The organism is Nostoc sp. LEGE 12454, from assembly GCF_056620565.1.
The window spans coordinates 57,672-173,014 of sequence record NZ_JBWQXL010000013.1; the positions used below are offsets into that span (position 1 = coordinate 57,672).

62 protein-coding genes and 2 pseudogenes (2 of these 64 cut by a window edge) are annotated in these 115,343 nt (G+C 40.0%); 47 read left to right on the plus strand and 17 right to left on the minus strand.

The annotated features are described in order from the left end of the window. The 4 genes from atpD to AC1F2U_RS16360 all read left to right on the plus strand — a co-directional run. Positions 1-923: the 3' portion of a F0F1 ATP synthase subunit beta gene (atpD, locus tag AC1F2U_RS16345; protein WP_190891177.1), read on the plus strand. It extends 526 nt beyond the left edge of the window; the window shows 923 of its 1,449 coding nt (coding positions 527-1,449); its start codon lies beyond the left edge, outside the window; it ends in the stop codon at positions 921-923. 136 nt (positions 924-1,059) lie between these two features. Then, positions 1,060-1,473 carry an ATP synthase F1 subunit epsilon gene (atpC, locus tag AC1F2U_RS16350; RefSeq protein WP_292715968.1) on the plus strand — a complete coding sequence of 138 codons (414 nt, stop codon included), beginning with the start codon at positions 1,060-1,062 and terminating at the stop codon, positions 1,471-1,473. 254 nt (positions 1,474-1,727) lie between these two features. Next, positions 1,728-3,830: an SPFH domain-containing protein gene (locus AC1F2U_RS16355; RefSeq protein ID WP_480262047.1), complete on the plus strand. Its 2,103-nt coding sequence runs from the start codon at positions 1,728-1,730 to the stop codon at positions 3,828-3,830. A gap of 292 nt (positions 3,831-4,122) precedes the next feature. Next, a complete protein-coding gene (locus AC1F2U_RS16360) occupies positions 4,123-5,925 on the plus strand; it encodes a protein kinase domain-containing protein (RefSeq protein ID WP_480262048.1) in 1,803 nt (600 codons plus the stop codon). A gap of 10 nt (positions 5,926-5,935) precedes the next feature. Here AC1F2U_RS16360 and AC1F2U_RS16365 read toward each other — a convergent pair whose 3' ends face one another. Further along, positions 5,936-6,235 (minus strand): 30S ribosomal protein PSRP-3, encoded by a 300-nt coding sequence (locus AC1F2U_RS16365; protein WP_094333099.1) that lies wholly within the window; start codon positions 6,233-6,235, stop codon positions 5,936-5,938. Positions 6,236-6,466: 231 nt separating this feature from the next. Between AC1F2U_RS16365 and AC1F2U_RS16370 the strand changes: the two genes are divergently transcribed. The 3 genes and pseudogenes from AC1F2U_RS16370 to AC1F2U_RS16380 form a co-directional block, all read left to right on the plus strand. Then, on the plus strand, positions 6,467-6,937 hold the full coding sequence (locus AC1F2U_RS16370; protein ID WP_480262049.1) for a DUF29 domain-containing protein: 471 nt from the start codon (positions 6,467-6,469) through the stop codon (positions 6,935-6,937). A 44-nt stretch (positions 6,938-6,981) separates the two neighbouring features. Continuing rightward, positions 6,982-7,797: a TIGR01548 family HAD-type hydrolase gene (locus AC1F2U_RS16375; protein ID WP_480262050.1), complete on the plus strand. Its 816-nt coding sequence runs from the start codon at positions 6,982-6,984 to the stop codon at positions 7,795-7,797. A gap of 44 nt (positions 7,798-7,841) precedes the next feature. Then, a pseudogene (locus AC1F2U_RS16380) lies at positions 7,842-8,687 on the plus strand (cytochrome P450); the annotation flags it as partial. A gap of 57 nt (positions 8,688-8,744) precedes the next feature. On the opposite strand, the gene AC1F2U_RS16385 reads toward AC1F2U_RS16380, so the two are convergent. Both AC1F2U_RS16385 and ruvB read right to left on the minus strand, forming a co-directional pair. Next, entirely contained in the window at positions 8,745-9,548 is an 804-nt protein-coding gene (locus AC1F2U_RS16385; protein ID WP_480262051.1) for a tetratricopeptide repeat protein, read from the minus strand. A 166-nt stretch (positions 9,549-9,714) separates the two neighbouring features. Next, positions 9,715-10,815 carry a Holliday junction branch migration DNA helicase RuvB gene (gene ruvB, locus AC1F2U_RS16390; RefSeq protein WP_480262052.1) on the minus strand — a complete coding sequence of 367 codons (1,101 nt, stop codon included), beginning with the start codon at positions 10,813-10,815 and terminating at the stop codon, positions 9,715-9,717. Between the two features lie 214 nt (positions 10,816-11,029). Here ruvB and hisF point away from each other — a divergent pair, with 214 nt between their 5' ends. From hisF to AC1F2U_RS16405, 3 genes and pseudogenes are all read left to right on the plus strand, one after another. Next, positions 11,030-11,803 carry an imidazole glycerol phosphate synthase subunit HisF gene (hisF, locus tag AC1F2U_RS16395; RefSeq protein WP_480262053.1) on the plus strand — a complete coding sequence of 258 codons (774 nt, stop codon included), beginning with the start codon at positions 11,030-11,032 and terminating at the stop codon, positions 11,801-11,803. 99 nt (positions 11,804-11,902) lie between these two features. After that, positions 11,903-12,094: a hypothetical protein gene (locus AC1F2U_RS16400; RefSeq protein ID WP_094348875.1), complete on the plus strand. Its 192-nt coding sequence runs from the start codon at positions 11,903-11,905 to the stop codon at positions 12,092-12,094. Positions 12,095-12,476: 382 nt separating this feature from the next. Further along, positions 12,477-12,572, plus strand: a pseudogene (locus AC1F2U_RS16405) (IS5/IS1182 family transposase); the annotation flags it as partial. A gap of 71 nt (positions 12,573-12,643) precedes the next feature. On the opposite strand, the gene AC1F2U_RS16410 reads toward AC1F2U_RS16405, so the two are convergent. Continuing rightward, positions 12,644-14,125, minus strand: coding sequence for a GTP-binding protein (locus AC1F2U_RS16410; RefSeq protein ID WP_480262054.1), 1,482 nt, complete (start codon positions 14,123-14,125; stop codon positions 12,644-12,646). Between the two features lie 353 nt (positions 14,126-14,478). On the opposite strand from AC1F2U_RS16410, the gene tpiA reads away from it, so the two are divergent. Both tpiA and folP read left to right on the plus strand, forming a co-directional pair. Next, on the plus strand, positions 14,479-15,210 hold the full coding sequence (tpiA, locus tag AC1F2U_RS16415; protein ID WP_480262113.1) for a triose-phosphate isomerase: 732 nt from the start codon (positions 14,479-14,481) through the stop codon (positions 15,208-15,210). 52 nt (positions 15,211-15,262) lie between these two features. After that, positions 15,263-16,123 carry a dihydropteroate synthase gene (folP, locus tag AC1F2U_RS16420; RefSeq protein WP_480262055.1) on the plus strand — a complete coding sequence of 287 codons (861 nt, stop codon included), beginning with the start codon at positions 15,263-15,265 and terminating at the stop codon, positions 16,121-16,123. 3 nt (positions 16,124-16,126) lie between these two features. Here folP and AC1F2U_RS16425 read toward each other — a convergent pair whose 3' ends face one another. Both AC1F2U_RS16425 and AC1F2U_RS16430 read right to left on the minus strand, forming a co-directional pair. Next, a complete protein-coding gene (locus tag AC1F2U_RS16425) occupies positions 16,127-16,963 on the minus strand; it encodes an SPFH domain-containing protein (protein WP_480262056.1) in 837 nt (278 codons plus the stop codon). 71 nt (positions 16,964-17,034) lie between these two features. After that, complete coding sequence (locus tag AC1F2U_RS16430; protein WP_480262057.1) at positions 17,035-17,169, minus strand: hypothetical protein; 135 nt, start codon at positions 17,167-17,169, stop codon at positions 17,035-17,037. Between the two features lie 172 nt (positions 17,170-17,341). Between AC1F2U_RS16430 and AC1F2U_RS16435 the strand changes: the two genes are divergently transcribed. Together AC1F2U_RS16435 and rpsU are read left to right on the plus strand one after the other, a co-directional pair. Continuing rightward, complete coding sequence (locus tag AC1F2U_RS16435; protein WP_480262058.1) at positions 17,342-17,686, plus strand: hypothetical protein; 345 nt, start codon at positions 17,342-17,344, stop codon at positions 17,684-17,686. A 292-nt stretch (positions 17,687-17,978) separates the two neighbouring features. Then, positions 17,979-18,158: a 30S ribosomal protein S21 gene (rpsU, locus tag AC1F2U_RS16440; protein WP_069073049.1), complete on the plus strand. Its 180-nt coding sequence runs from the start codon at positions 17,979-17,981 to the stop codon at positions 18,156-18,158. A 270-nt stretch (positions 18,159-18,428) separates the two neighbouring features. Here the strand turns inward: rpsU and pth are convergent, their stop codons facing one another. The 3 genes from pth to psbH form a co-directional block, all read right to left on the minus strand. Next, entirely contained in the window at positions 18,429-19,070 is a 642-nt protein-coding gene (gene pth / locus AC1F2U_RS16445) for an aminoacyl-tRNA hydrolase (protein ID WP_480262059.1), read from the minus strand. Between the two features lie 186 nt (positions 19,071-19,256). Next, on the minus strand, positions 19,257-19,529 hold the full coding sequence (locus tag AC1F2U_RS16450; protein ID WP_094348881.1) for a TatA/E family twin arginine-targeting protein translocase: 273 nt from the start codon (positions 19,527-19,529) through the stop codon (positions 19,257-19,259). 141 nt (positions 19,530-19,670) lie between these two features. Then, entirely contained in the window at positions 19,671-19,874 is a 204-nt protein-coding gene (gene psbH / locus AC1F2U_RS16455) for a photosystem II reaction center phosphoprotein PsbH (protein WP_194046672.1), read from the minus strand. Positions 19,875-19,959: 85 nt separating this feature from the next. Here psbH and psbN point away from each other — a divergent pair, with 85 nt between their 5' ends. After that, positions 19,960-20,091 (plus strand): photosystem II reaction center protein PsbN, encoded by a 132-nt coding sequence (psbN, locus tag AC1F2U_RS16460; RefSeq protein ID WP_292866665.1) that lies wholly within the window; start codon positions 19,960-19,962, stop codon positions 20,089-20,091. 230 nt (positions 20,092-20,321) lie between these two features. Here the strand turns inward: psbN and AC1F2U_RS16465 are convergent, their stop codons facing one another. From AC1F2U_RS16465 to AC1F2U_RS16480, 4 genes are all read right to left on the minus strand, one after another. Further along, a complete protein-coding gene (locus tag AC1F2U_RS16465) occupies positions 20,322-21,326 on the minus strand; it encodes a transaldolase (protein ID WP_480262060.1) in 1,005 nt (334 codons plus the stop codon). 149 nt (positions 21,327-21,475) lie between these two features. Then, entirely contained in the window at positions 21,476-22,906 is a 1,431-nt protein-coding gene (gene pyk, locus AC1F2U_RS16470) for a pyruvate kinase (protein WP_480262114.1), read from the minus strand. 242 nt (positions 22,907-23,148) lie between these two features. After that, a complete protein-coding gene (gene gap, locus AC1F2U_RS16475; protein WP_480262061.1) occupies positions 23,149-24,192 on the minus strand; it encodes a type I glyceraldehyde-3-phosphate dehydrogenase in 1,044 nt (347 codons plus the stop codon). Between the two features lie 225 nt (positions 24,193-24,417). Further along, complete coding sequence (locus tag AC1F2U_RS16480) at positions 24,418-26,256, minus strand: vWA domain-containing protein (protein WP_480262062.1); 1,839 nt, start codon at positions 26,254-26,256, stop codon at positions 24,418-24,420. A 259-nt stretch (positions 26,257-26,515) separates the two neighbouring features. Here AC1F2U_RS16480 and AC1F2U_RS16485 point away from each other — a divergent pair, with 259 nt between their 5' ends. Further along, positions 26,516-26,875 carry a Rieske (2Fe-2S) protein gene (locus AC1F2U_RS16485; RefSeq protein ID WP_480262063.1) on the plus strand — a complete coding sequence of 120 codons (360 nt, stop codon included), beginning with the start codon at positions 26,516-26,518 and terminating at the stop codon, positions 26,873-26,875. 139 nt (positions 26,876-27,014) lie between these two features. On the opposite strand, the gene AC1F2U_RS16490 is transcribed toward AC1F2U_RS16485, so the two are convergent. Then, entirely contained in the window at positions 27,015-27,557 is a 543-nt protein-coding gene (locus AC1F2U_RS16490; RefSeq protein WP_480262064.1) for an Hsp20/alpha crystallin family protein, read from the minus strand. An 827-nt stretch (positions 27,558-28,384) separates the two neighbouring features. Here AC1F2U_RS16490 and AC1F2U_RS16495 point away from each other — a divergent pair. The 5 genes from AC1F2U_RS16495 (at position 28,385) to AC1F2U_RS16515 (ending at position 40,028) form a co-directional block, all read left to right on the plus strand. Continuing rightward, a complete protein-coding gene (locus AC1F2U_RS16495; RefSeq protein WP_480262065.1) occupies positions 28,385-34,156 on the plus strand; it encodes a PAS domain S-box protein in 5,772 nt (1,923 codons plus the stop codon). Positions 34,157-34,942: 786 nt separating this feature from the next. Beyond that, positions 34,943-35,974 carry a FecCD family ABC transporter permease gene (locus tag AC1F2U_RS16500; protein WP_480262066.1) on the plus strand — a complete coding sequence of 344 codons (1,032 nt, stop codon included), beginning with the start codon at positions 34,943-34,945 and terminating at the stop codon, positions 35,972-35,974. Beyond that, positions 35,971-37,011, plus strand: a complete 1,041-nt coding sequence (locus AC1F2U_RS16505; protein ID WP_480262067.1) for a FecCD family ABC transporter permease — start codon at positions 35,971-35,973, stop codon at positions 37,009-37,011. The genes AC1F2U_RS16500 and AC1F2U_RS16505 overlap by 4 nt, the downstream gene beginning before the upstream one ends. A gap of 18 nt (positions 37,012-37,029) precedes the next feature. After that, positions 37,030-37,851 (plus strand): ABC transporter ATP-binding protein, encoded by an 822-nt coding sequence (locus AC1F2U_RS16510; protein WP_480262068.1) that lies wholly within the window; start codon positions 37,030-37,032, stop codon positions 37,849-37,851. A 365-nt stretch (positions 37,852-38,216) separates the two neighbouring features. After that, positions 38,217-40,028 (plus strand): ABC transporter ATP-binding protein, encoded by a 1,812-nt coding sequence (locus AC1F2U_RS16515; protein ID WP_480262069.1) that lies wholly within the window; start codon positions 38,217-38,219, stop codon positions 40,026-40,028. A 57-nt stretch (positions 40,029-40,085) separates the two neighbouring features. On the opposite strand, the gene AC1F2U_RS16520 is transcribed toward AC1F2U_RS16515, so the two are convergent. From AC1F2U_RS16520 to AC1F2U_RS16530, 3 genes are read right to left on the minus strand one after another with little or no spacing between them, the layout of a single operon-like run. Further along, entirely contained in the window at positions 40,086-40,463 is a 378-nt protein-coding gene (locus tag AC1F2U_RS16520) for a DUF1636 family protein (RefSeq protein ID WP_480262070.1), read from the minus strand. After that, a complete protein-coding gene (locus AC1F2U_RS16525) occupies positions 40,460-41,449 on the minus strand; it encodes an ABC transporter substrate-binding protein (protein WP_480262071.1) in 990 nt (329 codons plus the stop codon). The genes AC1F2U_RS16520 and AC1F2U_RS16525 overlap by 4 nt, the downstream gene beginning before the upstream one ends. Then, positions 41,437-44,202, minus strand: coding sequence for a TonB-dependent siderophore receptor (locus AC1F2U_RS16530; protein WP_480262072.1), 2,766 nt, complete (start codon positions 44,200-44,202; stop codon positions 41,437-41,439). The genes AC1F2U_RS16525 and AC1F2U_RS16530 overlap by 13 nt, the downstream gene beginning before the upstream one ends. 745 nt (positions 44,203-44,947) lie before the next feature. Between AC1F2U_RS16530 and AC1F2U_RS16535 the strand changes: the two genes are divergently transcribed. From AC1F2U_RS16535 to AC1F2U_RS16660, 26 genes are all read left to right on the plus strand, one after another. Further along, entirely contained in the window at positions 44,948-45,892 is a 945-nt protein-coding gene (locus AC1F2U_RS16535) for a cupin-like domain-containing protein (protein WP_480262073.1), read from the plus strand. Positions 45,893-45,945: 53 nt separating this feature from the next. Further along, on the plus strand, positions 45,946-51,378 hold the full coding sequence (locus AC1F2U_RS16540) for an amino acid adenylation domain-containing protein (protein WP_480262074.1): 5,433 nt from the start codon (positions 45,946-45,948) through the stop codon (positions 51,376-51,378). Continuing rightward, positions 51,371-57,970 carry an SDR family NAD(P)-dependent oxidoreductase gene (locus tag AC1F2U_RS16545; RefSeq protein ID WP_480262075.1) on the plus strand — a complete coding sequence of 2,200 codons (6,600 nt, stop codon included), beginning with the start codon at positions 51,371-51,373 and terminating at the stop codon, positions 57,968-57,970. Before AC1F2U_RS16540 ends, AC1F2U_RS16545 begins: the two co-directional genes overlap by 8 nt. After that, positions 57,963-63,827, plus strand: a complete 5,865-nt coding sequence (locus tag AC1F2U_RS16550) for a beta-ketoacyl synthase N-terminal-like domain-containing protein (protein WP_480262076.1) — start codon at positions 57,963-57,965, stop codon at positions 63,825-63,827. Before AC1F2U_RS16545 ends, AC1F2U_RS16550 begins: the two co-directional genes overlap by 8 nt. A 32-nt stretch (positions 63,828-63,859) precedes the next feature. Continuing rightward, positions 63,860-64,723, plus strand: a complete 864-nt coding sequence (locus AC1F2U_RS16555) for a 3-hydroxyacyl-CoA dehydrogenase family protein (RefSeq protein ID WP_480262077.1) — start codon at positions 63,860-63,862, stop codon at positions 64,721-64,723. 57 nt (positions 64,724-64,780) lie between these two features. Further along, complete coding sequence (locus AC1F2U_RS16560) at positions 64,781-65,026, plus strand: acyl carrier protein (protein ID WP_480262078.1); 246 nt, start codon at positions 64,781-64,783, stop codon at positions 65,024-65,026. 51 nt (positions 65,027-65,077) lie between these two features. Continuing rightward, positions 65,078-66,262: an acyl-CoA dehydrogenase family protein gene (locus AC1F2U_RS16565; RefSeq protein ID WP_480262079.1), complete on the plus strand. Its 1,185-nt coding sequence runs from the start codon at positions 65,078-65,080 to the stop codon at positions 66,260-66,262. Between the two features lie 4 nt (positions 66,263-66,266). After that, positions 66,267-67,337 (plus strand): HAD-IIIC family phosphatase, encoded by a 1,071-nt coding sequence (locus tag AC1F2U_RS16570; RefSeq protein ID WP_480262080.1) that lies wholly within the window; start codon positions 66,267-66,269, stop codon positions 67,335-67,337. Between the two features lie 37 nt (positions 67,338-67,374). Next, positions 67,375-70,827 carry a non-ribosomal peptide synthetase gene (locus tag AC1F2U_RS16575; protein WP_480262081.1) on the plus strand — a complete coding sequence of 1,151 codons (3,453 nt, stop codon included), beginning with the start codon at positions 67,375-67,377 and terminating at the stop codon, positions 70,825-70,827. Further along, positions 70,824-72,218, plus strand: coding sequence for a condensation domain-containing protein (locus AC1F2U_RS16580; protein ID WP_480262082.1), 1,395 nt, complete (start codon positions 70,824-70,826; stop codon positions 72,216-72,218). Before AC1F2U_RS16575 ends, AC1F2U_RS16580 begins: the two co-directional genes overlap by 4 nt. Before the next feature lie 162 nt (positions 72,219-72,380). After that, complete coding sequence (locus tag AC1F2U_RS16585) at positions 72,381-75,128, plus strand: non-ribosomal peptide synthetase (protein WP_480262083.1); 2,748 nt, start codon at positions 72,381-72,383, stop codon at positions 75,126-75,128. After that, positions 75,125-76,759, plus strand: a complete 1,635-nt coding sequence (locus tag AC1F2U_RS16590; protein ID WP_480262084.1) for a condensation domain-containing protein — start codon at positions 75,125-75,127, stop codon at positions 76,757-76,759. The genes AC1F2U_RS16585 and AC1F2U_RS16590 overlap by 4 nt, the downstream gene beginning before the upstream one ends. Before the next feature lies 1 nt (position 76,760). Next, positions 76,761-77,807 carry a TauD/TfdA family dioxygenase gene (locus tag AC1F2U_RS16595; RefSeq protein WP_480262085.1) on the plus strand — a complete coding sequence of 349 codons (1,047 nt, stop codon included), beginning with the start codon at positions 76,761-76,763 and terminating at the stop codon, positions 77,805-77,807. 115 nt (positions 77,808-77,922) lie between these two features. Beyond that, positions 77,923-81,171, plus strand: coding sequence for a non-ribosomal peptide synthetase (locus AC1F2U_RS16600; protein ID WP_480262086.1), 3,249 nt, complete (start codon positions 77,923-77,925; stop codon positions 81,169-81,171). 14 nt (positions 81,172-81,185) lie between these two features. Further along, positions 81,186-87,248 (plus strand): beta-ketoacyl synthase N-terminal-like domain-containing protein, encoded by a 6,063-nt coding sequence (locus tag AC1F2U_RS16605; RefSeq protein ID WP_480262087.1) that lies wholly within the window; start codon positions 81,186-81,188, stop codon positions 87,246-87,248. Then, positions 87,245-88,648, plus strand: a complete 1,404-nt coding sequence (locus AC1F2U_RS16610) for a condensation domain-containing protein (RefSeq protein ID WP_480262088.1) — start codon at positions 87,245-87,247, stop codon at positions 88,646-88,648. Before AC1F2U_RS16605 ends, AC1F2U_RS16610 begins: the two co-directional genes overlap by 4 nt. A gap of 114 nt (positions 88,649-88,762) precedes the next feature. Beyond that, on the plus strand, positions 88,763-89,644 hold the full coding sequence (locus AC1F2U_RS16615; RefSeq protein WP_480262089.1) for a cupin-like domain-containing protein: 882 nt from the start codon (positions 88,763-88,765) through the stop codon (positions 89,642-89,644). Between the two features lie 85 nt (positions 89,645-89,729). After that, complete coding sequence (gene ectB / locus AC1F2U_RS16620; protein ID WP_480262090.1) at positions 89,730-90,986, plus strand: diaminobutyrate--2-oxoglutarate transaminase; 1,257 nt, start codon at positions 89,730-89,732, stop codon at positions 90,984-90,986. 58 nt (positions 90,987-91,044) lie between these two features. After that, positions 91,045-93,810 (plus strand): non-ribosomal peptide synthetase, encoded by a 2,766-nt coding sequence (locus tag AC1F2U_RS16625; protein ID WP_480262091.1) that lies wholly within the window; start codon positions 91,045-91,047, stop codon positions 93,808-93,810. A gap of 29 nt (positions 93,811-93,839) precedes the next feature. Continuing rightward, positions 93,840-98,528 (plus strand): type I polyketide synthase, encoded by a 4,689-nt coding sequence (locus AC1F2U_RS16630; protein ID WP_480262092.1) that lies wholly within the window; start codon positions 93,840-93,842, stop codon positions 98,526-98,528. Between the two features lie 103 nt (positions 98,529-98,631). Next, positions 98,632-100,314: a pyridoxal-dependent aspartate 1-decarboxylase PanP gene (gene panP, locus AC1F2U_RS16635; protein ID WP_480262093.1), complete on the plus strand. Its 1,683-nt coding sequence runs from the start codon at positions 98,632-98,634 to the stop codon at positions 100,312-100,314. 32 nt (positions 100,315-100,346) lie between these two features. Then, positions 100,347-104,747: a type I polyketide synthase gene (locus AC1F2U_RS16640; RefSeq protein ID WP_480262094.1), complete on the plus strand. Its 4,401-nt coding sequence runs from the start codon at positions 100,347-100,349 to the stop codon at positions 104,745-104,747. A 33-nt stretch (positions 104,748-104,780) separates the two neighbouring features. Continuing rightward, the gene (locus AC1F2U_RS16645) at positions 104,781-109,421 is read left to right on the plus strand and encodes a type I polyketide synthase (protein ID WP_480262095.1); all 4,641 of its coding nucleotides are present in this window, start codon (positions 104,781-104,783) and stop codon (positions 109,419-109,421) included. Positions 109,422-109,494: 73 nt separating this feature from the next. Beyond that, positions 109,495-110,253, plus strand: a complete 759-nt coding sequence (locus AC1F2U_RS16650; protein ID WP_480262096.1) for a class I SAM-dependent methyltransferase — start codon at positions 109,495-109,497, stop codon at positions 110,251-110,253. Positions 110,254-110,444: 191 nt separating this feature from the next. Further along, the gene (locus AC1F2U_RS16655) at positions 110,445-114,557 is read left to right on the plus strand and encodes a non-ribosomal peptide synthetase (protein ID WP_480262097.1); all 4,113 of its coding nucleotides are present in this window, start codon (positions 110,445-110,447) and stop codon (positions 114,555-114,557) included. Then, positions 114,557-115,343, plus strand: the 5' portion of a protein-coding gene (locus AC1F2U_RS16660; RefSeq protein ID WP_480262098.1) for a cytochrome P450. The gene runs 593 nt beyond the window's last position; only the first 787 of its 1,380 coding nucleotides appear in the window; its start codon is at positions 114,557-114,559; the stop codon falls past the right edge of the window. Before AC1F2U_RS16655 ends, AC1F2U_RS16660 begins: the two co-directional genes overlap by 1 nt.

Genomic DNA, 115,343 nt, shown 5'->3' on the forward strand with positions numbered 1-115,343 from the left:
TCAACAACATCGCTACTCAGCATGGTGGAGTATCCGTTTTTGCTGGCGTGGGTGAACGCACCCGTGAAGGCAATGACCTCTACAATGAAATGATTGAATCTGGGGTTATCAACAAAGACAACCTCAACGAATCAAAAATTGCTCTAGTTTACGGTCAAATGAACGAGCCACCCGGAGCTAGAATGCGGGTTGGTCTTTCAGGATTGACAGTAGCAGAATACTTCCGCGATGTGAACAAGCAGGATGTGCTGTTGTTTATTGACAACATCTTCCGGTTTGTACAAGCAGGTTCGGAAGTATCAGCGTTACTCGGTCGGATGCCTTCAGCGGTGGGATATCAGCCCACATTGGGAACCGACGTAGGTGAACTGCAAGAGCGGATTACCTCGACTACCGAGGGTTCAATTACCTCCATTCAAGCAGTGTACGTACCAGCGGATGACCTCACCGACCCCGCACCTGCTACCACCTTCGCCCACTTGGACGGTACAACAGTACTATCTCGTGGTTTGGCAGCTAAGGGAATTTATCCCGCAGTTGACCCCCTTGGTTCAACTTCCACCATGCTTCAGCCCAATATTGTCGGTGACGAACACTACAATACGGCGCGGGCGGTGCAATCAACTCTGCAACGTTATAAAGAACTCCAAGACATTATCGCCATTCTCGGTCTAGATGAGTTGTCTGAAGAAGACCGTCTCATTGTCGCGCGGGCCCGGAAAGTTGAGCGTTTCTTGTCTCAGCCGTTCTTTGTGGCAGAAGTATTCACCGGTTCTCCTGGTAAGTACGTGAAGTTGGAAGATACCATCAAAGGGTTCCAAAAGATTCTGTCTGGTGAGTTAGATGCTTTACCAGAACAGGCTTTCTACTTGGTTGGCGATATTAACGAAGCGATCGCCAAAGCTGAAAAAATCAAAGGTTAGTCATTAGTCATTGGTCATTAGTCATTAGTCATTAGTCATTAGTCATTAGTTCAACTGCTAATGACTAATGGCAATTACAAATGACAAAGGACAAAGGACAAAGGACGAAGGACAAAGGACAAAAGACAAAAGACAAATGACATTAACCGTTCGTGTAATTTCCCCAGATAAAACAGTCTGGGATGCTCCAGCTGAAGAAGTTGTTTTGCCTAGCACTACTGGTCAACTAGGTATCTTAACTGGACACGCACCACTTTTGACTGCTTTAGATACTGGTGTCATGCGAGTTCGTGGCGCTAAAAATCAGAATTGGGAAGCGATCGCTCTTTTGGGTGGCTTTGCCGAAGTCGAAGAAAATGAAGTGACAATTCTGGTTAACGGCGCTGAACGTGGCGACAAAATTAACCTTGATGAAGCTCGTACTGCTTACAACCAAGCAGAAGCACGTCTAAGTCAAGTTTCCGCAGACGATCGCCAAGCCCAAATTCAGGCAACCCAAGCCTTCAAACGTGCCCGCGCTCGGTTTCAAGCTGCTGGCGGTTCAGTCTAATTTAACTTTATATTTCCACTTTGTAGGTTGGGCAATTTCCAACCTACAAATTATTTATGAAGAAGAACTTAGGAGTCAAGAGTCAGTATCAATTTTATACGGGTGCTAAAATTCTGCCCGTAAAAAGATGGAGTATTGTGAATCCTGGCTCCTTATTTATTTATTTAAAAAAAATTACGCCAAGTTTAAGAAATCGAGGCAAGCTTTGGTGAAGTGTTAAATTAGCTAATTAGTTGCCCAGATGGGCACAGATTATGAAAAGCCTTTCATCTTTGCTTGGTACTCGTAAACAAAATAAGGTAGCTCGTTTTGCAGCATCTATCGTAGCAACGTTAGCGATCGCTGGTAGTATTCGCTCTGCTAATGCTACTTCTTTCAAAACAACTACTACAAAAGAAATTACTTCAGCGATCCAGCTAAATCAGACCACACCAAATATTGCTCAGTTACAAACTAGCAGGACTCAATATCAAGCTGCTGGAATTAATCCTGTTGTAGTGGTTCCCATTCTACTTGTTGGCGGTTTAGTCATATTCGTCCCCCTATTCTTTGGGGGACTAGTAGTTATTGGCGAACGGGAAGTTGGTATTGTAGTGAGAAAATTTACCCTTTCCGGGCGTGGACTCCCTGCCGGCAGTTTGATTGCCCTCAACGGCGAAGCTGGCTTGCAGGCAGATACTTTAGCTCCTGGTTGGCACTGGGGCTATTGGCCTTGGCAGTATTCTGTAAAGAAAGAATCCGTAATTGTCGTTCCCCAAGGGGAAATTGCTTTGATTGTGGCAGCAGATGGTCAACCCAACCCACCAGAGCGAATTTTAGGTAAAATCGTGGGTTGTGACAACTTCCAAGATGCTCGAAAATTCCTCATCGAAGGTGGCGAAAAAGGGCGGCAAATGGGTTTTCTTACGGCTGGTACATACCGGATCAACACTGCCCTATTTAAAGTCATCATGGCATCAAATGCCAGCGCTCATGGCATGAATCCAGAACAGTTGCGAGTATATAGTCTGGCATCTGACAAAGTTGGCATTGTCACTACTTTAGATGGTGTACCAATTTCCGCAGGTGAACTTGCAGGCCCGATAATCGACGGACATGACAACTTCCAAAATGGTCAGAAATTTATTAATGGCGGTGGGCGGCGAGGTTTACAAGAACAGATATTGCTCTCTGGTTCTTGGAACTTGAATCCTTGGTTTGTCCAGGTTGAGCAAGTGCCGATGACGGAAATTCCCATTGGGTATGTGGGTGTGGTGATTTCTTTCGTGGGTAAGGCACATCAAGATGTTAGCGGTGCAGCTTTCACCCACGGTAATTTGGTGAATCCTGGACATAAAGGCGTGTGGGTCGAACCGCTGTATCCTGGCAAGCACCCGATTAATTCCCGGATCATGAAGATGGAACTGGTGCCAACGACCAACATTGTTTTAAATTGGTCAGATCGCACCGAACGTCACAGCTATGATGCTCAACTGGCTTCCTTAACAGTGCGATCGCGTGATGGGTTTGCCTTTGATTTGGAAGTAGCACAAATTATCCATGTGGGTGCTTTAGATGCTCCGAAGGTAATTTCTCGCGTCGGTGCAATGCAAAATCTAGTAGACCATGTATTAGAACCAACTATCGGTAATTATTTCCGCAACTCAGCCCAAGACTATACTGTACTAGACTTTCTCACTGCTCGGAGTGAGCGGCAAGCTGAGGCTGCTGAGTATATTAAAACAGCATTACGGGCTTATGACGTGCAAGCGATCGACACCCTTATCGGTGATATTCAGCCACCGGCGTCGTTAATGCAGACACAGACAGACCGGAAAATTGCTGAAGAAGAACGCAAGACTTATGAAGTTCAGCAGATGGCGCAAACCCAACGGCAGCAGCTTGTCCGGGAAACGGCACTGGCTAATATCCAGCAAGAAATGGTGAAATCGGAGCAGAGTGTGCATATTGCTGACCTAAAAGCCCAAGCCCAAATCAAAGAGGCGAACGGTGAAGCTGAGGGGACAAAACTCCGGACAATTGCTGAGGCAGAAGGTATTCGGGCTACAGGTAATGCCAAAGCTGAAACCTACCGCGCTGGTGTGGAAGCCTTGGGACCACAAGGTTATACAGCAATGCAACTGATGCAGATTATCGGCGATCGCAATGTCCGCTTGATACCAGATGTCTTAGTTGGCAGTAACGGCAGCAATAACGGCTTAGTGGATGGGCTACTATCCATGATTTTATGGAATCAAACTGGTAAGGGTGAATTGACACCAACACCTTTGCATCCACAACCAGTAGTTAACAATGGACAACCGACCACAGAAAACGGTCTTCCACCGATAGTTGTGAATTTTCCTGTAGATAAGTAACATCAGAAACATGAGGTAGGGGCATAACATTCTTATCCCGCATTTCTCACAAGCTTATGAAGCGTTTGATAATGAGTAATAAGTAATGGGTAATGAGTAATAAGTAAAAGAGCAACAGGCGCAATACCAGTGCAAGAACTTGTACATTCTTACTCACTACTCATTACTCCTTACTCACTACTCATTACTCCTGCATTCGAGGTGTGGTGAGAAATCCGGGTTATGCCTTTACAAGAAACCAACAGCAATATCTTATTGTGGGCATTTTGCCTACCTTGTAGGTAGAGAAATTTTGTTTTTACAAGAACGTTATCGTTTACTCAAGCAGATTGGTAAAGGGGGATTCTGTAAAACCTTCCTCGCTGTAGATGAAGGTCAGTTTCCTCCAGTTCCTTGCGTCGTTCAAGAATTATCGCAAGAATACGAAACATTTAAAAATTTTCAGCAAAAGGCGCAACAGCTAGAAGAATTAGGAAAGCATCCCCAAATTCCGGCTTTGTTGGCTTATTTTCAGCAGAACGGGCATTTTTATTTAGTGCAAGAGTTTATTGCAGGCACTAATTTAGCTCAGGTAGTTGAAGAAGAAGGTGCTTTTAATGAAACTCAGATTTGGCAACTTTTAGAAGATGTGTTGCCAGTTTTGCAGTTTATTAGCGATCGCAAGATCATTCACTGCGATATTAAACCCCAAAATATCATCCGTAGATCCCCAATTACCAACAAAGCGGATTTCGTCATAGTCGATTTTTCCACTGCGAAAATCTTCACAGAAATCGATCGGCTAACATCTCAAACCAGTATCGGCAGTCCAGAATACGCTGCACCAGAGCAGACAAAGGGAAAAGCCGTTTTTGCTAGTGATTTATATAGCTTGGGTGTAACTTGTATTTACTTACTTACCCAGATTTCTCCCTTTGATTTATTTGATATTGCAAATAATTGCTGGGTTTGGCAACAATATCTTACTACTAAGGTAAGCGATGTCTGGCGACAAGACTCAAAAAGTCTACGCTTGGCGCAAATTCTCGACAAGCTGCTGCAAAATGCTGTTAACCGTCGCTTTCAATCAGCTGATGCAGTTATGCAAGCAATGGGTATCCAATCCAAAATCCAAGTTGTGCCGTCAGTGCAGCAAAGGTGCGATCCTCTTTGGCGATGCTTGCATACCCTAATTGAGCATTCTGGGACATTGAGTAGGGTGAATGCCCTTGCCATCAGTCCCGATGGTCACACTTTAGCCAGTAGTGGTGATGACAAAAACATTAAGTTGTGGGATTTAAATAGCAAAAAAGTCCTAGCTAGCTTATCAGGACATTCCCAAGCTGTAAAATCAGTTACCTTCAGTCCTGATGGAAAACTTCTGGCAACTGCTAGCGATGATAAAACTATCAAATTGTGGCAGTTTGATACATTAAAAGAAATCTGCACTCTTTTAGGACACTCACACGCTGTAAAATCAGTTGCTTTCAGTCCAGATGGACAGATTCTCGCTAGTGGTAGCTGGGATAAGACAATCAAACTCTGGGATATAAATACTGGTAAAGAAATTTACACTATAACTGGACACCAATTACAGGTTAATTCAGTAGCATTTAGCCCCCAAGGACAGCTTTTAGCTAGCGCTAGTTATGACAGAACAATTCGCCTGTGGCAGATACCTGTATTAGAAGGTTCCCAGAGAGAATTTCAAAACCGCCCATGCTATAGCTTGTTAAGCACCCTTTCGGGTCATGCATGGGCGGTTTTGACAGTCGCTTTTAGTCCCAATGGGAAAATTTTGGCGACGGGTAGTGATGATAACACTATTAAGTTGTGGGAGGTAAACACTGGTCAGCTAATTTGCACACTTGTAGGCCATTCTTGGTCTGTGGTGGCTGTGGCTTTTACTGCCGATGGCGAAACACTCCTAAGTGCAAGTTGCGACAAAACAGTTAAACTTTGGAGGGTAAGCACAGCAGAAGAGATTGTTACTCTCTCTGGTCATATAGACTCAGTATCTGCTGTTGCTGTGAGCAAAGTTACACAATTAATTGCAAGCGGCAGCCGGGACAAGACTATCAAACTGTGGCAGCTTGTAGAACAGGACAATAGCTAATTTTGTAATATCAAGCGCTACCTGTAAAGGCAACTTCCGGAAATTTCAACTGAGCTTCTGCCATTGGACGGTTTCTGCCTTCCTCTTGCCAGTAGTTAATCACTTCTGTTGCTTTGTTAAGCAACTCAACACGATCCAGATCGGTAATCCAATGTTTGGACTCTAATTCCTTTTTTAACTCTTCCCAGGCATCATTTCTGGGCCAAAAAAAGTACTTAGTCAAGGGACTGGTGCCTTTGCCTACAACTTGGTCGACTGCGAGAGCAACGTTCTCGTCTAACCACAAAATTTTCAAAATAAACTTGGTCAATCACACCTCCGGGAATTTCCGGGCATTATTTAACTAGGATAGCGATCGCTTATTTTAACGCAATACCCTATCAAATGACCAAACTGTAATTAGATTGGGCTAGCATAAGGTGTAGTCGGCGCTAAATAAAGAGGCTTATGACCAAAATAGACCCATGATACAGAGCAAGTAAATTTGTTTATGGAAATTTTGACTTTTGACTTTTGACTTTTGACTTCGGAGCGAAGCGACGTGACTGCCCAACTGCCTCAATCTCAAACAACATCTGGTTCAGATTTGTATGAGCAAGACTTTTACCTGTGGATTCAAACCACAGCAGAACTGCTCAAGCAAAAGAATTTCACCCAACTAGACTTAGACAACCTGATTGAAGAAATTGAAACGATGGGCAGGAGTGAAAAGCGGGCACTGGAGAGTAATCTGGAAGTGTTGCTGATGCATCTGCTCAAGTACCAAATTCAAACTGAAAGGCGTTCAAAAAGTTGGCAGTACACAATTTTAGAACACCGCAGGCGAGTCCAAAAGGCACTCAAGGAAAGTCCGAGTTTAAAGCCTCACTTTGATCTGGTTTTCGATGAAAGCTATGAAACCGCTAGACGACTGGCTGTAATTGAAACTGGATTAGCGATTGCTACCTTCCCCGAACAATCTCCTTTCACGCCAGAGCAAGCCCTCGACCCCGATTTTTTACCTGAGTCATGATCTCACGTTTTATGATGATGTAAAACTCTTTTGCTTCCTACCCCATGACTCAACCCACTTCTACAAAAGCGATCGTTGTTTTCGATATTGATGGCGTTGTGCGCGATGTTAGCGGTTCCTATCGCCGAGCGATCGCAGATACCGTAGAGTATTTTACTACCCAAGCATATCGTCCAACCCCATTAGATATTGACCAACTGAAGTCTGAAGGCGTGTGGAATAACGATTGGGAAGCATCGCAGGAATTAATTTACCGTTATTTTGAAACCCAAGGACAGACTCGTGAGCAACTGCAACTAGATTATGATGCGATCGTTGCTTTTTTTCAATCGCGTTACCGCGGCTCAGACCCAAATAATTTTACAGGGTATATCTGTAATGAACCTTTATTATTACAACCTAGCTATTTAGAACAACTTACCCAAGCGGGGATTGCTTGGGGATTTTTCAGCGGTGCTACTCGTGGTTCTGCTAACTACATATTGGAAAAACGCCTGGGTTTGCAATCTCCGGTGTTGATTGCGATGGAGGATGCACCAGGAAAACCTGACCCAACTGGACTTTTCGCTACAGTTCGTAAGTTAGATAATGGAATTGAGCAAAAATTAGCTGTAGTGTATGTGGGAGATACGGTAGCAGATATGTATACCGTCGAGAAAGCGCGGGGTTTAGATTCTTCTCGCCCTTGGATTGGAGTAGGGGTTTTACCGCCTCATGTGCAGGAAACAGCAGCGCGTAGTCATGCTTATGGTGAGACACTAATAGCAGCAGGAGCAGCATTAGTTTTGCGTAATGTGCAAGAATTAACCCCAAAGCAGATTCAAGAATTGGTGACTTCATCTGCTGAATCTGTGTTGTAAGCTTAATCAAGCTAGGGGTGCATGAATACTAGCTGATAACAATCTTGCGGGCAATATTCCTCCTGTTCCCATTATTACGGCAGGATTTAGGGCCTCGCAGTCCTTGGGGAAGTTATCTACGTTTGCGGCAGGAAATGGACGATCTCATCTATGCTGAAATTCAAGAAAGGCGATCGCTTGCTGATGAGTCTCGAAGTGATATTCTGTCTTTAATGATGGCGGCTCGTGATGAAGCAGGTGAGCCGATGACAGACTTGGAATTACGTGATGAATTGATAACTTTGTTGATTGCAGGTCATGAAACTACGGCTAGTTCTTTGGCATGGGCGCTGTACTGGATTCATCATCAGCCTGAAGTCCGTGAAAAACTGGTGCAAGAACTAGATAGCCTGGGTGACAACAAAGACCCAAACGCCATTTTCCGATTACCTTATTTAAATGCAGTTTGTTCGGAAACAATGCGCCTATATCCAGTGGCGATGTTGGGAGTAAATCGATTGGTTAAATCACCTCTAGAAATTGCAGGCTACAAATTTGACCCTGGTACTATATTGGTTCCTTGTATTTATTTGAGCCATCATCGAGAAGATTTATACCCCAATTCCAAGCAGTTTCAGCCAGATCGTTTTCTAGAACGCCAATTTACTCCATCTGAATTTTTGCCTTTTGGTGGTGGTAATCGTCGCTGTATTGGCATGGCATTTGCGCTGTTTGAGATGAAACTAGTATTGGCAACTGTACTATCTGATTGGCAAATGAAACTAGCTGATACAAAGCCAGTACTACCAGTACGCAAAAGCATCCTGTTAGCACCAGGCGGTGGTGTACCAATGGTGGTAACTGGAAAGCGCCAGCAAAATCAGCGAGTTCTTGAGACTAACTCAGTCTAAAAGTCTCAGAATCAGGTAGGAGCGATCGCTCCGCTTCCCTTTTGATTTACTTGCTAATTACTGGATTTTCAAGAACTTATCCAAAGCTGTAACTAGGCTAGGAGGCCAACGCCGGATATTTTTTACCCAGTCGATATCTTTGTAGCGGCTATCAAGTCCATAAGCTGATACCCAGTTACTTTCGGCTTCACCTTGTTCTCCATTTACCCAATATGCAGCTGTGAGGGCGGCACGCACATCAGCAAATTTTGAGTATTTACGGGCGATATTTCGCATCTCGCGGATTGCTTGCTCTTTTTGACCAGTTTCATAAAGAGCGAGAGCGTAGTTAGCACGGGCGAAGGCAAAATTCGGGGCTATCTCATTAGATTTTTTGTAGTCTGTGATCGCATCATCCCATTTTCCCAAACCGGCTGTGGCATTGCCGCGATTGTTATACGCCATTGCATCGTTAGGATCGAGTTCTAGAACACGATTATAATCTGCGATCGCATCATCCCATTTTCCCATCCCTTCCAATGCCGCCCCCCGATTCAAATATGGATCGGTGACATTCGGCGCTAATTCTATGGCTTTGTTATAATCTGCCAGCGCCTCTTGTAATTTATTCTGACTCACCCGCGAATTTCCCCGGTTACTCCACGCCCCCGCATTTGTCGGAAATTGCTCAATAATCTTTGTCCAGTAAGTTTCAGCCCTCGCAAAGTCACCTTGATTCGTCGCTATAAACGCTTGATTTGCCCACTCATCACCTTGTTTTAACTGTTCTTGAGTAATAGTCGGCTGAGATTGTGCCATGACTGGAGTAGCCCAGCCAAACACAAGTAACAAACTGAGAAAAATACTAATCAACTTAATCATCTAGGTTTACCTAATTTGTCATTTGTCATTTGTCATTTGTTATTGAGCAGAGGAATGGAGTTCAAAGACTCATTTACGAGTATCAATGCCCACTTGCCCTGAGCGTTCGCGCAGCGTCTTCCGTTAGGAGAAGCCGAAGGGATGCCCAATGCCCAATTTCCCATAATTACAATAATGACAACTGTTCATTAGGCGGCGTGAATCCCAAATGCTTATATGCTGCCTTAGTCGCCATTCTTCCGCGATGAGTCCGAGTTAAATACCCAATCTGCATCAGGTAAGGTTCGTACACCTCTTCAATTGTTTGAGTATCTTCACCCGTTGCTGCTGCCATTGTTTCTAATCCCACTGGCCCGCCGTTAAATTGTTCAATTATTACACTCAACATCTGGCGGTCTGTCCAATCTAAACCGCAAGGATCTACTTGGAATAGTTGCAATGCCTCAGATGCAATGCTTTCATTAATTTCACCAGATACTTTTACTTCCGCATAATCACGTACCCGTTTCAGTAACCTATTAGCAATCCGCGGCGTTCCACGCGAACGACGGGCAATTTCTGTGGCTCCATCTTCTGTAATAGGGGTTTTGAGTAATTGAGCGGTTCGCAGTACAATTTTGGTCAGTTCGTCAACTTCGTAAAATCGCAGTTTTTGAATTAAACCGAAGCGATCGCGCAGTGGTGAAGTTAAAGCACCGACACGGGTTGTAGCCCCTACTAGGGTAAACTTTGACAGCGGCAAACTTCTGATCCGAGCGCTGGAACCCTTGCCAATGGTAATATCTAAGCGATAATCTTCCATTGCTGGATAGAGAATTTCCTCCGTCATCCGCGAGAGGCGATGAATTTCATCCACAAATAAGATATCCCCTGGCTTGAGGTTCACTAGTAGCCCAACAATATCCCGTGGACGTTCTAAGGCTGGCGCACTGGTAATTTTGTAATTTACCCCCATTTCCGATGCTAAAATCATTGCCATTGTAGTTTTGCCCAATCCCGGCGGCCCATACAGCAGCAAGTGATCTAGCACTTCACCACGAGATTTAGCTGCTTTAATGGCAATATCTAGCACATCCTTTAAATCTTTTTGCCCAATGTAATCGGCAAAGCGGTGTGGTCGAATACCTTCTTCTTGCTGTTCTTGCTCATCAATAGCAGCTTCAGGCTTCAAAATATTTTCTGTGGATGGTGCCTTCGCCGACTCTCGACGTTGCTTTGGTTCTCCGTTGGGTTCTGGAGGCTGTTTTTTCGATGAGATTATCGCCATAATTCAGCTATCTACTTTTAAGGGACTAGGAGTGGGGAGCAAGGTAGGGGGAAGCAGGGGGAGCAGGGGAGGCAGGGGAGGCAGGGGGAGTGAGGTACAAGATATTAATAACCAATGCCCAATGCCCAATTCCCGTAAAAATTTTCGTTTGAGAATACCCGCACCAATTTAAAATTTAAATTCCGGCCAATTACCCAGAAGTACAAAAGTTATTATGTTATCTAAAAGAATCTTACCGTGCTTAGATGTGAAGGCGGGACGGGTTGTAAAAGGAGTTAACTTTGTTAATCTCCAAGATGCAGGCGATCCGGTAGAGCTGGCCAAGGTTTACAACGAAGCCGGTGCTGATGAGTTAGTATTTCTGGATATTACAGCTACTCATGAAGACCGAGCTACAATTTTAGATGTGGTCTACCGCACTGCTGAACAGGTCTTTATTCCATTGACTGTAGGTGGTGGCATTCAATCCTTAGAAAATGTTAAAGCTTTGTTACGGGCGGGCGCAGATAAGGTTAGTATTAATTCTGCGGCAGTGCGGGAACCAGACTTGATTAATCGGGCAAGCGATCGCTTTGGTAATCAGTGCATAGTTGTTGCTATTGATGCCAGACGCAGAAATAACCCGGAGAATCCAGGTTGGGATGTGTATGTGCGGGGTGGCAGAGAAAATACAGGCTTAGATGCCCTATTGTGGGCACAGGAAGTTGAAAAACGGGGGGCCGGAGAACTGCTAGTCACAAGTATGGATGCTGATGGAACCCAAGCCGGGTATGACATTGAGATCACACGGGCAATTGCCGATGCTGTAGAAATTCCAGTTATTGCTTCTGGTGGTGCAGGTAATTGTGAACATATCTACACTGCCCTAACTGAAGGCAAGGCTGAAGCCGCATTACTCGCGTCACTGTTACATTACGGACAATTAAGCGTAGCAGAAATTAAAAGTTACTTGCGCGATCGCAACGTGCCAGTTAGAACATTCTGTTGATCCACCATTACTCATTTAATGACATCCATCTAAGGTTAGACACACTTGCCTGAAAGGGTGTTAATATTATTTTACAAGTATTAACAAATATTAAAAAATATGTTGCTTCCTATTCTACTTTTTGATGTCGCCCTGGTGGCGTGGTCGCTGCACTTAATGGAAAAAGCCTACGAGAGTAAAGAATTTTCTCTAATGTTAGCTGGTACCTTGGTTGCTCTTGCTGCTGCTGCCATGTTAGTAGTTTACTTTTTGATGGGGCATTGTATGACCTATTTGTTGCAAGTATCCTAGAGAGTGCTGAGTGCGAGAGGGGATATTTAAAATTTAGTTTCTAGAAAGCTTGACAAAGTAATAATAACTAAGCAATTATATATAGCTGATTTTAAGAGGATGTTTTAAAAGTATTGGAAAGTAAGCTGTCGCGTCTTTAATTTTCCAAAGTGTTCTCGTTGCAATAAGGGTTTCAGACCATAAAAAGTGCAAGTTATACGCGCGACAGCTTATAATTTTTGTTTTCTGGAATAGGGTAAGTGCAACGAAAACTAGGATTTTCGGCATATACTTAAATGCTTGGCTGTGCTAATTAGGAGAGCAAAAGACCCTTTTAAAACATCCCTTAAAGAGTTATAGTGCAGTTGGTAGTGTACCTGTACATTCACAAATTAGATGTCGCAATCGATTTCGGCGTTTGAGTAAGGATTATGAGTTGTACACAGAGCTAAGTAAAGCAATGATTTATGGCTCATTAATTCCTCTGATGATAAAGTGAACGCCACCTTAAGCTTTTCTTGACGAATCAGCTCTAAGGATAAACATGACTGACCAAACGTAATTTATACATCACTTTTTGAGTTTTACTTTCTGGAGTAATTCATCTTTAATCCGGTTAAGAATTGAAGTCTCATCCAAATTTGTCAAAATCCGATTAATCACTGCTTTCGGCCCATCAGGCCCCCAAGTTGCGCCATTGGCTAAATAAACTTTGGTAACTTGTCCAATACCGTAAGAAGAAACACCAGCTACTCCTCCTTGGGTAATCGCCACCGATATATAAGGGCCTAGTGCAATACCACCCGTAGCTGTTGCAGAAATTCCAAGTAAAGTTTTTAATCCACTCAAGCCTAAATTTGCTAACAATTCACTAGCACCGATACCGCCCATACTCAGGGCGATTTTTTGTAGCAACTGTACAGCCCCAGCTTCGGTCATAGAGAAGCCATAGAGTTTAGATAAACCCAAAATCAGAGCAATATCAATTACCACACTACTCAGAATATCTACCACAGTTAGAGGATTGAGTGCGATCGCTAATGCCTTAGTCATCACAGCCTTCCAAATCAACTGATTGGCATTCTGTTCCCGAATCATCAGTTTTCGTTCTATCAACTGCTGATTTACGATATCGGCATAAAGCATGGTATTAAGGGCAACCAAGGCTTTACCTTCACGATGCAGAATTTCCAATATTTTCAGCTTCAGTTCCTCGACTTGGGCATTTCCTGTACGCAACTGTATGCCCCTCGTACCATCAGGGCGACGAATCGCCGTCTTCACCAATGGCGATGCCGCAGCCATAACAATTTCCAAAGGTGTGAGTAATTCCCGCACCCTTTCATCCCGGATTTTGTGATAAATTGCCATCCGGTCTGCTTCTGGATACTGATCCACTTTGTTAAATACTAAAACGATCGGTTTACCTGCTTCCCGCAACTGAGAAAGGGCGGCGTATTCCAGCTTTGTCATATCGCCAGATATCACAAACAGAATCAAATCTGCTTGTTTGGCAATCTGTTCAGCTAACACGGCACGGGTTGCACCATCTACTTCGTCTAGTCCAGGAGTATCAATTAATTCCACTTGGGATTGACCTACACTAGGGAGAGTGACACGCAAAGCACGTTCAGTTTCCCCAATCATCTCCTCGCTAATACTCCAATTAACTGTTTGGGCAGTACGCGTGACACCGTGCAGCGGCCCAGTTTCAAATACCGTTTGCCCAACCAAAGCATTGAGTAGAGAAGACTTACCACGTCCCACCATGCCAAAAGCCGCAATCTGCACCACCATGTGGTCTAACTTCCCTAGCATGGTTTCCAAATCAGCAATTTCTGCCTCCAATCCGGTTTTTTCCTGAGGAGTAAGGTCAAGATTGGCTACCAAGTTTCGCAACGCTGTTTGTGCTTGTTTATAGTTCAGTTCCGTCTGAATGTCTTCAAAACTGAAAATAGCACTATCCAGTTCTTCCTCCCAGCTGAGAGAATTTGCGTCAGTGTTAGCGGAATCGCTTTGATGAGGTTCAGGCACGGGCAATGTCGAAGTCATATCAATTTGAAATTTGAAATTTGGGATTTTTAAATTAGCCCTGTCTCTTATCCTAGTTATTTTTAACAGGGGTTTGTGGAGATGAGGGAGCAGCACTTCTCTACGAGAGGCTGCGCTCTGTTACCGAGGAGCAGGGGAGCATACTTCGACTGCGCTCAGTAACCGGAGAAGCAGGGGAGTATATTCGACTGCGCTCAGTAACCGGAGGAGCAGGGGAGCAGAAGAAGAATTCCTAACTCTTGACTTAATGACAAATGACCAATGACTAATGACCAATGACTAATGGCTAACAAAAAGTCATAAACTGAAAAATGCATCTAATATAACGCGTTAGGATCTTGACTAAATTACCTGTGCGGAAAATCGTTATTGCCGGCAACTGGAAAATGTTCAAAACCCAGGCAGATACCCAGGAGTTTTTACAAGGATTTCTGCCCCACTTAGAGGAAACCCCCCAAGGGCGAGAAGTGATATTGTGTCCTCCTTTCACTGATTTAAGTGTTTTGTCCAAGACCTTGCACGGCAGCCTCATCCAACTGGGGGCACAAAATATCCATTGGGAAGAATATGGAGCCTATACGGGTGAGATTTCTGGCCCAATGCTGGCAGAAAGTGGTGTGCGCTTTGTGATTGTCGGTCATAGCGAACGACGGCAATATTTTGGAGAAACGGACGCCACCGTTAATCTGCGCCTCCGAACTGCTCAAAGGTTTGGTTTGACTCCAATTCTCTGTGTTGGCGAAAGCAAACAACAACGAGATGCGGGAGAAGCTGAATCACTGATTGCTCTCCAACTCGACAAAGGCTTGGTAGATATCGATCAGGATAATTTGGTGATTGCCTACGAACCGATTTGGGCGATTGGCACTGGTGACACTTGTGAAGTAGAGGAAGCTAATCGAATAATTGGCTTAATTCGTAGCAAGTTGACTAATCCAAATGTATCAATTCAATATGGCGGTTCAGTCAAGCCGAATAATATTGATGAGATTATGGCTCAACCAGAAATTGATGGCGTCCTCGTGGGAGGAGCAAGTCTAGAACCTGAGAGTTTCGCTCGAATTGTGAATTTTAAATCAGTGTGATGTGCTTTTTTCTCGTTCCCATGCAGAGCATGGGAATGCTTAATGTAGATTTATGCCAAGGAACTTGATAATTCGAGGACGCTGTTTCAATTGGGGACAGCGGACTTATTTGATGGGCATTTTAAATGTAACGCCTGATAGCTTTAGTGATGGGGGTGAGTTTAACACTTCCTCTACCGCTTTAGTACAGGCGCAAGCACTGGTAGCTGCTGGTGCTGACATCATTGATGTGGGCGGTCAATCAACTCGACCAGGGGCAAAGCAAATCACTCTGGTGGAGGAACTTGACCGGGTACTATCGGTGTTACAGGTGCTAAGGCCAGAGATCTCAGTCCCGATTTCTGTAGATACAACCCGTGTTGCTGTCGCCAAGGCATCTGTAGAAGCTGGAGCGGATATTATTAATGATATTTCTGGCGGCACTTTTGACTCAGAAATGTTGCCAACAGTCGCAGAGTTAGGTGTGCCGATGATTTTAATGCACATCCGGGGGACACCACAAACAATGCAACAACAGACTGATTATCAAGATTTACTTGGTGAGATTTATAGTTTTTTGGCTCGGCAAATTGAGGCAGCAACTACTGCGGGCATTGACCTGGATAAAATTATTATCGATCCTGGTATTGGTTTTGCTAAAAACTATGAGCAGAATTTAGAAATTTTTCGCAGCTTGCGATCGCTCGCACCACTCAACTGTCCTATCTTGGTAGGAGCATCTCGTAAAAGTTTCATTGGCCGCATTTTAAATCAACCAGATCCCAAAGCACGAGTTTGGGGAACGGCAGCAGCTTGTTGTGCTGCTATTTTTAATGGCGCTGATATCCTCCGAGTTCACGATGTTCAAGAAATGCGCGATGTTTCATTAGTGGCCGATGCCTTATTGAGACAGGCTACACAGCCTAACTCTTAAGTGTTACCGTTCTTCGATTTTTTTGCCGTTACCTTCTTGATTCACTGACTCGGCTATCAACTCCTGAAACATTTCACTTGAGTTAGCTGGGTCTACAAAGACAATTTTGGCATTACTGCTCTCACCAAGTTTTTGGCTAGCGTCTACGTAATCTTGAGCCACAAGATACCGCAGAATGTCTCTACTATCTGGATTAGAACGCAGAGCTTGAGAAATGATTTGCACTGAAGCCATAGTTCCTTCTGCTTTCTTAATCGCAGCTTCCTTTTCCCCTTCTGCTTCGGTAATCAGTGCCCGTTTTTTGATGACGGCGGCTTGTTCCTCTTCCCTAGACTTTCGGACACTCTCAGGTAGAGTAATTCTCTGAATATCTAACCGGAGAATCTCAACTCCCCAATCTGCTGTTACATGATTCAACTGATCTAAGATAGCTGAGTCCATCTCTGCTCTAGAGACGTTGGTCTGCTCTAAAGTATTTTGGGCAATGATTTCTCGGAGCGTAGTTGTGGTTATCTGTGTTAATGCCCCTTGCAGATCCTCAATCGCGTAAAAGCTTCTCTCAATATCTCGAATACGCCAGTATACAATAGCATCCACTTCTACGTAAATATTATCTTGGGTGATCACATTCTGAGGTTTGATGTCTGTAAACTGCTCTCGTGTAGTATCTTCCATGACAATTTGATCTACCAAGGGAACAATAAAGTTCAGCCCCGGCTTAAGTTTTCGATGATACCGTCCTAAGCGTTCGACTAAGGCTTCATTTCCTTGATTAATCAGTTTTGCAGAACCTAATGCATAACCTATAAGGGCTAAAACTATAGCAATAATTGGCTCCATGTATGCTCCTATTCAGCTTTGGGGAGAATTTAGTGTCAAAGATATGCTACTAGCTTGTCATATCTTTGAGTTTAATGTTTTGAGTCTGTAATTTTATCAACATCGGCAGCGATGTCGAGTCGCTGCAAGTTTTGTACATATTCTCTAAGTGAGACTGTTTTGCGGAATGCGATCGCTATTAAAGCACCTTGATAAAACGCTGGCAAGGACTACTTGATGTAATCAACATTACTTGTACTGGCATTTTCAGACAGCTTGAGTTTAGTTTAAGTATATTTACGTAAATATTTTTTATTAAGGTAAAAATTTGGCAAGATTTAAAAACCCCACTATAATCGGAGAAAAATTGGCTTGGGCCATTAAAAATATCAAAATATCATGGGCAGGTTGTTAATCAAACTTACAGGTTTAATTCTACTTTTCACAGGATTATACTTTTTTGGTCAAAACATCATATTTGTTAGCGGTTACTATTCATATTTTTATCGGAGCTTACCTGCTACAGCTTCCGTTTTGGCAACAATGATAGGTATATTAGCATTAGTCTTTTTCCAGAGAGAAACTGGTAACTTGGGATGGATTTTTCTAGGCATTGGCATAGTACTAGTTTTCTTAAGTGGTGGAGTTATTTTAAAGCCAACTAGCTTATGGAATTTCATAATTGCTTTTACAGCATTAGCAACTGGATATAAATTACTAAATGAGGGCAGAATCAACTTTTAAAATCTGTTTTCATCATGTATCTTAGTAACTAAGATTACATTATTCCCCAGTTCAGAGTATAGTCAAAAAAATTTACTATTATAATTTCTCCATCTTCTCTATTGGTTCTGAGAGTGCATTAGGGCACTTAGATTAACTTTTAGTTAAGTACCGATTTCAAGAGGCAGAAGCACACAGAACCCGCCTCAACCGGACGAATAGCCTCTTAATCATGACTTTAGCTCAGAGGAGTTTTACTAAGGTTGAGGGTAATATTAGAATGGAAACTATTGATGATGAGGAAAAGGGAAGAATGACCCAGGTGGTTCTAGGAGAGAACGAAGGAATAGACTCAGCTTTGCGTCGGTTTAAACGCCAGGTTTCCAAAGCTGGGATATTAGCTGATGTAAAATATCATCGGCACTTTGAAACACCAATAGAAAAACGCAAACGTAAGGCAGTGGCAGCTAGACGCACAAGACGTTTTAAATAAACCTATTTGGTGTGATATCGGCGTTGCTTGAGGTTATGACCGAAAACAGGCAATAGCGCTTGCGCCATTATTCATACAAACATTAAGCAAAGTCTGCCGCACCGCTAATTAGGGTGTAAATGAGTTACTTTTCCTATATGTAGAGAGCGTTAGAGACTTTATCTTGGTTAGATGGAGCAAGCTATAATCGCTGCCCATCAACCAAAATAAGCGCCTTTAAACATCGGTTAGCTTTCTTTAATCGGCTGATAGGATAGTATTCATCCAGCCCTAAGACTCAGAATTATTAATGGTGCGGCTATTACAAACATTCATCGCCTTTTCTACTCCCTGCTTGAGACTTAGTTCAATACACTCAACTACGAACTGAAGTACAAGAGACATCTGCTGATTTTCGGTGGCGGAAAATCGCCCCAGGACATGAGAGATAGCACCAGAATCATCGTTATTAGCTGCATCTTTGGGTTTACCAATACCAATGCGTAAACGGGGAAAGTTTTGGCTACTAAGATGTGCGATCGCACTTTTCATACCGTTATGTCCCCCAGCCGAACCAGATAAGCGCAAACGAGTTTTTCCCAAGGGCAAATCCATATCGTCATAAATTACCAACACTGACTCAGGCGATAATTTATACCAACTTGTCACCGCTTGTATTGCTTGTCCTGAGCGATTCATATAAGTTAACGGCTTTAGCAAGCGAATTTTGCCTCCACCTGGGGCCATACCCTCGCCATACTCACCCTGAAACTTGCGGTTTTCTGTTAAGGAAATGCGCCAAGAACGAGAGAGAGTTTCTAAAGCAGCAAAACCGATATTATGGCGTGTTTGGTCATACTTAGCTTCTGGATTCCCTAACCCGACGATTAGTTGTGGAATTACCAAAGCTGGTTGCGTAACAGCTTCTGTCATTTTGCCTACAGTCAATTGATATGCAGCACTCTTCTAGTACAATGTCTAAGCTAGTAATAAAGGGTTTGTAGCAAGCACTTTAGTGCTTAGAAAATAAGGACTAAAGCCCTTACCCTTCGGGTTCGTTAGTCGCTCATGGGGGAAACCCCCAAGACCGCGCTAACTCACTACGAACTTGACAAACTACTAGCTAGGTTGGGAAGAACTAGCGGTATCCTGCTCAGATTTAGCAGGGTGGATTTGTTTAGGTTCCAATTCAGCAGTAGTCTGTACAACTTCTTCTAACTGTTCTGCTTCTTTTTGAAACTCGTTTTGAAACTCCTTGGAAGCTTCTTGGAAACTACGAATTGTTTTGCCCACACTTCGACCGATCTCTGGTAGCTTTTTTGGGCCAAAGATTAACAGCGCTACTACCATAATTACAGCCATTTCTGGCAGACCGATACCAAATATATTCATTTTTTGTCTCCTGTAAACTCTAAAACCACTACAGAAACTCACATATATAGTTAGTCTAGTCGGAAATCGCAACTCACAAAAAAACCCGGAAGAACCGGGTGTAACTTAACTTGTTATCCAAACTCGCTCGCTGTGTATGCGTTAGCGTCCTAAACTGCGCCAATCGACAAATACATCCTGAACCAACAGTGATTTATTGTAAAGTTGCAGAATAATCAGCAGAAAAACCAAAAATAGCGCCATAAAAACAGCCATAACAGGGGTAGTACCCCAACCTGGAGCCACTTTCCCATACTCAGAGTTAAGTGGTTTCAGGATATCTCCCAACCTAGTCCTTTGTGCCATAGTTCACCTAAGATTACTTGCCAAAGCTTTTTTTAATCTTCTGTAATATTCTATAAGAATAGCACTCATCATCTATCTCTCAATTATGGAACCCGCAATAGTTCTTAGCATTTCTGTGGCTGCCGTGGTGATTGCCATCACCGGAGTTTCTATTTATACCTCCTTTGGCCCTCCTAGCAAGGAATTGAACGATCCGTTCGATGACCACGAAGATTAAAAGAGTCATATCATGTCCGCAGCGTAAATTTTTGGTGCGATGTCTACGATGGGTTACGCCTACGCAGACAAGCATTGCTGTTGCTTGTCGGGGTTTCCTCGATGAACGACTGGCGTGTGGAATGAAATGACTATGGCAATCATAATTAATTACCCAGACATAATATTTGAAGTGCGTTACGGCTTAAGCCGTAACGCACACTACTTTGGATGTTTTTTAATTGGAAGTCTCTAATGGGTTGCCACTACCTCTCCTTCCAGGCGAACGAGTCGGTCTGCCAAAAGTTTCTCAAGGTCTTCTAGTGCCTTGGTGAAACCTTTAATACCTTCGTCTAGTTTGTCAGTTGCCATACGATCGGCAGCGTGCATCTTGTCATAGCTAGCTTTGTCAATGGATATCTTTTCGATTTCCAAGCTTGCTGCCTTCGCAGGGTCAAGTTTGCGTGGCAGTTCTCCAATGGTTGCTTGCAATTCAGCCAAAAGCGATGGCGAAATTGTCAACAAATCACTACCTGCAAGTTCAGTAATTTCACCAACGTTACGGAAACTAGCTCCCATAACTTCGGTTTTGTAGCCAAATTTCTTGTAGTAGTTGTAGATTTTGGTGACAGACAAAACACCTGGATCTTCGGCTGCTGGGTAGCTATCGCGTCCGGTATCTTTTTTGTACCAGTCAAGAATCCGGCCAACGAAGGGAGAAATTAGGGTGATCCCGGCTTCTGCACAGGCGATCGCTTGGTGAAGACCAAACAACAAGGTAAGGTTACAGTGAATACCTTCTTTTTCAAGAATTTCCGCAGCGCGAATACCTTCCCAAGTGCTGGCAATTTTAATTAAAACGCGATCGCGGCCAACTCCAGCGGCTTTATACTGAGCAATTAAGTCCCGTGCCTTAGTCAGAGTAGCTTCGGTATCGTAGGACAAGCGAGCATCCACTTCCGTAGACACGCGACCGGGAATGATTTGCAAAATCTTTAATCCAAAGGCAACTGCCAAACGGTCAAAAGCTAGAGAAACTATCTGTGCTTGGGAGGCTCCGGCTCCAGCATCTTTCTGTGCTTGGAGTAAAGTTTGATCGACAATTCCCTGATATTCTGGCATTTGTGCCGCAGCAGTAATCAGCGAAGGATTGGTGGTAGCGTCTTGGGGCTTGAATTTTTCAATTGCCTGGATATCCCCTGTATCTGCGACTACAACAGTCACTTGTCGCAATTGTTCCAGTAAATTCTTAGACATAAAATACTCCGTGATGAATGTTACAGGATTTACTTATTCCCCAGTTCTTTACACTCTTTACTCTTCCTTCAATTCTGATTCTGGCAATTTTTCTTAATCATTGCCCAATTTTGCTTACTATCTTGAGCCACAGCCTTATTCTAAGTGCCTTATGCCGAAATTGGCTGTCCAATGGAATGCACTTTGATTAAACTAGTTGTGCCCGATTTACCAATTGGAACACCAGAGGTAATTACTACTTTATCGCCCTTATTCGCTAAACCCATGTCTACAACTGTGTTCACCACATTGGTAAACATCTCTTCAGCATTGTGGACTGGTGGAATCAGCAAAGCCTCCACACCCCAAGAAAGTGCTAGCTGGCGATAAGCGGTGATGTCGGAAGTGAGGGCAATAATGGGAGAAGTCGGCCGATATTTAGACACCATTCTCGCCGTATTTCCTGATGAAGTATTACAAAGAATTGCCCGTGAGCCTGTTTCATAGGCGATGCGACAGACGGATTCTGCCACAGATTCGGTAACGCTGAGACTGCCTGCTTCATGACACCAAGCATGTTTGCTACCTTCATCGAGAGCTTGTTCTGTCCGCACGGCGATGTTGTGCATCATCTCGACGGCGGCGATAGGATATTGTCCGACAGCTGTTTCACCAGAAAGCATTACCGCGTCTGTTCCATCCAAGATCGAGTTAGCAACATCGGTTGCTTCGGCGCGGGTGGGATCGGGGGCGCTAATCATCGACTCTAGCATTTGGGTGGCTGTAATCACCGGCTTGCCAGCACGATTGCAACGGCGAATAATATCTTTTTGAATTAGGGGTACTTCGTGAATTGGCACTTCCACCCCTAAATCGCCACGGGCAATCATAATCGCGTCGGCAACTTTCAGAATGGAATCAAAGTTTTCTACTGCCTCTGCTCTTTCGATTTTGGCAATCAAGCGAATCGAAGCACCAGCGGCTTCAATCATGCGTCTGGCGGGTTCTAAGTCTTGTGGCGATCGCACGAAGGACACCGCTACCCAGTCTACACCCAACTGAATCCCAAAACGCAGATCCAGCAAGTCTTTTTCGGTGATCGAACTGACAGGTAAAGGAGTTTGGGGCAGGTTTACTCCCTTGTGCGTAGAAATTAACCCGCCATTTTTCACTTGGGCGCGAATGCGATCGGCATCGCGATCGGTAACTATCAATTTGACACGGCCATCATTAATTAAAATCGGTTCGCCAGGTCGCACCATTGCAAATAAAGTCGGCAATGGTAGGGGTAGTTCGTCAATACTCTCACCCTTTTCTTGCAAAACAAAGGTAACTTCAGTACCAGCTTCTAAATTTAAGCCTTCCGGTGGTAAAGTTCCCAAGCGAATTTTAGGGCCACATAAGTCTTGCATAATGGCGATCGGCTTTTGCTGCTCAGTACTAATCTGCCTGAGATAGTGAGCCGTTTGGGCGTGGAATTCATAAGCTCCGTGGGAAAAATTCAGCCGTGCCACATTCATTCCAGCTTTTACCAAAGATTGCAGCTTTTCAGGTGCAGATGTAGCCGGGCCAACAGTACAAATGATTTTGGTTCGACGCATAGGGATTGGGGGTTGAGGAGTAACCTGCAAATTTGGATGCTTTGAGCGTAGGCGTAGCCCGTCGTAGACATCGCACCAAGCATCCAAATTCACACGTGCTTCATATCACTGGTTTGCTAAATAAAAATACTAGATTCCGTTTTATTTTCGGAGTATTTACCATTTGACCCAAATCCCAAAAGTCTCTAGTCAAGAGTCAGCAGTCAAAAGCTAATGACCAATGACTAATGACTAATGACTAATCAAACCACAGCCGCTGTCGGCGCGAGTTTTTCCTTTTGTGACATAGACAACATCAGATCAATGACGCGATTTGAATAGCCCCACTCGTTGTCATACCAAGCAATTACCTTGAAGAAGTTGGAATTCAACTCAATCCCAGCACCTGCATCAAAGATACTGGAATGGGTATCGCCTTGAAAATCTGTGGAAACTACTTCCTCATCAGTGTAGCCCAAGATACCCTTTAGTGAACCTGCGGCAGCCTCCTTCATAGCAGCACGAATTTCCTGATAACTGGTGGCTTTGGCTGTTTTGAAAGTTAAATCAACTACAGAGACATCGGGAGTCGGAACTCGTAATGCCATCCCAGTTAACCTGCCCTTCAATTCTGGTAAAACCAGTGCTACGGCTTTAGCTGCGCCTGTGGAGGAGGGAATAATATTTTGGGATGCACCTCGACCACCCCGCCAGTCTTTCTTGCTGGGGCCGTCTACAGTTGGCTGAGTGGCAGTCATAGCATGGACTGTGGTCATTAAGCCTTCAGTCAACCCAAAGTTATCATTAATGACCTTAGCTATGGGAGCTAGACAGTTTGTAGTACAGCTAGCATTGGAGACAATGATATCCTTACCAGGGTCAAACAGGTGATGATTGACACCCATTAACAGGGTAGTAACTCTATCTGGATCTTTGGTGGGAGCGGAAATTACCACTCGCTTTGCACCTGCCTTTAGGTGGTTTGCAGCTCCTTCGTAGTCAGTGAATAGTCCGGTAGCTTCCACGACATAATCTGCACCTAATTTTCCCCAAGGTAACTCTGCTGGATTCCTCACCGACACACAAGGAATGAAATGTTCGTCAATCAGGATGCCGTCTTCCTTGGCTTCAACCTTATGCTTTAATTTACCGTGGGTTGAATCGTACTTTAATAGATAAGCGAGATTATCTGGTGGTACTAGATCGTTAATGCCCACAAACTCAATATTGGGATTATCGATGCCAGCGCGAAGTACAAGTCGCCCGATTCGACCGAAGCCGTTGATACCAACTTTCAATTTAGTCAAGATTAAACCTCCCGTTGTGGAAAGTTGAACAAAAGGAGAAAGTTAAAAGTCAAAATAGATTGCCTTTTACTCTTTACTCTTTGATCCTGACAGTCTCAGTCAGCTAAGGCATATTTACTTGGCATATTTTAAGGATTGGGGACAAGAGGCAGAGGGGCAGAGGTGCAAAGGAGCAGTGGGGAAACAACTTACTGCAACTTCTCCCCTGCTCCCCTGCTCCTCAATTCAAGTAGGTTGGACAAATCGCTTAATTTCACCACAGGCAATATAAGATTTGCCATCTGGTGCGGTTTTAACTTCATCAACGACGTAAAGCATTCCTTCCTTGCGCACCGATCGCGGAAAACGCATGTTCCAATCTGGTTCATATCCGTCGGAAACCACCCTAGCACGTAGCTTGCTGCCATCTTTGACACACTGAACTAAAATGCTGTCCCCTACACTGTCAGTTGTGGGCAGATCGGCAGCACTGGCAGGGCCTTTGGAAGCTTTACCTGTGTTAGCTCGATTGGATTGTCTAGGGGCAATAAAGATATCTGTTTCACCGGGTTGAGCAAAACGGGTAATTTTACCACGTACCCGATAGAAAGTGCGATCGCTTGAGAGTTCCAACCCTTCAACAACATAGCGTGCCCCTTCGGCACGAATGGCACGGGGAAACTGGATGTTCTTGGTTAGATCGTAGCCTTCAGATATGACTTTGACCCGCAGTTTACCCCCTTCACGAATGCAGTGCAATTCAACACCTGAACCGACTTCATTCACAATGGGCATGGCGTACACTTCATCGCCAGTAGTGACACCACGACCTACCAAATCGCTGCGATTGCGCGTCATCGTTTGGTAAGTCTGATCCCGCATTTCTTTCCGTCCGGCATTACCTAAAGCTTTTTGAGCAATCCGACCAGCGAAATATTCAAGCTGATCGATTTCTTCAGCAATTTCAAAATTCTCATTCAACCCTTTATCTCGCAAATCTTTCACAAGCGATCGCAGGGTTTGTTCAGCTTCCTGATGCTTGCCCTGTTCAGCGAGATTAAGTCCAGTCTCTTTAGCCTTAGCAATGGTAAGGCGACTCAGTTCCAGAATGATATGGCTTGTAGCAGCAAAAGCTGCTTCCTCAACAGTGCCAACTTTGGCGACGACATCCACCGTACCTGAAACGCTTTGAATGCGGTCATCTTGCACAACATCGGCGCTGTAATGCAGCTTCATCACAGGTAAATCACCAACTTGAGCGCTTGATATCCCCAGACTCAAACCGAGAAGTTTGTCCTCATCCTCGTAAAGCTCTCCTAAAGTGATGACAGCTTGACCTGCGTCATTCTGGCTAACTTTAGCCAGACTTAAGGTATCAACTAGGCTGACACCATCGGCCAATTCAAGTGTCACCTTGAGGTTTTGTCCTACTACTGCTCTGAGACTGTCTAGCTCAATACTAAACACTTCAGTTGCTTCGTCGATGCTCTGAATGAAATAGAAGTTGCCTGTGGCTGCCCTTGCCATTCCAATCAGCAGGTCTTCGTTGAAACCCTGAGCAAAACCTAACGTAGTTGTGATAATGCCTTCCTCAGCTTTTTGCCCTGCTGTCGCCGTCAGTATCTTGGGGTCTTGAATGCCCATATTGGCGTGACCATCGGTAAGCAGGAGAACACGGTTGATTTTTTGGGGATCGAGTTGCGTCTTCACGTGTTCGCAGCCTTTGAGCCATCCCCCCGATAAGTTGGTAATACCGCCTGCTTTCACCTTGCGAATGGAATTTTTCAGTGCGGCTTTGTTAGTCACAGCTTGGGGTGGCACAACACTGTCCACTTCATCATCGTAAACAACTACTGAGAGAATGTCATAAGGCTCAAGTCGATCTACCACAGACTCAGCGGCTTTGAGTGCGTGATGCAAGGGAGCGCCTGCCATAGAGCCGGAACGGTCAATTACAAGCGAAAGGTTAAGGTTACGTCGAGGAGATTTAGCTATGTCAGCACGAAAACGTAGCAGAATATTAGTCTTTAATGAAGATCCTGCGGCGAGGATAGACTGGTCAAATTCGTAACTTGTCTTAATCATTTTTTATATCCCTTAGAATTATCTGTTATCAGCTACAAGCCTTGCAATACATAGACAGTAAATGCTTTATTTAGTTTACCCAGAAATAAGTTTGTTCAGTATAAAAATGGTATTTAATGTAAGATTTTATAGTTTTAGTATCTTGCCAGCGTAGACAAAGCCCGTTATAGGCATTCTCGACTCTCCGGTACTTAAAGGCGATCGCACTGGTCACTATTGCGGGAAACTGAAAGCAGATATATTAGGAGAGGAGAACCTAATGAGTTGGACTAAAGTTCTTTCAGCCGATGCACTTTCCCCAGGTACGCGAGAAGTGGTGAAAGTTGGCAACCGAAAAATTTTGCTTTTGAATCACGAAAATCAGCTTTATGCTGTAGATAACAACTGTCCCCACTTAAAATTACCCTTGAAAAGTGGGAAAATTACTGAAAGTGGGGCAATAGTTTGTACCTTCCATCGCAGTGCTTTTGACCTGCGGACTGGTGAGGTACAAGGATGGTGTGCCTGGCCGCCTGGTGTAGGTAAGGTACTCTCGTTGGTTTCACAACAAAAAGCATTGCCAGTATTTCCAATTCGTGTGGAAGAAGGTAGTATCTGGGTTGATTTGCAAGAGGAATAGCACCCTCTACCTGAATTTACTCAAACAGTGCTAAATAAAAAAAGAAAAACCCCAGCTAAACTCATTGGCTGGGGTTTCTATCAAAATTTACCTATTTTAGAGATATAGGAATCATGGAATGAGAAAATACAACATCTTCTCAAGCAGTTGGAACACTTTGCTGTGATCTTATGTTGGGTTGTGTGTTGCCATTGCCACCTTCTATAGAAGCTGTAGCACTTTGAGATTGGCCTAAATTCACTTTAAAGACTTTGCTTTGCTCTTGCTCGAGTTTGGGTAAAGTCAAAATTAAAATCCCATCTTTTAGGTCTGCCTTAACTTGTTGATTCTGAACTTTGGTTGGTAGAGGTATTACTCTAGTGAAATTGCCATACCGGAATTCAGAATGAACTTTGGCGTTAGATTGGGAACGTTTTTCATAACGATGCTCACCAGCTATCGAAACTGCATCTTGAGTAACTTGAACATCGAGGTCTTTAGCTTCCACGCCTGGAATCTCAACTCTTAATAGCAACTCTGAACCATTATCATGTAATTCAACCGCAGGAACCCACGCTGTTCTCGGTGATGCAGAAACCTCGGAGTTACCGCGCTCGGCTGCTGTAAGCTCAGAGAATAATTGATCCATTTGACGACGCAGAATCTCCATTTCACGGAATGGTTCCCAACGAATGAGTGCCATATTTCGATCTCTCCTTAACTTTCTAATTCAATCTTGGGTAATCAAACAAAGTTTTAGAGGTGTTTTTTAGAGAGGAGCTTTATTTGCTTTGTTTCTTCTCTCTAGTAAGTAATTTAATAAAAGAAGAATCTCAAAATAGTTGGGTAAACCGTACAGCCATAGGTTGGATTTACCGTATCAAATAAAAAAATGCTCAAAAGCTTGAGAATAGTTAATGTCCAAGGAAGTAGGCAATCGTAAATTAAACTATATTATGTAATGTAAATTTAATTAAATTCGCTTGTAGTCAGAAGCTCTAGCCCGATCTAAGAGTTAAATTGACAAAGACGCTGGACGTAGCTTGCCGTATGAAGACTTGCTAACGCTTTTGGCGTCTCCCCAATGCGAAGGGCTAGGTGTGGACACTAGTAGAAAAAAGCTCGATTTCCCATTGTTCTCAGATTTATCTCGTTCCCATACAGAGTATGGCAATGGCTGATTAGGGGCTGCTGCCTCCAGTCAGACATTGAGTCTCTGACTCAATGAATGCATTCCCAGTCTCCGACTGGGAACGAGTCAAGCCTCATCAACCTAGATTTTTAGGACTTGTATGTACACCGTAGCTTTGGCTGTTTGGAATTCTTCGGATTTAATTAAGTAATCAAGCAGACATGATATAAACAGTTATCCTAGTTTATCTGCAACTTTTCTATACACCCAGCGCTGAAGTATGGTTGTAAGCGACGATGATTTTATTTACAATCTGGTGACAGAGTTTTGCTTTCTGATTTCATGTTCAGTTTTATTCCATAAATTCTTCCTGATTGAAAATTAACTTAGTAACTGATATGGATGCTCAAAAAATAAAAATTTTATTAGTTGATGACAACTTAGAGAATTTACATTTTTTATCAGACATCCTTCAACACCAAGGTTATCAGGTAGAAAGTGTTATTTCTGGACAATTGGCAATCAATACAGCACTTGCTTCTCCCCCGGATTTGCTTTTGCTAAATGTTCTTATTATAAAGAGGGATGATTATCAAGTATGTCAATATTTGAAAGCCAATGATAAAACTCAAGATATTCCGATAATTATTTTCGGAATTTTCGATGATTCTTTTGAAAAAATAAGTGTCTTAAATTTAGGCGATATTGACTATATTACTCAACCATTCCAAACTAAAGAAGTTTTATTACGGGTGCAAAATCAACTAACTCTCCAACGACTGAAAAAACAGTTAAAAGAAAAAAATGCCCAGTTGCAACAAGAGATTAAAGAGCGTCAACGGATTACAGTTGAGTTAAATATTTGCAACAAACAAATAGAAGATATTTTTAAAGAAATTCCCGTTAGCATTAGCAAAGCCTTTTGTAGAGAAGTTTATCAAAGCGAACGCCTGGTAGTCGAAGCCGCCCTGAAGAAGAGTGAAAGTCAGTATCGGCTCCTAGTGGAGACATCCCAGGATATGATCTGGTCGGTGGACATCGATGGACTAATTACCTTTGTCAATCCAGCAGTCAAGCAGATTTATGGCTACGAACCGCAAGAAATGATCGGGCGTGCCTTAATTGATTTCATCTCACCTACACAAGTTGCTCAAGATAAAGTAGCTTTTGAGCGTGTTTTTCAAGGAAAGTCTATCTTTCAGCATGAAACTACCTGTGTAGCTAAAGATGGTACCTTACTTTATCTAATGTTGAATGCGATCGCATTACGCAACGAAGAGGGTCAAGTTATAGGCATGACGGGCACTGCTAGTAATATTACGCAGCGTCGAAGTGTAGAAAAATTACTCCAAGAAAGCGCGATTAAGCTCCGCAATCATAATCTCGTGCTCACACAATTGGCACAAAATCAAACGCTTTATCAGGGTGATTTGAAAACAGCTTTTAGTAAAATAACAGAAACAGCTGTCAAAAATATTGGCATGGAACGAGCTAGTGTCTGGCTGTATGACGCAACAGGCATAAAAATCCAGTGTTTCGATCTATTTGAGGGCAGTCGCAATCAACATAGCGAAGGACTTTTCTTATCAGCAGCAGACTATCCAATTTATTTTGCAGCTTTGCAGCAAAACCAATCAATCGCCGCAGATGATGCTCATACCGATCCCAGAATTAAAGAATTTTCTGCCTCTTACTCAAGATTAAACATCACCTCTATCCTCGATACACCCATTAGGCTGGAGGGAAAAACCGTAGGAGTTTTATGTCTGGAGGCAGTGAAAGTTACTCATCATTGGACGCTAGAAGATCAAAATTTCGCTCGCTCTCTGGGTAATTTAGTATCCTTGGTATTGGAGGCAAAAGAACGCCAACGTGCAGAAGCAGCACGACGGGCTTCTGAAGAAAAGTTAGCATCAGCTTTCCGGTCATCTCCCGATCCAATTGCCTTAATTGCTGTTCGGGGCAAACGCTACATCGAAGTAAACGACAGCTTTTGCCGGTTTTTTGGTTATTCTCGCTCTCAAGTGATCGATCGCACCGATGAAGAATTGCATATTTGGGTGAATCCAGAAGAATATAATTTTCTTACCCACATTCTGCAACAAGCAAAAGCCATCCGCAACTATGAAATTGATGTCTGCACTTCAACAGGAGAAATTAAGACAACACTGTTGAGTGCAGAAATGATCGAGATTGATGAGCAATGGTACGTACTGGGAACTGCCAAAGATATTACTGAACGCAAGCAGGCAGAAAATGAAAGCCGTTTGTTGCTGTTGACAACCCAAGCTATTAATCGCGCTAGTGATGTCAACAGCGCGTTAGCAGTGGTCTTGCGCTTAATTTGTCACACCATTGGCTGGGATTTTGGTGAAGCCTGGATACCTAATGGAGATGGGGCTTTTTTAGAACACAGTCTGAGGTGGTACGGAGAAAAGAGCAGCTTAGAAGAATTCTGCCAGCAAAGCCAAACTTTGAAATTTGCTCTCGGAGTAGGATTACCAGGAAGAGTTTGGCAGAGTCAAGAACCAGAATGGATAGAAGATGTTTCTAAAGTTACACAACCAGTTTTCTTGCGATCGCCACAAGCTGCAAAGGTGGGATTAAAAGCTGGTTTTGGTGTTCCCATACTGGCTGGGAACCAAGTATTAGCTGTTTTAGTGTTTTTTAAACGTAGCTCAGTATTGGTAGATCGGCGTTTGCTCTTGCTAGTCAGTGCTGTTGCTGCTCAATTGGGTGGGTTGATTGAGCGCAAAACTTTAGAACAAGAATTAGCGCTCAGAGAAGCTCGTCTCAATGCCTTTTTTAGCAGTGCTCCTGTCGGTATGAATATTGTAGATAACCAGCTGCGGTTTGTGCAAATTAACCAACTGTTGGCGGAGATTAATGGACTACCCCAGCAAGCTCATATTGGCAAGACCATCCATGAAGTTTTACCCAACATCGCCCCTTTAGTAGAACCAATTTATCAGCAAGTTCTGATAACTGGTCAACCGATTATTAATCAACAATTAAGCAGCACATCAATCGAACAACCAGATATTATCCGCCACTTCTTAGCTTCTTATTTTCCGATTGTTGGTGAAGGCGATCGCCTCTCTGGTGTTGGCACAGTTTTAGTAGAAATTAGCGAACTACATGCAGCGCTACGCGAACGCAAACACGTCGAACAAGAACTGCGTTTAGTCAACGAACGCCTACAATATCTGCTCACCTCTAGCCCTGTAGTCATTTATAGCAGCAAAACATCAGAGGATTTTGGCATTACTTTTATTAGTGAAAACATTAAAGAAATGGTGGGCTATGAAGCACGGGAATTTATCGATAACTCCAGTTTTTGGCTCGATCGCGTCCATCCACAAGATATTGAACCGATCTCAGAAAAATTTTCCCACCTTATTAAGCAGGAGTACATTTCTTACGAATATCGTTGGTTACACGCTGACGGAACTTATCACTGGTTCTACGAAGAGATGAGGTTAATTCGTGACGAAGCAAATTCCCCGATTGAATGGGTTGGTTATTGGGCAGATATTAACGATCGCAAATTGGCAGAACTAGCTTTGCAGTCAGGTCAGCAACGATATCAACTTCTAGCAGAAGCCTCACCAGCTTGTATATTTCATACTGATGTGGATGGTAATTTTTTATATTTTAATCAACGCTGGAGTGAAATTACTGGATGTAGTTTAGAAGAATCTTTGGGAACAGGTTGGACAAATGCCGTACATCCAGGCGACCGCGAGCAGCTATTGTTGGCATGGAATCAAGCAACAGTCGCTAAGTCAACCTATAAGTACGAACATCGTTTCTTGCATGATGATGATACAGTCATCTGGGTAATTTGTCATGCTTTGCCAGAATTTAGAGATGATGGAGAAATTAAAGGCTACATCGGTACAATTACAGATATTACCGAGAGAAGATTGGCAGAAGAAGCCTTGCGTGAGAGTGCAGAGCGAGAAAGAGCGATCGCTCAAGTAATTCAAAGAATGCGTCAAACATTGGATTTAGAGACGATATTTGCGGCGACAACCGAAGAATTACGCCAAGTACTCAACTGCGATCGGGTTGTTGTCTATCGTTTCAATCCCAACTGGAATGGCGAATTTGTTTCTGAATCGGTGGGTAACGGTTGGATTTCTCTCATAGAAGAACACAACAACGATCCTCATCTCACAGAAGGTGTTTTACAAGATGGGCGTTGTCTAGCGAAAATTTTGGATAGCGCGGATAACCAAGTGGAATATCCCGATCTGCAAGTAACCACAGGCGCAAGTTTCATCTGTGTGTCAGACATTTACAACGCTGATTTTCATCCTGCTTATATCAACCTCTTAGAACGCTTTCAGGCTAAAGCCTACATTATTGTTCCGATTTTACATGGTAGTCAGCTTTGGGGATTGCTGGCGAGTTATCAAAATTCCGATCCCCGCCAATGGAAACCAGGAGAAATCAATATCGTAGTTCAAATTGGCAATCAGTTGGGTGTTGCTTTACAGCAGGCACAATTGCTAGCACAAACTCAAAGGCAGTCACAAGCATTGCAAGAAGCTGCGATCGTTGCTGATGCTGCTAATCGTGCCAAAAGCGAATTCCTGGCCAACATGAGTCACGAACTGCGTACTCCACTTAACGCCATCCTCGGTTTTACCCAAGTCATGAGCCACGATCGTGATTTATCAACCGAACATCAGCAAAATCTAGCAATCATCAATCGTGCTGGCGAACATCTCCTGAATTTAATCAACGACATTTTAGAAATGTCTAAAATCGAAGCTGGCAGAATAACCTTAAATCTCAACAGCTTTGACTTAATTCGCCTCTTGGAAAACCTCGAAGAGATGTTGCGCTTCCGCGCCACCTCCAAAGGATTAGAATTGGTCTTTGAATATACATCTCACCTTCCCCAATACATCCAAGTTGACGAAAGTAAACTGCGTCAAGTCTTACTTAACCTCCTGGGAAATGCAATCAAATTTACCGATACTGGCAGGGTGACGCTGCGGGTGGGGATGGAGAGTGGGGACTGGGGGGTAGGAGAGGCAGGGGAGCAGGGGAGCAGGGGAGCAGGGGAGCAGGGGAGCAGGGGAGAAGTAGCAGTAAGTCTTTCCCCTCGCGTAGCCGAAGTGCTGCCCCTCCGCCCCTTTGCACCTCTGCCTCTTCCTATGCCCAATACCCAATTCCTAACCTTTGAGGTACAAGATACTGGTCGTGGTATTGCCCCACAAGAAATTGACTTACTCTTTGAAGCTTTTGGGCAAACTGAAACCGGAAGGAAATCGCAACAGGGAACAGGACTAGGTTTAGCAATTAGCCGCAAATATGTGCAACTAATGGGAGGAGATATTAGCGTCACCAGCACTATTGGCGAGGGAAGTAAATTTACTTTTGATATTCAAATTGGTCTAGCCATAGCCAGCGAAATCCAGATTGAACAAACTAGACCCCAAGTTATTAGTTTAGCGCCTGCTCAAAGTGAATACCGTATTTTAGTGGTTGATGATTCCACAGACAGCCGTTTAGTGTTAAAGAAAATTCTGACATCTATCGGTTTTGCAGTCCAAGAAGCAATAAATGGCATTGAAGCGATCGCACTTTGGCAGACATGGCAACCACATCTGATCTTAATGGATATGCGGATGCCAATTATGGACGGCTACGAAGCCACAAAACTTATTAAAACTAGAGAAGAAATCTCAATCAAAAATACCGAATCCCAAATTCCAAATTGGAAAACAATTATTATTGCCTTAACTGCTAATGCTTTTGAGGAACAACGAGAGGCAATAATCAAAGCGGGTTGTGATGATTATATTAACAAGCCTTTCCGCGAGGAAGAATTACTAGAAAAGTTGAGCGAATATTTGGGAGTTCAATATATTTATCAAGAAGAAAGCTATCAGCTAAAAAACCTAAAGCAACAAAGACCAAAATCAATATTGACGCTGACGGATTTAGTGAATCTATTATCTGAAATGTCACCTGAATGGGTGAAACAGTTATATACTGCCGCAGCTCAATGTAGTGATGACCTGATTTTAGAATTAATTGAGCAAATACCCTCAGAAAATGCTGTACTGCAAAATTTTATTAAGAATTTAGCTCATGATTTTCAATTTGAGAAAATTATGGAATTGACAAGTATTGCAGGAGTATTATCCAGTTAATACAAATTGATTGACTAGTAAGTAAGTTCGTAGTTAGGACTCTAGTCATTCATTTTCTAAGAGACCATTTATAAAGTAAATATTTAGCAAACGCTCAATCATATTAAGTCCGGGTAATTAGTTATGATTTCCACAATCATTGCACCCCACCCCCAGCCCCTCCCCGCTCTTCGGGAGGGGAGACGAAGCGTAGCTTTGGCGGGGTGGGGTTCTTGGGGTTTAGTAAGTAATCAAGCGGACATGATATCAGTGGATTGACTTAGCCGTTTGTCTCGCCCATCCCTGCTTCCTAAATATTAGACCTGAATCCTTAGAGCATATTAGGACTTACGCACACTCTACGAATTCTCGGCGCTCTTCTCTTCGAGACGCTTCTCTTTCAGAGACGCTAAAGCGAACGCGAAGGCGTCTTCTCTGCGAGACGCGAAGCGCGATGGCGGTTCGATAAATTAAGCTTTTTAGCAATTTTTGCGTAAGTCCTAGCATATTTGAAAAGTCATCCAACGTATGTTTGACTACTCTGGCTATCGAGAACTTGAACGAGATAAAGAGAATTATAGCAGATTTAAGTCGATCTAACAATACCATTTTATTGAGAAAATATATCAAAGTTGTAACGGTATCCTTTATTCCGTTTAAAAAATGGCTAAAAGGCTACACAATCATGTAATCTATATATTTATCAAGAAAGATTATCAATTCGATGATTAAAATACTGTCAAATATTGATCTATTGAAAAAACAACTAGCCAGCAGAGCGTAATATTTTCAAATTACGGCAGGATCATGATAAAAGCGACTACAGTGTCACCTAGAGGATTGAAACAGCCACAAATATCAGCCTTATTTGGTCTGGTTTTAGGGCTATGTATGCTGCTAATTTGCTTGGTGTACAGTGTGACGCTAGGTGCAGTAGAAATACCTTTAGACAAAATTTTGACATCTTTTATAGCCTTTGATGGTTCCTACGATTGCTTAGTTATTCAGACCGTGAGATTACCGCGATCGCTAATTGCTATTGTTGTAGGTTCAGCCCTTGCTGTATCGGGAGCATTGATGCAGGGTTTGACGCGAAACCCCTTAGCAGATCCAGGTATTTTAGGTATTGAGTCGGGAGCTGCACTCTTTGTCGTTGTCGCAACTTTTGTTTTTGGCAGTTCATCCCTAAGTATTTACGCTTTTGTGGCCTTTTTGGGTGCGGGATTAACAGCAGTGTTAGTTTACATCCTTGGTTCTCTGGGACGGGGAGGAGCTACCCCACTGAATTTGACGGTAGCAGGAGCGGCGTTAACTGCTCTGATTTCTTCTTTCACCACCGGTATCCTGATTGTCAGTCAACAAACACTTGAACAAGTTAGATTTTGGTTAGCTGGTTCATTATCTGGTCGAGATTTTAATTTATTCTTACAACTACTGCCTTTCGTCGGCATGGGATTAGTTATAGCTTTTACCCTTGGTAGACAAATCACCACTATGAGTTTAGGTGAAGATGTCGCTAAAGGCTTGGGTCAACAGACAGCTCGGATCAAAATATTTACCGCTATCAGTGTAATTTTACTAGCAGGAAGTTCCGTTGCCCTTGCAGGGCCAATCGGCTTCATTGGTTTAGTAGTTCCCCATATAGTGAGATTTTACATTAAAGCCGATTATCGTTGGATATTACCTTATTGTGCAGTTTTAGGTGCAATTTTACTGTTGGTTGCAGATATTGCCGCCCGTATATTGTTTAAACCACAAGAGTTACCTGTAGGTGTAATGACAGCAATAGTTGGCGCTCCTTTTTTTGTCTACCTAGCTAAGTCAAAGGTGAAAAAATGAGTTTTGATTGGCTAGTCATTCGTTCCCAAGCGATATCTTTCCGCATCGACCGACGCGTACCAGTCGTATTGTTATGTTTGGCAGTAGCGATTGTAGTGGCAATGGTGATGAATATAGGGCGGGGTGAATATCCAATCTCGCCTTTGGATATCGTGAAAACTATATTGGGTTTAGATACAGGAAACCCAGACCATCGATTCGTGATTCAAAATCTACGTCTACCCCGCACCCTTGTAGCTTTTATGGTGGGAGTGGCGCTGGCAATTTCTGGCGCTATCTTTCAAGGACTGACACGCAATCCATTAGCTGACCCAGGTATTATCGGCATCAATGCTGGGGCGAGCCTGGCGGCAGTTACAGTAATTGTGCTATTTCCATCAGCACCGATTTATACCTTACCTCTATCAGCCTTTGCTGGTGCATTGCTGATGGCGATTTTAATTTACTCGCTGGCTTGGAATAACGGTAGTTCTCCGATTTTATTAATTTTAATGGGTGTTGGCTTGTCTGCGATCGCCAGTGCCATAACCAGCTTGATGATTACCTTTGGAGAAATTTCGGATGTTAGTAATGCTTTGGTTTGGTTAGCTGGGAGCGTCTACGGCCGGACTTGGGAGCAAGTCTTTTCTTTGTTACCTTGGTTAATTATTTTTGTGCCAATGGCTTTGACAATAGCAAGGCATTTGAACGCTCTTAACTTAGGAGATGATGTTGCCAAAAGTTTAGGTAGTCAAGTGGAATGGCAACGTGGTTTACTCGTGCTGGTAGGTGTAGCCTTAGCAGGTTCAGGAGTCGCCACCGCCGGAAATATTGGTTTTATTGGTTTAATCGCGCCCCATTTAGGACGACAGTTGGTAGGTGCAACCCATGAAGCCTTGATTCCTACTTCCGCACTCTTGGGGGGAGTGATTGTTGTGATGGCAGACTTGCTAGGAAGAACACTATTTGCACCTATCGAACTTCCTTGTGGGATTGTAACTGCTGCTATTGGCGCTCCTTATTTTCTTTATTTATTAATTCGTAATCGTAAAAAATAAAGCTGGGAAATATTATCTATGAAAGGACTCTCAACTAAAAGTCTGTCTTTAGCTTATGATGGGGCGCTGATTATCCGTGACCTAAATTTGGCAATCCCCGCCGGACAAATTACTGCTTTAGTTGGTGCTAATGGTTGTGGGAAATCAACTTTGTTACGAGGTCTGGCAAGATTGCTTCAACCCCGTGGGGGTACAGTCTATCTTGATGGAACGTCTATTTTCAATCTTTCTACCAAAGAAGTAGCACAGCAGTTAGGTATTTTGCCCCAAGGGCCAGTAGCACCGGAAGGGTTAACAGTGCGAGATTTGGTAGCACAAGGACGTTACCCTTATCAAAATTGGTTACAGCAGTGGTCGACAAAAGATGAAAAAATCGTGCAGCAGGCACTAGAGATTACAGATTTGTTGGAATTGGCAGATAGAGCATTAGATACTTTGTCTGGTGGACAACGACAAAGAGCTTGGATTGCAATGGCGTTGGCGCAAGATACAGAAATTTTACTTTTAGATGAACCGACTACTTTTTTAGATTTGGCGCACCAGATAGAAATTTTGGATTTGTTGTATGAGTTGAACCAAAATCAGAGACGGACAATTGTGATGGTACTGCATGATTTAAATCAAGCGTGTCGTTATGCTGATTACTTAGTTGCAATCAAAGATGGTCGAATTTTTGCTGCTGGGGAACCAAAGCTAGTGATGACTCAAGAAATGGTTCAAGAGGTTTTTGGGTTGGAGTGTCGGATTATTCCTGACCCAGTGATGGAGACGCCAATGTGTGTACCGATAGGACGCAAGAGAAAAGTAGTAAATAACAAACAAATGTACTTAAATTCCTGATTCTATTTCTACTAGAGATATAGCGTTTCCTAATCGCATGAGGTATATCATATTCCCCTCTATTGAAGCGCAGGGAGGGAGTTGGGGTTCTTGTATCTCACAAAGAAAAGGGTGTGGGGTGTGGAGTGTAGAAATAAAAAACTTTAGTTTCAGGGTCTGAAGCCCAGTTTAAAAAAAGATGTATTTCATCGAGTAGGCGCGAGAAATACAGCATCATTGCTTCAATCCCACGTTTAAAAACGTGGGTTCCCTACACCCTACACCCTACATCCTACACCCTATCCCCTACACCCTCTGAACCAAGCGATAACCGCTATATCGCTATCATCAATCATCTAACTACAAACAAGAAACTGGAAACTGTCGTGACAATCATATCAAAATCTCCTAGAGTATCTAAAAATCAAAGAAATTCAGCCTCTCTTTTACAACGATTGCTCAACTATGGCAACCAATATCGCCAACAAATTTGGCAGGCAACATCATGCTCTATCATCAATACGATTTTAGACTTAGCACCACCGTGGTTAATTGGTATTGCGGTAGATATTCTCGTAGAGCAGCAAAATTCTTTCTTTTCCAAGTTGGGTGTAAAAGATATATTTTGGCAATTTTTACTGCTTTCATTTATCACTATCATTGTCTGGATACTAGAATCAATTTCTGAGTACGCATATAATAGACTTTGGCGTAATTTAGCCCAAAATATCCAGCATAATTTACGCTTGGATGCCTACAATCATGTACAAGAATTAGATTCAGCTTACTTTGAAGAAAGCAGTACTGGCGGTTTGATGTCAATTTTGAATGATGATATCAACCAGCTAGAAGATTTTTTGAATTTTGGAGCTAATCAAATTATCAATATAATCACCTCAATTATCATTTTAATTGGTGGTAGTTTGTTGATTTTACCTTTTTCTATAACCTTGGCAGCAATGTTGCCAATACCATTTATTATTTGGGGTTCATTTACTTATCAAAAGCTTCTGGAAGCTCGTTATGCTGAGGTGCGGGAAAGAGTAAGCTTTCTGAACTCACGGCTAGCAAATAATATCAGTGGTATTACCACAATCAAAAGTTTTACTGCCGAAAATTATGAAAGCGCTAGATTGGCAGGAGAAAGCGAAGCATATAGAAAAAGTAATACCAAAGCAATTAAACTTTCTGCTGCATTCAATCCTTTAATCAGAATGCTAATTCTAGTAGGGTTCACAGCCTTACTATTTTGGGGGGGCATGGCAACACATACTGGGAAAATATCTATTGGAAGTTACAGTGTTTTACTCGTTTTAGTACAGAGATTATTGTGGCCTTTCGTAGAATTAGGAGGAATATTTGACAACTATCAAAGGTCAATGGCTTCTACCAAACGGGTCATGAATTTATTAGATACTCCCATCAAAATTGCTAGGGGAGATAAATCTTTATCAATAGATAAAGTGCGTGGTGAAGTTGACTTTAAACAAGTTAATTTTGCTTATCAAGATAGAGAGCCAGTAATTAAAAAACTATCTTTACATATCCCCGCAGGTAAAACTATTGCTATTGTTGGTTCTACAGGTTCTGGTAAAAGCACTTTAGTTAAATTATTATTGCGATTGTATGATATTTCTTCTGGGACAATCGCAATTGATGGTATTAATATCCAAAAATTAAATCTAGGTGATTTGCGTCGCAGTATCGGCTTGGTCAGCCAAGATGTATTCTTATTTCATGGTACGATTGCTGAAAATATCGCCTATGGTACTTTCGATGCTACTGATAAACAAATCATTGAAGCTGCAAAAATTGCCGAAGCTGATGATTTTATTATCAGCCTACCTCAAGGTTATGAGACAATAGTCGGAGAACGGGGTCAAAAATTATCTGGTGGACAACGCCAAAGAATTGCGATCGCTAGGGCTGTTCTAAAGAATCCGCCAATTTTGATTTTAGATGAAGCTACCTCAGCAGTGGATAATGAAACTGAAGCCGCTATTCAGCGTTCTTTGGAACGGATTACTGTTAATCGAACAACGATAGCCATAGCCCATCGTCTTTCCACTATCCGCAACGCTGATTGTATTTATGTGATGGAATATGGAGAATTAGTTGAGTTGGGAACACATGAAAAATTGCTGGAAAAGAATGGGATTTATGCTGGTTTATGGAATGTGCAGTCAGGGATGAAATAACAAGTAGGGTGCCAAAGTGATATTTATCCCCATCGCAAAAACATAATATTACCAAAGCTATGATTTTACAGGCGGAATTTGCGCGAAAATCGCAGACTGTAAAAGCTCAGGAAGCTGTTCCCATGCTAAAACTCCTTTACGGCTTTTGATATACAATTGCATAAATTCTAATAATGCTGCTGGGCTGTCTTCTGGGGTAAGATTGAGAAAGAGATAAGTGGCTTTGTTATGGCTTGATACAGATACAACACAGCCTTTACTACAAGCCCATAAACATCCAACAGGCTGAATTTTAATTTCATCAAATGGGAATTGTTCGATGCATAAAGTGTTGAGTCGATCGATTAAAATAGCACCATCGAAAGGCGGATTTTCTGGTCGTTCTTCAGATGAACGGTGGCAAGACTTGCAGACTAATAGCGTGTGTTTGGTCATTTGGATTCAGGGGTGTTGACGAGATATTTAAAGAGATCATCAATTACTACATCAGTTCCAAGCATATTTGTCGCAGCCCATGCCATAAAATCAACATAATAAACATGATTTTCTTTAACAGCCTTAAGGGTTTTCCAAAGTGGATCTCGTTGTTTCTCTTCCAGAAATTGATTGCCACCACTTGAATAAGTTGTCACAAATAAAATATCACCATCTGCTTTTTCTAATTCCTCTAGGGAAATAGGAAATGATCCATAGGGTGAATCCATATTTTGTGAAGCTGGACGCTGCAAAAGAGCATCGCTAAGAATAGAGCCAACGAATGAGTTTTTGGTGTCAATTGCTATTCGCCCATTCCCAACATATATAAATGATACTTTTTTGTCTTGATAGCGAATTCCTAATGCTAGTTTTAGCTGTTGCATTCGTTGATAGTAGCGTTTCCAAAGAGCTTTTTCAACCTCTTGCTTTCCTAATGCTTCAGCCACAAAACTAAAATGGTCTTCCCAGGTAGGATAATCGATTTTACCCAATACTGTAGGGGCAATTTTAGATAGTAGAGGATAAATTGGCTTGAACCAATCTACACCTACAATCAAATCTGGCTTAAGTAGTAATGTTGCTTCTAAATTTGGTTGTGCAAGTCCCAATAGTGTTATTCCCTCCGTTTTACCATTAATGGATGAGAGAGAATTTTCCCCTACATAAACTTCGTTAGTTGTACCAATGGGTTTAACTCCAAGGGCTAGAACATTACCTAAAGTACATGATGATAAGGTGACAACACGCTGGGGGTTAATGGGAACACAGGTTTCCCCCATAGTGTGTTTAACCATGCGACATTCTGCGGTTGGTTGTTTAGGTAAAGAGGATATATTTTGAGATGGGTGATGACTGCAAGCTGTAACTAAACTAAATCCTAAGATGCCCAATATTAACCAGTAGGAAAGATGTCGCCTGATTGTCTCGATCATTAAAGCTGCCACGAAATAGTTCCTTGAACTGTAAAGGGCTGTCCATAACCAACACGACCGCCAAAATAGGTATTTTCAAAATACTCTACGTCAAATAAGTTTTTGAAGTTGAGTCCGACTCTAAACCTATCTCTGTTGTAGAAAATAGCTGCATCAGTCCGAACATAACTCGGTACATCGAAAGTATTTGGCAAATCTCCAGCGCGATCGCCCACAAAAAACAAACCAAAACCAAATCCTAATCCTTGTAAATCACCTTTTTGAATTTCGTAGGTTGTCCATAAGTTGAAAGAATGGTCTGCGGTATTGGGCAAACGACTTCCAACTAGAAAACTAGCATCCTTGGTAATACGGGCATCAGTATAAGCATAGCCTGCAAAAATACTCCATCCTGGCAAAATTTCGCCTGTCACGCTCAGTTCAATCCCTCGGCTGTTCTGCTCACCTGTTTGGATTTGCAAATCTTGATCATTGGGGTCAGTTACCAAAACATTGGTACGGGTCAAATCATAGAAAGCAAGCGTTGCCGAAAGTCGGTCGTTTAAATCTGCCTTTACCCCAACCTCATACTGTCTACCTCGTTCTGGGTCAAAAGCTGTCGCCAAACTAGCGCCAAAAAGATATGTGCCTTGTGCTGGAGTAAATGAACTGATGTAGCTGGCATACAGCGAAATAGCGGGAATGGGTTGATAAACAATTCCAAACCGAGGACTCAAGGCACTATCTGACTTGCTGCTTTCTGTATTAGAAGAAAAATCTTCAGAGTTTTGCTTAAAACCATCAAACCGCCCACCCAACAGCAGCTTCAAATTTTCTGTTATGGCGATTTGATCTTGAAGATAGATTCCGAATGAATCTGTTGTTGTTTTATTGCTAGTTTCAAAATTAAATGCATCTCTTGGTTGACCGTAAACAGGATTAAATACATCAATGGATGCAGCATCAGCAGATGCAAATCTTGGTGTTGCGTTTATATAACGATTCAAATCAACCCCAAATAGAAGCTGATGCTTAATTGAACCTGTAGTAAACTTACCAACAACATTTGTTGTTAGAGTATAAATCGTTAAATCTTGTTCAAGTATTGAGAAAGAACGACTAATAGTTTGTAAGTTTGCATCTAAACTTTCAGGTCTTGTTTGTCTGGAATCGTAACTACTTAAACCATACCGAAAAGCATTGCTTAAAGACCAATTGTCGCTAAATTTATGTTCTAGTTGATATCCGATCCTTGTAATTGTTACGTTTATTTCATCAGAAGGTTCAGTAAGGTTGCGATTACGGGGGATTTTACCGTTAGGGTTCGGAAATATAGTGCCAACAGTCGGTAAACCAAATCCTGAGCCAGAATCTCTAGTCTCGATATAGTCTGCATTTAAATTCAGGTTAGTTCTTTCACCAATCGCCACACTGATCGCAGGTGATATACTCAAGTTTTCACTACTGTAGGAATCGATAAAACTACCAGAATTTCTATAGGCTGTATTGAGGCGATACAATACGGTTTTCGAGTCATCTAACGGACCGGAGAGATCGAGCGCACCTCTGTAGAAACTATAGCTGCCAACTGTTGCATCAATAGCATAAAAAGGTTCACTTAAGGGACGTTTAGTGACGATGTTGATGCTTCCTCCCGGACTACCCAAGCCAAATAGTACGGATGCTGGTCCTTTGAGAACTTCGACTCGCTCAACATTGGCAAGTTCAACCAAATCTCCAACCCCAGGATCGGGTAAACCATCCCTGAGCGAATTATTATTCGCTAGGTCAAATCCGCGAATTCTATAGTAAACACCTGGACCACTGGTAAATTCTTGAGTTACACCAGCAACATTCCTGAGTGCATCATCTAAGCGAGTAACCTGTTGGTCGCGCAACACTTGTTGTGGTACTACCTGAATCGATTGGGGAATATCACGCAGAGGGGTATCGGTTCTTGTACCAGTTGATGAGTCGGGTACGCGATACCCATCTTGCTCCCCTGTCACCACCAATTCAATCGGCTCATCCGGTTGCGCTGCTGGTTCCTCTTGTGGTGTCTCAGTTGCTGGCTTCTGTGGTGTTACCGGTGGCTGCGTCGCCGTTGCAGCAGTTGTTGTCACTCCAAAAATCAGACCTTCATCACCATCAAACAACTCAGCTTGTGGTAGTCCCCCTTCACCTACCACCATCACCCGGACAGTATTTGCATCCTGATTGATGACTGTAATCTCAGTCACTCCCGTAAGTGGTTTTTCTGAACGAAATACGAAAGCTTCACCACTGGGCAAACGCAGTTGTGCGTTAGGAATATCAGCAATAAAGTTATTCCCCTGACTGCGATTTGTTATTTGCAGTTTTTCCCCAAGGGATGTCTCTAGAATTAGCTCTACACCTTTGTCTGTGGGATTTACTTTTACTCCCGTGATTGGTATGACTTGTTGATCCCCATTTCTTTGTTCTGAGTTAGGAGGGTTAGTTGGTGTTGGTGACTGTACCAGCATTTGGGCGCTAGTAGCGGGAAGTTCGATTTCGCTTAGTTGGCGAATATTTTTACTTGTTTTATCCGACTTTGTTTTAAGGAGTTGGGATTTTTTGCTACTGGGAGCTAGTACTGGAGATTTGCTGTTCGCAAATTTTTTATCTAATGCAGATTTTCTTACCCTCTGGGTAGGAGGTTGGCCTTGAATATCCTCTCGTACTTCCTCACCTTTAGCTGGAGTGTTAATCACAACAACAACCGCACCTGTTAACAGCAGGCTTTGAAAAAATTTATCTAACTTCATTGATCCGCTTACACTCAATCACACTACTTGGCCGGACTCGGAGACACAATGACAATCTTTGAAAAGAATTGTCATTTAGGTTTAAGCTAGTTGAATCATATTATGAAGTGATGCTAGACACAAGATAATTAATAATCTTTTTTATTTAATCTGGATAGCAAGCAGCAATTATTCTTATAGCTATTTGTTTGCTTGACGCGTCATCAGAGATTAAATTAGTACCTAAAACTACTTCCTTAATAAGTATTTCCAAAATGCCTAGATAACCTTATTGTTTATTTATTTGCCCAAATAGAACGAAATTCTGTGTTATTTAGCCCTATGCAAAACTTAGATATCTATTTTGAGATGCGGTTTGGAAAAGTATATTGCTCGTCATCTATAAACAAAATCACATAAGCAAAGCTGATAATAATATAAATATTTGATAGCTTTTATATATAAAAAATCTATTGCTAAAGCAACTCATTCTCGTTAATCTAATCAAGGATAAATAAAAATTACTTGCAATAAAGAAAAGATTTATCCAAAAAAATTCTATGGAATTTTTTTAGTACTTACGCAATATATTGCTCAAACTCTGATTTCTCCGTGTCCTCTCCGGTAGCCTGCGGCTTCGCCTTTGGCGTTCTCGTAGAGTAGCCGCTTCTTCTATCGAGAACATAGCGTGTTGTAGACAGAAGCTTTGCGAATGCGCCTACGTTATTCCGTAACTCGTGCGTAAGTCCTATCTTGAAAAAAATGTTTGATTGATGCTCTTGCAACAAAACAATTTGCACATCGCGCTGAGTATGTTGGAGTTTCTATGCAAATTCAAGCCAGTAAGTCCATTTTAAAAATTAAAAGCCCTAGTACAAAGCAATTTTCCGAGACATGTAAACAATTTAAGCCTTTTATAATTGAAGATGTTGCTCAACATTGGGGTGCTTGTCAGAATTGGTCTAATGATTATCTGATAAAACACTGTGGAGATAATATGGTCCCAGTAAGATTTTATCAAAAAGATTTTTGGTCAGATCATAAAAACTTTGCTAATGAAGATGGCTATGAACCTAAAAAAGAAATTAAACTCAAGGAGTATATAAATAACCATCTAGAAGATCGTAATTTAGAATGTTATTTATCTGAAGCATATTTTGAAGAGCGTTTTCCGGAAATTGTTGGAGATGTAACTTATCCAGAATACTTGAACAGAAAGGCATTTGTTATACTATGGTATGGTTTTTCAAGTACAAAATTTTCTTCAACTACTAACCTTCACTTCGATCCACTACATAATATTTTTGCTCAAATTCGAGGGAGAAAAAGAATACTTTTATATCCCCCTTCAAATTATTTGTCATTCTATCCACCTCTTGAGAGTCCTTCTGGCGTAGGATTTAATAGTAAGGTAAATCCGGATCTATTCAATTTAGAATTATTTCCGAAGTTTCCTTGGCAGGAAAAAATAGAAGTTATACTTCAACCCGGAGAAATACTCTACATACCTCCTTTCTGGTGGCATCATATTACCGCAGTAGATAAGAATATATCATTATCGTTTTGGTACGATCTGAAAATTCAAGACTTTTTATGGCAAAAGAATATGGCGTCAGTTTTTTTTAATATTGCACCTCATTATTTATCTCATACAATCTTTGCTGGAAAACTCAATTATTTTATGGAATTCTTTAAGAGTATGTTTGTTTAATTGATGTTCTTCTAAAAAAATAAGTTGCACATTGCGTTGAGTTGAAAATAGAAATGAATAAATTTTCTCATAGCTTCTTTGATATTGTTGGCAATTTTTCTACAGTTGTCGAACTACTACGCTTAAGAAGCTCTACGCAACCAGATAGAGATGCTTTTACCTTTTTGTTAGATGGGGAGACAGAACAAACCACGCTAACATATCAAGAATTAGATAGGCGATCGCGCCAAATAGCTGCTCAATTACAAGCATTGGGTTTGACTGGGGAACGCGCTTTACTACTTTATCCCGCAGGACTAGATTTTTTAGTTGCTTTTTTTGGTTGCTTATATGCAGGAGTTGTGGCTATAACTGCATATCCCCCTCGAAATGAGCGTAATACACCAAGAATAAAAGCTATCTCTATAGATGCACAAGCAGCGATCGCTCTCACTACAACAGAAATCCTGCCTAATGTGCGGTCTTTAATGACACAAAAGACTGACTTAGAATCCTTACAGTGGCTAACTACTGATAATCTTGCAGAGGGAATAGAAGATAATTGGCAAGAACCCTCTATCGATCGAGATACCTTAGCTTTTCTGCAATACACCTCTGGTTCTACAGGGACACCCAAGGGTGTAATGATTAGTCATGGAAACCTACTGCACAATGCTGACACAACTTACCAATTTATGGAGCATTCTCCAGAAAGTAAGTTCGTGACGTGGTTGCCGATGTACCACGATATGGGCTTGATTGGAGGAATATTGCAACCTTTATATGGAGGTTTTCCTTGCATCATCATGCCTCCAACTTCCTTTCTTCAACGTCCTTACCGTTGGTTGCAGGCTATATCTCACTACAAAGGCACAACCAGTGGAGGCCCTAATTTTGCCTATGAGTTATGTACTCAAAAAATTACTCCTGAACAAAAAGAAACTCTTGACTTGAGTAGTTGGAGTGTGGCATTTAACGGCGCGGAACCGATTCGGTATGATACTTTAGAGCGGTTTGCAGCAGCTTTTGCCGATTGTGGCTTCCGTAAAGAGGCATTCTACCCTTGTTACGGGATGGCTGAAACAACTCTGATGGTTTCTGGGGTGCAGAAGGCGACATCACCGATCATCAAAAAAGTCCAGAAGTCTGCATTAGAATCTAATCGGGTAGTTGAATCATCTGTTAATGATGAGGATGTCTATTATTTTGTCAGTTGTGGTCGAGTTATACCACAACTGGAAGTAGCGATCGCTAATCCAGAAACACTCAGTAGTTGTAAACCTGGTGAAATCGGGGAAATTTGGGTATCTGGGCCGAGTGTTGGTCAAGGTTATTGGAATCGTTATCAAGAGACAACAGAAACTTTTCATGCTTATCTATCTGACACCGGTGTGGGGCCTTTTCTGCGGACGGGAGATTTAGGTTTTTTAGAAAATAGCGAGCTTTTCATTACAGGTAGAGCCAAAGATTTAATTATTATTCGCGGTAGAAATCTTTACCCACAAGATATAGAATTAACCGCCCAACGCAGCCATTCATCTTTAAATTCCGGTGCTAGCGCAGCATTTACAGTCGAGGTTCACAACGAAGAACGGCTGGTAATCGTCCAAGAATTGAAGTTTCGCACCAAGCCAAATTTAGAAGAAGTTATATCTGCAATTCGCCAAGCTGTGACTGAAGAACATGAAGTCCAAGTTTATGCTGTGGTTTTGATTAAACCAGGTAGTATTCCCAAAACTTCCAGTGGTAAAATTCAACGTCGTGCAACTCGCGCCCAGTTTCAGAATGGTGAACTGAATGTACTTGTCAGCAACATTCTCAAAATTAGCAATATTCTTATAGAGGAAACTCGATTACAGCGTTCCGAACTTTTGGCGCTTTCCCCAAGGGAATGTCAAAAGCTTCTAGAAACATATTTGATTGAACAGGAAGCGAGAGTACTGGCGATCGCACCAGATGATATCAATCCTAAAGAACCATTAAGTGTTCTGGGGCTTGATTCTTTAAAAGTGTTTGAGTTGAAAAACCGGATTGAGGTTGATTTAGAGGTAGAAGTATCCGTAGCAGATTTCTTTGAAGGGATGAATACGCTCGCGCTAGCGACAAAGATCCTTGCTCAACTGACAACAGACGCAATACCCTTAATATCCCTTACCCAACAAGAGAAAAACACATCTATTTATCCTCTCTCTTTTGCCCAGCAGGGATTATGGTTTATCAATCAGCTAACTCCCGATAGTCCTACATATAATATTCCTATAGTTATTAACTTCAAAGGTTGTATTAACAAAGCCAGCTTAGAAGATAGTCTTAACGAGATTATTAGACGACACGAAATCTTACGTACAAGCTTTACAGTGTCAGATGGACAACCCATTCAAGTTATCAATCAAGCTGTACCTTTGACTTTAGCTGTTGAAGATTTGCGTGTACTATCAGAAAATGAGCGTACCCAAGAAGCCCAACGTTTGGCTATAGAATTCGCACAACAGCCATTTGACTTATCTGCTCAATCGCTTTTGCGTAGTAAAATTTTACATCTAAATGATAAAAATTATCAATTGCTAGTCACTCTGCATCATATAATTGCAGATGGTTGGTCTATAGGTATTCTGATTAAAGAACTAGCTGCACTATATGAAGCATTTTCTACAGACAAACTCTTCCCACTTCCTGAATTACCAATTCAGTATGGAGATTTTGTCAATTGGCAACGAAAATTGTTTGATGGCGAGAGCGCTACGCACACGCTACGCGATCGCATTCAAGCAAAACTTACCTATTGGAAACAAAAGTTAAGTGGCGAGCTACCTATACTAAATTTAGCAACTGACCGGCCACGTAGAAGCAAAGCTAGCGATCGTCAGACATCGCCAGTTCAAACATTCAAAGGCGCTCAAGCAAAATTAGTTCTTTCTCCTACTCTGACAAAAGAGCTAGAGAATTTGAGCCGTCATTCGGGAGTAACTCTGTTTATGACCTTGCTTACAGCCTTCAAAACCTTGCTGTATCGCTACACAGGTCAGACTGATATTTTAGTCGGTTCGCCAATCGCCAATCGTAACAGAGCAGAAGTTAATTCATTAATAGGATTTTTTGTCAATGTTTTAGTCTTGCGTACAGACCTTTCTGGCGACCTGAGTTTTCAGGAGTTACTAGCGCGGGTGAAGTCAACAGCTTTAGAGGCATACATTCATCAAGACTTACCTTTTGAGAAGTTAGTACAAGAATTACAGCCAAACAGAGACTTGAGTTACAATCCACTATTTCAAGTGATGTTCGTTCTCCAGAATCTGCCAATATCAAATCCCACACTGTCAGATGTCTCTGTTACTTATGAGGAAGTTTACAACGGTACATCTAAGTTTGATTTGACATTGTTTATGCAGGATTCTGAGCAAGGGTTGGTTGCAACTTGTGAGTACAACACAGATTTATTTAATGCAGATACTATTACCCGGATGCTGGGACACTTCCAGACTTTATTGTCAAGCATAGTTAGTAATCCCGAACAACGGATTTACGATTTGCAACTACTAACCCCATCGGAAGTAGAGCAATTATTAGTTGAATGGAATGATACCAAAACAGACTATCCTCAAGATCAGTGCATTCATCAATTATTTGAGGCACAGGTAGAAAAAACACCAAATGCGATTGCAGTCGTCTTTGAAAACCAGCAACTAACCTACCGCGAGTTAAACAACCGAGCCAATCAACTAGCGCACTACTTGCAACAGCTAGGAGTCAAGCCAGAGGTACTAGTGGGAATCTGCACAGAGCGCTCTCTAGAGATGGTCATTGGACTTTTGGCTATCCTGAAAGCCGGTGGTGCTTATGTACCGCTAGATCCAATGTACCCACCGGAACGCTTAACTTTCATGCTAGAGAATGCCGACATATTTATTTTGTTGACTCAAAAACAGCTAGCAGAGCGGTTATCAGAGTACAAAGGGGATGTAATTTGTTTAGACGCGGATTCGGAAGCCATTGCCAAACATTCCCCAGAAAATCAAGTCAGTGGTGTCACAGCAGACAATTTAATCTATGCGATCTACACTTCTGGGTCAACAGGTAAACCCAAGGGTGCGGGAGTCTATCAGCGCAGCTTTACCAACCTCCTGAATTGGTTTGTCAGGGAATTTGATTTTTCCTGCAACGACCGTGTTTTACTGATATCTTCTTTGAGTTTTGATTTGACGCAAAAGAATATTTACGCGCCTCTGCTCGTCGGAGGTGAGTTACACCTTTTGCCATCTGGATACTATGACGCTGCACAAATTGTTGAGTTGGTCTGTAATAAACAAGTGACATGGCTCAACTGCACTCCCAGTGCCTTTTATCCATTAATAGATCGGGGCGATAAAAGCTTGTGCATGAAGAAGACGTTGAAGTATGTATTTTTAGGTGGTGAACCGATTTCAATATCTCGGCTAAAAGTATGGCTCGATGCTCCTTATAATACACAAATTGTCAACACCTATGGCCCAACCGAGTGTACAGATATCTGTGCGGCTTATCGAGTAACTCAACCAGAACAATGGCTAGAAAAAGTAGTACCGATTGGGAAGCCAATTTATAATGCCAAGGTATACGTGTTAGATGAAAACCTATTGCCTTTGCCCGTGGGTATAGTAGGTGAACTATATGTTGGTGGTGAAGGAGTCGGACGAGGCTATATCAATAATCTCGAGCTGACTTTAGCTAAGTTTGTTTGCGATCCTTTCAGTGCTAAGGAAGGTGCATGGCTATACAAAAGCGGGGATCTAGCTCGTTATTCAAGCGATGGGAACATTGAGTTTCTCGGTCGGATTGATAATCAGGTGAAGATTCGCGGCTTCCGCATCGAACTCGAAGAAATTGAAGCACTCATCAGTCAACACCCAGCAGTACAGACAAGTGTGGTTGTAGTTCGTGAGGATGAGCCAGGTTTTAAACGTTTGGTAGCCTACCAAGTCCTTCACCCAGAGCAAGCACTGACAGCTACTGAGTTGCGCCGCTTTTTAGAGCTTAAGTTGCCAACCTACATGATACCAAATGCCTTTGTAATCCTAGAGGCACTGCCATTAACGCCCAACGGCAAAGTTGATCGGCGATGTCTGGCGACAAGCCACTTTGCATCTACGCTACCTGCATCAGAAACTCTTCACTCAGAGTTAGAAGTTACTTATGTGATGCCACAAACTGAGATGGAACAAACCATCGCTACGATTTGGCAAGAGATGTTACACCTAGAAAAGGTGGGTGTGAATGACAATTTCTTTGACATCGGTGGTCATTCGTTATTAATGGTTCAAGTTAATAGCAAATTACAAGAAGTTTTGCAGCGGGATTTATCAGTTGTAGAAATGTTTCAGAATCCAACTATCAATTCCTTGGCACAGTATTTAAGTCAAGAACAACAGCTTTCTTTTATAGGAACACGCGATCGCGCAAATAAGCAAATTGAGGCTATCAAGCGCCAAAAGCAACATTTGAGTAGGCAAGGTAAAAATATTTATGGTTAACGCTACACATAATGAATCGATGGAAGCCATAGCCATCATTGGGATGGCAGGGCGTTTTCCTGATGCAAAAAATATTGAAGAGTTTTGGCAAAATTTACAGTCTGGTGTAGAGTCAATTTCTCTCTTCACAAATGAAGAGGTAGTCTCTGATGGGATTGATCCTAATATATTAAGCGATCGCAATTATGTAAAAGCCAGTGCCATATTAAAAGATATAGATTTATTTGATGCGTCATTTTTTAGTTTTAATCCCAAAGAAGCAGAAATTACCGACCCCCAACACCGGATTTTTTTAGAGTGTGCTTTGGAAGCATTGGAAAATGCTGGCTACGATTCTAATAGATGTGACAGTCGTATTGGAGTTTACGCTGGTGCTAGCCTCAATAACTATTATTCATTAGATTTAAACCGCGATCGCCTGGGTTCAGCCCAATGCTATCAAACAGTAATTGGTAACGATAAAGATTTCCTTACAACTCGTGTTTCTTATAAATTAAATCTTACTGGCCCAAGTATTACAGTCCAAACAGCTTGCTCTACCTCATTAGTAGCAACCACACTTGCTTGTCAAAGTTTGTTGAATTATCAATGCGACATGGCTTTGGCTGGTGGGGTTTCTATCCACGTACCCCAAAAAACGGGTTATCTGTACGAACCCGGAGGCACATTATCGCCTGATGGTCACTGTCGCGCCTTTGATGCTAAAGCGCAGGGAACAACTATTGGTAATGGTGTAGGAATTGTTGTCCTGAAGCGATTGAGTGATGCTCTAGCAGATGGTGATTGCATCCATGCTGTAATTAAAGGTTCAGCTATTAATAATGATGGTTCTGGTAAAGTTGGCTACACAGCGCCTAGCGTGAATGGTCAAGCAGAGGTGATTGCCGAAGCGATGATGCTGGCGGGAGTGGAGCCTGAAACAATCAACTATATTGAAGCTCATGGTACTGGTACAGCTTTAGGCGATCCCATTGAAATTGCCGCACTCTCTCAAGTCTTTCGTAGCAGTACCAACAAAAAAGGCTTCTGTGCGATCGCTTCAGTTAAAACAAACATCGGTCATTTAGATGCAGCGGCTGGAATAGCCGGACTGATTAAAACTGTTCTAGCCCTGAAACATCAGCAGATACCACCCAGCTTAAATTTTGAGCAACCCAATCCCCAGATTGATTTTGCCAATAGCCCTTTTTATGTGAATACAAAGCTAGCAGAATGGAAAGCGGGAAGTACTCCTCGGCGTGCTGGTGTGAGTTCTTTGGGTATTGGTGGGACTAATGCTCATGTCATTCTAGAAGAAGCACCAGTACAAGTCAAAAGTCAAAAGTCAAAAGGCAAAAGTAAGTATCTTTTGTGTATATCGACTAAAACTAGTTCCGCTTTAGAGACAGCAACAGTCAATCTGGCTAATCACCTCCAGCAACATCCCGATGTGAACTTAGCGGATGTTGCTTATACTCTGCAAGTAGGACGTGGTGAATTTAATCATCGTCGCGTCCTCGTGTGCCAAGATATCGAGGATGCAGTCAGCGCCTTACGAGATCCGGAAAGGGTTTTGACTCGCTTAGTAGAAAGTGGCGATCGCCCCATCGTCTTCATGTTTCCTGGACAGGGCGCTCAGTATGTGGATATGGGCAAAGAACTATACCAAACTGAGCCGATTTTTCAAGAACAGGTGGATTTGTGTTGTGAATTGCTGCAACCTGATTTGGGGTTGGATTTGCGATCGCTAATTTATCCCAACGAGTCTGAATCAAAAGCCGCAGCCGAAAAACTGCAACAAACTGACATCACTCAACCAGCATTGTTTGTCATAGAATACGCTTTGGCTCAATTGTGGATGTCGTGGGGTATTGCTCCCCAAGCGATGATTGGTCATAGCATTGGGGAATATGTCGCTGCCTGTTTAGCTGGTGTAATATCTGTTGAAGATGCCTTAAGGCTGGTAGCTGCTCGTGGGCGACTGATGCAACAACTTCCATCTGGTGCGATGCTCTCTGTTCCCCTGCCAGAAGCGGAAGTTAGAGGTTTACTGAATGAAAATTTATCCTTAGCTGCTAGTAATTCACCAGCTTTGTGTGTAGTATCGGGAACTGATGATGCTATAGATGCACTTCAAAACCAGCTTCAAGGGATAGAATGTCGGCGTTTGCATACCTCCCACGCTTTTCATTCTTCGATGATGGAAACCATCTTGGAGCCATTCGAGAAGGAAGTCAGTAAAGTCAGACTACATCCTCCAAAAATTCCCTTTATTTCCAATGTTACGGGCACTTGGATTACAGCAGAGCAAGCCACAGATCCAAATTATTGGGCGAAACATTTACGCTCATGTGTTCGTTTCTCGGAAGGAATCTCTGCATTACTGCAAGAGCCAAATCGCATCCTGCTGGAGGTTGGGCCTGGACATACTTTATCTACCTTCGCCAAAAAGCATTCAGAACCGATCGCATTATCTTCATTACGACATCCTCAAGAAAAACACTCAGATGTAGCGTTCTTATTGAACACGTTAGGCAAACTCTGGCTATCTGGAGTAAATGTGGATTGGTCGGGATTTTATGCTCATGAGCGCCGTCATCGTCTTCCCTTACCAACATACCCCTTCGAGCGCCAGCGTTACTGGATTCACGATCAAAAACCAGCCGCAACTGTCAAGACAAGTGTACAGAAGCCTGTCACCTCTCTACCAGGTAAAAAGTTAGATATTGCCAACTGGTTTTACGTCCCATCATGGAAACGCTCTCCACTATCCGAAAAGCCCAAGAGTGAAAAATCGGTTTTGGCTTGCACTCTGGTGTTTACCGATGAGTGCGGATTGGGTGAAGAATTAGTGAAACGATTGGAATTGCAAGGTCGAGATGCGATCGCACTCAGCACAGGATCGGAGTTGAGAAAATTAAGCGATCGCCACTACACCTTAAATCCCCAACAACGGGATGACTATGATGCTTTGCTCAAAGAACTTCTAGCAGAAAACAAATTCCCAAATACAATTGTGCATTTATGGAATGTCACACCTGTTAACAATACAGAATCAGCAGTTGACAAAGCAGAAGATTTAGGATTTTACAGTCTACTATTTCTCGCTCAGGCACTTGGGAAACATCATTTTAGCGAGCAACTGCAAATAGCCGTCATCTCCAACAACATGCAGGAAGTGACTGGAGACGAAATTCTTTGTCCTGAGAAGGCAACTATTCTTGGGCCTGTGAAGGTCATACCAAAAGAGTATTTAAATATCAATTGTCGCAGCATTGATATTGTTAGTCCCTCAAATCAATCTTGGCACCAAGAGAAACTGATAGACCAGTTGCTGAGTGAACTACAAACGCAATCTTCTGACTCAGTTATCGCCTACCGAGGAAATCATCGCTGGGTTCAGCAATTTGAACCTGTTTCCTTAGAGCCAGCCTCTGCAAAAATACCAAAGCTACAAGAAAAAGGCGTGTATTTAATCACTGGTGGATTGGGAGGCATTGGATTGGTGCTGGCGGAGCATCTGGCGAAGACTGTAAAAGCAAAATTGCTGCTGACAGGACGTTCATCATTTCCACCAAAAGACGAATGGTCAGAGTGGCTGAAGGCTCATGGTGAGCAAGATAGTATTAGCCGCAAGATTCAAAAACTCCAACCACTCGAACAGTTGGGTGCAGAAATTTTGGTGGTGAGTGCTGATGTCACCGATCGCGAACAAATGCTTGGGGCGATCGCTCAGGCGCAGGAGTATTTTGGTAAGTTCAATGGTGTAATTCACGCCGCTGGAATTCCAGGAGGTGGAATCATTCAGCTAAAAACGGCGGAAATGACAGCAAATGTTCTGGCATCTAAAGTGAAGGGAACACTAGTTATTAATAGTATTTTTCAGGATACTCAGCTAGATTTCTTTGTTTTGTGTTCCTCAATGACAGCCATTCAAGGAGAATTAGGACAGGTAGATTATGCCAGTGCTAATGCTTTTCTTGACGCTTTTGCTCACTATAAGAGTAATCGAGATGGCATATTTACAACATCTATTAACTGGTCTGCTTGGCAGGAAGTTGGTATGGCAGCCGCAGCCGCAAATCTATCAACCCCATCCCAGATTGTCAAACCTCAATTTGAAGCAGTGAACCATCCATTATTTGAGCAATGCATAGTGGAGAGTTCAGAGCAAGAAATATATATCTCGAAGTTTAGCGTCATCAAACACTGGGTTTTGAATGAACACATAGTCATGGAAAAGGCGACACTTCCAGGAACAGCTTACCTGGAAATGGCTAGGGCTGCTTTTGAAAATCACAACAAAAATCGCCCAATAGAAATCAGTGAAGTGTATTTTCTCACGCCCTTAGTGGTAGAAGCTGATGAAGAAAAAGAAGTTCGGACACTGTTGAAAAAGCAGGGAGATAAATTTGAATTCTCTATCATCAGCCAATCAAACTCTGAGGGAGATAAATGGTTAGAACATGCTAGGGGTGAAATAGCCTTTATAGAAACAGAATTACCTAATAAATATGACATTGAAGCAATTATAGCTAGATGTAATGAGCAGGAAATTACCAATGCAGAAAGGGAGAGTAAACTTCAAGGAGGATATATAGAATTTGGCTCTAGATGGAACAACTTCAAACAGGCAAAATTCGGTACAAATGAAGGTTTAGCTATTCTAGAAATACCTAGTCAATTTGCCAATGATATTAATTTATATAAATTACATCCGGCTTTATTAGATAATGCCGTTGGTTTTCTGAGCATCAAGGAAGAAAGCGCTTACTTACCGTTTTCTTATAAAAAATTGAGGTTTAGAGAATCTTTACCTGAGAAAGTATACAGTCACATTAGATCCACTACAAATGACAAATCTCGGAATGATACTCTGAAATTTGATATCACTATTATGGATGACCAAGGGAGAGAATTGGTTGAGATAGAAGAGTATACTTTGAGAAAAGTAGATGTCATCCCAAAAAAATCTCCTATTTCCGAAAGCCAAAACTTCTGTTTGCAAATTTCTTCTCCTGGTACTTTAGATACTTTGACATTTCAATCAATATCGCGACAGCAACCAGGTCGAGGAGAGGTAGAAATTGAGGTGGCTGCAACTGGTCTTAACTTTAAAGAAGTACTTCTGGCTTTAGGAATGCTTCCTATCCCAATTGATGCTCATCTCAAGTTCGGTTTGGAGTGTGCTGGAAAAATAGTTGCATTAGGAGAAGGCGTTGAGGGGTTTGAAATTGGAGATGAAGTGATTGCCTTTGGCGATGGTTGCTTTAGCCGATTCCTCACGACTTCTGCTTTGTCAGTTGCACTCAAACCCAAACATTTGAGTTTAGAAGCAGCGGCAACAATTCCTGTAGCATTTACTACAGCTTACTATTCCCTGATGCAATTAGGTAGGTTAAGTAAAGGCGATTGCATTCTCATTCATGCGGCTGCTGGTGGAGTCGGCATGGCGGCAGTTCAAATTGCTCAGTGGGTAGGAGCAGAAATCTTCGCCACGGCGGGTAATCCAGAGAAGCGAGCGTTTCTGCATTCAATTGGGATTGAGCATGTCTTTGATTCTAGGTCTGTCGCTTTTGCTGAGGAAGTGATGCAACGCACGCATGGCAAGGGTGTAGACGTAGTTTTGAATTCCCTTGCTGGAGAATTCTTGACCAAAAGTCTAGACGTATTAGCACCTTACGGACGCTTTCTCGAAATTGGTAAGCGGGATATTCTCAATAACAGCCAACTAGGTCTAAAAGTCTTTGCAAAATGCTTATCGTTCTTTGCTATTAACGTAGACCGACAACTTCCCAACTTTAGCGATCTGTGGCGCGAAGTAGTACAACATTTCCACGAGAGAAATTTTCAACCCTTGCCTTATCAGGTCTTTGCTATTGATTCGGTGGCTCGTGCTTTTGAAGAGATGGCAAGAGCGAAGCATATTGGTAAGATTGTTGTATCTTTGGAAAATCAAAACTCCCTATCTATTGGGGAAAACAAAGACACTAAAGTATCCGTAGCTTTCAGTTCTAGAGAGCCAAAAAAATCTGTTACACCTGCCCAAACGTATCAAAAACAGCTGCTTGAGCAAGGGTTATCATCTGCTGAGGGGATAGAAGCGTTCAACCGGATTCTGGAAAATACGCTTTCCCAAGTTTTGGTCTCAACCCATGATTTTCGACTCCAAATCAAGCCGGATCTCGTGAGTAACTCACCCATTCTAGAAGCTACAAACAAAGATAACCTCTCAAAACCAACGTATTCAAGACCAGAACTGAGTACTACCTATATTGCTCCCAGAAACGAAATCGAGCAAAAAATCTCTTTTATCTGGCAAGAACTCCTGGGCAGCGAACAAGTAGGTATCCACGACAACTTCTTTGAGCTAGGTGGCGATTCACTCCTCATGGTACAGGTACGCAGTAAATTGCAGGCTGCTTTAAACTGTGATATCTCCACAGCTGACTTATTTGAATATCCCACCATCAATGTCTTGGCAGGATATCTCAGCCAGACACAAAATGAACAGCCAGCCTTTGAGCAAGCACAAGAGCGTGCCAAGAGGCAAGAAGCAGCAATTGAAGAAGAAATGGATCTGATGAAGCTCAGGAGGAGAGTGTATGAGTAATCGATTGAAAGGAATAGCCGTAATTGGCATGGCAGGTCGGTTTCCCGGAGCCAAAAATGTGGCTCAGTTTTGGCAGAATTTGTGCAACGGTGTAGAGTCTATTTCAACCTTCAGCGATGAAGAATTAGTGGCACAAGGCGTAGATCCAACTTGTTTGCAAGACCCTAACTATGTAAAAGCTGGGTTTGTGTTAGAAGACATCGAGATGTTTGACGCTTCATTCTTCGGCTACTCTCCTAGAGAAGCTGAAATTCTCGACCCACAACAGCGAGTTTTTTTAGAGTGTGCGTGGGAAGCTTTAGAAAATGCTGGTTATGACCCAAAATCAGACAATAACCTGATTGGTGTATATGCTGGGGGCAACCTGAGTACTTACCTGCTCAATAATCTCGCCTCACACCCTGACTTGCTCAAATCGCTGAATATGCAAATTGCCCTTGGCAATGATAAGGATTCTATATCTACACGAGTTTCCTACAAGTTAAATTTAAAAGGGCCAAGTATTAGTGTCGGTACAGCTTGTTCCACTTCTCTAGTTGGTGTTCATCTGGCGTGTCGAGGATTACTGAGTTACCAGTGCGATATGGCGCTGGCTGGTGGTATCGCTATCCAAACTCCCCAAGTAGAAGGTTATTTCTATCAAACTGGCGGGATGGCTTCTGCTGATGCTCACACTCGCGCCTTTGATGCTAAAGCCCAAGGCGGCCCTTTTGGCAGAGGCGTGGGTATTGCGGTCTTGAAGAGATTAGAAGATGCCGTAGCGGATGGCGACTATATTTATGGAGTAATTAAAGGTTCAGCTATTAATAATGATGGTGCAGTAAAAGTCAGCTATACAGCACCGAGCGTCGCAGGTCAAGCCGAAGTGATTGCCCAAGCCCAAGCGATCGCCTCCTTTGAACCTGATACCATTACCTATATTGAAACTCATGGCACTGGTACAGCCTTGGGCGATCCGATTGAAATTCGAGCGCTAGAAAAAGTATTTCGTGCCGGAACCAGTAAAAAGGGTTTTTGTGCGATCGGTTCGGTCAAACCTAATGTCAGCCATTTGAATACAGCTGCTGGGGTGACGGGCTTAATTAAAACTGTTTTAGCTCTAAAGCATCAACAAATACCACCCAGCTTGTATTTTGAAGAACCCAATCCTGAAATAGACTTTGCCAACAGCCCTTTTTACGTTAATACCGAACTATCTGCATGGCAAACAAACGGGACACCACGCCGCGCTGGGGTCAGTTCTTTTGGTCTTGGAGGGACTAATGCTCATGTTGTTTTAGAAGAAGCACCGGAAGTGGAGCAGAGGGGCAGGGGAGCAGGGGAGCAGGGGAGAAAGTATCAATTGCTGGTAGTTTCTGCTAAAACTAGCTCTGCTTTAGAGACGGCGACTACAAATTTGGTTAATCACCTGGAACAGCACCCAGAAATTAACCTTGCGGATGTAGCTTATACATTGCAAGTTGGGCGGCATGGTTTGAGTCATCGGCGGACAGTTGTTTGTCAAGATACTCAAGATGCGATCGCAGCCCTCCAAAATCCCAAACGAGTCCTCACTAGCACTCAGGACATGAATGAGCGCCCAGTAGCCTTTATGTTTACTGGTTTGGGAACTCATTATGTCAATATGGGTTCTGAATTATACCAATTTGAACCCACGTTCCGCAAACACCTCGATCGTTGTTGCTCGTTGTTTGAACCCCTTTTAGGTCTTAATCTCAAAGAAGTTATTTATCCTACTTCCCATTCAACAACCGAAACAACCAAAGAAAAATCAGGTATAGATTTACGCCAAATGCTTGGTCGCGATCGCCAATCACCAGATCCCGCCGCCCGAAAATTAAATCAAACCTATCTCACTCAACCAGCACTGTTTGCCATTGAGTATGCTTTAGCTCAATTATGGATATCCTGGGGCATTCGTCCAGTAGCGATGATTGGTTACAGCATTGGTGAATATACCGCAGCAACAATAGCCGGAGTGTTGTCTCTAGAAGATGCAATTACTCTTGTTGCCAAAAGAGCGCAAATGATTCAAGAGTTGCCAGGGGGAGCAATGCTGGCGGTTCCTTTGACAGAGGAAGAAGTGCAACCTTTCTTGAGTGAAAACCTTTCCTTATCAGCAGTCAATGGCTCATTTCAGTGTGTACTTGCGGGAACTACACAGGCTGTAGAGGAATTAGCACGTGAGTTGAGTGCTAAGGGGTTAGCCTGTCGGCAATTGCAGACTTCTCACGCCTTTCATTCTTACATGATGGAGGCGATCGCGGACTCTTTCAGCGAGCTGGTGCAAACGATCAGCCTCAAACCACCGCAAATTCCTTATATATCTAACGTTACCGGAACTTGGATTACAGCAGAGCAAGCCACAAATCCCAGCTACTGGACACAGCATCTGTGCCAACCCGTGCGCTTTGCTGATGGAGTAAATCAGTTGTGGACAAAACACAGTCCAATTTTATTAGAGGTGGGGCCAGGACAAACCTTAAGCAGTTTAGCAATGCAATGTTTAGATAATGTTCCTGATGATAACAAGGTAATATTATCCTCGCTGCGCTATGCTTATGAGCGACAATCTGACGTTGGTTTCATCCTCAACACATTAGGACAACTATGGCTTGAGGGAATCAAGATAGATTGGTCGGGATTTCATGCTCATGAGCGCCGACATCGCCTTCCCTTACCAACATATCCCTTTGAGCGACAAAGATATTGGATTGAACCACAAAAATTGTTACCTGTACAAAAAAATTTCCAGCCCAAGTTAACAGCATTAGAGCTTTGGAAATCTTTGGTAGAAGCTGGTCAACTTCAAGCTAGTACAGGAGCTTTGGAATTTGACAAGCAAATCTCTCAAGCGAAAAGAGAGTGTTTAGATCGTTTATGTATTGCTTATATTAATCTTACAACAGCACATTTAGGAGCTTTTAGCAATCCCACTAAAAAGTATTCTTTGGCAGAGTTATTTGACCAATGTCAGATTATTTCTTCCTATAAAGAATTGTTCAGTCGATGGCTAGAAATATTGGTAGAGCAAGGTCAGTTACATGAAGAACAAGGGCTGTTTACTAACTTTTTACCAATATCAACAGACTTTGTTAATGAGCTTTTGGTAGAAGTCAGAGCCAAATGGGCAGACACGCCGCAACAAATAGATTTGCTGCAACTGTATGGCGAAAATATGGTATCTCTGCTGACTGGTAAAAAAGAACCATTAGAGTTCCATGTTTCTACCTTATTAAAATCAGGAGAATTTTCAGTCCAACAATTGCCTGAAAATAAGTACTACAACTCAATCATGCGGGTATGCCTAGAACAGGTTTCAAAAGCACTACCTCCTGAAGTTAATCTCAGAATTCTGGAACTTGGCGCTGGAACTGGTACTGGCACGGCAGAGTTATTACCTATATTGCCATCAGAGAAAACAAATTATACCTTCACTGATGTGGGAGGTTTCTTCCTGAATGCAGCTAAGAAGAAATTTAGCGATTATCCATTTATTGAATATCAATTGCTAGACCTTGAGCGATCGCTACAAGAACAAGGATACTCAAGTCACAGCTTTGATGTAATTGTAGCTTTCCAAGTGTTGCACGTTGCTCGAAATATTGGAGAAACTCTCGATCGCATTCGCTCTTTACTCGCCCCTGGAGGTTTACTTCTCTTTTGGGAAACAACTCAACCCCGTTTGGAATTTGAGTTCATTGACGCGCTGCTGATGAATCCCATAAAAGATGCAGAAAGCGATCGCAACATGTGCAATCCCTTTTTATCCAAAGAGCAGTGGCAACAAGAACTCAAATCTCATGGTTTTGTGCAGGTGACAGCCTTCTCAGAATTCGCACCTTTCACAGACCACATAATTGTCGCTCAAGCTACTACGCCAGCAACGCCCAAAGCACCAGCAGCATTTACAGCATTACTTGAAGCAGACAAAACGCATGAAGTTTCATTTGGTAAAAAGTCCAATATTGCTGACTGGTTCTACATCCCTTCATGGAAACGTTCGCTACCACCACAATCAAACGGTCAGGTGAAACAAGCAGAACGCTGGTTAATATTTGTTGATGAGTATGGGTTAGGCGCTCAAATCGTGAAGCGACTCGAACTTGAAGGTCATGATGTAATTACCGTCAGAGTTGGAAAACAATTTGAGACTACGAGTGAATCTTCAAGAGAGCATCTGGGTAAGCGTGCATATACAATAGCACCGCAACAACAGGATGATTACAACACCTTACTTAAAGAACTCCGCACCCAAGACTTAATACCACAAAGAATTATTCATCTGTGGAGTGTAACACAGTCAGAGCTTGGAGATTTTAACACAACACAAGGATTCCAAAGTTTATTATTGTTGACACAAACGCTAGGAAAACAGAATTTTACAAATGAGTTACAGATTGCAATTATCTCCAACAATATGCAAGCTGTAACTGGAGTTGAAAATCTCTGCCCAGAAAAAGCAACACTCCTTGCACTTGTTAAGGTTATCTCACAAGAATATTCAAATATTAAATGTCGTAGCATTGATGTTGCTATTCCCTCACCAGGAAGTTGGCAAGAAGAAAAATTTGTAGAACAACTACTGACAGAACTCCAAGCCAATTCCTCTGACTCAGTTATTGCTTACCGTAGTTTGGAACGTTGGGTGCAAACCTTTGAGTCTGTCCAATTAGATGCAAACGTTCCCAATACACCCAGATTAAAGGAAAAAGGAGTTTACTTAATTACTGGTGGACTGGAAGACATAGGACTTGTAGTAGCCGAACATCTAGCAAAGACACTACAGGCAAAGCTGCTGATTTTAGAAGTTGAAGATTTTCCCAACCGACAGGAGTGGAAACAGTGGCTGAAAACTCACGACGATCGAGATAACATCAGCCGCAAGATTTTCAAAGTGCAAGAACTAGAAAATTTGGGCGCAGAAGTCTTAATCGAAAGCGCTGATGTGGTAAATTTAGTACAAAACAAATTTAGTCAAATAAATGGGGTATTCCACACAACTAAAATACCCGCAGATAAATTAATTAGCCCCATTGTAGAGATAGACCCAACAGAGTGCAAACAGCAACTTCAGCAAGAAATACAAAGACTATTAGTATTAGAAGAAGTTTTGCAGTCCCAAAAACTTGATTTTTGTCTCTTAATGTCTTCCTTAACCTCAGTTGTAGGAGGATTAGGCTCTATTACTTACTCAGCAGCCAGTCTATTCATGGATGCTTTTGCTTACCAGCATAATCAGATAAATCCTGTTCCTTGGATGAGCATTAACTGGGATACGTGGCGATTTGCAGTAGGCAATTCACAAATACCTACTAATAAAACTTTGGCTGAATTCGCCATCGAACCTTTAGAAGGTGTAAATGCCCTTGAACGGATTCTTGTGTGGAGTCAATATCATCAAATAGTTGTCTCAACTGGTAATTTACAATCTAGAATTGACCAATGGATTAAATTAAAGCCTTTACAACAGAAAATTACTGCCCAAAGATCCAATTTATCTTCTCGTCACTCTAGACCAAATTTAAAAAATGCATACATTGCTCCTAGTAATGATGTAGAGCAAAAACTAGTTGAAGTTTTTCAAGAGTTGCTGGGTATAGAGCCAGTAGGTATTCATGACAGTTTTTTTGCTTTGGGAGGAGACTCTCTGACGGGAACTGTACTTATTTCTCAGCTTCGCAAAACTTTTCAAATAGAACTACCTGTTCGTTCTCTTTTTGAAGCTCCCACTATTGATGAATTAGCTTTGGTAATTGAAGAAATTCTCATAGAAGAGTTAGAACAATTATCTGGGAATGAAACAAGTGTAACTAGGGAGATTAACAAAACTCTTGATGTCCAATTGTCAAACTAGATTACAAAAGTTAATCATTGCAGGATAAAATTATGAAAATTCAAACTGTCGGTGTTGTTGGAGCAGGTGTGATGGGAGTTGGGTTAGCTCAAAACCTCGCCCAAAGTGGTCATCACGTAATTTTAGTAGATATTTCCGAAGAAGTTCTGGAATCTGCTAACAGGAAAATCAGAAATAATATCCGTTTTCAAAGCTTTTTCAATAAAAATGAAAAAGTAGATAATCCTGACACCACTCTTCAAAGAATTAAATTTTCCACAAATTATAAATTTCTTGAAGATACAGAATTTGTGATTGAAAATGTCACCGAAAAGTGGGATATTAAAAAGGGAGTATACGCACAGCTTGATGCGATTTGTCCAGAAACAACTATATTCGCAGCTAATACATCTGCAATACCTATTACTCGCATTGCTTCATTAACTACGCGTACTGATAAAGTGATTGGTATGCATTTTATGAACCCGGTTCCAATGAAGCCGATGGTTGAAATGATTCGCGGATATCACACATCCGATGAAACAATCTCAACAGCGAAAGAATTACTAGCTCAGATGGGTAAGGAAAGCATCCTCGTCAATGATTCGCCAGGTTTTGTTTCTAACCGAGTTCTCATGTTAACAATTAATGAAGCAATTTTCTTGCTACAAGACCAAGTTGCTTCAGTGGAAGAAGTGGATCGAATTTTCAAAACCTGCTTCGGTCATAAAATGGGTCCCCTAGAAACTGCTGACTTAATTGGATTGGATACGATTCTTTTTTCTATCGAAGTTTTGTATGAAAGTTTTAATGACAGCAAATATAGACCCTGCCAATTGCTAAAAAAGATGGTAGATGCTGGGTTATTTGGTCGCAAGAGTGGGCAAGGTTTTTATACTTACAATGGAGCAATTTGAAATTGGATATTAAAACAAACTCCTTAGCCATTATGAAAATCAAGGCGAATTGAAAAAATGTCAGAAATACAAGCAAAAATTAGAGAATTTTTATCCCGATTTTTCCGAAATCATGATTTGCAGTTAGATGAAGATATCTTTGCACTTGGTTTTGTCAATTCCATGTTTGCTATGCAACTTGTCTTATTTATCGAACAAGCATTTCAAATTACTATTGATAATGAAGACCTGGAGCTTGATAACTTCAGAACTATAAATTCTATGATTCGTTTAGTTGAACGAAAAACAACTTTAGTCGCATAAAAATGAATAAATATAAAAATTACAATCCTTTTCACCAAATAAGTAATCATCATGAAAATTGAGTTGACATCTCAACAAAAAGATGATAAATCTAAGTTTAGAGGTTTCATAAATGAAGAAATTATACCTCATGCAAATTCCTTCGACCAAGAAGAGTGTACCTCGCCAAAAATTATAGAAAAGTTTGCTCATCAAGGATATTTGGGTGCAGTATTACCTGAAGAATTTGGTGGCAAAAGTATGGATATCATCACCTATGGTCTTCTTAATGAAGAAGTTGGACGAGGATGTTCTTCTTTACGGAGTTTGCTCACAGTTCACAGTATGGTTTCTTATGCTCTTTATCGATGGGGTAATAAGTCTCAAAAAGAGTATTGGCTGCCAAAATTAGCATCTGGTAAAGTTATAGCTGCTTTTGCCTTAAGTGAACCTAACGTAGGTAGTGATGCTAAAAGTATAGAAACCACGGCAACACTTTCTGGTGACTCTTATGTTTTAAATGGAGAGAAGAAATGGATTACCTACGGGCAAATTGCAGATGTATTTTTAGTATTTGCCCAATGTTCGGGTAAACCCTCTGCTTTTTTAGTTGAAAAAAATAGTCCAGGACTTTCAATACAACCTATTTCTGGAATATTGGGTGTTCGGGCTTCAATGCTCGCTCAATTAAACTTTCGGGATTGTCGAATTCCTCAAGAAAACCTGGTAGGCAGATTAGGTTTTGGTTTCTCTTATATAGCTTCTTCTGCATTAGATTATGGAAGATATAGTGTGGCATGGGGTTCTGTAGGTATTGCTCAAGCCTGCCTAGAAGACTGCATTCAGTACACGAGTGAACGAAAGCAGTTCGATGTTTATTTGAAAGAACACCAATTAATTCGGCAAATGATTACCGAGATGATAGTCAATGTGAAAGCAGCAAGATTACTATGCTATCAAGCTGGCTATCTCAAAGAAATTGGCGATCCCAATTCCATAATAGAGACTTCAATCGCCAAATATTTTGCATCTACAACAGCAACTAAAGTCGCAAATGATGCCGTACAAATTCACGGGGCTAATGGTTGTACTAATGAATATTCGGTTGCTAGATATTTCCGAGATGCCAAAATTATGGAAATCATTGAAGGTAGTACACAAATACAACAGATTACCATCGCTGATTACGGTTATCAAGAGTACATATCAAAACCTGCTTCCACTGTCAATTCTCAAAACTTACTGGCAATGATGTGAGAATATGATTAGCACAAACACTGAAATCTCAAACGATCAACAAGTCGATAAAAAAACTATCAAATGCGTAGTTTGGGATTTAGATAACACGCTTTGGGATGGGATATTATTAGAGGATGACTGTGTTTGCCTGCGAAATGAGGTAGTCGATGTTATCAAAACATTAGATAGTCGAGGTATTTTGCAGTCTATTGCCAGTAAAAATGACTATACTAGAGCAATGGAGAAAATCCAGGAGTTTGGGCTACACGAATATTTTCTCTATCCCCAAATCAATTGGAATTCAAAATCGAGTTCTATTCAAGAAATTGCTAAGTCGCTCAATATTGGTATCGATGTATTTGCCTTTATCGATGACCAGTTATTTGAACTTGAAGAAGTCAATTTTTCCCTTCCTGAAGTACATTGTGTTAATGTAACTGATTTAACGGATCTCTTAGATAAACCAGAAATGAATCCTCGTTTTATTACAGAGGATTCAAAACTGAGAAGATTAATGTATATTAGTGATATTGAACGAAATAATTATGAAAAAGAGTTTATTGGTACTCAAGACGAATTTTTAGCTACACTTAATATGACTTTTACTATCTCTGATGCTCAAGAAGATGATTTACAAAGAGCGGAAGAGTTAACATTAAGAACTAATCAATTAAATACAACTGGTTATACATACTCCTATGACGAATTGAATTATTTCCGAAAATCCGATCGGCATAAAATACTAATTGCTAGTTTAGAAGATAAATACGGCAGTTATGGAAAAATTGGGCTAGCTCTTGTGGAATGTGGAGAGCTTGTATGGACTCTAAAACTTTTGTTGATGTCTTGTCGGGTTATGTCCAGAGGTGTCGGCACAATTATGCTAAATCATATTATGATATTGGCTAAGAAGAATAATGTTCGTTTACGGGCTGAATTTGTTTCAAATAATCGTAATCGAATGATGTATATATCTTATAAGTTTGCAGGTTTTCAAGAAATTGAAAAGAATGGAGATTGGCAGATTTTAGAAAATGATTTAACCCAAATACAGTCTATCCCTGAGTATCTTAAGGTCAAAGTTATAGATTAAAAAGCATTGCTAGTTCTCGTAGTTTGACAGGGGGATTATGGATATAAAAAAAGATGAAATTTTAAAACGACGGTCAAAACTTTCACTCGCTCAACAGGAGCTTCTCAGAAAGCGATTGCGCGGTGAAGTTGACTCTCGCTCTCAATTAGAAGTTATTCCAAAACGTTCTCAAATAAGTCCTGCTCCCCTATCCTTTGCCCAACAACGGCTGTGGTTTCTTCAACAGTTAGATATCGACAATCCTTACTACAGCGAACTAGCGTGTGTACAGCTTGTAGGTGCGCTTAATGTAGATGCGTTAGAGCGAAGTCTCAATGAGATTGTGCAACGCCATGAAGCGTTACGTACTACTTTTGAGATGCTTGAGGAACAAGCAATTCAAATTATTCATCCTGCTGTAACTGTGACGCTGCCACTGGTGAACTTACTCTCGATCCCAGAAGCAAAACGGCAAGCACAAGTTGAACGGTTAACAACAGAGATAGCTCAAAAACCTTTTGATTTAGTGACTGGCCCGTTGCTGCGAGTCATGCTGCTACAAACAGGTGCCGAAGAATACTTGCTGCTATTTACGATTCACCACATTGCCGTTGATGGTTGGTCTATAGGAGTGCTGATTCGTGAATTAGCAGGACTCTATGAAGCCTTCTCCACCGGCAAAGCATCTACCCTGCCTGATATCTCTATTCAATACGCAGACTTTGCTATTTGGCAGCGTCAGTGGTTACAAGGGGAATTACAAAAGACGCAACTTGATTATTGGAAGCAACAATTGGCAGATGCTTCAACTTTAACTTTGCCCACAGATCGCCCACGACCACCAGTCCAAAGCTTTCGAGGCGCAATTGCTTCTTTTGAGTTATCAGCAAGCCTAACTGATATGCTCAGATCCCTGAGCAATCAGGAAGGAGTAACCTTGTTTATGACGCTACTGGGAGCATTTCAAGCTTTACTGTACCGTTATACAGGGCAAGAAGATATTTGCGTTGGCTCCCCAATTGCTAACCGCAACCAAGGTGAAATTCAAGGGTTGATTGGTTTTTTTGTAAATACCCTGGTGCTGCGGACTCATCTTTCTGGTAATCCAAGTTTTTTAGAATTGTTGAATAGAGTGCGCGAGGTATGCGTGGGTGCATACGCTCACGCAGATATACCTTTTGAGCAATTGGTGGAAAAACTTCAGCCAGATAGAAATCTCAGTCATATGCCCTTGTTTCAGGTAATGTTTGCCTGGCAGGAAGACACTCAAAAGGAACTGACACTACCTGGTTTGACTCTAAATTGGTTTCCGACGCACGGTCAGACTGCCAAATTTGATTTAACTCTGCACATAGTGAACGCAGAGCCAGAATTGAAGGGGTGCTTAGAATACAATACCGACTTGTTTGATGCTGAAACCATTACTCGGATAGTAGAGCATTTTTGTACTTTGCTAGAAGGGATTGTTGCAAATCCACAAGCAAGATTATCTGACTTACCACTATTAACGGCAGATGAGTTACATCAGCAGCTAGTGGAGTGGAATAACACTCAGGTTGAATATCCTCAACAACAATGTATTCATCAGTTGTTTGAAGCACAAGTAGAACGCACGCCTGATGCTGTAGCAGTAGTATCTGAGGATAAACAACTAACCTACTACGAACTGAACATCAGGGCTAACCAATTAGCGCATTATCTGCAACAACTGGGAGTAAAACCAGAGGTATTAGTCGGGATTTGTGTAGAGCGATCGCTCTACATGATAATCGGTCTATTAGCAATCCTGAAAGCTGGTGGTGCTTATGTACCTCTAGATCCTAGCTATCCCCAAGAAAGACTAGCTTTCATATTATCAGATTCTCAAGTTCCAATACTGCTGACTCAGCAGCAGTTTACAGAGCGACTTCCCGAACACAACGCACAGGTAATTTATCTAGACACAGACAAGAGCGTAATTAAACAACAAAGCCAAGACAATCCCATCAGTAATTCCGAAGCCGATAATTTAGCTTACGTTATCTATACTTCTGGTTCTACGGGTCAACCAAAGGGAGTTTTTGGTTTGCACAAAGGTGCTATCAATCGTTTCCAATGGATGTCGAATAATTATCCCTTTGCACAGGAAGAAATTTGTTGTCAAAAAACATCCTTAAACTTTGTAGATTCAGTAGGGGAAATCTTTGCTCCCTTAGTTGAAGGTGTAACGATAGTAATTATCCCCGATATAGTTGTCAAAGACCCGCAACAGTTTATAACTACTCTTGCCCACAATAATGTTACACGAATAGTTCTTGTTCCTTCATTACTACGTGTACTTTTAAATACATCCGAGGTTTTGCAGTTACAACTACCTAAATTAAAGTTGTGGATTAGCAGTGGCGAAGCTTTATCTAGTTACCTGCTTCTGCAATTCCGGCAGAGTTTGCCAGACAGTATCTTGTTAAATCTTTACGGTTCGTCGGAAGTATCTGCGGATGTAACTTGCTCTAGCATTAGTCCGCAAGCACCCTTATCAGCATCTGTTTTAATTGGGCGTCCAATTGCTAATACGCAGATATATATATTAGATGCAAGTAAGCGACCTGTTCCCGTGGGTGTAACTGGCGAGATATATATAGGTGGCGACCAACTAGCACGAGGCTATTTAAACCGTCCTGAACTGACTGCTGAAAAGTTTATTCCTAATCCCTTTAGTCAAGAAGCAACACGTCTTTTTAGAACGGGAGACCTAGCGCGCTATTTACCTAACGGAAAGATAGACTATATTAATCGGATTGATCGCCAGGTAAAAATCCGTGGTTTCCGTATTGAAACTGGAGAAATTGAAGCAAGATTATGTCAACATCCAGCAGTGCGAGAAACTGTAGTTCTTATACATGAAACTTCAGTAGATTATCAAGATTTAGTAGCCTATATAGTTCTTCAAAAAGAACAAACATTGACAATTTCTGAGTTACGCAATTTCTTGGGATTACAGTTGCCAAACTACATGATGCCAAGAAGTTTTATCATATTGGATGCATTACCGTTAACACCGAATGGTAAAGTCGATCGGAAAGCATTGCCTGCACCAAATATTGCAAGACCTGAATTAGATAAAGAGTTAGTAGAGCCTCGTAATTTAGTCGAAGCAAAGTTGACTGAAATTTGGGCAGGAGTGCTTGGTGTGGATCGAGTGGGTATTTACGATAACTTTTTTGAGTTAGGTGGAGATTCTATTCTTGCCATTATAGTTATCACTAGAGCCAACCAGGCTGGTCTAAAACTCACTACTAAGCAGTTATTTCAACATCAAACAGTTGCTGATTTGGCAAATGTAGCGGTTACGAAAAAGCTAAAGCAACCTGAACAAAAACTCATCATAGATGGAGTTTCTACCACATCAATCCAGTCTCCAGAAGGCAAAAAGTATAAACCTTCTGACTTTCCCAAAGCAAACTTGAGTCAACAAGACCTCGATCAGTTTTTAGCAAAAATCAAGCGAGAGAATAAAAATAAAACAATATGAGAGAAGATATCCAAGATATATACCCGCTATCTCCGATACAGCATGGGCTTCTTTTTCACGGTTTGTATACTCCTGAAATGGGACTATACCATATGCAGGAATTTTATAATTTTCATGGAAATTTGAATCTTGCCGCTTTTGAAAGCGCTTGGCAAGAAGTAGCAACTCGGCATACAATCTTGCGTACCAGCTTTTATTGGGAAGAGTTAGATAAGCCACTACAAGTTGTGCATCAGCAAGTAAAAGTACCTTTAGAGTACCAGGATTGGCGGAAAATCGATCCATTAGAACAGCAAGAGCGTTTCAAATCCTTTCTTAAAAGCGATCGTCTGCGGGGTTTCGATTTTTCCCAAGCACCCCTAATGCGTGTGACTATAATCCAAATTCAAGAAGATGCTTACTATCTTGTTTGGAGCAGCAATCTGATCATTATCGACGGTTGGTCAGCTCCATTTTTGATGAAGGATGTAGTCCAAATATATGAAGCCTATTGTCGAGGTCAAGAACCACCTTTAACAGTTGGTAGTTGTTTTAGAGACTACATCGATTGGTTACAACAACAGGATTTATCAAAAGCAGAACTTTTTTGGCGGCGAGAGCTAAGTCAAGTCAAAGAACCGACTTCCTTAACTAACCTATACTGTAATAACTTATCCAATTTAGAAGAACGCTACGAGGATTTACAAATTAGTTTATCGGAAGAAACTACAAAAAATTTAGAGTTATTAGCAAAACAGCATCATCTCACAGTAAATACATTTGTTCAAGGTGTCTGGGCTATGCTCCTTAGTCATTATAGTGGTAAAGATGATGTAATTTATGGCTGTACTGTTTCTGGCCGTCCAGTAGACTTAGAAGGATCGGAGTCAATAGTAGGGGATTTGGTAAACACCTTGCCAGTTCACGTCAAGATCAATTTAGAAGAATACTTATTAACTTGGCTTCAGGGATTACAAACTCAATTAGTAGAAATTCGGCAGTATGAGTACTGCTCATTAGTAGATATTCAAAAGTGGAGTCAGATGCTGCGGAGTGTACCCTTGTTTGAAAGCTTCGTGGTGTTTGAAAACCAAAAAATAGGCAAGTTTTTAGAAGAATGGGGTAGCTTATACGTTTTAGAGCATAATCTTTTTTATAAGACTAACTACCCTCTAAATATAGTTGGGTATCCTGGTTCTGAATTGATGATTGGAATTAATTACGATTTCCAACGTTTTGATACTACAACTATTCTTAATATCTTGGGGCATATCAAGATATTACTTGAAGGCATAGTGGCAAATCCGAAAGCACGTCTTCAGGAATTATTGCTGCTTACAGAGCAAAAACCACATTTTAAGTTATTAATGTTAAAAAAAGATGTTTCATTTGATTTTGTTTCAGCTATTTAAATAGCTAGTGTCACAAGTAATCTGTCCAATTCAATAAAACTTTAAATTTTTAAAATAAATTAAAATTAATTTATTTTGTGTTGAAAAGATTCTCATTAATATGTGAAAATTGGATGTTAATCATTTTATTGTTTACGAATAATTTATTACAAGGAAGAAAGCATGAGTACATATTTACATTCCAATGACTTATTATCTCAAAAAATATATTGGATAAATAAATTATCGGGAGAATTACCTGAAACAAATCTGATGCTGGACTATGTAAGACCTATTTTTTCTAGTCGTAAAAACAAATCTCTGAACTTTGATTTACCAAAGGATTTATCTAAAGCAATTATTAAGCTAGCTAAAGGTTCTCATTTTGCAACGTATTTAATACTTGTATCTGCCTTGAACATCCTGTTGCAAAAATATACTCGAAACAATGAGGTTATTGTTGGAATACCAATATATGAGGAAATTGTTGTAGATGACATAAATAACAAAGTTATTCCTTTGCATACTCAGATAAAATCTCAGCTTTCATTCAAAGATTTACTTTTTCAAATCAAAGATGAAATTATCAGTGCTTACAACAATCAAAGCTATAATTTTGATGAATTAATTCAGTTATTGAATATATCAACAATTCCTAATCGCCATCCGATTTTTGACATAGTAGTTTGTTTAGAAAATATTCATAATAAAAATAATTTAAGCCAACTCAATAATGACATCACAATTTTTTTTACAGTTAACGGTGAAAGTATTAGTGCTAACATCGAGTACAAGGAAGATTTGTTTCAAGATGAAAGTATAAAATTAATCAGTAAATATTATACTAATCTTCTGGAAAATATTGCAAATAACGCTGATACTAAAATCTCAGATATTATTTTCTTAAAATCAGCCGAGCGCTATAAGTTATTAACAGAATTTAATCAGCAAGTTAAAGATTATCCCATTGAGCAAACAATCAATCAATTATTTGAAAAACAAGTAGCTGAAACTCCAAACAAGATAGCTGTTATTCATCAACAAACTCAACTAACGTATCAAGAACTAAATCACCAAGCTAATCAGCTAGCTGAATTATTACGAAAATTAGGAGTTCGTCAAGGAGAGTTTGTAGGAATTTTCAAAGACCGCGACATCAACTTCCTGATTGCTATTCTTGCTATATACAAGGCAGGCGGAGCATACGTACCCATTGATAGCACTTACCCAGAAAATCGAATTAAGTATATGCTATCCAATAGCGAAGTGAGATTTTTGTTAACCGATTATTCGCTATTGAATGTTCTGTCAGACTTGGCAGAAGGCTGTTCTCAATTATCATCTATTATTTGCTTAGATAGCATTGCTAATGAAAAGCCGCTACTGACTAAATTACTAGATTTAAAAATTTATAATAAATTGGATTTTGAGCAACTATCTCATGATAATCTAGAAAGTATCAATGATGCTGTTGACCCAGCTTATATGCTTTATACTTCCGGGTCTACAGGATTACCAAAGGGGGCAATTGTCAGGCATGATGGTGCTGTTAATCATATTTATGCCCAATTTGATGAGTTAAAGTTAACGCCAGAATTTTGTTTTCTCCAAAGCGCTCCTTCTTCTACAGATATTTCTGTCTGGCAATTTTTGGCACCACTTTTAATTGGTGGGAAAACAGTAATAGTAGATATTGAAACCGTTGCGATTCCTGAGCAGCTATTTATTGCACTCAAATCACAAAAAATCACAGTTGTTGAATTAGTACCAGCATTATTTGTCGGCTTGCTTGAATATACTTCCCAGCTACCGATTCACCAAAGAGAATTACCTGATTTGAAATGGATGATGGTTGTCGGGGAACCAGTATCGGTAAGTTGGGTTAATAAGTGGCTTGAGATATATCCTGAAATTAAAATTGTTAACGCCTATGGTCCGACTGAGGCTGCTGATGATATTACCCAGTTTATCGTTCACAAGCCTTTGCCAGAAAATCAGCGAGCAGTTCCAATTGGGAAACCATTAGCAAACTTAAATCTCTACATTCTAGATGGGGAAATGAAACTATTACCCATTGGCGCTCCTGGAGAGATTTGTGTATCGGGTATTGGTGTTGGTGATGGCTACTGGAAAAATCAAGAAAAAACTAATTTCAGTTTTGTTCCCAATCCGTTTACAAATGTTACCCAGAAGTTACCAGAAAATCGCAAAGATTTAATTTATAAAACTGGAGATTTAGGAAGGTGGCTCCCTGATGGAAATATAGAATTTCTGGGGCGTATTGACCATCAGGTCAAGATTCGTGGTTTCCGGGTTGAACTTGGAGAAATTGAAACATTTTTGCTTCAGCACCAAGCTGTTCGAGAAGCTGTAGTTGTAGTTATGGAGGAAAACTCTAATGATAAACGCTTAGTGGCTTATGTTGTTCCTAGCGCTGAGTGCGATCGCAATGACCTAAGTAGTAGCGAACTAATTCAACAACTACGCGATTTACTTAAAGAAAGGCTACCTGGGTATATGATACCTTCTGCGATCGTACAGATCGAAGCATTGCCTTTAAGTCCCAGTGGTAAAGTAGATCGCCGCGCATTACCTGTACCAAATTTCCAGAATGAATCGGAACTAGGCTTCGTTGCACCCCGTACTCCCACAGAGGAGATAGTTGCTGACATCTGGATTCAGATATTAAAGCGAGAGCATATAGGCATTTACGATAACTTTTTTGACTTGGGCGGACATTCTTTATTGGCAACTCAAGCGATTTCCAGGTTACGGAAAGCTTTTAAGGTGGAATTGCCTTTACGCAGTTTATTTGAAGCACCTACACTAGCTCAGTTGGTAGAACGGATCGAGAAGATGCTTGCAGTCCAACAGCTAGAGCTTGTTTCTATGGACGAGGTAGACCGCGATCGCGAGGAGATAGAACTATGAAAACTATTGAAGAGTTCTTATTATACCTTGACAGCCTCAACATCAAATTTAGAGTTGATGGCGATCGCTTATACTGTAACGCTCCTCAAGGGGTACTCTCACCAGAGTTAAGCACTCAGTTGCGAGAGCGGAAACAAGAAATCCTCATACATTTAACATCAAGCCTTGCTCTTTTGCCTATAGTACCTGTTCCTAGAAATGCCAATTTACCCCTGTCCTTTGCCCAACAAAGGCTGTGGTTTCTGAATCAGTTGCAGCCAAATAGCGCCACTTACAACCTTCCCTTTGCAGTGCGTCTTACTGGTACGCTGAATGTGCTTGCATTGGAACGGAGTCTCAACGAAATTGTGCAGCGTCATGAAGTTTTGCGAACCACCTTTGCGATCGCCAATGGACAACCAATTCAGGTGATTACTCCAACCCTAACCTTGAAGCTATCTGTGGTGGACTTGCAAGAGTACTCAATAACAAAGCAGGAAACTGAAGTTTTGTGGTTAGCAGTTCAAGAAAGTCAGTCGCTTTTTAACTTAGCGCAGGGGCCTTTGCTGAGGACGACTTTGTTGCACTTAAGCGAACAACAATATGTCTTGCTGTTAACCATGCATCATATTGTCTCTGATGGCTGGTCAATAGGGTTACTCATCAAAGAAGTAACAGCACTTTACGAAGCTTTCTGCAAAGGACAGCCTTCCCCACTCTCGGAACTACCAATACAGTACGCTGACTTCGCAGCTTGGCAACAAAACTGGTTACAGGGCGAGGTACTTAACACCTTACTTACATACTGGAAAAAGCAATTAGGAGATAATTTACCAGTTTTACAATTGCCTATAATTCGCCAGCCTTCAGAAATAAAAACCTCTCAGGAGGAGCAACAAAGTTTAATACTTTCTAAAACATTATCTCAAGCAATTAAAAACTTAGGTGATAGTGTTGGAACGACATTATTTATGACCATACTCGGAGCATTTAAAGTTTTATTATATTGGTATACAGGCGACAGAGATATTGTTGTCGGTACTGATATTGCCAACCGAAATAGAATCGAAATAGAGAATTTAATCGGTTTTTTTGTTAATCAATTAGTATTGCGTACTAACCTATCTGACAATCCCACTTTTAGCGATGTTTTGCAACGAGTTCGGAAGGTTTGTCTCGAAGCTTATGCTCACCAAGATTTACCATTTGAAAAACTAGTTAGCGCTCTGAATCCAAAAAGAGACTTCAACCAAACTCCTCTGTTTCAAGTCAAGTTTATCCTCCAAAATGCTCCCATACATTCTTTAGAGCTTTCAGACTTAACTTTGACTAGTCTAGATGTAGAAAATCCGGTAGCAAGTGTTGATTTACTTCTAGAAGTAACGGATACAAAGCAAGGAATTGTTGGGTTATTTAAATACAATAAAGACCTATTCGATCCTAGTAGCATAGCCCGATTAATAAATAATTTTAAAATAATTTTATCTCAAATTATTATAGAGCCTACTATTAACTTAAATAAGTTAGAAGAAATAATTATAAAATCCGATCAAGAATATCAGTTGAGTGAAGAACGGAAACGGAAAGAAAAATCTCAACAAAAATTAAGCACAATTAAGCGAAAAGTGATTGCAATTGAAGTAGAGAATTAAAATGAAACAAGTAAAAGTAAGTACTTCTAATTTCAAACCTGAATTCAATAGAGCTACTAGAAAATCCATAAATTTACAAACAGAACTAATTAAGCTAGATAATTTAGGAGGCGAACAAACTCTACCATTAATCATAAAACCTTCTATATCAGATGTCGATCTTACAGATTGGGCGGAAGCAAATCGAGAATTTGTAGATACACATTTAATTAAACATGGTGCTATCCTTTTCCAAGGATTTCATGTTACTACAGCAGCCGGATTTGAAAGATTTGGTCTAGCGGTTTGCTCAGAACTATTCAATGAAAACGGCGAACATACCCGTGAAACAGTAACCGACAAAGTTTATACTCCAGTTTTTTACCCTGCGGATAGAAAGTTATTATGGCACAACGAAAATTCTTTTAATTATCGATGGCCTGCAAAAATTCTGTTTGGTTGTCGTCAACCTGCACAGCAAGGAGGAGAAACCCCAATAGTTGATAGTCGTAAAGTATTTCAACTTATAGAACCCAAAATTAGGGAAAAATTTGTTGAAAAGCAGGTTATGTATGTTCGTAATTATGGAAACGGATTAGGACTTGACTGGCAAACAGTTTTTCAAACTCAAAGTAAAGCAGATGTAGAAAAGTTTTGTCAAAGCAACTTAATTGAATTTGAATGGAAAAGTAATGGTGGTTTGAAAACTATTTCTATTCGTCCAGCGGTAATCAAGCATCCTCAAACAGGTGAATTGTCTTGGTTTAATCAAGCACAACATTGGCATTTAGCTTGTTTAGAAACGCAAACCCGTGAATCACTTCTATCAACTTTTAAAAAAGAAGATTTGCCACGAGATTGCTTTTACGGAGATGGTACTATTATTGAAGACTCAGTAATGACACACATTTGTGATATTTATCAAAATTTGGAAGTATCTTTTCCTTGGCAACAAGGAGATATATTATTACTGGACAATGTGTTAACCGCTCATGGACGCAATCCCTATGTGGGAGAACGTAAGCTTTTTGTTGCGATGAGTGAACTGATAAGTTTTAGCCAAACTTGAGATAGTTAAAATATTTTTCTTAAACTCACTACGTCAATGTTTAATTAAATCACCGCTATTTATTATCATTTCTGAAAATTTTGGTCAAATTTGAAATGGAATTTTATCAATTAAAATGCAACAAATAATTCAAGGTTTTCCATTATCTCCTCAACAAAAGCACCTTTGGTTATTACAGCAAAGTAGTAATTTATATTGTAGTCAATGTGCTATCCTTGTTGAAGGAAATGTAGAGCTAGAGATATTAAAACAAGCGTTAGAGAAAGTTATCGCTAAAAATGAAATTATTCGCACAAGTTTTCATCGTCCACGTGGTTTAAAAATACCTATTCAGGTCATAGAGACTAACAATAGTGTATCTTTTGACGAGCATAATTTAGAGAATATATCTTCTCGAGAGGAAGAAATAGAAGCATTTCTTGAGAAAGTTAAACAAGAATCTATACAATTAGAACAAGGTCAATTATTAAAATTATATTTATTAAAATGCTCATCAAAAAAATACATTCTATTTTTAAAATTGCCATCTCTTTGTGCAGATTATAAAACATTAACAAACATAGTTAATGAAATTAGTCAGTATTATACTGCCTGCTTGCAGAATGCAGAACTCAGCGAAGAACCACTACAATATGCTGATGTCGCTACATGGCAAAATGAATTACTTGCAGCAGAGGAGACTACATCAAGGAAAAATTATTGGCAGCAAGTAGATTTTTCTACTCTGGATAGCTTAAAACTTCCTTTTGAGAATAATCTTTCTGACAAATCGGAATTTGAACCTAAATTGATTAAGTTAGCTATTCCTAGTGATTTACTAACTAAAATCGATCGGATTGTCCAAAAATATCAAATTTCGATAGATATATTCTTCCTGACTTGCTGGCAAACTCTAATTTGGCGTTTGACTGGGCAAGCAAACTTAATTATAGGTTTAGGCTGTGATGGTCGCAATTATGAAGAATTAAAAGTAGCACTAGGTTTATTCGCCAAATATTTACCCCTTGCTTATCATCTGCAAGAAAATGAATCATTCAGTAATACCTTAATAAAGGTTAAAAACTTAACAGATGAAATACTAGAATGGCAAGACAGTTTTAGTTGGGACGCATTTGCTAAAACAAATGCAGATGAGAGTGAAGAATCATTTTTACCATTTTGTTTTGACTTTGAAGAAACGGTAAGTAATTATTCTGCTCCTCAAGTAGCATTTTCCATTTATCAGCATTACGTCTGCTTTGACCGATTTAAAGTAAAACTTTCTTGTGTTCGTACACAAGATGATTTAGTCAAAGTAGAATTTCACTATGATGCAAAGCTTTTCCGTCAAGAAGATATTCAACGTTTGGCGAATCAGTGGCAAACTTTGTTAACTAGCGTTATTGACAATCCCTCTACAGCAATATCACGCCTGGATATCCTCAGTGAAGAAGAGCGTGAAGAACTCTTAGTTGCATTCAATAACACTAAAACAGGAGAGCTAGAATACACGTGTATCCATAATTGGTTTGAACAGCAGTGCGATCGCACGCCAGACAATATTGCTATTCTTTATAAAGATCGGCAGCTTACCTACCGGGAATTAAACAGTCGTGCTAACCAGCTAGCTCATTACCTACAACAATTAGGCGTGAAGCCGGATGTAATGGTAGGACTTTGTGTCGAGCGATCGCTTTTTATGGTCATCGGACTTTTAGCTATCCTCAAAGCAGGTGGTGCTTATGTACCAATTGACCCTAGCTATCCCTTAGAAAGAAAAACTTTTATACTAAACGATTCTCAAATGCCAGTGCTGTTGAGTCAGCAGCATTTAATTGCAGATTTAGCTACAGATGGCATTAAAGTAATTTGTATAGATAGCGATTGGCAAACTATAAAGCAACAAAAAATTGAAAATCCAATTACTAAAACAACCGAATTAAATTTAGCCTATGTTATTTACACCTCCGGTTCCACTGGTAAACCTAAAGGAACTCTAATTCCTCATCAAGGATTAGTTAACTACTTAAGCTGGTGTACCAAAACCTATGCAGTAGAACAAGGAGGAGGAGCTTTAGTTCACTCACCTTTGGGTTTTGACTTAACAATCACCAGTCTTTTTTCACCTTTATTAGTTGGTCGTACCGTCGAATTACTATCAGAAGAACAAGGTATTGAAACCCTTTCTCAAGCCTTAAAGAAAAGCTCAAATTTAAGTTTAGTGAAAATCACCCCTGCCCACTTAGATTTGTTGAAACAACAGTTATCCAAAGAAGAAATTGCAAATAAAACTAGAGCTTTTATTATTGGTGGGGAAAATTTATTAGCTGAAAGCATCACCTTCTGGCAAGATGTAGCGCCAGATACAATATTAGTAAACGAATACGGACCCACAGAGACAGTAGTAGGCTGCTGTGTTTATCAGGTTCCAGTCGGTAAGCACTCTACAGGCTCCATACCTATTGGTAAAGCGATCGCTAATACCCAACTGTATATTTTAGACCAATATTTGCAACCAGTAGCAATGGGAGTACCCGGTGAATTGCACATTGGCGGACTTGGGTTAGCCAGAGGTTATCTCAATCAACCTGAATTAACAGCCCTTAAATTTATCCCCAATCCCTTTAGTAAACAAGAAGGCGATCGCCTTTACAAAACAGGTGATTTAGTTCTTTTTCTACCGAGTGGAGATATCGAGTATATCGACCGCATTGATAACCAAGTTAAAATCCGTGGTTTCCGTGTTGAACTGGGAGAAATTGAAGCAGTTATCAATCAACATCCATCAGTATCAACAAGTGTAGTTATCCTTCGGGAGGATAAATCTGGAAATCAAAGTTTAATAGCTTATACAACTCTCCAGCCAGACAAGACATTAACTACTCCTGAACTGCGCCGCTTCTTGGATAATAAATTGCTCGATCATATGCTACCAACAGCATTTATGATATTAGAAGCATTACCATTAACATCTAATGGGAAAGTAGACCGTCAAGCACTGCCTATGCCCGATGCTCTACGCCCAGAGTTAGAAGTTGCTTATGTAGTACCGCAAACTGAGGTCGAGAAGACAATAGCCTCTGTTTGGCAAAAAGCTTTGAATCTTGAAAAGATAGGCATTCACGATAATTTCTTTGAAATTGGCGGTCATTCATTACTCTTAGTGACAGTTCACAGCCAATTGCAGGAAATATTAAAAGTAGAACTGTCAACCCTTGATTTGTTCAAATATCCCAGCATCAATTCTTTAGCAGAATATTTAAATACATCTCCAAACTCCACAGCCTTTTTCCAAGAGAATGATACTCAAGCAGAAAAAATTTCATCTGGTAAGGCGCAACAGAAAAAACGTCTACATAAAATGAAATCAGTTGAAAATAATTAAGGAATTAACAAATAATGAATATTCCAACTGGTGCAGATCATAGTAATGGTTCAGAAATCGCAATTATTGGATTATCGGGAAGATTTCCCGGAGCTAAAAATATTGATGAATTTTGGCATAACCTCCAAAATGGGATAGAATCAATTTCTGTTTTCAGCGATGAAGAACTGTTAGAAGCAGGAGTAGATGCAGCGCTAATCGGCAATCCAAATTATGTTAAAAGAAATGCTGTAATAGAAGATGCAGAACTTTTTGATGCTGACTTTTTTGGCTTTAATCCCAGAGATGCAGAAATTACTGACCCGCAACACCGGATTTTTTTAGAGTGTGCTTGGGAAGCGCTGGAAAAAGCAGGCTATAATTCCGAAACATACAATGGTTCCATAGGGGTTTTCGCTGGTTCTAACTTAAGCGGTTATTTACTAAACATTTATTTTAATCAAAATATTAGAAACTCAGTAGACGAACAACAAATAGCGATCGCTGGCGACAAAGATTACCTGGCGACACGTACTTCTTACAAACTTAATTTAACGGGGCCTAGCTATACAGTTCAAACGGCTTGCTCAACCTCATTAGTAGCAGTACATTTAGCCTGCCAAAGTTTACTCAACGGTGAATGTGATATGGCTTTGGTTGGCGGTGTTTCCATCAGCGCCGCAAGAAAAGCTGGCTATCTTTATCACGAGGGGGGTATTAATTCTCCTGATGGACACTGCCGCGCCTTTGATGCTAAAGCACGGGGAACAGTGGGCGGAGAAGGTGTAGGAATCGTTGTTTTGAAAAGATTAGAAGACGCTCTAACTGATAGAGATTCTATTGATGCTGTGATTAAAGGTTCGGCGATAAATAACGATGGCTCAAACAAAGTTAGCTACACAGCACCTCGGATAGAAGGTCAAGCTAAAGTTATCAAAACTGCTCAAGTTGTTGCAGAGTTAGATCCAGAAACAATAACTTATATTGAAGCTCACGGTACAGGAACATCTTTAGGAGATCCAATTGAAATCGCAGCACTGACGCAAACATTTCAAAGCAGCACAAACAAGAAAAACTTTTGTGCAATTGGTTCCCTAAAAACAAATATTGGGCACTTGGATGCTGCTGCTGGTGTTGCAGGTTTAATTAAAACTGTCTTAGCTCTTAAACACAAACAAATTCCTCCTAGTTTGCACTTTGAGCAGCCAAATCCTCAAATTGATTTTGCTAACAGTCCCTTTTATGTCAATAACAAACTTTCCCAATGGGAAGTAGATAAACATCCTAGACGAGCAGGAGTCAGTTCTTTTGGGATTGGCGGTACTAATGCTCATGTAATTTTAGAAGAAGCTCCAGTTTTTACCAGCAAGGAGAGTATTTCTCGCCCTTGGCAGTTGTTAGTTCTCTCTGCAAAAACTCAAACAGCTTTAGAATCTACTACAACTAACCTTATTGACTATTTAGCACACCATCCTGATACCAATCTTGCTGATGTAGCTCATACTTTACAAGTTGGCCGCCGAAATTTTAATCATCGTCGCGTATTGCTGTGTCAGGATACTCAAGATGCTATAAAAATATTAACAGCGTCAAATCAACAAGGAGTTTTGAGTAATTTATCAGAAACCCGTAACCATTCAATTGTATTTATGTTTCCCGGACAGGGAGCGCAGTATGTAAATATGGGACGGGAATTATATGAAACAGAAGTAATTTTTCGGCAACAAGTTGATGATTGCTCTGAATTGCTAAAACCCCATTTAAAATTAGACCTGAAAGATATACTTTATCCCTCGACAGTAGAAACTACACAAGAACAACTTAAACAAACTTCCTTAACGCAAGTTGCGCTATTTGTAATCGAATATGCACTTGCTAAACTTTGGATGGCGTGGGGTGTACATCCGCAAGTAATGATTGGTCACAGCATTGGTGAGTATGTGGCTGCTTGTATTTCTGGTGTTTTTTCTTTAGAAGATGCATTGACTTTAGTCGTAATTCGCGGACGACTGATGCAACAAGTTGAACCAGGATCGATGCTTTCCGTTTCTCTCTCTGCCAAAGAAATACAACCTATGTTAGGTTCAGAACTTTCTTTAGCAGCTAGCAATGCGCCATCTCTTTGTGTGGTTTCTGGCGCTACTAATGCGATCGCAACATTACAAAATAGTTTGATTGAGCGAGGTGTTGATTGTCGTCCCCTGCATACATCTCACGCTTTTCATTCTCAGATGATGGAGCCGATTTTAGAGCCATTTGTACGGCAAGTTAAAGAAGTCAACCTACAACCACCTCAAATTCCTTTTGTTTCTAATGTTACCGGAACTTGGATTACAGCAGAGCAGGCGACCGATCCTGACTATTGGGCTAGACATCTACGGCAAACCGTATTATTTAACGAGGGAATCGCCGAATTGCTGCAACAGCCAGAGCGAATCCTATTGGAAGTTGGCCCGGGACGAACATTAACTACCTTAGCCAAACGACAGTTGATTTCACCGCCTGTAGTTCTAACTTCGTTGCGACATCCCCAAGAGCAAATTTCTGATGTAGCATTTTTGCTCAATACTCTCTCTCGGCTTTGGCTATCAGGATTGCAAATAAACTGGGCAGGCTTTTATACAAAAGAGCAACGCAGACATATTCCTTTGCCTACCTATCCTTTTGAGCGTCAGCGTTACTGGATTGAAGCTAATCCCGAAAGTGTATTATCAAAGGCATGGCAAAAATCATTAGTTAAAAAGCCAGATATTGCCGATTGGTTTTATATTCCAATTTGGAAACAATCTACACCACTTGAGTTTTTCCAAGGTAAGGAACTAGTAACTGAGCAAAACAGCCACTGGTTAGTTTTTATCGATGATTATGGAATTGGAGGCGAAGTTGCTAAACGACTCGAACAGCAAAGTCAAAATGTAGTTACAGTTAGGGTCGCAGACAAATTTACTAAACTGAACAAATATACATATACCATTGATCCACAGCAAAGCGATGATTACGATGCCTTGTTTCAAGAACTCCGAAAAGAGAGTTTGATTCCAAATGGATTAGCTCACTTTTGGAGCATTACGCCAGATGATACTTTATCTGGCAATAAGTTCAGAAAACAAACGTTGGAAGATTACCAAAATCTTGGTTTTTGGAGCTTATTGTATTTAACCCAGGCATTAGGAAGGCAAAATATCAGCAATTCTCTGAAGTTAAGAGTTGTAACTAATAATCTATATAATGTCATTGGTGATGAAATTTTATGCCCAGAGAAAGCAACAATTTTGGGGCCGTGTAAGATAATTCCCAAGGAATATTTAAACATTAATTGCTGTGCGATCGATGTAGTAATTCCTGCTTATAATGTCCCACCAACACAAAAATTTATCGACTATCTGATTACTGAACTGACAACACAGCAAACCGATAATATAGTTGCTTACCGTGGATATCATCGCTGGATTCAAACCTTTGAAGCTGTCCGTCTGGATGGAAGCACCCCAGCTAAAACTAAGTTAAAGCCAAGAGGAGTTTATTTAATTACTGGTGGACTTGGTGGTATAGGTTTGGTGTTGGCGGAATATTTAGCCAAGACAGTACAAGCTAAGTTGGTTTTAATTGGAAGAAAGGGATTACCGGAGCGATCGCAGTGGGAACAGTGGTTAGAAACTCATGATAGCCAAGATAGTATTAGCTGTAAGATCCAAAAAATGCTTGTACTGGAAGAGTTAGGGTCAGAGATTGAGGTTAAAAGTGCCGATGTTGCCAACTACGAACAAATGCAAGTAGCTGTTACTGAAGCCTTAGAAAAATTTGGTCAAATCAATGGTGTTATCCATGCAGCAGGTATTGCTGGTGGTGGCATTGTTCAATTAAAAACACAGGATTTAGCAAACAGCGTATTAGCACCAAAAGTTAAGGGCACATTAGTATTAGAGGAGATTTTTAACTTAAAAAATATTAATTTAGATTTTTTAGTACTTTGTTCATCTCAAAGTTCAATCTTGAGTGAATTTGGACAGGTAGATTATTGTGCAGCTAATGCATTTCTGGATATTTATGCAGATTATCGTACTGCTAAATCCGATCAATTTACAGTGGCAATCAACTGGGGTACTTGGCAAGAAGTAGGGATGGCAGTAGAGACAGCACTACCAGAACAATTAAAGCATCAACGTGAAGAGGATCTCAAAAAAGGAATATTATCTCAAGAAGGTGCCGAAGCTTTTAATCGGATTTTGCTAAGTAGCTTGCATCATGTCGTTGTCTCTCCACAAGACTTCCAAACGGTAATTGAGCAAGACAATTCTTTCAATTATCTAGAACAAGAATTAGCGTTTTTATCAGATGTATCAAAAACAAATCTTTCTCAACTAAGCCATCCACGTCCAAGCTTGGTAAATGCTTATGTTGCTCCTCGTAACGAAATAGAGCAGAACCTTGCTGACATTTGGCAGCAATTTTTGGGCATCGATCGAGTTGGAATTTATGACAACTTTTTTGAGTTGGCAGGAGATTCGATTATTGCAATTCAAATTGTTGCCAAAGCTAATCAATTAGGTTTAAAGCTAACTTCTCAACAAATGTTCCTACACCAAACTATTGCTGAATTAGCAACAGCCACAGGTGCAGATCCAAGCAAGGAAAATCAAAATAATTCCAGAACTGGAAAAATACATCTCACCCCCTTTCAGTATCGTTTATTCGATAAAAATCAGTCAAACGAACATTTATTAAGCCAGTCTTTATTACTAGAAATTCCACAAATATGCAATCCCCAAATATTAGAGCAGGCTGTACGATATGTGATTGAATATCATGATGTATTTCGTCTGCGTTTTATTCAAAAAGAATCTGGATTGCAGCAAATTGAAGCTGGCACTAACGATCTAATGGTGTACAAGCATATAAATTTGTCTCAAATTTCAAAAAATGAGCAAAAATATGCTTTTGAATCTGCTATCATAGAATCACAAAGCAACTTCAATTTAAGTGAAGGTCCACTAGCAAAAATTGCTTTTATAGAATTGCGATCGCAGCAAAATAGCTACCTAATAATTAGCATTCATCATCTTTTAGTAGATACTGTTTCTTGGCATATTTTGCTAGAAGATTTACAAACAGCCTATCAGCTACTCACTCAAGGTAAAGCAATCCATTTGCCTAATAAAAGCACTTCATTCAAGCGGTGGATGCAGTGTGTGCAAGAATATCACCAAGCTTCAGAAATGCTCCAGGAGCAAGACTACTGGTTGGCAAAAGCCGAAAAACCTTTCCACAGTCTACCTGTTGACTATTCTGCAAATGAAACTACAATAGCCAATGTTGACCGAGTATCAATTTCTCTAAATAAAAAGGAAACGCAAGCATTATTGAAAAATGTCAATAAGGCTTATAATACCCAGATAACCGATGTTCTATTAACAGCGTTGGTACAATCTTTTGCAAAGTGGACGGGCGAACAGCAACTATGGGTAGATATTAAAGATAATGGTCGAGATATAATCTTCAAAGATGTAAATGATATATCTCTATCTCGTACAGTTGGTTTATTTACAACTTGCTTCCCAGTCATTTTAGATATAACAGAGGTTTCTAATCAAGGCAATGCATTAATAGCAGTTAAAGAGTATTTACGCAGCATTCCAAATAAAGGTATTGGTTACGATATATTGCGCTATATAACCAACAATTCAGAAATAAATTCAAAGCTACAATATTTTCCGCAACCTCAGGTAAGTTTTAATTACTTAGGTAATTTTGACCCTACTATATCGCAGTCATCTTTATTTGATTTAACCGAACAGTCTATTAGACTTAGCGAAAGTTCAAGTGCGGAAAGATTTTACTTACTGGAAATAAATGGAATTATTGTTCAAGAACAACTGCACTTGAATTGGACTTATAGTTCAGCCGTTCATCGTCGAGAAACAATTGAAACTTTAGCACAAAGCTTTATTGAAGCTACACAAAGCCTTATTGCCCACTGTGAGTCTCTTGAAGCAGAAAAATATACACCTTCTGATTTTCCCAGAGCAAACTTGAACCAACAAAACCTAGATAAATTTCTGGCAAAAATTAACCGAGCGAGTGAAAAAAACGCACAATGAAAACAGAAAATGTCGAGGACATTTATGAACTAACACCCGTACAAAAGGGTATGCTCTTTCACTGTTTGTATGCAAGCGAGTCAGCATTATACTTTTTTCACCATACCTTAACTTTGTATGGTAATCCAAATGTAGAGGCTTTTGAGCAAGCATGGCAACAAGTAGTTGATAGACATACAGTTTTGCGTACAGGATTTTATTGGGAAGACATTGATAATCCATTACAAGTTGTCTATAAACAAGTAAAAATTACCTTAAATCAATACGATTGGCGTGGTGTTGAGGAAGCAGAACAACAAAAGCGATTAAAATCATTTCTAGAGAGCGATCGCCAATTAGGTTTTGACTTTTCGCAACCATGTCTAATGCGGATAACTTTAATTCGCTTTGCTGATGAACGCTATGAATTTATTTGGAGCAATCACCATATCACTACAGACGGATGGTCTGGGCCAATAATATTAGAAGAATGCTTACAAATTTACGAGGCGCTTTGTGAATGCAAAAAAGTGACTTTAGCACCAGCTCGTCCTTTTCGGAATTATATCGACTGGTTGCAGCAACAGAACATAGCTAAAACTGAAAGTTTTTGGCGCGAAGCATTACAAGGAATCAAAGCACCAACTCCTCTAACTTATATAGAAAATAATCAATTATCTAACCAAGAAGAAAGGTACGATGAGGAGATAATTAAACTATCGGAAGCAACTACAAAATCACTCTTATCTTTTGCTACCAAAAACCGCCTTACCCTTGCCACATTAGTTAATGGAATCTGGTCTATCCTCCTTAGTCGTTACACCTGTCGTAACAATGTAACTTATGGGTTCACTGTTACAGGAAGACCAGTAGATTTAGTTGAAGTAGAATCAATGGTTGGTATGTTCATAAATACCTTACCAATAAATGTCAAGTTAAATACCGATCAGCAGGTTTTGTCATGGCTACAAGATTTTCAGATCCAATTAGTAAAAGCACGTCATCATGAATACACTCCGCTTACTCAAATCCAGGGTTGGAGTGAAGTACCACGAAATTTACCTATGTTTGAAACAATTGTTGTGGTTGAAAACTTTCCAGTCAGCCAATTTTTAAAAAAATGGAAAGGGAATATAGAATTTGAACTAACTGGAACTTATTACAGAAATAACTACCCTTTGAATTTAGTTATATATCCAGAAACCGAAATTGTAGTAGCAATTTCATACGATTCTCGCAGATTTGACATTGCTACAATTACCGGGATAATTAAAGATTTTCAAATACTGCTACAACAAATCATGGTTAATCATCATGTTCAAATTAAGGACTTATCATTTTCAACACTACAGCAACAGCAAATATCAAAGCTTTTAGAAAAAGAAGCATTTTTTGATTGGCAATTAGTTCCAATATCTTGAAATAATGATAATAAGTTAGCTTTTTTTAGAACGCTTTAAAAATGCTTTTTCTACTAAAAAGCCAAAATATGGCTCGCATTTATGATAATTAACAAGATTTTAAAGGATAAAGCTATGATTGTTTCATCGGCAATAGAAAGAAGATATAAACTTTCAAGTGATGAATTCCATAAAAATTATGTTGAATTAGGAAAGCCAGTCATAATTTCTGGAGTAATTAGTAATTGGAATGGTTTTGATAAATGGTCTTTAAAATATCTTAAAAATTTATCTCCTTCTTTAAATATTTACGCAAAGAAATTTAGCGATAAGGAAATCGAGATATGTAGTCTGACAATGGAAAGATATATAGAATTAATAGAAAATTATGAACAAGATCCTCAAAATAATGCTCGGCCGCCATATTGTCATGACCTACCTTTATTTAGCTTAATACCTTCTTTAGTGAAAGATGCTCAACCATTTCCTTATGATTATTTGCCAGAATGGTATTGGCATAAGTGGTGGCGTTACTGCCAGTTTTTCTTAGGTTCTTCTAATAGTGTTACACCATTACATTTTGATTGCCTTTTGACTAACAATATTTTTTTTCAGATTGTTGGACGCAAACAATTCACTATATTACTACCTGAAGATGCCAAATATTGTTATCGCAAAGGCTGGCGATGGTTTCTCGTTAATCCAGAAAATCCAGATTTAAATAAATATCCTGAATACAAAAATGCAAGACCGATTAAATTTATTGTGAATCCTGGAGATATTTTATATATGCCCCCCGGAACACTGCATCATGTTCGGAGTTTAGATATGTCGATTTCTTTTAATATAGATTGGCATACTCCAAAAAGTTCGCTCAATGGTCTAGCAGCTATTACAAAAGGTATGCCAATTCAAAACTTATACTATAACTTTTTGTTAGTTATGGGTTTAGTTTTAAAACTACCTCCTCAGATTATTTTTAAATTTTATAAGTATTATCTAAATTATGTTTCTTAAAAAGCAATACGTTTCCTCAAAGATATGCAATATACATAATCGCTTGACTGATTAATCCCTTTCGTAATTCAAACAAAACACTCTTATGAATATATTTGAAAAGTGTGAATCGAACGTCAGAAGCTATTGCCGGAATTTCCCTGATATATTTCATAGAGCTAAAGGTTCTATAATTTATTCAGACTCAGGAAAGGAATATATTGATTTTTTTGCAGGAGCAGGTGCTTTGAATTATGGGCATAACCATGACTATATAAAACAAAAGGTTATGTCATATTTAGATGCCGATGGAATTGCACATGGTTTGGATATGTATACTTCAGCTAAAGAGAAATTTTTAGCTAAGTTTGATGAGGTAGTATTAAGTTCAAAACAATTAGATTATCGCATTCAGTTTTGTGGACCAACAGGAACAAATGCAGTTGAAGCAGCTTTAAAGTTAGCCAGAAAAGTAAAACAAAGATCGGGTATATTCTCCTTCATGGGAGCATATCATGGAATGACTTTAGGAAGCTTATCTATTAGTGGTAATGTCGGAATTAGAGCAGGGGCAATTGGGACATCAAATAATGTAACCTTTATGCCTTATCCTTATGGATTTATGGAAAGTTTTGACACAATAGAATATATAGAAACAGTTTTAAATGATGTCAATTCTGGAATTGAAAAACCAGCAGCAATAATTTTTGAAACAGTGCAAGCTGAAGGTGGAGTTGTTATAGCTCCTATTGACTGGATGCAAAGACTGAGGAAGTTGTGTGACGAGAATGATATTTTATTAATTTGTGATGATATTCAAGTCGGCTGTGGTCGAACAGGGCCTTTCTTTTCTTTTGAAAGAGCAGATATAGTTCCCGATATGGTAGTACTCTCTAAATCTATTAGTGGGTATGGGTTTCCAATGTCGCTATTATTGATTAAGCCGGAGTTGGATATATGGGAACCGGGTGAACATAATGGTACTTTTAGGGGTAATCAATTGGCATTTGTAGGAGCTACAGCTGCTCTAGAGTATAGAGAAAGTTGTAATTTTGAACAAGATGTTAAGGCTAAAGAGATTTTCTTGAAAAATTTTCTAACTCAACAAATATTACCAATTAATGAATGCATATCAATCCGTGGAATTGGGATGATTTGGGGTATTGATGTTAAAAACTTTGGCGGTAGTAGCTTAGCTAAAAGTATCACATCGCGTTGTTTTGAACTAGGATTAATAGTTGAAAGAGCAGGCAGAAATGATACTGTTATTAAAATTTTACCTCCTTTAATAATTGATATGCTCACTTTAGAAAAAGGATGTTTCATTATCAAAGACGCTTTTGATTATTGCATACAAAACTAGATATACATACTAGTATTTACAACTCGGAAAAGAATTGGTTACAAGCCAGGGGAAAACTATGGGTATACATTTACAGTCAAATGACTTCTTCTCTCAAAAAATCTATTGGATAAATCAACTATCGGGAGAACTACCAGAAACAAATCTGATGCTGGACTATGTAAGACCTTTGTTTTCTAGTGGTAAAAAGAAATCTCTGAGTTTTGATTTACCAATTGATTCATCTCAATCAATCATTAAGCTAGCTAAAGGCTCTTACTTTTCAATCTATTTGATGCTTGTAGCTTGTTTTAACATATTGCTACAAAAATATACTAGAAATAATGATGTTATTATCGGAATACCAGTATATGAGGAAATTGGTATCGATTGTGTAAATGCTAAAGTTCTTCCTTTGCGTACTCAAGTCACACCTCAAGTTTCATTTAAAGATTTTCTTTTTCAAATTAAAGATGCTACGATCGCAGCTTACAGTCACCAAAACTATAATTTTGATGAACTAATTGATTTATTAGAGCTACCAACAATTCCTAATCGCCATCCGATTTTTGACATAGTAGTTTGCTTAGAAAATATTCATAATAAAAATAACTTAAGCCAACTAAATAATGACATCACAATTTCTTTTACAGTTAGCGGTGAAAGTATTAGTGCTAACATCGAGTACAAGGAAGATTTGTTTCAAGATGAAAGTATAAAATTAATCAGTAAATATTATACTAATCTTCTGGAAAATATTACAAATAACGCTGATACTAAAATCTCAGATATGATTTTCTTAAAATCAGCCGAGCGCTATAAGTTATTAACAGAATTTAATCAGCAAGTTAAAGATTATCCCATTCAGCAAACAATCAATCAATTATTTGAAAAACAGGTATCTGAAACTCCAAACAAGATAGCTGTTATTCATCAACAAACTCAACTAACGTATCAAGAACTAAATCACCAAGCTAATCAGCTAGCTGAATTATTACGAAAATTAGGAGTTCGTCAAGGAGAGTTTGTAGGAATTTTCAAAGACCGCGACATCAACTTCCTGATTGCTATTCTTGCTATATACAAGGCAGGCGGAGCATACGTACCCATTGATAGCACTTACCCAGAAAATCGAATTAAGTATATGCTATCCAATAGCGAAGTGAGATTTTTGTTAACCGATTATTCGCTATTGAATGTTCTGTCAGACTTGGCAGAAGGCTGTTCTCAATTATCATCTATTATTTGCTTAGATAGCATTGCTAATGAAAAGCCGCTACTGACTAAATCACGAGATTTAAAAATTTATAATAAATTGGATTTTGAGCAACTATCTCATGATAATCTAGAAAGTATCAATGATGCTGTTGACCCAGCTTATATGCTTTATACTTCTGGGTCTACAGGATTACCAAAGGGGGCAATTGTCAGGCATGATGGTGCTGTTAATCATATTTATGCCCAATTTGATGAGTTAAAGTTAACGCCAGAATTTTGTTTTCTCCAAAGCGCTCCTTCTTCTACAGATATTTCTGTCTGGCAATTTTTGGCACCACTTTTAATTGGTGGGAAAACAGTAATAGTAGATATCGAAACCGTTGCGATTCCTGAGCAGCTATTTATTGCACTCAAATCACAAAAAATCACAGTTGTTGAATTAGTACCAGCATTATTTGTCGGCTTGCTTGAATATACTTCCCAGCTACCGATTCACCAAAGAGAATTACCTGATTTGAAATGGATGATGGTTGTCGGGGAACCAGTATCGGTCAGTTGGGTTAATAAGTGGCTTGAGATATATCCTGAAATTAAAATTGTTAACGCCTATGGTCCGACTGAGGCTGCTGATGATATTACCCAGTTTATCGTTCACAAGCCTTTGCCAGAAAATCAGCGAGCAGTTCCAATTGGGAAACCATTAGCAAACTTAAATCTCTACATTGTAGATGGGGAAATGAAACTATTACCCATTGGCGCTCCTGGAGAGATTTGTGTATCGGGTATTGGTGTTGGTGATGGCTACTGGAAAAATCAAGAAAAAACTAATTTCAGTTTTGTTCCCAATCCGTTTACAAATGTTACCCAGAAGTTACCAGAAAATCGCAAAGATTTAATTTATAAAACTGGAGATTTAGGAAGGTGGCTCCCTGATGGGAATATAGAATTTCTGGGGCGTATTGACCATCAGGTCAAGATTCGTGGTTTCCGGGTTGAACTTGGAGAAATTGAAACATTTTTGCTTCAGCACCCAAATGTACGTGAAAATGTAGTCGTGGTTCAACAAGACGAACCAGGTAACTTGCAATTAGTTGCCTATGTGGTTGCTAAGACACAAGCAGTTCCTAATATTAGTGAATTGCGTAGCTTCTTAAAAGAAAAGTTACCTGACCACATGTTACCCTCTGCCTTTGTGATGCTGGAAAATCTACCCCTAGCACCTAGCGGTAAGCTAGACCGGAAAGCTCTGCCAAAACCAGATAATCTTCGCCCGAAATTAGAAACAGCTTACGTATTGCCGCGAAATGAGATGGAACACGCAATTGCTGACATTTGGCAAAAAATACTTAAGTTGGAGAAAGTCGGTATTCAAGATAACTTTTTTGACCTTGGTGGTCATTCGCTAAATGTACTTCAGGTTTATAGCAAACTGCGGGAACTTTATAAAGCAGACTTAGTAATAACCGATCTATTTAAATATCCAACAATTAGTTCTATATCGCGGTATTTAAGCCAAGAAGATGATAATAGCTTTGCAAATCAAAGCAATGAGTTAAATGAACAGTTAGAAGCTGGTAAAGCAAGATTAAAGCAACGTTTTTTACAAAAAAAGCAACAGATCGTTTAATATTTACTATTGAAGAATTAACATTAATTATGGAAAATTCAGAATATTTAAGTAGCAAAACTGGTCTGGAAATAGCCATTATTGGGATGAGTGGCTGTTTCCCAGAGGCTGAAAATATTGAGCAATTTTGGTACAATCTCCGAGATGGAGTAGAGTCAATACATAGATTCAACGATCGAGAATTAAAAGATTTAGGTGTAGATGAGGCTTTATTAAGCGACATAAATTATGTTAAAGCAGAGGGTGTAGTTGAAGATATAGACTTATTTGATGCTTCATTCTTCGACATTAATCCTAGAGAAGCTGAAGTCATGGACCCTTCACTCCGTTTTTTCTTGGAGCATTCATGGAAAGCACTTGAAGATGCTGGGTATAGTTCGGATGTCTATAAAAAACCTATTGGGGTCTACGCTGGGACAAGTTTTGGCAGTTATTTACTTAACATTTATTCTAATTATGAGCTTCTAGCCTCTGTAGGTGATAAGCAAATAGAAAAGGGAACTTCTCCAGATTATGTTACTACACTTGCTTCTTATAAATTAAATTTGCAGGGGCCAAGTTATGCAGTTCAAACTACTTGCTCTAGCTCGTTGGTTGCTGTACATTTAGCTTGCCAAAGTTTGCTTAGTGGTGAGTGTGATATTGCTTTAGCAGGAGGAGTTTCAATATCGACAGCAGTTGGTTATTTATATAAAGATGGAGGAATTGAATCTCCTGATGGACATTGCCGTGCTTTTGATGCTAAGGCTGCGGGAACAGTAAAAGGAAGGGGTTTAGGTCTTGTAGTTTTAAAACGGTTAGAAGAAGCGATCGCAGATGGCGATTGCATCCATGCTATTATCAAAGGCTCTGCTATTAATAACGATGGGTCAAATAAAGTTAGCTATACAGCACCCAGCGTAGATGGGCAAGCCAAAGTAATAAGAGCTGCTCAGGTTATGGCTGAGGTGGAACCCGATACCATTAGCTACATTGAAGCACATGGAACCGGCACTTCTCTAGGAGATCCCGTTGAAATCGCTGCCTTAACACAAGCTTTTCGTACTAAAACTCAGAACAAAGGATTTTGTGGTATTGGTTCTGTGAAAACCAATATTGGGCATTTAGACTCAACTGCTGGAGTAGCAGGTTTGATTAAAACTGTACTAGCCTTAAAACACAAACAAATTCCACCTAGTTTAAACTTTGAAGAACCATCGCCCCAAATTGATTTTGCCAATAGTCCTTTTTATGTAAACAATAAATTATCTGAGTGGAAAACTAGCAATACTCCTCGGCGGGCGGGTGTTAGTTCCTTTGGTTTTGGCGGAACAAATGTCCATTTAGTTGTAGAAGAAGCTCCGATAACTCAATCCTCTAGTAATTCTAGACATTGGCAATTATTATTACTTTCAACTAAGACGAATACAGCACTAGAAACTGCTACAGAAAATTTAACTAATTACCTGCAAAAAAATCCAGATTTAAACCTTGCGGATGTTGCTCATACTTTACAATTAGGACGGTGGACTTTGAACCATCGCCGAATAGTAGTTTGCCAAAACCAACAAGATGCAATTAATGCATTGCAAGATCCTCAAAGAGCTTTCACCCATTACCAAGAACCTTGTAATCGTCCGGTCGTGTTTATGTTTTCTGGACAAGGTTCGCAATATGTAAATATGGGTCGAGAATTATACGAAAGTGAAGCCGTATTTAAACAGCAAGTTGATTATTGCTGTGAATTACTTAAACCTTACTTAGAATTAGACCTGCGTTCAGTTCTCTATCCCAGGGTAGAAAAAGCTCAAGAAGCAACACAAAAGTTGCAGCAAACAGCAATTACTCAACCTGCGTTGTTTGTGATTGAATATGCTCTAGCCAAGTTGTGGATGGCATGGGGTGTGCGCCCTGAGATGATGATTGGTCACAGTATAGGGGAGTATGTAGCTGCAACGATCGCTGGAGTTTTCTCTTTAGAAGATGCCTTAGCTATAGTTGCAATGCGAGGAAAACTAATGCAGCAGTTACCTGGTGGTGCTATGCTCTCGGTTCAGCTTCCAGAACAAGAGTTACAACAACTGCTAGAAAAGGAAATTTCTCTGGCTGCGAGCAATGCACCTTCTTCTTGTGTGGTGTCCGGTGCAACAGAAGCAATAGAGAAATTACAACAAAAGCTACAACAAATAGGTGTAAACTTTAGGCGTTTGCATACTTCTCACGCCTTTCATTCTCAAATGATGGAACCCATCATTGAGACTTTCATCCAGTTATTACAAAATATAAAACTTAATACTCCAAAAATTCAGTTTGTTTCTAATGTTAGCGGTACTTGGATTACCGCAGCTGAAGCAACAGATCCTAACTATTGGGCTAGACATTTAAGGCAACCAGTACGCTTCAGTTTAGGAATCTGTGAGTTGCTCAAACAGCCAGAGGCAATACTGTTGGAAGTTGGGCCAGGACGGACGCTAAGTAGTTTTGCGAAACAACATCAAACAGATAAACTCATAGCACTAACTTCTATACGACATCCTCAAGAGCAACAATCAGATATAGAATTTTTACTTAACACTTTGGGTAGGCTTTGGTTAGTAGGAATTCAAATTGATTGGTCAGGTTTTTATGTAAATGAAAAGCGTCATCGCATACCCTTACCTACTTATCCTTTTGAGCGGCAGCGTTACTGGATTGAGGTAAATCGAAATGCAACTCTGGCAATGATGTCGCCAAAAAGTTCTGATAAAAAACCAGATATTGCTGATTGGTTCTACGTTCCTCGATGGAAAGAATCTACACCAATGGAATTTTTTCAACCGGATAAATTGGTAGAACAAAATTCATATTGGTTAGTGTTTGTCGATCCCTATGGAGTGGGAGCAGAAATCGCTGAACGACTGAAACAACAAAAACATGAGGTGATTTTTGTTAGGGTCGCAGATAAATTTTCACAGCTTGATGAGTGTACATATACAATCAATCCTAGACAAAAGGATGACTATAATGTTTTGTTGGAAACACTACAAAAACAGAATTGGAACTCACAAGCGATCGCATGGCATTTTGCGCATTTTTGGAGCGTTACTCCTAACGATACTTTACCCAGTCAAGAGCTAGAGCCACAAACACAATATCAGTTTTTTGAAGATTGCCAAAGTCTTGGTTTTGATAGTTTGCTGTTTCTGACCCAAGCCTTGGCAAAACAAAATATAATTGAGCCAATCAAGCTGATGGTTGTCACCAGTAATCTACATGATATAACTGGCAGCGAAAAATTATGCCCTGAGAAGGCAACTATATTAGGGCCATGCAATGTAATTCCACAAGAGTATCTCAACATTACTTGCTGTTGCTTTGATATTGTACTTCCGGACTCTATAACTAAGCCATCACAAACACTTATAGACTCACTGCTTACAGAATTTACAGCACCAATAACTGAGAACTTAATTGCTTATCGTGGCAATCATCGCTGGATTAAAACATACGAAGCTGTACATTTAGATAAAGGCATTATCAGCAAAACCAAGTTGAGAAAAGGAGGTGTTTACTTAATCACTGGTGGGCTTGGTCGCATTGGTTTAGCAATGTCAGAATACTTAGCAAAAACAATGCAAGCTAAGTTAGTTTTAATCGGCAGAAAAGGCATACCGGAAAGACACCAGTGGTCAGAATGGCTGCTAAACCACGATGAATCTAATGAAGTTAGCCAGAAACTCAAAAAGGTGATGAGGCTAGAAGAATTAGGTGCACAAGTTCAAGCGATCGCGGCTGATGTAGCTAATGAAGAACAAATGCAACAAGCTATAGCATTAGTTAATGAACGGTTTGGTGAAATTCATGGCGCGATCCACGCAGCCGGAATTAATGACGATGCATATTATACTATCGAAGAAAGTTCTAAAATTCAAAGTCAATCACAATTTAATCCTAAAGTGTATGGACTATTTGTTTTAGAAAAAGTTTTGCAAGACCAAAAGTTAGATTTTTGCTTATTTACGTCTTCCTCATCATCTGTTTTAGGAGGTTTAGGGTTAACTTCTTATTCTGCTGCTAACATTTTTATGGATGCCTATGCCCACAAGCACAACCAAATAAATATGTTTCCTTGTATTAGCGTCAACTGGGATACTTGGCAATCTCAAGAAGATGATATGCAGGATTTAACTGTGGGAGTAGCTTTAGAAAAATTACGCATGACATGGCAGGAAGGAATCGATGTCTTTAGCCGTGTATTATCTTTAAATAAAACTCCACAAATTGTTGTTTCTGCGGGAGAACTACAACCCAGAATTGAACAATGGATAAAACGAAAATTTTTACAAAATAAGGAATCATCAAATAATCAAGGTAGTTTATCACTTCATTCCAGAGCAAACTTACAAAACGAGTATGTTCCATCTAGCAATAATGTAGAGCAAATAGTTGCTACGACTTGGCAAAAAGTTCTGGGAATTGAAAAAATTGGTATTTATGATAACTTTTTTGATTTGGGAGGTAGTTCTCTCATAGGTGTTGAGATTATCTCTCATTTACAAAAAGAATTAAATGCCCATATTCCGATAATCAGCATTTATGAAAGACCAACTATTAGTTCACTTGCCGAGTTTTTAAGTAGCGACGAAGAAGCTTCTTTACAAAAAGATTCTTACCGAACTCAAACGAGGTCTGCTTCAATTAAACGTCGCAAACAAGCTAGACAAAATCATCGAAGGACATCACTGATAGAAGATAATTAGTATTTTAAACCTAGTTCAGGGTTTACTTAGAATAAGGACTAAAGTCCTGACTAAAAAGTTATAGCTAGGCAATTAAGAACCAAGATATATTCTGGAGTATAAAATGGCATTAAGTCAGCAGAGACAAGAAAAAACTCAGCAAAATTTCTTTCTTGAAAATGAGGTAACACCACAGTATGAAGTTGCCAAGGGAGTGATGCAATTATTTGCACCATCTAACAAGTTAAAATCATCTATAGAAGCTAAAATGGGTGTTCAAACTGACACTTTAGTTGATGATTTTTTAAACGCAATTAATACTAATTCAAATATTGATTTCAATGCATTAGTAGAAACGTTTTCTGATAGTCAAGTTCCTATTAATCCTGGTAATTTTGATAGCTACCTTGATTATTTAGCAAATAACGTTATTAATCATTCAATACATACATCTTCACCACGGTTTATAGGTCATATGACCTCTGCTCTTCCCTGTTTTGTGCGGCCGATCGCAAAACTGATGACAGCCATGAACCAAAATGTTGTCAAAATAGAAACAGCCAAAGCTTTTAGCCCTTATGAACGACAGGCTTTGGCAATGATGCATAGATTGATTTATAATTTTTCTGATGAATTTTATAACGAACATGTCCAAAATAGCCAAAGCACTTTAGGCATATTGGTTTCTGGAGGTACGGCAGCAAATATCATCGCACTTTGGTGCGCTCGCAATAAATCTTTAGGTGCAAAAAATGGTTTTGCAGGTGTAGAAAAAGAAGGTTTAACAGCAGCTTTAGATTACTACGGTTATCAAGGAGCGGTAATCATTGGCTCTGAACTGATGCATTATTCTTTTGACAAAGCCGCAGATTTATTAGGCATAGGTACGCATGGTTTAATAAAAATTCCTACTAATGTTGATAATCAAGTAGACTTAGCAGCTTTACGTCAGGCTGTTGCAGATTGTCAGACTAAAAACTTGCATATTATTGCGATCGTGGGCGTTGCTGGTACTACGGATTCTGGAAACATAGATTCGCTTTTAGACATAGCAGATATTGCCCAAGCTGCAAATGTTCATTTTCATGTAGATGCAGCTTGGGGTGGGCCACTCATTTTTTCTGAACAACATCGACAAAAGCTTATTGGTATTGAACGCGCTGATTCGGTAACAATTGATGGACATAAACAACTGTATTTACCTATGGGTATTGGTATGGTATTTATGCGCGAACCATACTTAGCTTTATCGATTGAAAAAAATGCTAGCTACACCATGCGTAAGGGTTCATTCGATTTGGGTAAACGCGCTTTAGAAGGTTCTCGAGCGGGTATGGCATTATTTTTACATGCTGGGTTACATCTGATCGGACTTAAAGGTTATGAATTTTTAATTGATGCAGGTATTGAGAAGACACAATATATGGCGGATCGGATTACTGCCATACCCGAATTTGAGTTACTATCTCAACCGGATATAAATCTCCTTCTTTACCGTTACATCCCGGAACCTTTCAGAGAACTTGCAGTTAAAAAACAATTAACAGACACTGATAATCAACAAATCAATATATTCAATGAGCTGCTGCAAAAAACTCAACGTCAAGCTGGTCGTACTTTTATCTCGCGGACAACAAAAAGAATTAACTGTTTAGAAAAAGAAATTTCTGTTACTGCGCTTCGTGCGGTAATTGCTAATCCGCTGACGACTAAAGAGGATATAGATGCAGTATTAAATGATCAAATTCAGATTGCTTTAGATTTATCGATATCAGATTCCTTAGAAGCCACTCAGAGCCTAGTGTAGTTGCTGTTAATAAGTTTAATTAGGTATTTTCCATGAACAATTCTCATGAATTTAATAACTTTGATGATAACGATGAAATAGCCATCATTGGTATTAATGGTCGTTTTCCAGGTGCAAAAAATGTTGATATTTTTTGGAAGAATTTGCGAGATGGAGTAGAGTCAATTTCTCATTTTACAAATGAAGAACTGCTAGCTGCGGGTATAGAGCCGACTTTGCTCAACGATCCCAATTATGTAAAAGCAAGCAGCATAGTGGAAGATATTGAGTTATTTGATGCTGCATTTTTTGGATTTACTCCTAGAGAAGCTGAAATCACAGACCCACAACATCGGATCTTTTTAGAATCTGCCTGGGAAGCTTTAGAATCTGCGGGCTATGATTCTGAATCATACAACGGGAAAATTGGGGTTTACGCTGGTGTAACTAATAGTAATTATTTATTTACAAATTTATATTCCAATCAAGATTTAATGCAGTCGGTAGATGCTTTAAATATTTTTATTGGTAATGAAAAAGATAATTTAAGTACGCAAACTTCTTACAAGTTAAATTTGACTGGGCCAAGTATTAATGTTCAGAATAACTGCTCTACATCATTAATCGCGGTACATTTAGCCTGTCAAAGTTTGCTAAATGGTGAAAGTGATATAGCTTTGGCTGGTGGTGTTTCTATAGCAAAGCTACCCCAAAAATCTGGTTATCAGTATCAAGAAGGGGTTCTTTGTTCCCCTGATGGACACTGCCGAACTTTTGATACTAACGCCAAAGGAACAGTATTTGGCGATGGTTTGGGAATTGTTGTGTTGAAACGGTTGGCTGATGCTGTTGCTGATGGAGACTTTATTCATGCTGTAATTAAAGGTTCAGCTATCAATAATGACGGTTCTTTAAAGGTTGGTTATACAGCACCTAGTGTTAATGGTCAAAGAGAAGTAATTTTAGAAGCGCTTGCCTTAGCTGGTGTTGAACCCGATACTATTTCTTATATTGAAGCTCATGGAACTGCAACTCCTTTAGGAGATCCGATTGAAATCAAGGCTCTCACACAAGCTTTTCGTGCTAGTACAAATAAAAAATGTTTTTGTGCTATTGGTTCAGTAAAAAGCAATATTGGGCATCTGGATACAGCAGCCGGGGTAACAGGTTTAATTAAAACGGTACTTGCATTAAAACATAAACAAATACCCCCTAGTTTACATTTTGAAAAACCCAACCCAGAGATAGACTTTGCCAATAGTCCCTTCTACGTCAATACCAAATTATCAGAATGGAAAACTAATAGTTTACCTCGCAGAGCAGGTGTCAGTTCTTTTGGAGTTGGCGGGACTAATGCCCATGTAATTTTGGAAGAAGCTCCAGTAATTGAAACATCCAGTGCTTCTCGACCTTGGCAATTGCTATTACTCTCAGCCAAAACTAGTACAGCTTTAGAAAGTGCGACTGCAAATTTAGCGGCTTACCTCCAGCAACATCCTAATATCAACCTGCCAGATGTAGCTTACACCCTACAAGTAGGCCGTCGAGCTTTCGATCGTCGGCGGCTGGTAGTTTGCCAAAATTTAAATGATGCAGTTAGATTACTTAAAAATGAAGAAGCAGAACGTGTTTTTAGTCACCACTGGAAACCAAGTCGTTGCCCTGTCATTTTCATGTTTTCAGGACAAGGGTCAGAATATGCAAACATGGGTCGGGAATTATACAAAGTTGAAGCAACATTTCGCAGACATATAGATACTTGCGCCGAAATTTTGCAACCCCACCTCGGTTTTGATATCCGTCACCTACTCTTTCCCGAACCAGAAAAAATTGAAGCGGCTAACCAACAACTACAACAAACAGCGCTTACCCAAGCAGCGTTATTTGTAATTGAGTACGCCTTGGCTGAGTTATTGATTTCATGGGGAGTGCGCCCAGAAGCGATGATTGGTGCCGATATTGGGGAATATGTTGCAGCTGCGATCGCAGGTGTATTTTCTCTTGAAGATGCCGTATTGATTGTAGCAAACAGGGGACAACTGCGATCGCTCACAAAAGTTCAACTCAATCCACCAAGTATTCGCTTTATTTCCAATGAGACTGGTAGCTGGATTACAGATGCACAAGCCACAAATCCTAACTATTGGAGCCAACATTTACAAAAAACTGTAAAATTTTCCGATAGTATTTCTCAACTATTAAAGCAGTTTGAAGGCGTTTTTCTAGAGGTGGGGCCAGGACAAAATTTAAGCACATTAACCAAACAACATTTAGATATCAATGCTAAACAATATGTGCTAACTTCTTTACCCCATGTCAAAGAGCAACAATCGGATGTAAGCTTTTTGTTGCAGACATTAGGGCAGTTATGGCTTTTTGGTGTCGATATAGATTGGTCGGAATTTTATAGCGAAGAACAGCGTCATCGTCTACCTTTACCTACCTATCCCTTTGAACGGCAAAGATACTGGATTGAAGCGAAAAAGCAAGGCAAAGATGATGCTCATATAGTATCACTAACTAAAAAAGCTGATATAGCCGACTGGTTTTATCTTCCTTTTTGGAAACCTTCTTTACCTCCAGTCGAACTTGATATCCAAAAATTAGTAACTAAAAAATCTTGCACTTTGGTATTTATCGATGAGTGTGGCTTGGGTATCAAGTTGGTAAAACAATTAGAAAAACAAAACCAAGATGTCATTACTGTAAAAATCGGTGATAAATTTATCATACTAGGCGATGGATATACTATCAACCCAAAAAATCATCAGGATTACGATGTTTTATTCCAAGAATTGCTCAGAAAAAACAAGTTGCCACAAACGATAGTTCATTTATGGAATGTTACAAGTATCAGTGAACATGAATTAGAAATTGCAGAACTAGAATCAGCCCAAATCAAAGGATTTTATAGTTTATTATTTATTGCCCAAGCTTTGGGAAGACGCGAAACTAGTGATAATTTTCAAATCACAGTTATTTCTAACAACCTACAGTCAGTGACGGGAACTGAAGCGCTTTGTCCAGAAAAAGCCACTTTAATCGGCCCAATTAAAGTTATTTCTCAAGAATATGCAAATATAAATTGTCGTAGTATTGATGTTATTCTTCCTCCTAACGACAGTTGGCAAGAAGAAAAACTTATAGAAAAATTACTGGCAGAACTGACGGTTGATAATTCTGAAAATTTAATAGCTTATCGAGGTTTGAATCGATGGGTACAGAGTTTTGAGCCAGTGCGTTTTGATCGAGCTAAAATTGAAACCCCTCGACTACGAGAAAGAGGAGTCTATTTAATTACAGGTGGACTCGGAGGTATCGGACTTGTTTTGGCAGAATACTTAGCTAGGACTGTCCAAGCAAAACTACTGTTAGTAGGACGTTCTGCTTTACCCAAAAAAGAGCAGTGGTCTCAATGGCTATCCACTCACGATGAGAGTGATAATACTAGCTGTAAAATTCGCAAAGTTCAAGAACTTGAAGACTTGGGTGCAGAAGTTTTAGCCATCGCTGCTGATGTCAGCAACATAGAACAAATGCAAAGTGCGATCGCTCAAGCTCAACAACAATTTGGTCAACTAAGTGGTGTTATTCACTCTGCTGGAGTTCCTGGAGGCGGTGTAATTCAGCGAAAAACTCTAGAAGAAGCAGAAAGTGTTCTGGCTCCAAAGGTAAAGGGGACAATAGTTATTGATGCAATTGTCAAAGATACGGAGTTAGATTTCTTTATTCTAGTATCATCAAATAGCTCAATTGTAGCGGAATTTGGACAGGTAGACTATTGTGCAGCTAATGCCTTTCTTAATGCCTTTGCTCACTGTAATTCTGCAAAGCAGGGTCGATTTACTACTAGCATTAACTGGGATAGTTGGCAAGAAGTTGGGATGGCAGTGAACACAGAATTGCCCCAGCGACTCCAAGAATTGCGAAAAGAAAATCTTAAACAAGGTATATTATCCAATGAAGGTGTAGATGTGTTTCTCCGCATTTTGGAAAATCCCATGCCTCAAGTTGTAATATCTACATCTGACTTCTTGGATGTACTCAAACAGTACAATTCTTACAATAAAATACAGACCATAGAACTTTTAGAAGCTGTCAACTCTTCCAAATTAAAATATCCTAGACCTGAACTAAGTAACGATTATGTTGCTCCTCGAAATAAAAATGAGCAAAAGCTAGTTGAAATTTGGCAAGAAGTTATTGGTATTGAACGGATAGGAATTTATGATAACTTCTTTGATCTTGGTGGTGATTCTCTCATAGGTATTCAACTTATGACAATCGTAAATAAGGCATTTAATTTAAATTTTTCTATTGCCAAACTTTATGAATGCCCAAATATAGGCTCGATGACGAAGATTTTTACTCCTGAAGACTCTCAGGAAAATGCTTTTGAACAAAGGCTAAGTCGAGGACAAAGAAGAAGACAGATGAAAATGCAAACAAACTAAAATATAAAGTTAATTTATTTGGTTAATCAGATCATGAGTATAGAAATAGGACAAGAAGAAATAACAAATCCAGATATAGCAATAGTGGGGATGTCTGGTCGTTTACCTGGTGCAAACAATATCGATGAGTTTTGGTATAATATCCAAAATAAAGTTGAGTCTATTTCTTTTTTCTCAAATGAAGATTTAGTAGATTCAAATCTGGAAGAGGAAATTTTACACGATCCAAATTATGTGAAAGCAGCACCTATATTAGAAGATATTGAGTATTTTGATGCGAGGTTCTTTGGTTACACCCCTAGAGAAGCCGAACTAATGGACCCCCAACATCGCCTCTTTATAGAATGTGCCTGGGAAGCTCTGGAAAACGCTGGATACGATCCAGAAACTTATGAAGGTTTGATTGGAGTTTATGCTGGTGTTAGCACAAACACTTACTTTTTTAACAATATATATAACAATGTTAATTCTAGAGATATTTCCAATAACTATACTTTTAATAAAGATTTTTTGACCACAAATGTCTCATATAAATTAAATTTAAAAGGTCCAAGCATAGGAATTCAAACTTACTGCTCTAGTTCATTAGTTGCTTTACACTTAGCCTGCAAAAGTCTACTTGATGAAGAGTGTGATATCGCTTTAGCAGGCGGAGTGACGATTATAGTTCCACAAAAGTCAGGTTATTTTTATGAAGAGGATGGAATTCTATCTCCTGATGGTCATTGTCGAGCCTTCGATGCTAAAGCACAGGGTACTGTTTTCGGCAGTGGACTGGGAATAGTCGTTTTAAAAAGATTAAAAGATGCGATCGCAGATAAAGATTATATTCATGCAGTTATCAAAGGTTCAGCAATCAACAATGACGGTTCTTTGAAAGTTAGCTATACAGCACCTAGTGTAAATGGTCAAGCTGAAGTTATTGTAGAAGCTCTGGCAAATGCTGGAATAGATGCTGAAGATATTTCCTATATAGAAACTCATGGAACTGGAACAGCTGCTGGAGATCCAGTGGAAATTGCTGCACTCACTAAGGCTTTTCGTGCTTTTACCCAAAGAAATGGCTTCTGTGCTATCGGTTCAGTAAAACCAAATATTGGACATTTAGATATAGCTGCTGGTATAGCAAGTCTAATCAAAACTGTACAAGCATTAAAATATAAAAAAATCCCTCCTAGCCTCAATTTTGAAGTTCCCAATCCTGAGATTGATTTTGTCAACAGTCCCTTCTACGTTAATACTAAACTTAGCGAATGGGAAACTAACAATACTCCCCGAAGAGCAGGAATTAGTTCCTTAGGTTTTGGTGGGACTAACGCCCATGTGATTCTGGAAGAAGCCCCTAAAATTGAATATTTTGATGACTCTAAACCTTGGCAATTGTTGTTAATCTCAGCCAAAACTAGCACAGCCTTAGAAACTGCAACTACTAATTTAGTTGCGTATTTAAAACAACACTCAAATATAAATTTAGCTAATGTTGCCTATACTTTAAAAGTAGGCCGTAGAGCTTTTAACCATCGCCGAATATTGGTGTGTCAGAGTGTTGAAGATGCTGTCAGCGTTTTAGAAACACAAGAGCAAGAACGAATTTTTACTGTATGTCAGGAGCATAGAGAACAGCCAGTAATTTTCATGTTTTCAGGACAAGGATCGCAATATGCAAACATGAGTCGGGAATTATACGAAGTCGAACCGACATATCGCAGACATATAGATACTTGCGCCGAAATTTTGCAACCCCATCTTAGTCTTGATATCCGCGATCTATTGTTTCCAGAGCCAGAAGAAATTGCAGCGGCTAGCCAAAAGTTACAACAAACAGCCTTCACCCAACCAGCGTTATTTGTAATTGAGTACGCCCTAGCTCAGTTATGGATGTCTTGGGGAGTGCGCCCAGAAGCGATGATTGGTCATAGTATTGGGGAATATGTTGCAGCCGCGATCGCAGGTGTATTTTCTCTTGAAGATGCCTTAGTAATTGTGGCAAAAAGGGGACAACTGATGCAACAGTTACCTCCAGGAAGTATGCTGGCAATTCCACTACCAGAAAAAAATGTGCGAGATGCCATCCGGCACGCTTCGCGATCGCTGTTGGATGCACAGCCTTTATATGAAAACTCTCTAGAAATAGCAGCGATTAATACCAAAACTTCATGCGTGGTTTCTGGAACAAAGGAAGCGATCGCAACTCTACAAAATCAATTATCACCTCAAGGGGTTGAATGTCGTTTATTGCATACATCTCATGCGTTCCATTCGGAAATGATGTCACCAATATTAGAAGAGTTTGTGCAGTTGCTGAAAACAGTTCAACTGAATCCACCACGCATCGGCTTTATTTCTAACGTAACTGGTACTTGGATTACAGATGCACAAGCCACAAATCCCGCTTATTGGAGCCAACATTTAAGACAAACTGTAAGATTTTCTGATGGCATATCTCAACTTTTAGAGCAGTTTGCAGGTGTTTTTCTAGAGGTGGGGCCGGGACGAACTTTAAGCACATTCAGCACACAGCATTTAGATAAAAATGCTAAACAATACATCCTAACTTCCTTACCCCATCTTAAAGAGCAACAATCGGATGTAGGGTTTTTGTTGCAAACATTAGGTCGGTTGTGGCTTTTTGGTGTAAATATAGATTGGTCTGGATTTTATACCCACGAACAGCCTCATCGTTTACCTCTTCCTACCTATCCTTTTGAGCGACAAAGGTATTGGATTGATACCAAATCTGCATCACCTTCTGTAAAGAGTAACTCGGCAACATTAGAGCAGAAACAAGATATTGCAAATTGGTTTTATACTCCTTCATGGAAACGCTCTTTACTCACTCATTCATCTTTTGCTCATACAGAAGCTTCCCAAGAGCAATGGTTGTTTTTCATTGATAATTTTGGAGTAGGTGAAAATTTAATTAATGTATTAAAGAGTCAAAATAAAAATATAATTATAGTTAAACAGGGAGAAATTTTTAGTAAAGAGACTGAAGGTGTTTATACAATTAATCCGTGTGTAAGCGAAGACTATAATATCTTATTTAAAGAATTAAGTTCATTCGGCAAATATCCGCATAATATAGTTTACTTATGGAGCATCAGTAAACTTGAAAAATGTCAAATAAAAAATTATTTAGAATTCAATAGTCTACTGTTTTTATCGCAGAGCTTAAGAAAAATCAAAAGTGACGAAATATTACAAGTTTGGGTTGTATCTAATCATATTCAAGAAGTCAATGGAAATGAAATTATAGCTCCAGAAAAATCAACGGTATTAGGTTTATGTAAGGTAATTTCTCAAGAGTATCCTAATATAACCTGCCGCAGTATTGATATTGCTATAACTAATCACCTAGATGCACACAAAGAACAAGAGGATTGTGAAAGTAATATTATTGACAAACTTTTAAGCGAGTTAACATCTGCATCCTCAGACTTAATTGTTGCTTATCGTGGTTGCTACCGTTGGGTACAAACATTTGAGCCAATTCGCTTAGAGTCAGTAGGTGAAGAAAAAATACCATTGAGAAAACACGGTGTTTATCTGTTTCCTGGTGGCTTAGAAACTATTGAAATTGTACTTGCTGAATATTTAGCCAAAACTCTACAAGCAAAAATCATATTTATCGAAAATTTAGATTTTCCAGAAAAGGATGATTTCTCACAATGGCTTGTAACTCAGCCTCAAGAAGATGAAGTAAGTTATAAAATTCAACAATTATTATTATTAGAAAAATTAGGTGCAGAAGTTTTGGTAATGCGTGCGGATACTACTAATTATGAGCAAATGCATCAAAGCTTCTCATCTTATAATATTGGACAGATTAATGGAGTTATTTATTCAACTGGAATAAATCGGGAAAAAATATTTGGTTCATTGCCAGAAATTGGTAAAATAGAATTAGAAAAATTATTTGAACTTCAATGTTGTAAAATTGCTGTATTAGAACAAATTTTACAAAATATAAAATTAGACTTTTGTATCATTTCTTCCTCTTTAGCTTCCATTTTAGGGGGATTTGGCTTAGGGTTATATTCAGCCGCAAATCATTTCATAGATAGCTTTGCTAATCAACACAACCGCAATAATTCTTTATCCTGGTACATTATAAATTGGGATAAGTTACAGCTAAATGTCGCCCAAGAGCAAAAAAAACCAGAGCAAGGACTGGGTTTGAAATTAGGCATTACTCCAGCAGAAACTATAGAAGTATTTAAACGAATATTTTCTCTAGATAGAGGAACTCAAATTATTGTTTCTACCGTAGATTTAAACGCCAGACATAATTATACATTGAACCATCGTACAAATTCAAAATCTTCTAATCAATTAGATTCATCACCATGCTATTCCAGACCTCAACTTAGTAATTCCTATGCTGCTCCGACAAACCAGTTAGAAACACAAATTACGGAAATATGGCAAGAGGTACTTGGAATTGCAGAAGTTGGTATTTACGACAACTTTTATGAGTTAGGAGGAGACTCTCTCATTGCAACTCAATTAATTTCTCGATTGAGAGCGAAATTTCCTATAGATTTACCACTGCGTGACCTTTTATTGCAAGCCATGATACCAACCAAACAGGCAGAAATGATTGAGGAACTTCTGTTGGAAAAAATAGAAGAATTATCCGAAGAAGAAGTAGAAACTTTTTTGGCTAACACATAAAACTCCGATCTATTCAACAAATAGCGTCTCATTAGTTGCTGAAAACCTTCATTTAAAACAGGAAAAACAGTCTATGTCTCTACTAAATACTCTTCCTAACTATGAACCCATCGCTCGTTTGCAGAATGAATTCAAGAATACGCCTGAAGATTTAGTAGCAGGTATTATACCTGCTTTAGATCAAATATTCTTATCACAACTTCCTGTGGGAGCGCATATTCTTGAACTGGGTTGTGGTTCTGGCTATTTAGCACAGCAGCTTAACATTAAAGGATATAAAGTTACTGGAATCGATGCTTCTGAAGGGCTACTAAACTACGCTAGAAAAAACGCGCCTGAAAGTGAATTTATCCTTGGCGATATACGTAATTTTGAGTTACCAGCCATCTTCGATACGGTTTTGGCAAATGATGTTCTTCATTTTATCCAAAACAATGAGGAGTTAAAAATGGTATTTAAAAACGTATATGCTGCACTTAAAGATGGTAGCATTTTTGTGTTCAATATACCAATAACAGATTGGCTACACGAAGCTGCTCAAAAAAATAATTTTAATATTGTATCTGTTAACGATCAATGCTCATTAATAGAGTTATTCTATTACAAACCTGAAGAAAGGATATGGGAAATCAAAGTTACAGGGTTTGAATTAATAGAAGAAAGCTGGAAACGTTCAGACACCGTTTGGCTAAGGAAAGATCACTTTCTAGAAGAAGTTCAATCAGCTTTAAAAGATGCAGGATTTACAGAATTTAATTATTACAATACCAAAGATTTTGGGGAAAGCGAAGACATAGCTTGCTTTGTTTGTCAGAAGACATCTTTAACTTAATAATCAAATTGCAAATTTGCAAATTTGCACATTATTAGAGTTATCGCTTAATAATTGCCACTTCTCCATAGAGTTTATAGTTAATCTAAATAGAAACTTTTCGGATGAAAATTTATATTAAGCGATATTTCTACTTTATATAAGTTAAAAAACACGTATAACAATTAGTAACTTTTGATGGCATATTAGCAATGGATAAACATCACTCTAATTTATCACCTGCCAAAAAAGCCCTTCTAGAAAAATGGAAGGGAGGTAAATTTCAAGCTGATACTATTCCCAAACGTCAAATATCTAAAAATATTCCTTTATCTTTCTCTCAACAAAGACTATGGTTTATTGACCAACTTTACCACGGTAGCTCTTTCTATAATATTCCCATTGCTTTCCACATAAAAGGACAACTAAATATTACAGCGCTTCAACAAAGTCTGAATGAAATTCTCAAGCGTCACGAAATTTGGCGCACAAATTTTACACTTGTCAATGGAGAGCCAGTACAGGAAATTGCACCAAAGTTAACTTGGGATTTACCTATTATTAATCTTGAGCATTTATTTGGTCAAGATTGGGAAGGGGAAGTAAATAAACTTATAGCCGAGGAAGTAACAAAACCTTTTAATTTAGCGAAAGGACTTTTAGTCAGAGCAACTTTACTAAGCTTGAGTAAAGAAGAATACGTTTTGCTTGTAACCATGCACCACATCATCACAGATGGATGGTCTTGTGGCGTGTTCCTGCGGGAATTGTCAACGCTATATGCAGCTTTGTCTACAAATCAGCTTTCTGCTTTACCTGAACTCCCGATTCAGTATGCGGACTTTGCAATTTGGCAACGCGATCGCACCCAAGGTGAATTCCTCACGACCAAATTAAATTATTGGAAGCAGCAACTAAGCGGCGATCTGACTGTACTACAATTACCCACAGACCGTCCGCGACCTAGCGTCACAACTTTTGCTGGTGCCAAGCAATACTTTACAATCTCAGCAGAGGTGACTGATGCACTCAAACAATTAAGCCAGCGAGAAGATGCCACTTTATTTATGAGTTTGCTGGCAGCATTTAATATATTATTATACCGCTACACAGACCAAGAAGATATTGTGATTGGTTCTCCAATTGCCAACCGCAACCGAGCCGAATTAGAAGGGATGTTGGGTCTATTTGTTAATACTTTAGTATTGCGTAACGACCTCAGTGGTAATCCTAGTTTCCGCGAACTTCTCCGTCGAGTCCGTGAGGTAACTCTCGATGCTTATGCACATCAAGATTTGCCTTTTGAGATGCTTGTAGAAGAATTGCAACCCGAACGAGACTTAAGCCGAAATCCACTTTATGAAGTCATGTTTGTTTTGCAAAATACTCCAACATCTGTGCAGGAAGTATCTGGATTAACCTTGCGTGCTTTAGAGTTTGAGAGTGGTACTGCTCAACTAGATATTTTCTTATCGATATCTGAATCGCGAGAAGGCTTAACAGGGTGTTTAGAATACAATACAGATATTTTTGATTCAACAAGAATTACCCAATTTATTAATAACTTCCAGACTTTATTAGAAAATATACTCGCTAATCCAGAGGAACGCATTTTTGAATTATCACTACTAAGTACTTATGAACAAGAACAATTATTACTAAAATTTAATCAAACTCGTGCAGACTATCAAGATGTATCTCTCCATCAATTATTTGAGCAGCAAGTTGAACTAACACCTGATTCTGTGGCATTAATTAGCCAGTCAGAAAAAATTATCTATCGTCAACTTAACTATAAAGTTAATCAACTTGCATATTATTTACAAAAACAGGGTGTAACAAAAGAAACATTTGTTGCTCTATGCCTAGAACGCTCTATAGACATGGTGACGGGAATTTTAGCAATCCTTAAAGCTGGCGGTGCATATATTCCCCTCGATCCAAGTTATCCAGTTGAGCGTCTAAATTTTATGCTCTCTGATTCTCAAGCATCAATATTAATTACCAATCAGAAAATTTTCGGCAAACTATCATTATCTTCGCCTAAAATCGTTTATCTAGATATTCAAAAAGACGAAATTGCTCGAGAAAGTCAAGAAAATCCCATTAACATCTCCTCATCTGATAATCTTGCCTATATTATCTATACTTCTGGCTCAACTGGAACCCCTAAAGGCGTTCTTGGCAATCATCGTGGTACAGTAAATGGCTTACACTGGCTATGGAAAACTTATCCTTTCAATCCAGAAGAAGTTTGTTGTCAGAAAACAGCTATTAGTTTTGTAGATTCTGTTTGGGAAATTTTTGCTCCTTTACTTCAGGGAATTCCCATAGTAATTATCAGTAATGCAACTATACTAGATCCACAGTTATTTATAGAAGCTTTAGCGCATCACAAAGTTAGCCGTATTATACTTGTACCCTCACTCCTGCGTTTACTTATAGAGAATTACCGTCATCTAACCAATAAATTATCACAATTAAAACTCTGGATAACTAGTGGAGAAGCATTATCTATTAACTTAGCTAAAACTTTCCGAGAATTAATACCATTTGCAAAACTAATCAACCTTTACGGTTCATCGGAAGTTTCTGCAAACGCCACTTACTACGACACCAGTTTATTATCAGACCAAGCAAACAGTGTCCCTATCGGTCGTCCTATTGATAATACTCAAGTCTATGTATTGAATCGCAATTTACAACCAACCCCTGTAGGAGTTGTTGGCGAACTTTATATTGGTGGCGATGGATTAGCGAGTGGATATTTACATCGCCTGGAATTAACTCAGGAAAGATTTATCGATAACCCCTTTGTTCTAGGAAATAAACTTTATAAAACTGGTGACTTAGCGCGTTATCTCAATGATGGCAATATTGAATATTGGGGTCGCCACGATGAACAAGTAAAAATTAGAGGTTTTCGAGTCGAATTGGGCGAAATTTCTACAGCTATTACAGAACATCCAGATGTGGAAGAATCGGTTGTCATTCTCAGCAATGATACTCAAGAAAGTCAACCTTTGATTGCTTATGTCGTCACCCAAAATCAGGATATAGCTGCACAACTCTTGCCTTACTTGCAACAAAAATTGCCTAATTATATGCTCCCATCTGGCTTTGTGGTATTAAATGCGTTTCCACTTACACCTAATGGCAAAGTAGACAAGCGTTCTCTTTCCACAAATGACTTTATCCGACCAAATATTACAAAGTCCTTGCTCCCTCCTCAGAATTTTACAGAGTTATCATTAGTAAAATTGTGGGAAAATCTATTAAAGACTAAGCTCATTGGAGTGACAGATAATTTCTTTGAATTGGGTGGCCATTCATTTTTAGCTGTACGCTTAATGGCTCAAATTCAAGACAAATTTGGGCATAATCTTACCCTATCTACTCTTTTTGAAAATCCCACAATTGAGAAACTAGCTCTTATTGTCAGTCAGCGATCGCACGAAATTTCTAATTCTCCTCTTGTAGTAATTAACTCTTCTGGTTCCAAGACACCTTTCTTTTGTATGCATGGCGCAGGTGGAGGTATTAATAACTACTTTAATTTGTCCAGAAGGCTTGGTGAAGACTATCCATTTTATGCCTTAGAACATATTCCCGATCGAGAAAAACCTGAAATTTTCTCACTAAAAGAAACAGCAAATAAATATCTCCAAGAAATTCGTAAAGTACAGCCAAATGGCCCTTATCTTTTAGGCGGTCATTGTTACGGTGGTGTACTTGCTTTTGAAATGGCGCAGCAATTGCAAAGACAGGGTGAAGCAGTAGATTTGCTAGTTGTTATCGATGCTATTCTCTTAGAAACACGCATTGAATCTACAAAAGATGACGATGCAAAATTTTTACTTCGGATGGCTGAATCCATAAAAACTGATAATAATATAGATTTTTCAATTCCTTTTGAGGAACTTAGAGTTTTGCCACTAAATGAGCAACTTAATTTGATTAATAAAAAAGCAAACTTCATCTTTAGTGATACAGAAATTAAAGATTTTATCAGCTATTACAAGCTTTTTAAAGCTGATGTTCAAGCTATGCGAGATTATGTTCCCCTACTTTATCCTCATCTCATAACTCTATTTCGAGCCAAGGAAGAGATTATTCATGACTTTGACAATCTAGAATGGAATACTGATGACCCATTATTAGGTTGGGGTAAATATTCTAGTCTACCTATTCAAGTCATTGAAGTTCCTGGCGATCATTTCTCAATTTTCGTTGAGCCTCATATTCAGGAATTAGCTAAACATCTGAGAAATTGTATCGATCGTGCTGTGTGCAATATCATAAATAATGGGAGTAAAAAAGACTGATGAAACTACCCCCAGGGCCAAAAATCCCCTTATGGTTGCTAGGTCTGCAATTCGAGATTAATCCCTTTGGTTATTTGGATGCTATTGCCCAACGTTATGGTGATATCGTTACTATAATGTCTGGCTCTACACCAATTGTTTACATCAGCAATCCTTCAGGGATAAAAGAGATTTTTACAAATACTAAGGAAATTACAGCTAGCGGTGCATTAAACCAAGATTTCGCCTTCATAACCGGAAACCAAGGAGTTCTGCAACTTGATGGTTTAGTTCATAAAAATCGGCGTAAGCTCCTAATGCAAGCTTTTCATGGAGCGCGGATGCAAGCCTGTGGCCGAGGTATCTGCGAACTCACAGAAAAAATGATGAGTAAACAAGTGGTTGGAAAAGCTTTTATTGCATACCCAGTCATTGAAGATATTACTTTTCAAGTTGGTATAGAGCGAGTAATCGGTTTGTATGAAGGAGAGCGCTACAACAAAATTAAGCATTTATTCGCGTCTTTGCTTAAACTCGATAGACAATCTCTTATAACTAAGATTATTAGCAATATTTTCCAAGAAAAAGATTTAGGTAAATGGAGTCCCCAGGGATATCTCCTTCACCTTCGGCAAGAACTTTTTCAATTGTTATCTATTGAGGTTAAAGAACGTCGCCAACAAGCAGATATTTCACGCACTGATATACTTGGCGATTTGATATTTGCTTGTGATGAAACAGGTGAAACTTTAAGCGATGAAGAGGTACGTGACCTTCTATTATCACCTATATTTGCAGCTGGTGATG

What these genes read in the sequence shown, in the direction of transcription:
- atpC (WP_292715968.1), top strand. Translation starts at nt 1,060, where the DNA reads ATGACATTAACCGTTCGTGTAATTTCCCCAGATAAAACAGTCTGGGAT.
- AC1F2U_RS16355 (WP_480262047.1), top strand. Translation starts at nt 1,728, where the DNA reads ATGAAAAGCCTTTCATCTTTGCTTGGTACTCGTAAACAAAATAAGGTA.
- AC1F2U_RS16375 (WP_480262050.1), top strand. Translation starts at nt 6,982, where the DNA reads ATGACTCAACCCACTTCTACAAAAGCGATCGTTGTTTTCGATATTGAT.
- AC1F2U_RS16385 (WP_480262051.1), bottom strand. Translation starts at nt 9,548, where the DNA reads ATGATTAAGTTGATTAGTATTTTTCTCAGTTTGTTACTTGTGTTTGGC.
- ruvB (WP_480262052.1), bottom strand. Translation starts at nt 10,815, where the DNA reads ATGGCGATAATCTCATCGAAAAAACAGCCTCCAGAACCCAACGGAGAA.
- hisF (WP_480262053.1), top strand. Translation starts at nt 11,030, where the DNA reads ATGTTATCTAAAAGAATCTTACCGTGCTTAGATGTGAAGGCGGGACGG.
- AC1F2U_RS16400 (WP_094348875.1), top strand. Translation starts at nt 11,903, where the DNA reads ATGTTGCTTCCTATTCTACTTTTTGATGTCGCCCTGGTGGCGTGGTCG.
- AC1F2U_RS16410 (WP_480262054.1), bottom strand. Translation starts at nt 14,125, where the DNA reads ATGACTTCGACATTGCCCGTGCCTGAACCTCATCAAAGCGATTCCGCT.
- folP (WP_480262055.1), top strand. Translation starts at nt 15,263, where the DNA reads ATGCCAAGGAACTTGATAATTCGAGGACGCTGTTTCAATTGGGGACAG.
- AC1F2U_RS16425 (WP_480262056.1), bottom strand. Translation starts at nt 16,963, where the DNA reads ATGGAGCCAATTATTGCTATAGTTTTAGCCCTTATAGGTTATGCATTA.
- AC1F2U_RS16435 (WP_480262058.1), top strand. Translation starts at nt 17,342, where the DNA reads ATGGGCAGGTTGTTAATCAAACTTACAGGTTTAATTCTACTTTTCACA.
- rpsU (WP_069073049.1), top strand. Translation starts at nt 17,979, where the DNA reads ATGACCCAGGTGGTTCTAGGAGAGAACGAAGGAATAGACTCAGCTTTG.
- pth (WP_480262059.1), bottom strand. Translation starts at nt 19,070, where the DNA reads ATGACAGAAGCTGTTACGCAACCAGCTTTGGTAATTCCACAACTAATC.
- AC1F2U_RS16450 (WP_094348881.1), bottom strand. Translation starts at nt 19,529, where the DNA reads ATGAATATATTTGGTATCGGTCTGCCAGAAATGGCTGTAATTATGGTA.
- psbH (WP_194046672.1), bottom strand. Translation starts at nt 19,874, where the DNA reads ATGGCACAAAGGACTAGGTTGGGAGATATCCTGAAACCACTTAACTCT.
- psbN (WP_292866665.1), top strand. Translation starts at nt 19,960, where the DNA reads ATGGAACCCGCAATAGTTCTTAGCATTTCTGTGGCTGCCGTGGTGATT.
- AC1F2U_RS16465 (WP_480262060.1), bottom strand. Translation starts at nt 21,326, where the DNA reads ATGTCTAAGAATTTACTGGAACAATTGCGACAAGTGACTGTTGTAGTC.
- pyk (WP_480262114.1), bottom strand. Translation starts at nt 22,906, where the DNA reads ATGCGTCGAACCAAAATCATTTGTACTGTTGGCCCGGCTACATCTGCA.
- AC1F2U_RS16480 (WP_480262062.1), bottom strand. Translation starts at nt 26,256, where the DNA reads ATGATTAAGACAAGTTACGAATTTGACCAGTCTATCCTCGCCGCAGGA.
- AC1F2U_RS16485 (WP_480262063.1), top strand. Translation starts at nt 26,516, where the DNA reads ATGAGTTGGACTAAAGTTCTTTCAGCCGATGCACTTTCCCCAGGTACG.
- AC1F2U_RS16490 (WP_480262064.1), bottom strand. Translation starts at nt 27,557, where the DNA reads ATGGCACTCATTCGTTGGGAACCATTCCGTGAAATGGAGATTCTGCGT.
- AC1F2U_RS16495 (WP_480262065.1), top strand. Translation starts at nt 28,385, where the DNA reads ATGGATGCTCAAAAAATAAAAATTTTATTAGTTGATGACAACTTAGAG.
- AC1F2U_RS16500 (WP_480262066.1), top strand. Translation starts at nt 34,943, where the DNA reads ATGATAAAAGCGACTACAGTGTCACCTAGAGGATTGAAACAGCCACAA.
- AC1F2U_RS16505 (WP_480262067.1), top strand. Translation starts at nt 35,971, where the DNA reads ATGAGTTTTGATTGGCTAGTCATTCGTTCCCAAGCGATATCTTTCCGC.
- AC1F2U_RS16510 (WP_480262068.1), top strand. Translation starts at nt 37,030, where the DNA reads ATGAAAGGACTCTCAACTAAAAGTCTGTCTTTAGCTTATGATGGGGCG.
- AC1F2U_RS16520 (WP_480262070.1), bottom strand. Translation starts at nt 40,463, where the DNA reads ATGACCAAACACACGCTATTAGTCTGCAAGTCTTGCCACCGTTCATCT.
- AC1F2U_RS16530 (WP_480262072.1), bottom strand. Translation starts at nt 44,202, where the DNA reads ATGAAGTTAGATAAATTTTTTCAAAGCCTGCTGTTAACAGGTGCGGTT.
- AC1F2U_RS16540 (WP_480262074.1), top strand. Translation starts at nt 45,946, where the DNA reads ATGAATAAATTTTCTCATAGCTTCTTTGATATTGTTGGCAATTTTTCT.
- AC1F2U_RS16545 (WP_480262075.1), top strand. Translation starts at nt 51,371, where the DNA reads ATGGTTAACGCTACACATAATGAATCGATGGAAGCCATAGCCATCATT.
- AC1F2U_RS16550 (WP_480262076.1), top strand. Translation starts at nt 57,963, where the DNA reads ATGAGTAATCGATTGAAAGGAATAGCCGTAATTGGCATGGCAGGTCGG.
- AC1F2U_RS16555 (WP_480262077.1), top strand. Translation starts at nt 63,860, where the DNA reads ATGAAAATTCAAACTGTCGGTGTTGTTGGAGCAGGTGTGATGGGAGTT.
- AC1F2U_RS16560 (WP_480262078.1), top strand. Translation starts at nt 64,781, where the DNA reads ATGTCAGAAATACAAGCAAAAATTAGAGAATTTTTATCCCGATTTTTC.
- AC1F2U_RS16565 (WP_480262079.1), top strand. Translation starts at nt 65,078, where the DNA reads ATGAAAATTGAGTTGACATCTCAACAAAAAGATGATAAATCTAAGTTT.
- AC1F2U_RS16570 (WP_480262080.1), top strand. Translation starts at nt 66,267, where the DNA reads ATGATTAGCACAAACACTGAAATCTCAAACGATCAACAAGTCGATAAA.
- AC1F2U_RS16575 (WP_480262081.1), top strand. Translation starts at nt 67,375, where the DNA reads ATGGATATAAAAAAAGATGAAATTTTAAAACGACGGTCAAAACTTTCA.
- AC1F2U_RS16580 (WP_480262082.1), top strand. Translation starts at nt 70,824, where the DNA reads ATGAGAGAAGATATCCAAGATATATACCCGCTATCTCCGATACAGCAT.
- AC1F2U_RS16585 (WP_480262083.1), top strand. Translation starts at nt 72,381, where the DNA reads ATGAGTACATATTTACATTCCAATGACTTATTATCTCAAAAAATATAT.
- AC1F2U_RS16590 (WP_480262084.1), top strand. Translation starts at nt 75,125, where the DNA reads ATGAAAACTATTGAAGAGTTCTTATTATACCTTGACAGCCTCAACATC.
- AC1F2U_RS16595 (WP_480262085.1), top strand. Translation starts at nt 76,761, where the DNA reads ATGAAACAAGTAAAAGTAAGTACTTCTAATTTCAAACCTGAATTCAAT.
- AC1F2U_RS16600 (WP_480262086.1), top strand. Translation starts at nt 77,923, where the DNA reads ATGCAACAAATAATTCAAGGTTTTCCATTATCTCCTCAACAAAAGCAC.
- AC1F2U_RS16605 (WP_480262087.1), top strand. Translation starts at nt 81,186, where the DNA reads ATGAATATTCCAACTGGTGCAGATCATAGTAATGGTTCAGAAATCGCA.
- AC1F2U_RS16610 (WP_480262088.1), top strand. Translation starts at nt 87,245, where the DNA reads ATGAAAACAGAAAATGTCGAGGACATTTATGAACTAACACCCGTACAA.
- AC1F2U_RS16615 (WP_480262089.1), top strand. Translation starts at nt 88,763, where the DNA reads ATGATTGTTTCATCGGCAATAGAAAGAAGATATAAACTTTCAAGTGAT.
- ectB (WP_480262090.1), top strand. Translation starts at nt 89,730, where the DNA reads ATGAATATATTTGAAAAGTGTGAATCGAACGTCAGAAGCTATTGCCGG.
- AC1F2U_RS16625 (WP_480262091.1), top strand. Translation starts at nt 91,045, where the DNA reads ATGGGTATACATTTACAGTCAAATGACTTCTTCTCTCAAAAAATCTAT.
- AC1F2U_RS16630 (WP_480262092.1), top strand. Translation starts at nt 93,840, where the DNA reads ATGGAAAATTCAGAATATTTAAGTAGCAAAACTGGTCTGGAAATAGCC.
- panP (WP_480262093.1), top strand. Translation starts at nt 98,632, where the DNA reads ATGGCATTAAGTCAGCAGAGACAAGAAAAAACTCAGCAAAATTTCTTT.
- AC1F2U_RS16640 (WP_480262094.1), top strand. Translation starts at nt 100,347, where the DNA reads ATGAACAATTCTCATGAATTTAATAACTTTGATGATAACGATGAAATA.
- AC1F2U_RS16645 (WP_480262095.1), top strand. Translation starts at nt 104,781, where the DNA reads ATGAGTATAGAAATAGGACAAGAAGAAATAACAAATCCAGATATAGCA.
- AC1F2U_RS16650 (WP_480262096.1), top strand. Translation starts at nt 109,495, where the DNA reads ATGTCTCTACTAAATACTCTTCCTAACTATGAACCCATCGCTCGTTTG.
- AC1F2U_RS16655 (WP_480262097.1), top strand. Translation starts at nt 110,445, where the DNA reads ATGGATAAACATCACTCTAATTTATCACCTGCCAAAAAAGCCCTTCTA.